Genomic DNA, 115,343 nt, shown 5'->3' with positions numbered 1-115,343 from the left:
ACAGCAGGGCGTCGCGGATCACCGCGCCGTTCGCGTCGAGCAGCACCATGCCATGCTGTTGGCCTCCCACGGCGATGGCCGCCACATCGTCCAAACCGCCGGCCTGTTCAGCGGCTTCGAGGAACGCCTTCCACCAGGCGTCCGGGTTCACGCTGGTGCCGTCGGGGTGCTTGGCCTGTCCGAACCGGACGAGTCTGCCGGTGGTGGCGTCGGTGACGCGGACCTTGCAGGACTGTGTGGAGGTATCGACTCCCGCCACGAGCACGGGTGCGGTAGGTGCTGTCATATTGGCTCCTTTTGCGATGTTGGATGTCATGGCGTTGGGGCGACGATGCCGCCAACGACGCCGATGGATGTGATGTCTCCAGTATACTCATTTATTAGATGAAAAAACTAACCGTGGAGTGTTGGAGCCATGATCGGTTGCCGTCCGAAGGCTTCGTACGCCAAAGGTGTTGTATTCTATGGAAAGTAATTAGTTAGACGTTATTCCGAACCGAAGCGGAGTTCGACGGGGATTGCCTTCGGACGGTTCGGCCTGCGGATGTGGGGATGGCGTGAGAGGAGTGGACGATGGCGCGTTCGAAAAGCATCAATCAGGATGATCTGCGCAATCATAATCTTTCGGTGGTGCTTTCGGCATTGATGCAATCCACCGCACCGCTCGGCCGGGCGCAGCTGGCCAAGAGCACGGGCCTGACCAAGGCCACGATGTCGTTGCTGTCGGAAATCCTGCTCAAAAACGACGTGGTGGAGCAGATCCAGCCGTTGCGCGAAGCGCAGAACGGCCGTCCCAGCACGCCGTTGGCGTTCCGATCCGGCAGATGGGCCGGCCTCGGCATGCAGATCAACACCGACGGCTACGGATACATCGCCGTGGACCTCGCCGGCGATGTCATCGATGAGCGTTGGGTGCCCCGCATGATGGGCGACGTGGACCCCGATGAGATCTTCGACTCCCTTGACGCATTGCTCAAGCCCGTGGAAGCCGATCTCGTCGAACGGGGGTATCGCATCGTCGGTACGGGTCTGGCCCTTCCCGGGCTCATCACCGCGGACCAGCATCTGCTCAACGCCCCGAATCTGGGGTGGTCCAATATGCGGCTTGATCAGTTCCCCGTGGTCGATCGTCTCGGCGCCATCGCCGACAACGAAGCCAATCTGGCGGCGATCGCCCAGATCCCCGGTTATGCCACCAAACGCTCCGATCATCTGGGAGCGTTGGGACCATCCGATTCGTTCCTCTACATCTCCACCGACGTCGGCGTCGGCAGCGCCTTCGTGCGGGCCGGCAACGTGGTGCGCGGCGACCATGGATTCGGCGGGGAGCTGGGGCATGTGTCGGTGGAGATGAACGGTCCGAAATGCCGATGCGGCCGCAACGGATGTCTGGAGATGTATGCGGGCCGACGCGAACTGGTGAAGACGGCCGGCCTTGCGCAGGGGGACGCAGCAGCCCGCAGCGAATACGTGGACGAGTTGTACGATCGATGGCGAGGAGGCGACACCAAGGCGGTGCTGGCCATCGATCAGGCGCTTACCGCCATGGCGTCGGTGGCGGCTTCGGCCATTAACATCCTCGACGTCGATACGATCGTGCTCGGCGGATTCTGGTCGGGATTCCAGGAGGACATCTGCACTCGGCTGAAGATGCGCATCACCCCTCAGGTGCTGGCGCGATATGTGCTCGACATCAAGGTGCTGGCCTGCCGCAACGTGGAGCATCCGGCGCTGTATGGCGCGGCGCTCACCGGTCTACGACGGCTGGTCGACCATCCGGTCGAATATCTGGAGATTTGATTACCGCAGTTCGAACAGGTCCCAGTGGTCGGCGAGAAAGGCGTTCACCACAGGAACAGAGCCGATGCCGTAGCCGGCCAGCGCGGAGCCGATCAGCGACCATGAGGCAAGGCTGCTGTGCAGCACGTAGGTGACGGCCAGCATCACGATGAACACCATGGTCAGCATCACGGCGGCAACCATCTGCATGCGATCCATGGCGGCGGCCGACCGGGGCATCGATCCGAGCATCACGCCGATGACCACGGCGAGAACGGACAATATGACAATAACGAGAATGGGCATGACGTCCATTCTCGTCAGAACCTGTGACAGTCGGGGCAGACGGAGACCCGATGCCGGAAAAGCCGATGCCGGAAAATCTCCGTCTGCCGCAGATGGTCGTTTACGGCTTGATGGTCCGCGCCTCGTCGGAAGCCGATGCGTCCTGCGTGGAGAACAACGCCCGATGGTCGCCGTTGGCGCGGAACTCACGTACATAGCCCATTCGCTCCACCGTGGTGGCCGCCAGCGGCTGCGGCAGATCATCGGGGGAGAACCATCCGACGTTCAGACTCTCATCGTCGCCGACGAACGGCTGCGAATTGCCGCCGTCCGCCAGTCGGCACACGAACAGGTGATCCATGTACATGGCCTGATCGCCGTTCGCATACCGGATCATGCTCGCCGAGGACTTCACCGAGACCAATTCCGTGGGCACGCAGTCCACGCCGGTCTCCTCCTTAACCTCGCGGATCACCGTCACCGCAGGCTCCTCGCCCGGCTCGTTGATGCCGTAGACCATCGCCCATTCGCCGGTATCGGACCTTCTGCCGAGCAGCACACGGCCGTCGGCGTCCTCCACGTAGGCGGAGACACCGATCAGCCACAGCGGGTCATGACCGATCTTTTTTCTCAGATCGAGGATGAACTGAGGGGTCGCCATCTCACTGGGCCTTTCCTGACGGCTGTGCCTTTTCCGCCTTCGACGCCTGCTCGGCCATCCAGGCCTCCACGTCGTCGGGCTGCTTCGGAATGGCCTTGCTGATCCACTCCGGTCCGTTCTCGGTCATCAGCACGTCGTCCTCGATGCGGATGCCGATGCCGCGGTACTCCGGAGGCACCAGCAGATCGTTCTCCTTGAAGTAGAGACCAGGCTCGATGGTGAACGTGATGCCCGGGGTGATGGGTCGCTCCTGATACGACTCGAAGCGGGCCTGGGCGCAGTCATGCACGTCGAGACCGAGATGGTGGGCCACGCCGCAGGCGAGCCAACGGCGGTGCTGCTGGCCCTCGGGGGAGAGCGACTCCTCCACGCTCACCGGCAGAATGCCGAACTCGTGCAGTGATTCGGCGATCGAACGCATCACCGCATCATGGATGTGATGATAGGTCACGCCCGGCTTCGCCGCGTCGAAACCAGCCTGCTGGGCCTTGAGCACCGCTTCGTACAGGCGACGCTGGAACGGCGTGAACTTGCCGTTGGTGGGGAAGGTGCGGGTGATGTCGGCAGTGTACAGGCTGTTGACCTCCACGCCGGCGTCGATGAGCAGCAGCTCACCGCTGTCGATGCTGCCGGTGTTGCGCTCCCAGTGCAGCGTGGCGGCGTGCGGGCCGGATGCCACGATCGTTCCGTAGCCCTCGTCGTTGCCCTCCTCGCGGGCGTTGGCGTTGAACGCGCCTTCCAGAATCCTCTCGCTACGCGGCTTGTCGAGCGCACGCGGCAGGGCGGCCAGCATGCGGTCGAACCCGCGATGCGTGGCGGCCACGGCCTTGCGGATCTCGCCCACCTCGTACTCGTCCTTCACCATGCGGGCCTCGGCGGCGAACTCGTGAAGACGATCATCGGCCGCACGGTTGCGGTCCGGATCATTCCAGCCGTTCTGCTCGCGGATCCGCTCCACTTCGCCGGTGACTTCAGCGTCCGCCTCGCGGATCACGCGCAGCTGCACGGCGCCGTTCTCCGGACCGACGTCCTTGCTCAGCGCGTCGTCGAGCTGGGAGATGTCGCGGGTCTGCAGACCGGTCATCGTCGTGAACTCGGCCAGGCCGGGGCGTGCGCCAACCCAGTATTCGCCGTAACCGGAACGGTAGTAGTCCTCGGTGTTCTGATCGGCGCGCGGACGCAGATACAGCGTGGCGACATGCGTCCTGCCGGCCTTCGCCTCCGGGGAGTCGGGGGCGACCGGGTCAAGCACCAGCACGGCACCCGCCTCGTAGTCCTCGCCCAGACCCGTGTAGTAGGCGAACGAGGTGTCGGCGCGGAACGCGTAGTCGCAATCGTTGTTGCGGGCCTTGGGCTGGCCGGCCGGCAGCACGATGCGGCTGTCGGGGAAGCGCCTGCCCAGCGCTTCGAGACGTGCGGGAATGTACTTGCTGGATTCCAGCGGCTCCACACCGGGATCGACTTCGCCCCATCCTTCGGTCATGAACGCCTTGAACGATTCGGACTTCGGGGAGAGCGTGCGGTTCGTCACGCGCTCGCCCACCGCCTGCGCGGTCAGCTCCTCCTCATCCGCCTCGTACCGCTTCGCCGCCTGAGCCTTGCGTGCTTCATCGTCTGCCGACACCATGAGCTCCTTTCCATGCGCGGGACTGAGCCCCTGCGTATTCTCTGGATATTCTCTGTTCATCATAGGAGCAGAAACGAGATGAGAAGGTTAATGTCCGATATCGAACGGCTCTCGTGCGCTTAAGGGTCGATCGCGTCGCTTGTCACGGGAATGTTCGCTCATGCCGTAGCGGTGATGCATGGTCACGGCGGCTGTTTAGAATGCTACGAGCATTCATTAACGTTACAGGGCCCTCCGGGGCGTGAAGGCGGAGCATGTCTTTCGAACATCCGAACAGCGAGGGCAGAACCCTCGACGAGGTATATCGCACGATCATGGGGCGCGCCCCCGAGCACGACTTCGATCCGAAGATCGACCGCATGGCCACGATCATGGACATGCTGGGCAACCCGCAGCAGTCGTTCCGCGTGGTGCACATCACCGGCACGAACGGCAAGGGATCCACGGCCCGCATGGTCGAATCGATATGCCGGCACTACGGTCTGCGCACCGGGCTGTACACCTCGCCGCATGTGGAGAAGGTGACCGAACGCATCCGCATCGACGGCCAGCAGCTCTCCGACGACGAGTTCGTGGACATCTGGGATCAGGTCAAGGACTTCATCGACCTGCTCGACGCCAAATCCGCCGAAGTCGGCGACCCGAAGATGAGCTTCTTCGAAGTGCTCACCACCATGGCGTTCTGGGCGTTCGCCGACGCGCCCGTGGACGTGGCCGTGGTGGAGGTGGGCATGGGCGGCCTGTGGGACGCCACCAACGTGCTCGACGGCGACGCGTCGATCATCGGGCCGGTGGATATGGACCACATGCAGTGGCTCGGTGACACCGTGGAGCAGATCGCCGAACAGAAGGCCGGCATCATCAAGTCGAACTCCACCGTGATCGTCGGTCCCCAGCCGCACGCCGAGGCCGTGCTGCCCATCATCGAACGCACCGTGCGCGAGAAGCACGCCCAGGGGCTGATCCGCGACGGCGAGGAGATGGAGGTCGTCTCCCGGCAGCCCGCCGTGGGCGGGCAGATCGCCACGCTGCGCACGCCGAACGGCCTGTACGAGGACGTGCCGATCTCCATGTTCGGAGAGCATCAGGCGCATAACGCCCTCTCCGCGCTGGCGGCCGCCGAAGTGGTCGTGCCCGTCAACGGGCCGCTCGACGGCGACGTGGTGGCCGAATCGCTCAGCTCGGTCAAGGTGCCCGGACGCATCGAAGTGGTCCGCACCTCACCGACGATCATCGTCGACGGCGGTCACAATCTCAACGCGGTGACCGCCCTGCGTGACGCCATCGAGGAGAACTTCGACTTCCAGCAGCTCGTCGGCGTGGTCTCGATGATGAAGGACAAGGACGTCGAGGAGGTGCTCGGCGTGCTCGAACCCATGCTCGAAACCATCGTCGTCACCGAGAACTCGTGGAAGAACCGTGTGATGCCGGCCGAAGAGCTGGAACGAATCGCAGTCGACGTGTTCGGCGAGGATCGCGTGATCCGCAGGGATTATCTGCCCGATGCGATCCAGACCGCCGTCGATCTGGTCGACTCCGCCGACGACACCGGCGTGGGATACGGCCACGGCGTGCTGGTCTGCGGCAGCTTCGTCACCGCGGGAGACGCGCGCATGCTGCTCAAGGAGCAGATGAACGAGGACCTGAGGAAGCCGAAATCCGAACGCGTGCAGGACGACCCCTCCCGGAGCGCCCCTGACTGCGCGTCGGAGGGCCCCGACCCGGAAGAGGGCTGATGTACCTCAAGGAGCTCACGCTCAAGGGCTTCAAATCCTTCGCCTCCGCCACCACGTTGCGATTCGAGCCGGGAATCACCGCGGTGGTGGGGCCCAATGGTTCAGGCAAATCCAACATCGTGGACGCCCTGACCTGGGTGATGGGCGAACAGGGGGCGCGCAACCTGCGGGGAACCTCCATGGAGGACGTGATCTTCGCGGGCACCTCGTCGCGACCGCCGCTCGGCCGGGCCCAGGTGAGTCTGACCATCGACAACACCGATCGCACGCTCGACATCGACTACACGGAAGTGACGATCAGCCGAACGATCTTTCGCAACGGCGGATCACAGTATGCGATCAACGGATCGGCCTGCCGTCTGCTCGACATCCAGGAACTGCTCAGCGACACCGGACTCGGATCGCAGATGCACGTCATCGTCGGGCAGGGGCAGCTTGATCGGATCCTGCACGCGGACCCCGCCGGTCACCGTGCGTTCATCGAGGAGGCGGCCGGCATTCTCAAGCATCGCCGGCGCAAGGAACGGGCCTTGCGTAAACTCGCCGCCACCGAGAAAAACCTCACCAGACTCGATGATCTGCTCGGTGAGATCCACCGACAGCTCGGACCCCTCGGTCGCCAGGCGCGGGTCAGCCGACGGGCGGACGGCATCCGTGTGATCCTGCGCGACGCGCAGGCCAGACTGCACGCCGACGACGCAATGCGGCTCAACGAACGCCGACAGGAGGTCCGCGGCGAACTGACCGACGTGCGTGCCAAACTCTCCTCATGCCAACGCGAGCTTGCCGAAATGAGGGTGCGTGTCGAACAGGCGGAGGCCCAGGCCCGGCAGACAAGTCCGGCCATCGCTCGACTCGACTCGATATGGCATGAGATGGGACAACTGCGCGAGCGGATGATCGCCCTCGCCGCATTGGCCGAGGAGCGCAGCCGATCGCTGCTCGGACAGATCGTGACGAATACGGGGGAGGACCCCGATCTGCTGCGACGCCGTGCCGACGAACTGACCGTACAGTCTGCCTCGCAGCAGGAAACCGTAGCCGAAACGCGGATGCGACTGGACGCGGCCACGGAACGTCGTGCCGAAGACGAACGCAGACTCGCTTCACTGCGGCAAACCATCACCGAACTGCGAAAAACGGCTCGGAACCATGAATCGCAGATGGCCCGATTGCGCGAACTGATCGCCCGCGAGGAAACATTGGCGCTCGCATGCGAAACCCGCAGGGACGACGCATCCGCGCAACGGGAGGCACTGGGCACTCAGCTGGCCGAAGCGAAGACAGCCCTTGCGGCGCTGAACGACGAGGTCGCGAAAACGGATGACGGGGATGAGGCTCTCGACGAAGCCCGACGACATCTCGAAACGGCCCGCAGTATCGCCGGCGAACGGGAGGAGCGCAGCCGATCGCTGGAAAACCGCATCGTATCGCTGCAGGCGAAGGCGGATGCACTCGCCGACACTCTGGAGAGCCGCAACGCTTCGGATGAGCTGAGCCGTTCGGCCGAAACCGGTTCCCTCGGACGGGTCGCCGAATTCATTGAGGTGCGCGAAGGTTGGGAGGAAGCCGTCTCCCGCGCATTGGGCGATTATGCCGGAGCGCTGGTGGTGCCGGGCGAAAGCGATCTGCTGCGCGCCTTGGAATTGACCCACGAACGCCATATGGGCAAAGCCGTGCTGATTCGCCTGCTGGACGCCGTCTCCGGCGGCGTCCCCATCGAGTCGCCCATGCCTGCGGGCACCATTCGTGCCGCGGATCTGGTTTCCGTCTCGACCAAAGCCGATGATCGGCAGCTGGCCGAGACGGTCGTTCGCGCGGTCAGTCTGTTGCTGCAGGACGTGGCCGTCGCATCAACCGCCGAAGAGGCCCAGCGGCTCGTCGCAGAGGGCGCTTGCCGCCGGGCGGTGACGCAATCCGGCGAACTGTTCGACGCCGGAGTGGCTGCGTCCGGCGGTTCGGCGTTGTCACAAAGCGATCTTTCCCTTGTGGCCCGTAGGAACAAGGCCCTGAAGGAGATCGAAAATCTCCGCACCCAGCTTGACGAAGCGAATCGCCGGCTGAATGAGGGGCGTCTGGCGAGAGACGCCGCCGCCGAACGAGTCCAGCACGAGCAGGCTCGGCGGACGGAACGACGCCTGCAGGCGAAGCAGGCCGAAAAGACCCTGAAGGCCGCAGTCGAACGAGTCAACGGCATCGCCCGGCAGATCGAAGGCATCGACCGCAGGATAAGCGCCGTGGACGAGGAGAGGGAATCCCATCGGACGAAGCTGGATGATCTGCGGCAGACCCTGCGAACCGCCGAACAGGCCGAGGACGCACAGGCCGATTTCGACGAGCTCGCCGCGCGTGAGCATGATCTTGAAACGGCGCTCGCCTCCACCCGGGACGAGGAGACCGAAGCGAAACTTCAATGGACCGAGGCGGCGCGCCTGGGACAGTCCCTGAAGCGTCAGGCCTCACTGCTGAACGACAATGCCGCGCAGGCCGAGCAGCGCCGCAGACGCGTCGAGGAGCTGAACGGCCGGAGGCGTGCGCAGTCGCAGCGTGCCGGCGACGTGGCGCGCGAAGCACGACGTGCGGCGGATGATCTCTCCACTCGCATCGACTCGGTGGAATCCGCACGAAGCAAGGCGCGACGGGACGCGTCGGCCGCCGACGAGCGGCTTGCCCGACTGCGCTCCCGGAGGAACGAGCTCGAACCGAATCTGAACAGGCTTCAGAGTCGCGAACATGAACTCGATCTCGAACGGGAACGTCTGGCCGCATCCCACGGACAGCTGCAGCAGAAGATCTCCGACGATCTGGGTATGACATATGACGAGATCATCGCCGGATACGGCCCGGACAAGCCGGTGCCGGTGCTCGACGACAACGGCAGGCCGGTGGAACCCGAACGCGGGGAAGGTTCGGCCGAAGACGAGGAATCCTTGGATGGCGAGCCGCGGTATCGCACGGTACCCTACGATCGCGAGGAACAGCTCGCCCGGCTCGACAAGGCGAAACGGGACCTGTCCAGACTCGGCAGGATCAACCCGTTGGCCGCCGAGGAATTCGAAGCGCTTGAGGCCCGCAACCGCTACTTCAACGAGCAGCGGGCCGACGTGGCGAAATCACGGGAGGATCTGCTCGCGCTGATCAAACGCCTCGACGCCACGATGATCGACGTGTTCAACAAGGCGTTCGCCGACACCGCGGCAGCGTTCGAGACGATGTTCGGCGTGCTGTTCCCGGGTGGTCAGGGATCGCTGGTTCTGGAGAATCCGGACGATCTGCTTTCCACGGGCGTGCTGGTGCGGGCCCGTCCCGCCGGCAAACGGGTGAGGCAGCTCAGTCTGCTGTCCGGCGGCGAGCGCTCGCTGACCGCGCTGGCGTTCCTCTTCGCGATCTTCACCGCACGTCCCAGCCCGTTCTACGTGATGGATGAGGTCGAGGCCGCGCTGGATGACGTGAATTTGACGCGACTGCTTGGGGCGTTCGAACGGCTGCGCGAGCACGCCCAGCTGATCGTCATCACCCATCAGCAGCGCACCATGGGTATCGCGGATGCGCTGTATGGCGTGACCATGCGTTCCGACGGCGTCACCGCCGTGGTGTCCCAGCGGCTTTCCGACCACGGTCGGTAGATCCCATCGATGAGTCGTCTGTCTCCGCTGAGGTTTGTCTTCCGCGTCTCCGGAGCCCATTCGTTGTTTCCCATGCTGTTTATAGTGAAGAGCGGGGAAGGTGGATTCCGAGCCGGTGCGATGACGCGCCCTGCCTGCCCTGTGGAAGAGGTGAACGATGATGTCGAGCGCATTCGGCAAGGATGTATGGCGTACCGTCGCTCATGGATGGAAACGGTTCGTCTCCATCATGATCATCACCGCTTTGGGCGTGACCATGGCCACCGGATTGAAGGCCGCATGCGTGGATCTGCGTCTCAGTGCCGATGCGTTCTTTGACGAGCAGAATCTGTACGACGTTTCCGTGGTGTCCACGTTGGGACTCACCGATGACGACGTTGCGGCGATTTCGAATGATGTCGATGGCGTGTGGCGTGTGGTTGGCGGCTACGGGGAGGAGGTCGCCATCGACGTGAACGGCGGACGTTCCAAAGCGGACGTGACCGCTCTGGACGACGGCGGCATGAACGAGCCTCGCATCATCGACGGGCGGCTGCCGCGCACCGATCGCGAGACGGTGACCACGGCCGCCTATCTGAAGGACACCGGCGCTCGGATCGGCGACACCGTATCGTTCGGCGATCCGGTTTCGACCGGCGCGTCTTCCGAAGAGGATGCCGAAACCGAAGAACTATTCGCCCGTCATGCGTATACGATCGTCGGTACGGTGATCGATCCGGCCGATATCAACAATACGGAAGGGGCCACGGCGTTTCGCAACGACTCCTCGAAAGCGCCCTACGATTTCTACGTCACCCGTTCCGCGGTGAACGAGTCCGCGCGCGACACCTACACCGCCGTGTACATCACGGTCGGAGGAGCGCGGGACGAGCGGGCCTACGACACCGCATACACCACGTTGGTCGATGCGGTGAAAACCCGCATCGGCGATATTCAGGCCGAACGGGAGCGGGCTCGCACCGATGCGGTCAAGGCGGATATGAACGCGGAGATCGACAAGGAGGAGAACAAGGCGAACCGGGAGCTTGCCGACGCGCAGACCAGCATCGACGAAGCCCGAAGCCGGATCGACGGGCAGAGAACACAGCTGGAGACGCAGCGGAGCGATCTGGAGTCGGCCCTCGGGGGAGTCTCCATCGATCAGGCCGCGCAGGCCGGCATGCAGGCCGCCATACAGTTGCAGGCCGCACAGACACAGCTCGACGACGCACAGAACACGTTGGATGAGCGTCAAGCCGAATTCAACGAGAAGAAAGCGAGCGCTCGACGTGATATCGCCGACGCTCGCCGCAAGGTGGACGACATCGATGCGGCACAATGGTATGTTCGCGACCGCACTGCGTTGTCGGGGTATGCGAGCATCGACAGCGACGCCAAATCCATTGAAGCCATCGGCACCGCGTTTCCCATACTGTTCCTGATCGTGGCCGTGCTGATCAGTCTCACCGCCATCGCCCGCATGGTGGAGGAGGAGCGAGGTCTGATCGGCACCTACAAGGCCCTCGGATACCGGCGGCGTGAGATCCTCGTCAAATACATGGTCTACGCCGGCCTTGCCTGTCTTTCGGGAGGCCTCCTGGGTGATCTGCTTGGTTTCGTGGCCCTGCCGGAAATCATCTTCACCATCTTCGAGACCATGTACCTGCTGCCGGGATTCTCCCTGCACTTCGATTGGCTTTACGGGATCGGTGCGGTGCTGCTGTTCGTCGCGGTGATCGTGGGATCGGCCGTCTGGGCATGCCGAGGGGAACTCAGGCTCGCCCCCGCGGCGCTGATGCGTCCCAAGGCGCCGAAGGCAGGCAAGACGATTCTGCTGGAGCGGATACGCCCGCTATGGAGCCGTATGTCGTTCCTCAACAAGGTGACCGCGAGAAACTTGTTCCGATACAAGGCGCGAGCCTTCATGACCATCGCCGGCATCGCCGGATGCACGATGCTGCTCATGTGCGGGTTCGCGATCAGGGATTCGGTCGTCATGCTTTCCCCCAACCAGTACGGTGGCGTCACCGCCTACGATCTCATGGCCGTCACATCGGACGACGATCATGAGTCCGCGATGAAGAGCCTTCGCGGCGACGACGCAGTGAAGGACGTGCTCGGCGTGCGCATCGACTCGGCATCGCTCAGCGTCGCCGGTAGTGGAGGAACCACCGCCGATGAGGGCCGCGGCCAAGAGGAGAACGTGCAGCTGATCGTGGTCCCCGAGGGCGCTGACATCGATGACTACATCCATCTGCGCGAGGCGCAGAGCGACTGGAGCGCAGCCATGGGAGGGGGTTCCGCGGTGCGGCTGTCCGACTCCGGTGTGGCGATCACCAAGAACGCCCAGCAGATGCTCGGCCTCGACGTCGGCGGCATCGCGCACATCAAGGACTCCACGCTGCACGGTGCCGACGCACCCGTGAACGCGGTGGTGGAAAACTATCTGGGCAATTCGGTATTCATGACGCAGCGCCTGTACGAACGGCTGTATGGCGACTACCACGCCAACGCCATGCTCGCCCATCTCGACGGCGATCCGGCCGCGCAGATCCGGTTCTGCGATCGGCTCGCCCACGCGGGCGAATACCTCTCCGTCACGTCCACGGCCGAACTGGTACGTGATTTCACCAAGAACTTCACGCTGATCAACACGGTGGTCTACGTGCTGCTCGTACTGGCGGGAGCGCTCGCCTTCGTGGTGCTGTTCACGCTGTCCACCACCAACATCTCCGAACGGGAGCGGGAGCTCGCCACCATCAAGGTGCTGGGATTCAAACGGCGGGAGGTGCGCCGCTACGTGAACAAGGAGATGATCATCCTCACGCTGATCGGCGTGGCCTTCGGACTGCCGCTGGGTCGTCTGGCCGGCGAGGGGCTGACGATGGTGCTGCGCATGCCGAGCATCTACTTCGCGGTGCATGTGCAGTGGCTCAGCTACGTGATCTCCGGAGTGCTGTCACTGGTGTTCGCCGTACTCGTCACCTTCGTTACGAACCGGATGCTCGACCGCATCGACATGGTCGGCGCGCTGAAAAGCCCTGAGTGATGTTTCTCACAGCGCAACCTCCCGTGTGTCGTCACGCCTCACAGTAGGCTGGACTACAGAGTCATAACCTCCCAAGGAAAGGACATATCATGGCAGTTCTCACCGCCGAGATGAAGAACTTCATCAACGACAATCTCGGATGGATCGCCACCCAGAACGAGGACGGCACCCTGGACCTCGGTCCGAAGATGTCGCTGTTCGTGCTCGACGACAACCACATCGCCTATCATGAGCGCACCGCCGGTCAGGCGTACAGGAACCTGCAGGCCAACGGCAAGCTCGTCATCGCCTTCGCCAACCTCGCCGAAAAGAAGGGCTACCGTTTCCGCGGCAACGTGGTGCTGCACACCGACGACGCCATCTACGAGGAGCAGGTGAAGGTCGCCGAGGAGAAGGGCACCAAGAAGCCCGCCGCCATTCCGGTGCTTGAGATCACCGAGATCGAGGATCTGGCCTCCGGCCCCAACGCAGGCAAGACCATCGTCAAGGACTGATCGTTCAATCCCAACTGATCGATCGGTCCCATGCGACGGCTTGGCCCCTCCTGACGGTAGGGGTCAAGCCGTTTTTCATTCGCCGTCGCCGCAGGCTGGATCAAGAGCCCGACTCGGTCGCCCAGTCGTGCAGCCGCTGGGCCTCAGGGGAGCGGATGACGGTGAACCGCAGCCACGAGTAGCCGTTCATCACGAACATCGGCATGTCCAACGACTCCACGCCGGCGGCAATGCGCCACGGGTAGGTTCGGCGTCGTACGCATTGGATGCGCGATCGGCGGGTGATCATGGTGACGAATCCGAGGCCTCTTGCGCCGGTGACGACGATGCGGCCGTCATCGAGCAGTGCATAGCCTTCGGTGCGCAGTTTCAGCCACTGTTTCGCGAAGGCATAGCCGCCGGCCAGCAGCGGGATAACCAGCAGCCAGAGCAGCCAGAGCACATGAAAGTACGGTTCGAATACCGGATGACCGGCCGGGAACGTGACCTCGTCCAGCGGCATGTTCGGATCCGGCGCATAGAAGCGTGCGGCCGTCAGAACCCCTGCGGCCATGACGGCGCCCGCAAGCATGGTCCAGACGATCGGCATGATCAGCAGATACCGTCCCAGACCGCGGGCGGTTCGCTTCGCCGATCCCGGTCGGAATTCTCGCAGATCCCATTCCGGCAGCATATCGTGCAGTGTGGCATGCAGTCGTTTATCCGCGATGACGGGCAGAATGCCGCCGCGAGTCTCCGCGTCGTCCCCGTCCCCCTCGGTGCCGGGCGTGGTCAGGCCGACCTGCACCGTGCTGAGATGCAGTGCGCGCCTCAGCACTGATTGCCGGATCGTGATGGCCTGCACGCGGTGCACCGGAATGGTGACGGAACGGCGGGTGAGCAGACCGCGTACGATGATCAGATCGTCGCCTCGGCGCCATACCTCGAACCGATGGTATTGCAGCAGTGATTTGACGACGCTGACGACGAGCATCGACGCCAGTATGGCGGTCACGACCATGACCGCGGTCAGGATACTGCCGGCGGCGTAGCGGAACACCGCATATTCGGCCGCGTCGACCATGCCCTCAGGCAACAGATCACGCAGATTCTGGGCAAAACCGTAGATGACGGCCAAAGCGGCGAAGAACCCCAGATCGGTGATCGCGAACAGGACCGTGTCTCGCGCCGAGGCGTGGAACACCAGTCGCTCGCCCTCACGGCTCGAATCGGATTCCCCTTCGACGGTAGGAACCGGATCCGGTGAGGGCTCGGCATCGACCGTTGCCGTATCCGTCGATTTCAGACGCAACCGTTCCAGCTCGTCGCCCAGATTCGCCGGCACCGCGATGAGCGAGATGGACGAGCCGCCCGAGGTGCCGCCGGAGTCGATCGTGACGCTTACCAGCCCGAAGGGCTTGAAGAAGAACGGCTGGCCGATGTTGATCGTATGGATGTGATCGTACGGTATGGCGGTACGGACGGTGTTGAACACTCCGGTGACCAGGGTGATCTCGTCATCGCCGAGCCGATACCGACGACATGCCCACAAAGTGATCCGTCGTACGATCATGACCGTCACGGCCAAGGTGATGATCGCCCACACGACCGGCCTCGAGGGGCGCATCCATGCGATCAGCACCAGCAGCGAGACCATCGTGCCGATCATCGAGCGGGCGCGTTCGGTGATGTCGATGATCAACGACAGCGGATGAACCCGCATCCACCGTCCATGGACCGTCCCGGTCTCCATTCCGCGCATCACACGTCATCCTTCGAAGCAAGCACGCGGGCGCTGATCTGTTCCACGATCGACGTGGCCTGCGCATCGTCCAACGCCGTGATCTCATGCTCATCCACCGCGGTGTGAATCTCCACGGCGGTCAGGCCGAACCGGCGCAGCAATGGCCCCTGCTTGGTCTCCACATGCTGCACCCGGTTGTAGGGGATCGTCGTCGTGGTGCGCAGCAGCCACCCCTTCTTGAGCATCACATCGTGTTCGCCGATCGAATATCGGTTGAACGCATAGGAATATCGCGTCTGCAACGGCTGGGTGATCAGCTCCGCCAGCAGCAGCGCGACGATGACGCCCAATACCAGCCCATGCCAGAACGACCACCATCCAACGATCCGGCAGACCACGGCCGCGATCGCGCACAGCGCCATGCCCCCGAGATCCATCCCCAGCGAGCGCAGCAGCCACACGCGCTTCACCGCTGCGGGCAGACTACTCCACTGTCGTTCGGTCATGCACCCTCCTTCTCCGGTCATTCATAGCGTATCAGCGAGGCCGTGGCCGTCGAATGTGATCCCGGATTCCGGTTCGCCGTCGCATCGCCGGTCGTTGCTAAGCTGAAGGCGGTATCGGCAGGACCATCGCAGCGGAGGAGATCCATGGCATCCAGCATCAAAGCCGTGTTTTTCGACATCGACGGCACGCTCACCAGCTTCACCACCCACGAGGTGCCGCAATCCACCGAGGATGCCATCGAAGCGTTGAAGGCCAAGGGGATCAGGGTGTTCATCGCCACCGGTCGCGCCCCTTCGCAGATGACCATCGTCACCGAGCGGCTCGGCATCGATTTCGACGGCTACGTGACCATGACCGGGCAGTACTGTTTCGACGATCACGGTTTTCTCGAAAAGCATGACATCGACAAGACCGATCTGCGCATCTTCCTCGATTACCTTGCCGCGCATCCCGACGTCGGCGCGAACTTCGCCGAGGAGGACTACGTGTATTTCAACCAGATCACGCCGGTGATCCGGAAGCAGTACGCCGGGCTTGGCGCCACCGCGCCGTCCGTGGTGGTGGACGACGTGAACCGGGTGTTCGACCATCCCACCTACCAGTTCTCCGCATTCGTCGGCGAGGCTGAGGAGGAGCGGATCGTGGCCATGCTGCCGAAATGCCGTTCGGTGAGGTGGCATCCCGCATTCTGCGATTTCATCCCGGCCGACGGCGGCAAGCCCGCCGGCATCAAGGCGTTCATGGAACTGTATGGTCTGCGCCGCGAGGAGACCATGGCGTTCGGCGACGGCGGCAACGACGCCGACATGCTCGCCTACGCCGGCATCGGTGTGGCGATGGGCAACGGGGGAGACAAGGCGAAGGCCGCCGCCGACTACGTGACCGAATCCGTGGACGACGACGGCGTGCTCAAGGCGCTACGCCATTTCGGCGTGCTGTAGCGGATGGGGGGTCGGGACCTGACCGGGCCAATGTCGCTAATGTCGGCAGGCCTCGATGTTGTTGCCCTCGGGGTCATGGACGAAGGCGGCGTAATACGTCGGTCCGTAGTTCGGGCGTGGGCCGGGGGCTCCGTTGTCGGTGCCTCCGGCGGACAGCGCGGCCGCATGGAACGCGGCGATCGCATTCTCGTCGCCGTTGAACGCCACATGCATCGGCGTCACGTCACCGTCCGTCTGCACCACCCATACGCTGGAGCCGTCCGTGGAGGCGAACTGCGCGGCACCGGGGAATTCGTCGCCCTTCGCATAGCCGAGCGGTGCGAGCGCGGCCTCGTAGAACGCGGTTTCGTGCTCGAAGTCCTTGACTTTGATGGTCAGATGGTCAATCATGATGGCTCTCCTTCGTCGTTGATGGAATCCACGTCTCATTGTAGGGCGTAACGGGTGACGGAATCGTGCGACGGCGGCATAATGGTCAGGTCGGACTGGCCATGATCGGACGGGCCATGACGGGAAAGGCGGACACTATGCGTAAGACGACGGCGGATGAGCGACCGATACTGCGGTCGAAGATATTCCTGTACGTCACGGAGTTCTTCTCCGGCATGGCCGTGATGTCGGCCGAGCTCGGAGCCTCGCGGCTGCTCGCCCCCTACTTCTCCAGCTCGCAGATCGTATGGACCATCATCATCGGCACCATCATGATCGCCCTAGCGCTCGGCGCGGTGTTCGGAGGCCGTTGGGCCGACCGCAATCCCGATCCCGACCGGCTCTACCTGCGCATCCTCGCCGCCGCCGTATGGATCTCGCTGATCCCGCTGGTCGGCAAATACGTGATCCTGCTCGTCTCCGGACTGCTCATCGTCACCGTCTCCACGAACTTCCTGGTGATCGCCGCGTTCATCAGCTGCATGCTGATCTTCGTGCCGCCGCTGTTCCTGCTCGGCACGGTCACCCCGGGACTCAACAAATTCGCCACCGATTCGCTCGAGGACAACGCCTCCGTGGTCGGCCGCCTTTCCGCATGCAATACCGTGGGTTCGATCCTCGGCACGTTCCTGCCCACGTTCGTCACCATTCCGTCGGTCGGTACCTTCGTCACCTTCCTGATCTTCTCCGGCTTGCTGCTGCTCCTGCCGCTGATCTACTTCCTCTCCTCGCACGCCATGCGCGCGGTATCCGTGGCTGCGGTCGTCGTGTTCGTCGCATCGGGACTGTTCTCCCCGATGACCGGGTTCGCGTTCTGGGAGCGCAATCTCGCCTACGAGGGCGAATCCATCTACAACTATCTGCAGGTGAAGAATCTTTCCGACCGCACGATCCTCTCCACCAACGTGCTCTTCGGCGTGCAGTCGGTGACCATGAAAACGGACGGGCTCACCGGCATGTACTACGACACCGCGCTCGCTGCGCCGTCGCTCGCCGACAACGCCGATTCGGCGCTGATCCTCGGCATGGGCACCGGCACCTACGCCAGGCAACTCAGACGCTACTATCCGAACATGCGCATCCAGGGCGTGGAGATCGACCGGAAGATCACCGATCTGGCCGGCCGGTACTTCGACGAGCCGAACGACATTCCCGTCAGCACCTACGACGGGCGCGCATGGCTCGCCGCCAGCCGGGACACCTACGATGTGATCATGGTCGATGCGTATCAGGACATCACCATTCCGTTCCAGATGAGCTCCACCGAATTCTTCACGATGGTCAAGAAGCATCTCAATCCCGGCGGCGTGATGGTGGTCAACATGAACATGATCTCCGACGGCGAAGGCTCCATCAACGAGGCATTGCAGGCCACCATAGCCTCCGTGTTCAAGGAGGGCAACGTCATCACCGCCGACGTGCCGGGGACCACCAACCGAGAACTGTTCGCCAAGACCATCGGTGACGACAAGGCGTTCCGCGGCACGAGCTCCCTCTCCAAGGACTCCAAGGCGGCGGCGTTGCGTGCCATGACCGTGATCAACACGCACGACACCGATCTGGCCATGTTCATGACCGACGTGGCCCACCGGTTCAGACAGGTGCCGGAGCCGGCCGCCGGCAGCGATCTCATTCTCACCGACGACAAGGCGCCCGTCGAGGTGCTCGGCATGAAGGCCATCGATCAGCTCATCGCCGAGGAGGCCGGACCGTACCGGCAGATCCTCAAGGAGCAGGGGATTGGCGGGCTGATGAAGTCGGTGCAGTGAGGGCCTTGGGTGTGACCTCGCGGTGAGCTGCCTGCCGAGGTGCTCGCCGCGTTGTCTGTCGAGGTGTTCGCGGCGGAGTGCGCAACGAGAGGCGCAGCTTGCCCCGCCACGCCGGTCGCGCCATGGAATGCGCCACGCCGGTTGCGTAATCGGCGAACTGTGGTATTATCTTCATGGCTTGAGTAATCAAGAAAGTGGAGAAATCCCACCTGGAAGCCTGTTATGGCTTCGGGTCCAAGGCCTACAGCCTTGCCGAATGCTTCGCAATGTCATTCGGCGCGGGGAATACCTCGTACACCATGATCGAGTTTCGATGATACTTCGAATTTCGGTGGTTGACGTGCGCAACCGTTCGTTTCGCGAATGCGGATGAATGGATGGCATGATGCTGTATGTTTCGGACGCAGATGGAATTTCGCCTGGCAGTAGGGAATGGAGTCATCATTAGCGCCGAACCACGTATCAACGAAGAGATTCGCGTATCCCAAGTACGCCTGATCGGCCCGAAGGGCGAGCAGGTCGGGGTCATCGCAACCTCTGTCGCGCTGAATCTGGCACGCGAGGCGAACCTCGATCTCGTCGAGGTCGCACCGAACGCCAAGCCCCCCGTGGCCAAGCTCATTGACTACGGCAAGTTCAAGTACAACGAGAAGATCAAGGCTCGTGAGGCTCGCCGGAACCAGAGCACCGCCGAGATCAAGGAGATCCGCTTCCGTCTCAAGATCGACGATCATGATTTTGACGTCAAGAAGGGGCATGTGGAGCGATTCCTCTCCGGTGGCGACAAGGTGAAGGTCACCATCATGCTGCGCGGTCGTGAGCAGTCCCGTCCGATCGGTGGCGTCGAGCTGCTGCGTCGACTGGCCGACGAGGTGTCCGAGCTGGGCACCATCGAATCCCAGCCGCGTCAGGATGGCCGCAACATCATCATGGTGCTGGCGCCGAAGGGCAAGAAGGTGCACACCCAGTCCGAGCAGCGTCGTCGCGGTGCTTCCGCACGTGCCGAGCGTCAGGCCCGTCAGGCCGCGCGCCTCGCCGCGAAGAAGGATGCGCAGAACGCCGCCGTCGAGGAGGCAGCCGCCGATCTCAAGGCGATTGCCGAGTCCCATGCCGCCGAAAAGACTTCCGCGAAGAAGACCACTCATCATAAGGAGGGCAGCAATGCCGAAGATGAAAAATAACTCCGCTCTGTCCAAGCGTGTCAAGGTTTCTGGCACGGGCAAGCTGGTGCACGCCGGTAGCGCCATGCGCCACAACCTGGAGCACAAGTCCGCTCGCCAGCGTCGCGCTCTGAAGGCCGATGGCGTGCTCGCCAAGCCGCAGGCCAAGAAGCTGAAGAAGATGCTCACCGCCTGATTCGGCGTTACGCAACAGAAGACTCATTAGGAAAGCTGAGGAATAACAAATGGCACGTGTGAAGCGCGCAGTCAACGCCAAGAAGAAGCGTCGCGTCGTTCTCGAAAGGGCTTCGGGCTACCGTGGCCAGCGTTCCCGCCTGTACCGCAAGGCCAAGGAACAGCTGCTGCACTCCTTCAACTACAACTTCCGCGACCGCAAGGCTCGCAAGGGCGACTTCCGCAAGCTGTGGATCCAGCGCATCAACGCCGCAGTCCGCGCTGAAGGCATCACCTACAACCGCTTCATCCAGGGCCTGCACCTCGCCGGCATCGAACTGGATCGTCGCGCTCTGGCCGAGATCGCCGTTTCCGATCCGGACACCTTCAAGACCATCGTGGAAGCCGCCAAGGCCGCTCTGCCCGAGGACGTCAACGCTCCGAAGGCCGCGTGAACGAAACGCTGCGAACGTTGCTGTCCTGAGTGACTGAGACGATGAAGCCCCGCATTCGTGCGGGGCTTTTCCATATGGTCATATGGTCGATGAGGAACGACATCGATGGGAACACAGCGGATGGGCGGCAGGGGGCTATGGGCGACATGAACGGATTCAACGGTCTGATCGAACGGTTCCTCGGCCACATCGACGTGGAGCGGGGGCTCGCCGAAGCCACCGTGCGTGCCTACGAATCCGATCTGCGCCGTTACGCCGACTGGCTGCGGCGGCATGGTCGCCGAGACATCGGCGAAGTGACCAGAGGGGACGTGGAAGGCTTCATGGCATCGCTGGACGGCGAATCCGCGAAAAGCCGGGCTCGACGTCTTGCCGCGGTGCATGAGCTCCACCGGTTCGCCGTGGGGGAGGGGCGCGTTGCCACCGACGTTTCGGAAAGCGTCAAGGCCCCCAAAGGCTCACGGAAACTGCCCGACGTGCTCACCATCGACGAGGTGGCGTCGCTGCTTGAGGCCGCGGCGATGGGAGGCTCCCATGATGCTGTGGTGCTGAGGGACAAGGCTCTGCTGGAGTTCATGTATGCCACGGGATGCCGCGTGTCCGAGGCTGTGGGGGCCGATCTTTCCGACATCGATCTCGATGCGCACGTCGTGAGGCTCACCGGCAAGGGATCGAAGCAGAGACTCGTGCCGCTGGGATCATACGCTTGCGCGGCGATGCACGATTATCTGGACGATGCCCGTACGGAACTGATGGAACGGGCCCGGGGCAATCCGGAGATGAGGGCCATCTTCCTGAACAAACGGGGACGTCGGCTTTCGCGACAGTCGGTATGGGAGGTGGTGAAAACCGCCGGGGATCGTGCCGGCATCACCCGCCCGCTGCACCCGCATACGCTGAGGCACTCGTTCGCCACGCATCTGATCCAGGGCGGGGCCGACGTGCGTACCGTGCAGGAGCTGCTTGGCCACGCCTCCGTCACCACCACGCAGATCTACACGCATGTCAGTCCGCAGACGCTGATGGAAACGTACCTGCTGAGCCATCCGCGCGCCCGGTGACGGGGCTTTCCGCGTGAAAACGCGAATGTCATGCCGCCGGCAAGTCACGCATTCTGGTTACTCTGTGTGATATGCCTACTGATCTGCTGGGGCGCGAGTATGAGACATTTCCGGCGCCCGAAAACCTTGACCGGCACGGGCCGGCCCGTATCGTGGCGATGTGCAACCAGAAAGGCGGGGTCGGCAAAACCACCTCGTCGATCAATATAGCCGGAGCCTTGTGCAACTACGGTCGCAAGGTGCTGATCGTGGATTTCGATCCGCAGGGCGCGGCTTCGGTGGGATTGGGCATCAACGCGAACGCGGTGGACGAGACGATCTACACGGCCCTGTTCTCCCCGGCGATGGATCCGCATGTGGTGATCCAGCACACCCGGTTCCCCGGGCTCGACATCATTCCCGCGAACATCGATCTTTCCGCGGCGGAGGTGCAGCTGGTCACCGAAGTGGGACGCGAACAGGTGCTGGCCGGCGTGCTGCGGCCGCTGAGGGACGAATACGACATCATCATCATCGACTGCCAGCCGTCGCTCGGACTGCTCACGGTGAACGCGCTGACCGCGGCGGACGGGGTGGTCATTCCGGTGGCCGCCGAGTTCTTCGCCCTGCGAGGCGTGGCGCTGCTCATGCAGTCGATCGAAAAGGTCAAGACCCGCATCAATCCGTCCTTGGAGGTGTACGGCGTGCTGGTGACGATGTACACGCGCACGCTGCACTCCGAAGAGGTCATGGACCGCATCTACGAAGCGTTCCAGGAGAAGGTGTTCCACACCGTGATCACCAGATCGATCAAGCTGCCCGACGCCACGATCGCGGCCGCGCCGATCACGATGTACGCGCCGCAGCACAAGACCGCGAAGGAGTACCGCGAGGTGGCGCGCGAACTGGTGGCCCGAGGGGTGATCGCGTAGCCGCGTCGATGGCCGGCGTCGACCAGCCTGATCCGCTCGACGCTTCGCGGGCGGATCAGGATGCCGGTGGATTCTAGGTGAACGTGGAAGGGTATTCCGGCCCGTTCGATGTGCTGCTTGGACTGCTGGCCAATCGTCGCCTGGAGCTCACCGAGGTGTCTCTCGCGCAGATCACCGGCGAGTTCCTCGACTATATCGGCGGCATGGATCTTTCCCGGGACATGGATGAGGCCAGCTCGTTCATCGATGTGGCCTCGATTCTTGTGGAGGCGAAGAGCGTGGCGCTGCTGCCGGACACGGATGACGCGGAGCGTGACGAACGGAGCATGGAGGCGCTGCGAGAACGGGATCTGCTGTTCGCCCGCCTGCTGCAGTATCGGGCGTTCAAACGTGCGGCCGCGGATTTCCGAGCGCTGATCGAGACCAATGCCGGATGGCACGCGCATCCCGGAACGGTGGATGCCGCGCCCGCATCCGCGCCCGCGGAACTGGTTCGTACCGTGGATGCGGCAGGACTGGCCCGGATCGCGGCGCGGGTCATCGCGAACGCTCCGGCAGACGAGGTCTCGGTTGGGCAGCTGCATGTGCCGCTGGTCGATCTGCGGGCTCAGGCCACCGTGGTGCGTGATCGCCTGCGATCGCTGTCGGGAGGTTCGACAACCTTCGATGAGCTGACGCAGGACGCGTCGGTGGCCGAAACGGTGGCGAGGTTCCTTGCCCTGCTGGCGTTTTTCCGGCAAGGTTCAGTGCAGTTCCGGCAGGATGGCCCATATGCCGTGCTGCATGTGCGATGGGTCGTGGACGACGCCGGCTGGCCGGCGGATGACGACATCGTGTCGATCCTCGCCGCCGAATAACCGATGAGTAGGGGGATGATGGATGGCTGATTTCGACGTCGACGATTTTCCCGGCGGACTGGCGGCCTGCCTGGAAGCGGTGCTGATCGCGGCCGACCGGCCGTTGCAGGCGCAGGATCTCGCGCGCATGCTCGGTGTGGAATCCGACCGGGTCATGCATGCGCTGGAGTCGCTGCAGGCGGATTATGACGGCGATGATGACGGCGCAGCCTCGGCATGTCCCGTCCGTGCTCCACGAGGGTTCGAACTGCGTCGGACCGTACGCGGATGGCGGTTCGCCAGTCGGGCGGTGTTCGACCCCGTGGTTCGCGCGTTCACGGCTGACGGGCAGTCGGCACGGCTCTCCCAGGCGGCGTTGGAAACGCTGGCGATCGTCGCCTACCAGCAGCCGGTGACCCGCTCTCGTCTGACGGCGATCCGGGGCGTGAACTCGGATGGCGTGGTGCGCTCGCTGCTGCTGCGAGGACTGGTCTGCGAACGCGGGGAGGACGAGGAAACCGGTGCTGCCCTGTTGATCACGTCGGATCTGTTCTTGGAATACATGGGATTGGATGATCTCGATCAGCTGCCGTCCCTGGCGCCGTTCCTGCCCGAATCGGCGGACGACGTGACCGGCTCGGCGCCGGACGTCTGACCCGTTCGATCCGTCAACCCATGTCGCTAATATTGCTTCGGTTTGTGTGTAAGCGACAAGTAATCGATCAACAAGGCCAATCCGCAAGACAGCCAAGAATTAAGGTAAAGAGAGGTTTCGATGGCGGTTCGTGGTGATATTCGTAATGTGGCAATCGTGGCACACGTCGATCACGGCAAGACCACGCTGGTGAACGCTATGCTCCAGCAGTCCCATGTCTTCAACGAGCGCGAGGAGGTTCCGGATCGTGTGATGGATTCCAACGATCTGGAGCGCGAGAAGGGCATCACCATTCTCGCCAAGAACACCGCCGTGGAATACACCGGCCCGCTGGCCGCGAAGTACGGTCATCCGGAAGGCATCACGCTCAACATCATCGACACCCCCGGCCACGCTGATTTCGGTGGCGAGGTGGAGCGCGGCATCTCTATGGTCGACGGCGTGGTGCTGCTCGTCGACGCATCCGAGGGCCCGCTGCCCCAGACCCGTTTCGTGCTGCGCAAGGCGCTTGAGGCCAAGCTGCCCGTGATCCTGTGCGTAAACAAGGTGGACCGTCCGGACGCCCGCATCGAAGAGGTCGTGGGTGAGACCTCCGACCTGCTGCTCGGTCTGGCCGACGACGTGCAGCATGAAGGCATCGATCTCGATCTCGACCAGCTGCTCGACATGCCGGTGATCTACTGCGCCGCCAAGGCCGGTTACGCCTCCACCAACCAGCCCGCCGACGGCGGTCTGCCCGACAACGAGGATCTCGAACCGCTGTTCGAGGCGATCATCTCCAACATCCCCGCCCCCGAGTACGAGGAGGGCGCTCCGCTGCAGGCGCATGTGGCCAACATCGATTCCTCCGACTTCCTCGGACGACTCGGCCTCGTCCGCATCTACAACGGCACGCTGGAGAAGGGCAAGACCTACGGCCTGTCCCGCGTCGACGGATCCCTTGAGAACTTCCGCGTCTCCGAACTGCTGCGCACGCAGGGTCTGGAGCGCACCCCCGTCGAGTCCGCGGGCCCCGGGGACATCGTGGCGGTGGCCGGCGTGAACGACATCATGATCGGTGAGACCATCGTCGACCCCAACGACCCCAAGCCGCTGCCGCTCATCCATGTGGACGATCCGGCCATCTCCATGACCTTCGGCATCAACGACTCGCCGCTGGCCGGCACTGAGGGCAAGGATCACAAGCTCACCGCCCGCATGATCAAGGACCGTCTCGACCGCGAGCTCATCGGCAACGTGTCGATCAAGGTGCTGCCCACCGATCGCCCCGACGCCTGGGAGGTCCAGGGCCGTGGCGAACTGGCGCTGGCCGTGCTCGCCGAGCAGATGCGTCGTGAAGGCTACGAGCTCACCGTCGGTCGTCCGCAGGTGGTGACCAAGACCATCGACGGCAAGATCAACGAGCCGATGGAGAACACCACCATCGACGTGCCCGAGGAGTACATGGGCACCGTCACCCAGCTTCTGGCCGATCGCAAGGGCCGTATGGACAACATGACCAACCACGGTTCCGGCTGGGTCCGTCTGCAGTTCACCGTGCCCTCCCGTGGTCTGATCGGTTTCCGCACCGCACTGCTCTCCGCCACCCGCGGCACCGGCATCGCCTCCTCGATCTCCGCCGGATACGCTCCGTGGGCCGGTGAGATCACCATTCGACAGAACGGATCGATGGTTTCCGACCGCCAGGGTGTGGCGACTCCGTACGCCATGCAGCGTCTGCAGGCGCGAGGCAACTTCTTCGTCGAACCGCAGTCCCCGGTGTATGAGGGTCAGGTCGTGGGCGTGGCCAACAAGCCCGACGAACTCGACGTGAACATCACGCTGGCCAAGCACATGACCAACATGCGCTCCTCCACCGCCGACGTGCTGGAAACCCTCACCCCGCCGATCAAGATGAGCCTTGAGGAGTCGCTGGACTTCGCCAACGAGGACGAGTGCGTGGAGGTGACCCCCGAAGCCATTCGCGTGCGCAAGATCATCCTCAAGCGCGAGGATTGGTACAAGTGGCGCGCGAAGCAGCGTCGTCAGAATAAGAACGCCTGATCGGCGTCCTTTGAGCCTTCCCCCTCGGGGGAAGGCCGGCGCAGCCGGTCGGATGAGGGGCCGGCAACGGCGCACAGGCAGGAATTCCCACCGGCTTTGAGCCTTCCCCCTCGGGGGAAGGTGGCCGGCACAGCCGGTCGGATGAGGGGATATCGAAAAACGAACGCGAAACCCCTGCGGTCTCCTCGTCGCGGCATACTGAACAACATGACTCGGCGGAATATGACTCAGCGAATGGCGCGACAACATCCACGACGGCAATCCGAAGACGTCTCCCGGCTTATGCCTTGGAGCTTCCGTCTGCCCGGATGGGCCCGCATGCTGGTCGGTCTGGTTTCCGGTGCGATCGTAGGGTTCGTGGGATCATGCGCCTACCGCATGGGGGTGCCGCAGAACATTCCCTACGGGCTGGTGCTGGCACTGCTGCTGGTCGGTATCTCGGCATGGTCGGCCCGCGCCCGCAGCGGCAGCGTGGGACTTGGACTCCATCTGGTCTCCTCCGGCATGGTGACTTGGCTGCTCACCGAAACGGCCACCACCTCGCGGGCGATGATCATCTTCGGATACACCAGCGACGCCTACTCGTTCGTCATGCAGAAATCCGGCATCATCTGGCTGCTGGGCATGGTGGCCGTGCAGGTGGTGCTCGTCATGCTGCCCGACCGTATGTTCGTCGTGCCTCCACGATCGTCTGACGATGACAGGCGCGGTGATGAGTCCCATACGGTCCGCGGAGTCGGAGGAAGCGCACGATGACCACGACGCTGCATTATCTCGGTCCTCGGGGATCGTTCACCCACCAGGCGGCCGTGCTGGCCGCCGACTTGCTCGAAGGCGATGTCGAACTTGTCGCCGAGCCGAACGTCACCGCCATTTTCGAAGCGGTGCGCGAAGGGCGGGGATGGGGCGTCGTGGCCTGGGAGAACAACGTGGAAGGCTATGTGGTTCCCAATCTCGATGCGCTGATCGACGCCCGTGACATCGCGGGATTCGCCCGGGTGGGCGTGGACATCGTCTTCGATGCGTTCGTCCGCCCCGACCACGGTGAGCTCACCACGGTCCGGGCCCATCCGCATGGGCTGGCGCAATGCACGGCGTTCACCGTCGAACATGGTCTGACCCCGCAGCCTGCGGCATCGAACGCCGCGGCGTGCCGTGACATCCTTCCCAACGAAGTCGCCTATGGTCCCCGCATCTGCGGGAGTCTCTACGGATTGCGGACCATGCGCCGCGGCGTGCAGGACTACGACGGCGGTCACACCGAATTCCTCGTGCTGGCGCCGCGAACGCAGGTGAGGAGCCGACTGTCGTCTCTGAAGGCCGGGGGAGTGCGGGAATACGAGTCGATCGTGGCATTCATACCGTTGATCACCGGTCCTGGTGTACTGGCGAATCTGCTCGACCTGCTCCGCGATTCGGGATTGAACATGACCAGCTTCATTTCCCGGCCCATCAAAGGCAATGCCGGAACCTACAGTTTCATCGCCACCATCGACGCCGCGCCGTGGGAGGCGGGTTTCAGATCCGCCATGACCGAAATCATCGAGCATGGCGATTGGATGAAGACGCTGGCCGTCTATCCGAGGCGTGAACGTCCCAGTCCGCCGGTCAGCGCGTGGATGCTGCCGGAGGGGGGCGTGCATATGGACGACATCGCCGAAGGTGCGCTCGAAGGCTATCTGCGGGATCATGAGCAGGATGCGGCGACAATGGACAAGGAGCTGCTATGGGATTGACGAGTTCGTCGCGAGCCTCGTTGGAGGCGGGTGCCGATCCTTTGACGGTATCGCGTCCGCCGCAGGCCGGAACCATCGCCATCGCCGGACTGGGGCTGATCGGCGGTTCCCTTGCTCGCCGTCTGGTGGGGAGGGGACGTACCGTCATCGCATGGAACCATCGTGACGCGCCGTATGAACGAGCTCGTGCTGCGGGGATCGAGTGCGTGCCGCGGGTGGAGGATCTCGCCGCCGCGATTCCCGACGTGTTGGTGCTGTGCACTCCGCTGCGTGCGATGCCGGACGTGCTGAACCGTCTTGCGCCGGTGCTTGACCCTTCGACCACGCTCACTGACGTGGGCAGCGTGAAGGGTCAGGTGCGTGATGAGGTGAAGGCCGTGGGGCTTGATGATCGATACGTGGGGGCGCATCCGATGGCCGGCAACGAGCTTTCCGGATACGCGGCGTCCGACCCGGCGCTGTATGACGATGCCCTGTGGGCCGTGACCTATGACGAGACCACCGATTATGGCCGTATGCTCACGGTGATGGACATGATCTCCGCTGGTGTGGGCAACCGCATGATCGTGCTGGATGACGACACCCATGATCGTGCCGCCGCACTGATCTCCCATATGCCTCATGTGGTGGCCACGGCGCTGGCCAATGAGCTGACGGATACCGACGAGCGTAATATCGCGCAGGCGCTTGCGGCCGGATCATGGCGTGACATGACCCGTGTGGCGCTCACCGATCCTGATCGAACCCGGGCGATGGTGGAGGAGGATTCGGCCAATGTGGCCGAACTGCTGCGTCATATGAGTGCAAGACTCGCCGTCATGGCCGATGTTCTGGAACGGGAGTCCTCCGCCGATCCGCAGATCGTTCGACGGGCGTTGGCGCAATCCCGTGACTTTTTCGCCAAGGCCCGGCCGTACCGTGAGTTCAAGGCCGTCGATGGCATGAAGACCGGCACGGGAGCGGAGTGTGCGAGTCGTGAGGAACGCTTCATCACGGTGAGCGAGCATGATTGGAGGTCGGATCTGCTGGAATCCGCTAAACGCGGCGAGCATATCGTCCGGATCGATTCCCCGTGCACGTTCCGAGTGCAGGTGCGGACCGCGCTGAGATAGATCGCGCTGAGATAGGCTGTACGGGCGGTTGATCGTTCAGCCGTTCGCCGAAGGCGTCCGTTCCGGTAGCAGACGGGCGTCCATCATGTCCACCGGAGGCAGGTGTCTTGCCGTGTCGATGAATCGTGCGATGGTCTCCGGCGGTTCAACGCACCCGCGACGCATCCACAACCACAGTACGGATGTGGTGGCGGAAGCGACCATCTCCCTGCCGTAGACCGAAATCACCGTCGCTGACTTCGAATGGCCGGCCGCTCTGCGTTCGAATTCCACGGTCAGCATCTCCGCGATGAGATCCTTGCATCTGCTGTACAGTGCCATGTCGTTGCCGCTGCGGGATATCGCGTCGAAGAAGTCGAAGTCCTGCTTGATGTAGATCAGGCATTTGAGGATCGTTTCGTATTGGATCAGTTCGATTGCGCTGTTCGTGGGCGACGAGCCGTATCGGGCGGTGGATGTGCGGATGATGTCGGTCAGATCCTCGTGGGCGTTGTCGATCAGCTGCTGACATAGATCGAACTTGTCCATGTAATGGGTGTAGAAGGTGCCGCGGTTGATGTTCGCGAGCCGGGCGATGTCGCTGACGGTCATCGCGTTCATCCCCTTCTGCTTGAGCAGGGTGATGAACGCCGTTCTGATCGCCGCTTCGGTTCGGGTGTTTCTGCGCTGGACCATGATCTCCGCCTTCCGGTGGGCTGTGTCTGTGGGGCGTGGTGTCGGATCATCTCCGAACGTTGATATGCATCCTAGAACCGTGGCTCAGTTAAGTCAACGTGGTGTTGGATTAACGGATTCCTTCACCACCATGTCGCGGATCAGCGTGCAGCGGCATCACGATGCTGCAAGGTGACTCCCAGCGATGCGAGATCCTTTCGGGCCTGATCGGCGTCGGTGAACTGGAAGGCGTGCAGGCCAACCCGTTGTGCGCCGGTGATGTTCTTTGCGGTGTCGTCGAAGAACACCGACCGTTCGGGCGTCAGATGGAAGCGGCTCATCGCCAGTTCGTAGATGTCGGCGTTGGGTTTGTGCATTTTCTCGATGCCGGAGACGATCGTGCCGTCGAGCAGCGCCTTGATCCGCGGGAATTTGGCGAACGCCGTCGGGAACGTCTGCCATCCCCAATTGGTCAGTCCCCAAACGCCGAGACCGGCGTCATGCAGATCGTGGAGCAGCTGTTCCATCCCGGGGATGAGGCGAGGCAGGGCGTCCTCGTAATGCTCCTGATAGTAGCGGAAGATTCCGGCCAGCTCGTCGCCGAACTCCTCTCGGTAGTCGGCCAGCACGTCGTCGAGATCCTCGCCGGCGTCGAGCCGGTCTTCGTAGCGGTAGAACCCGCATTCGTCGTCGTCCGAGCAGATGCGGTCCACCACGTCCTGCGGGAACCGTCCTTCGATCGCGTCGCGGCACTGCCAGTCGAACAGCACGCCGCAGAAGTCGAAGATCACGTCGGTGATGGTGGGGTCGGTGATGGTGGAGGTATCGGTCGGTTTGATGTCGGTCGGATCGGTCATGGTCCCTCTTTCCTTGGTCTGCAAGGCGCCGAAGGCGGACGCCCCGATGTCATTGTAGGGGACGATGTCATTGCATGGGACGTCCGGTGAATTTCGGACGTTCCGGTATCGGTTTGAGCCGTACGATGGTCTGCGATCGGATGGTCGTCACTTCGGCGGGACGGGAGCCGTTCGCGGATTCGTCTCGCAGCATCGTCAGCGTCCGTCCGTCCCATTCGAGTACGTGGCCGACGATATCCCGGTATTTCTCGCGGCCGTCACGTTCATCGATGCCGATCGTGCAGCGTACGACGATGCGTGCGCCCACGGGAATGCGCTCGGGAAGATTCATGCGAACCATCATAGGCGGAAACATTGCGTACGGAGAGATCGGACGGCATTCCGCCCCCTTTGCGGCGTGTATTCGGGTATGTTGGGCATCAAGGGACGAAACGTAAGGAGCATGCAATGGCATTCGACGCATTGAAGAAATCGGCGAGAAGATTCTGGAGGGACGACATCCCCCTCGGCGATTCCGATCCGGAGTTCGTGACGCTGTTCAGCAGGTTCGCCTATGACGAGGTGCTCAACGAGCCGAATGCGAACCATCCCGATCTCACCGATGCCAGACGTTCGATGGTCATTCTCGCGTCGCTGATCGGTTGTCAGGGGCTTGACGAGTATCGCATCATGCTGCCGGTGGCGTTGCAGGGCGGGGTGGGCGCGGCTCAGATCAAGGAGATCGTGTATCAGGCGGTGCCGTATCTCGGCATCGGGAGGGTCATGCCGTTTCTTACGGCGACGAACGACGTCTTTCAGGACAAGGACATACCGCTGCCGGTCGCGCCTCAGGGGACGGTCGACGAATCCACTCGCATGGCGGAGGGCCGGCGCGTGCAGACGGAGGTGCTCGGCGGGTTGGGACGCTCCGGTTCCGATGAGTCCACACGGCATATCCACGCGTGGGTGACCGCCAACTGCTATGGCGACTACTACACGCGTGGCGCGCTGGATATCGATGATCGGAAGATGATCACGGTATGCCTGCTCGCCGCGCAGGGAAGCTGCGAGCCCCAGCTCGTCAGCCATGCCGCGGCGATCATACGGTCCGGAGGCGAGAGACGGTTCCTGGTCGCCGTGATCTCCCAGTGCCTGCCGTACATCGGCTATCCGCGGGCGATCAACGCCCTGCGATGCCTGAACATCGCCTCCGACGCGGTTGACGCCGAGCGTGAGGCGATGGACGGCATGGATGGCTTCTCCTCGGATGCGGAGGATCCGGACGGAGGACGGCCTGCGAACGGGCGATCAGCCGAGTAGCTTCTTCGCCAGTTCGTCGAGTTCCTCATCCGTGTAATCCCGGTCGGCGTCCAGATACACGCCGCCATCGTCATCGGGGTCATCGTCGCCGAGATCGTCATCAGCGTCATCGTCGTCGCCGAGATCGTCCGGCTCCGCGTCGATGACATCGTCGGGGCCTTCGTCGGGATCGATGAGATCCTCGTCCCCGGCATCGTCCTCGTCATGATCGTCGTACATGCGGATCAGCAGCGAGAACGCGGTTGTCAGATCCCTGATGACGTCGGTCGCCGTGATCGGCTGGCCGAGGGAGCCCTGCAGATAGTGGGCATGTTCCGGACTGTGGGTGATCGGCAGCATATCCGAGAAGAATCCGAGCACGTCCGCAGGATCATAGACCACCGGTCTGTTCCAGCCGGACTGCATCGAGCCGGAGGCCAGCTGTGCGGCAAGACCGTGGATGTACGCGCCCACGGCGGCATGGAGGCCGACCTGATCGGGGAAGAGACGGAGGGTATCGGCTCCCTGGGCCAGAACCGCGCCCAGTGTGCCGGCCAGCACGTCGCCGGCTCCGGCCGATGCCAGCCAGGCCGGGGCCGAGCCTGAAACGACCACGCTCGACTCGCCCTCTTCGTCATACCCCACGATCACGGTGATCGCCCCTTTGAGCAGCACGGTGGCACCGGTGATCTCCCACGCACGGGTGGCCCAATGCAACGGTTCCGCCAGCACGTCGGCCGCGGTCACCTCTGCGGCCGCGGCATCATCGTCCCGATGGGCGATCAGCCTCGCCAATTCACCGGCGTGCGGTGTGATCAGCACCTGCGATGTGCACGTTTCAGGCAGCAGATCAAGGGCGCCGGCATCCACCACGATCGGCGGCATATCCGCACTGCCGTCCACCGTGGCGTCATACCGGGCGAGCAGGGTGCGAATCCGCTCGCGCTGCACGTCGTCGCCGTTCTCGTCGGCTTCGGCGCTCGGCACTCCGGAACCCACGACCCACGCCTGCACATGGCCCTGACCCATCACCGCCTCGGGAACCTCGCGCAGCACCAGATCCTCGGCGCGCGTCGGACCGCAGTAGCGGATCATGCCCACATTCGATACGGCCGCGGCATGGGCGGAGAGCACCGCGGCTCCCGGATACGACTGCGAACCGGTGATGAGTCCGACCACGCCGCGGGAATACTTCGAATCGGCGATGTGCGGCATTCGAATCATCTGGGCCGCGGTTCGGGGGATCATGGCCTCCACCGCGGGAGTAAAGGGCGCCGTGTCGAAGTCGAAGTCCACCAGCACCAGCTGACCGCATGCGTAGGCGCTCGGCGGCAGCATGGCGCACGGCTTCATCGCGCCGAACGTCACCGTTACGTCCGCGGGAATGTACGGGCCGGGCAGCGTGCCGTCGTCCACGCCGATGCCCGAGGGCGTATCCACCGCGAGCACCAGCGGAAAGGCGCCGAGGCTCTCGCCCTTCGGCAGCGCCATGGATTCGGGAAGGCCGCTCTCCCGTCCCAGTTCGGCGGCTACATGCGCGGGGATGCCGCGCAGGGCTCCGACGAGTCCGATGCCGGTCATCGCATCGATGATCAGGTTCGCATTCTCGGCGATCTCCAGAGCCTCGTCGAAGGCTTCCTGCGCCTCCTCGACGTCGGCCGGCGCCTCATGCCCGGTGATGGCGGCCCGTGGATCCAGCACGATCACTTCGCCCCCCGCACGCTCGAAGGCGGCGAGACCCTGGGCGTGCAGACTCGTTCCAACGGCCACTGCGGTGACCGGGATGCCCTGATCCGCCAGTTCCGCAGCTGCGAACAGCCCGTCGCCGCCGTTGTCCCCGCCTCCTGCGAGCAGTACGATCTGCGCGTCATCGGGGGAGACATGCGCTCGGGCCATCATCACTCGTGCCGACATGGCCACGGCGGAGGCCGCCATATGCATGAGCGGCACGCCGCTTTCAAGCAGGGGCTTCTCCATGGCCCGAACGTCATCGGATGCGAACGCCGCTGACACGAATTCGTCGTCCAGTTCGGCATCCTCATCAAACAGCATCGACATCATCGTTCCCTGCCTTCCCGCCGGTATGCTGGGCGAATCTCGCCGGCCGGCTGTGCTCCACCATTGTCTCTCCATCCACGGAGAAACGACGGTTGCGACGGTTTCCCAGGCGAACGGGTTTGCCGTCGTCGTTGGATATCGTCTAGGGTGAATGACGAATGGAGGTTGCCGTCAATATGTCGCAAACTGTGCTCAGAAGCATGAGGGCCGAGGATCTGCCGCAGATCGAACGCATCGTCGGTCTTACCTGGAACTACGAGGATCGGGTAGGCGCCGACATGGCGGCACGGTTCGCCGCCATCGATGCGCTCAACTGCCTTTCCCGCCGCACCTTCATGCGGGTGGCCGACATCGACGGTGACATCGCCGGGTTCATCGTGGCCAATGATCTGCGTGAACCACGCCGGGATTGGCCGATGCTCGCACGCAGGACGGCACTGCTCCTCAGGCTCGCCCTCAGCCGGGAGGGACGTGACGGGCTGCGGATGTTCGCCGGGTACGAGCGCACCGATGCCATGCTGCGTCGTGATGCCGATCAGGCGGGCAGGCGCTACGAGGGTGAAGTGGTGCTGTTCATCGTGTCGCCCGACTTCAAGGGCCATGGCGTCGGCCGTCGGCTGTTCGGGGCCGCTATGGAGTATTTCCAAGGTCGAGGCATCGAGGAGTTCTTCCTCTACACCGATACCAGCTGTGATTTCGGGTTCTACGAGCATCGTGGAATGACCCGCCGTTGCGAGCGCGACGTGGAATTCGCACTCGGCGGGCGTTCCGAATCGCTGTCCATGTACCTCTATGACGACGTGACGTCACGGCAGATCGCATATCAGGCCAAGGCATAGCCGGGATCCACAAGGCATAGCCAAGATCCACAAGGCATGGTCGGATGGGTCGTGCATACACACGGACAGGCGAACAAACGACGCACAGTGAAAAGGGTTGCGCACAGTGAAAAGGTGCATACACGGCGAAAAGGGGCACGGCCTTCATTGTGCCGTGCCCCTTTTCGCCGTGTGAATGCGGAAGCGATCACTTCCGCCTACGCGTTCGATCCCGATACTACTTGGCCAGAGCCTCGTCGATGGCGCCGGCAATGGTGTCTCCGTCCAGTTCGGCGGTGTCGGACTTGGCCTGCAGAACCTTGCCGAACAGCTTGTCGGCCTGCTCGAACGTCAGTTCCTCGCCGGCGTTCTTCAGCGCGGCCAGCACATCCTGAACCGTCTGAGCCTTGGCGACTTCCTCGACCAATTCGCTACTTGCCATGATGAAACTCCTCATTTCACAACGCTTCGTCGCCTATCATGCGGGCGACGGGGAGCTAACCGTCGCCATGCACCATTCGCATGGCTGAGGCTCTCCGGCTTTCCGGGCCGTCCTGCCAATCTCCGTAATAGTCATTCCCGGTATGGATGTAAAGCGCTGTTGCGTAAAGTTTCATTCTTCGAAAACATCCGTACGGAATCGATCACACGGAACAACGATCCGCGATGGGAGTAAGCTGATCCGGGTTGTTACGGAACGGCGGAGGGAGCATCCATCATGAACGCATTGACCAGATTCGTGGCCATCGGCGAGGCGTTATGGGCCAAGCATCATGTGCATCTGGCCCCCGAACCCTCCGGCGATCGCTTCGGCACCGTCCGTGCCGGGACCGGCGCTGATTCCCGGCCGCCGTTGCGTATGGTGGCCGTCGGTGACTCGATGGTGGCCGCCTGCGGTGTGGACGATCAATCCATGGGCTTCGTGCCCGATCTGGCCTCCGTGTTCGCGCAACGGCTGAACCGCCGTATCGACTGGGAGGCTCACGGACGTCTGGGAGCCACCATGCGTCGGGTGCGATACCGTCTGCTGCCTGAAGTCGAGGGACATCCCGATCTGCTGGTCGTGATCGCCGGGTCGAACGACATCATGGCTCGGCGCGGCATCGAGGAGTGGAAGGCCGATCTGCGCGCTACGCTGGAGGAGGCCCGTCCGCTGAGCGAGCACATCATCGTGTTCAGCTGCGGACAGCTGTACAACAGTCCGGCCTTGGGAGCCACGCTGCGACAGAGCCTGAAGGGCAAGGTCGACGAGCAGGTGGAGGCGAGCGGGACCATCTGCCGTGAATTCGGTGCCCGGTACGTGGATATGGCCCACGAAGACGTCAACGCCGACGATGCCTCCTTCTACGCCGCCGATCATTTCCATCCCGGCGAATTCGGCTACCGGTACATGGCCGAACGCTCCGGCGAACTGCTCGACGACTGGCTCGCCGAACGGTTCTGATGCGCCGGGCGTTTCCAATGCTCGGTTCTGTTCAGTTCACTCCGAACACGTTGTGGGCGAACCAGTATCCCACGCGGATCAGCCAGCGCCCGACCGGCCCCGGGACGGTGAGCAGTGAGCCGATCAGCGTGTGCCTCACCGCCTGCCCCGCCTCGGGTGCGTGATCGTCCAGATACCGCCACAGCTCGTCCTTGCGGCGATAGTTCTCCCTATTCTTCGACAGCACCATGAACGCCGAATCGATGCCCATGTTGATGGTCAGATAGTGGATCATATAGCGATACAGCCCTTCGGGCACCGAGTCTCGCGAGGGGGTCGCCAGAATCATCAGCCGTACCACGCGGATCAGCTGGTCGATACGACGGATCATGGTGTCCTTCTGCACCGACTGGCCCTCGCGGCCGATGAAGTAGCGGTACAGATCCTCGTCGAGATACATCAGCGTTCGCACCTGCGGCAGCGGCGCGTAGGCGTAGATGTTGTCCACGTAGAACGTGTGCTCCGGCAGTTCGAGTCGTGCCTTGTCGCGCAGGATCCTCGTACGGTAGGTGAGCGAATGCATCAGCAGGTTCTGATCGGGGCGGAACCGCTTCACCTCATTCCAGCCGATCACCCTGTTCGGCGTGATCACGCTGGCGTATCGGATCGTCTGCTTGATGCGCTTGCCCTGCTTCTCGTAGGTGTAGTTGGTGATCAGCAGATCCACGGGGGCGGGGGAGGCGGCCTGCCGGCGCAGCTCCTCCAGCACGTTGTGCAGGGCCACTTGATCGAGCCAGTCGTCGGAATCCACCACCTTCACGTACATGCCGCGGGCGTTCGCCACCCCGGTGTTCACGGCGCCGCCATGACCCTTGTTCTCCTGATCGATCACGCGGATCTGCGGATACCGTGCCGCATACTCGTTGGCCAGTCTCAGCGTTCCGTCGGTGGATCCGTCGTTGACGATGATGATCTCCACGTCATCGAGACGTTGTTCGATCAGCAGCGAGGAAAGACATCGGCCCAGATAATCCTCCACGTTGTACGAGGGGATGACGAAGGTGATCGTGATGCGCTGCCCCTCATCGGAGCGTCCGGCGTGTTCGGCGATTGCGTTGTTCATACTCATCACTCATACGGTAGACCACCGCGTACCTCGACACGACTAAGATTCGGCGTATCGACGACGGTATGGTCGCGGGAAAGGAGGGACCGGCTATGGACGGGCAAGCTGAATTCGATGGATTCCTTCGGTATCTGCGGGTGAATCGCGGGCTGAGCGAGAACACCGTGAAGGCCTATGGGAGCGATGTGGCGGAATGCCTGCACGACCTCGGCGAGCGGGGCGTGACGCGACTGCGGGATGTGGGTCTCGACGATCTGCGCGCGTGGATGGCCGTGGAATCACGATCGCACTCCAGATCGTCGATGGCGCGCAAGGTGGTGTCGATTCGTTCGTTCTTCGCCTATCTGGCCGAACATGGGGTGATCGACGCGGATCCGGCGTCGGTGCTGAAGACCCCGAAGATACCGATCAGGCTTCCGGTCGTGCTCAGCGAACAGCAGGCCGGGCGGCTGATGGAGACGGTGGATCTGGCGGCGGAAGGTCACGCTCGGGGGCCGGCCCAACAGGAGTCCGACGACGGGAGACGCTGCGATGACGGTGCTCGCGATGACGGTGCTCGCGATGACGGTGCTCATGATGACGGTGCTCGCGATGACATGGATCATGCGATGGCCCTGCGGGACGCCGCCATCGTGGAAATGCTGTACGCCACCGGAATCCGCGTGGCCGAACTGGTGTCGATGAATGGGCATGACGTGGATTTCTCCTCACGCACGGTGAGGGTGACGGGCAAGGGTGACAAGCAGCGCGTGGTGCCGTTCGGAGGTCCGGCCGCCAAGGCGCTCGCCGCATGGATGGATGAAGGACGCCCGATGATCGTACGGCGTGCCGTGAGTCGGCAGGCCGATGCGGAGGCGGTGTTCCTCGGGGCTCGGGGCGGACGGCTCAATCAGCGTATCGCCAGACAGATCGTGCATCGTGCGGCCGCGCGTGCAGGCGTTCCCGACATCGGTCCGCATGCCCTGCGGCATTCGGCGGCCACCCACATGCTGGACGGCGGCGCCGATCTGCGCGAGGTGCAGGAGATGCTCGGCCACTCTTCGCTGCAGACCACGCAGCGGTACACGCATGTTTCGATCGAACAACTCATCGGACGATACAATCAGGCCTTTCCCCGCGCATAGGATCGGGGCGCGCCGGCATGCATCGGTTGTGGTCCGACCACCGTGGGCTCACCATCGTGGGCTCACGGTGGGCCGATCGCGGACCGACCGCGGCATTGACCCGCGGGCGGGTTAGACTCGGGCTCATGATCAGCATCACGACTTCGAATCTCAATGGCATTCGTGCGGCGAACCGCAAGAACGTGGGCGATTGGGTGAGCGCCCATACCCCGAACGTATGGTGCATGCAGGAGGTGCGTGCGCCCCAGCCCGACATCGACGGAATCCTGGGCGATTTCGCTCGCCGTTATGCCGAGAGCGGGGCGGTGTCCGACGCCGACGATCTTTTCCGGATGAACGAGGTGTGCCGGGTCAAGGGGAGAGCCGGCGTGGGACTGATCTCCTCGCTGCCCGTGGTGGCCACTCGATATGGGCTTCCGGGGCTTAGCGAGGACGTCGATTCCGGACGCTGGATCGAAGCCGACGTGAAGACCCCGCAGGGATACGAGATCACCGTCGCCAGCGTGTACGTGCATGCCGGCAACGCCGACGACGAGGTGAAGATGGCGCAGAAGTATCGCTTCCTCGACACGATGCTCGTCCGGCTCGGTCAGCTGCGCGACGAGGCCGCGCGGGGCGGACGTCAGGCCGTGCTGTGCGGGGACTTCAACATCGCGCACACCCCGCTCGACATCAAGAACGCCAAGGGGAACGTGAAGCATGCGGGATTCCTGCCCGCCGAACGGGCCTACGTCGACCGATGGCTCGACGAATACGAGTTCGTCGATGTGATGCGCGATCTGGCCGGAGACATTCAGGGGCCGTACACCTGGTGGAGCCAGCGGGGACGCGCGTTCGACAACAACGTCGGTTGGCGACTCGACTACCAGTTCGCCACACCCGAGCTGGCCGAGACGGCACGCGGTTTCATGATCGACAAGGCACCCACCTACGATCTGCGGTGGTCCGACCATGCTCCTCTCACCATCGACTACGACGTGTGACGGTACTGTTGCGGTGCGACTGCGATGGTGGCGGTTTCCACGACAGGTGCGCAAGGCAGGTGTTAGGCTTATCACGATTGCCATCGCACGGAAATGAGGAACGATATGGGACTGTTCGGATTCGGCAGGAAGAAGCATCAGGAGGACGAGGCCAAAGCCGACGTCGCGGACGAAGCCGCGAAGAACGCCGACGAGACGACGACGTCCGACGAATCCAAGGCCGACCATCCTCGGACGGTCGCGCCGGGCGAAGGGGAGCGAGGCGAGAATCAGGGCCCGTGGGACGTGGACGATGAGAACGTTCCCGACTACGACGACTATCTCGACATCGGCTCGCTGTTCCTGCCGTTCCTGCAGAACATCGAACTGCGACTCAAGGCCAACCGTCAGAGCGGACAGGTGCTGGGCGCCACGATCACGCTGGGCGATTCCAGTCTGGAGATGGAGGCGTTCGCGGCGCCGAAGTCGTTCGGTCTGTGGGATGACGTCCGCTCCGATCTGCTCGAAGCCAACAAGGGGGCCCGGGAAGTCGACGGCGTGTTCGGCAAGGAACTGATCCTGCCGGTGAAGGTGGGCGAGAAGACGCTGGACACCCGCATCGTCGGCGTGGATGGTCCGCGTTGGATGCTGCGCGGCATCTTCTCCGGACCGGCGGCCAAGGAAGGCGAGGAGAAACGCATTCTCGACCGGTATTTCGCCGACGTGGTGGTGGAAAGAGGCGAGGAGCCGCTCGCCCCCCGTGACATGATTCCCATGCACCCGCCGGTCAGCCCTTCCGAACGCAAGCGGCTGGCCGAGGCCGAGGCCGCCAAGGAGAACGAGAAGAAGACCGAGATCCCTGGAAAGCCGGACGGCCCGCTCACCCCCGTGCATCAGGTGGAGCAGCAGACTACGCTGCAGCGGGGGCCGCTGTTCTCGGAAATGCGCTGATCGGTCGGCGACGGAACATCGATGATGTCAGCGAACGAACCGAAGATGGACGATCTGCCCGAGACCGGCGAACAATCCGTTGGCGGCAGTGCGAAACGCAGCGGCATGGCCTCGCTCGCCAACGACGACTTCTCCGTCATCGACGCGATCGGCGGACCTCGCGGCGTGATCGAATCCATGCTGCCCGGCGTGGTGTTCGTGGTGTTGTTCGTCGCCACGCGTGACCTGCATCTGACGGTGATCGTTTCGGCGGTGATCGCCGTGGTGCAGGTGGCGGCGAGACTGCTTCAACGCCAGTCGGTGCTTGGAGCGCTCACCGGCGTGCTCGCCGTGGGCATATGTCTCGTCTGGGCGTGGCTCAGTCACGATGCGCGCAACTACTATCTGCCCGGCTTCCTCATCAACTCGTTCTGGATCATCGTGCTTGCCGTGTCGCTGCTCGCCCGGATTCCGGGCATCGGCGTGCTGGTGGAGTTCATCCGCAATCCCGTGACCGAGCATTTCCGTAAATGGCTGGGCGCGTGGCGGGGAGACGAGCCGCTGCTGAAGGCGTATATGATCGTCAGCGGTCTGTGGATCGGGGTGTTCGCCCTGCGCCTGGGCATCCAGATCCCGATGTATCTGACCAACCACGTCGGCTGGCTCGGTACGGCCCGACTCATCATGGGTGTGCCGCTGTTCGCTCTTGCCATCTGGATCTCCTGGCTGATCATCGCCACCCCGCTGCACCGACACCGTCTCGATGAACGGCGACATGCCGAAGAGGAGATCATCCGAACCGCGAATCGCGAGCAGTGAATCGCAAACCGTGAACGAAAGGAACCCATGACCGCTCATCAAGTCCGTATCGAACGCTACGCCGATCAGGGCCGTTGCGTGGCCCATATCGACGGGCGTGTGGTGTTCGTCCGATTCGCGTTGCCGGGCGAACTGGTGGCCATCGAACTCGACGAGCCCCACGACCGCGACGACCGGTTCTGGACCGGAGAGGTGACGGAGGTGATCGAATCCAGTGAAGATCGTGTCGAACCGGCATGGCCGCTCGCAGGACCTCTGGCCTTCGGCGGAGGCGTCGGCGGGGCCGACCTGATCCATGTGTCGGTATCCGGCCAGCGAGCTTGGAAATCGGCCACGGTGAGCGAGCAGATGCGGCGTCTCGGCCATGTCGACGTCGAAGTGCCGGTCTCCGGTGTACCCGGAGACGAGGAGCGGCACGGTCTCGGATGGCGCACGCGCATCGAGATGATCGCCGACGATGAGGGCCGCCCCTCCATGCGGCGGCGCGGCACGCATGTGCGCGTGCCGCTGGACTCCATGCCGCTCGCCACCGATACGCTTAACGACCTTGCCGGAAGGGAGCATGTATGGGAAGGCGGGTTCGAATCCGGGGCGCAGATCCGCATCGCCGTGCCGCAGCCGCGTACGACGGCGGGAGGGTCGGGGAAGTCCGACGACTCCGTTGATGATTATGCCGTGCTGGTCGGCGGCGAACTGCGATCCGGCTCCCGGCTGCTCACCGAACACGTCGTCATCAACGACGAAGCCGGCTCCCCCCATGACTTCGTCTACACCGTGGACGCCGCGGGATTCTGGCAGATGCATCGCGAGGCGCCGAACGTGCTGGCCAATGCGGTGACCGAGACGGTTCGTCGTGCGGTGGACGGCAAAAGGCACGCCGTGCTATGGGATCTCTATTCCGGCTCCGGACTGTTCACCCTGCCGCTGGCCTCGATGGTGGCCGACGGCGTTCGGGTGCTCAGCGTCGAAGGGGCCAAGGAAGCCGTGCACAACGCGCACCGTAATCTGGGACGAGCCGGTCTGGACAATGTGGACGCCCGTACCGGTGATGTGGCGAAAACCCTGCGGGTCGTGCCGAAACGGTTCGCCCATCCCGACGTGGTGGTGCTTGACCCTCCCCGTGCGGGAGCCAGAAAGCGAGTCTGCGAGCAGATCGCCGATTCCGGCGCGCGAACCGTGGTCTACGTGGCCTGCGATCCGGCGAGTCTCGCCCGCGACACCGCCACGTTGACGGAACATGGGTACACGCTTTCCCGCATCCACGCCCACGACATCTATCCCAACACCCATCATGTCGAAACCATCGCCCTCTTCGTTCGCTGAGGGTTCTCGGAGGAAAGTCGGCGTGATCCGCACTATGAGAACGACGGGCAGGCGAGGCGATATGCGGTGGGGGAGTCGCGCGGCGGCCATGCTGCTGGCGGCGGGACTGATCATGCCTCTCGCCGGCTGCGTACCGCAGGGCAAGGCGGTGGGGGACACCACCGAGACCGCGGACGCCGTGGCGCACGACGGGGTGGACCGGCATGACCTGTATGTCGGTGTGATCGGCAGTTCGAAGCCGGACAATGCCGAACTCAACCGTCAGCTTGTGGACGCCATGAACCAAGGGGACCTCAATCCCGTGTTCATGGCGTCGAACGGTGATGCCGGCGGCCAGCAGAAAGCCATGGCCGACCTGCTGGCACGCGACGTGAAGGTCATCGTGATCATGGCCGACAAGGCAAGCGGATGGGATGAGGCCCTGACCGAAGCCCGTCAGGCGGGAATTCCCGTGGTGCTTGCGAACAGCGCGATCTCCCCGGACGATCGGACGCTGTACGCGGCCCGGTTCAACCTGCTGGTGAAATCACGGCCGATCGGACGCGAACCGGTGGGACACACATACTACATTGCGGATGCGCTGGCGGACATCGTGGACGACGCACCGCATGAGAAGATCATGAACGTGCGCCTCGTACCCCAGTGGTGAGGCATGCAACTGGAAAGGCGGCGGTATCCGGTGAATCAGCAGACGTTGATGCCCGTGCTTGAAATCGGTGGTTTGACGACCAGCCAGGTTCGGCAGCGAATCTCTCAGGGCAGGGTCAACATCACCAGGGACAAGTCGTCCCGGTCGATCGGGCAGATACTCCGCTCCAACGTGTTCACGCTGTTCAACGCGATCATCGCCGTGGCGATGGTGATGGTGCTGCTTACCGGCCAATGGCGCGATTCGGTGTTCGGCTTCGTGATCATCGTCAACACCGGCATCGGCATCGTCACCGAGCTGAAGGCCAAACGCACGCTTGACCGCCTGTCGATCCTCATGGCCTCGAAATATCTGGTCAGAAGGGACGGGCATGACGTCGAGATCGCGCATGATCAGATCGTGCAGGACGATCTGCTGTGGGTCAGGGCCGGCGATCAGGTGCCCGCCGATCTGGAGATTCTTCGCACATGGGGGTTGGAGCTGGACGAGTCCATGCTCACCGGCGAATCGAGAACCGTCCGAAAATCCAAGGGCGACAAGGCCTATTCCGGTGCCACCGCGGTTTCCGGCATGGCGATCGGCCGGGTCACGGCGGTTGGAGAGCACAGCTACGCCGCCAAACTCGCCGCGGAGGCGAAGGTATACAAGAAAACCCATTCGGATCTCAATGAGGGCATCAATCGGATCCTCAAATTCATGACGTTCCTCGTCGTGCCGCTGTGTGTGCTGCTGATATGGACCCAGATGCGTACTGTCGGCGGGTGGGACGCGGCCATCGCCACCGGGCAGTGGCGTCAAGCCGTTGTCTCCGCCGTGGCCGGCGTGGTCGGCATGATCCCGGAGGGACTGGTGCTGCTCACCTCGCTGAACTTCGCGGTGGCGGCCATGAGACTCGCACGGAAGAACACGCTGGTGCAGGAACTGGAATCCGTCGAGACACTGGCCCGAGTGGACTCGCTGAACCTGGACAAGACCGGCACGATCACCAGCGGCGGCATCATGTTCGATCGTGTGGACATGCTCGACGATATTCCCGAGAACTCCGAGGATCGGCGTGACGCGATGCAAGCCCTGTTCGATCTCGCCAATGAGGCCCAGCCAAACGGCACAGGCGCCGCCATTCTGGACGGTTTGGGGGGAAAGGGGTTCTCCGAGCGTCCGGTCGCGGCCAGAATCCCGTTCTCCTCGGACCGCAAATGGAGCGCGATCGTGCGTGGCGCCGAACACACCGGTGGGTCGGGCATGACCGCATGGTACATGGGGGCTCCGGAAGTGGTGCTCGCCGGACTTGACGGACAATACCGTGGGACGTTGGAACGGGCGAACGCCATCGCCGAGACCGGCAGTCGCGTGGTATTGCTGGCGAAATGCGAGATCGGTCACGAAGCGGCCGTCGCCGCGCAGACATTCGCCGAAAACCCGCGTCTGCTTCCCTCGGCCAGACCGGTGGCTCTGGTGGTCTGCTCCGAACACATCCGCGAGGACGCCGAACGAACGCTCGCATGGTTCCGCGAACAGGGGGTGCGCTGTCGAATCATCTCAGGCGACAACCCTCGCACCGTGGCCGCCATCGCGGACAAGGTGCGACTCACCGGCAATGACGCCCCGCGATACATGGACGCACGGGATCTGCCGGACGATCTCGAAGAACTCGCCGATACCTTGGAGCGGATCGACGTGCTCGGCCGCGTGCTGCCCGAGCAGAAGAAGGCCATCGTGCAGGCGCTGCACCGGCGTGACCACACCGTCGCCATGACCGGTGACGGCGTCAACGACACGCTCGCCCTCAAGGAAGCCGACCTCGGCATAGCCATGGGCAACGCCGCCCCGGCGGCGAAGGCCGTGGCGCAGGTGGTGCTCGTTGACTCGAAGTTCTCCCATCTGCCCGACGTCGTGGCCCGCGGACGGCAGGTCATGGCCAACATGGAACGCGTCGCCAGCCTGTTCCTCGTCAAAACCGTCTATTCGGCCATCATCTCCCTCGGCGTGGTGCTCACCGCCATGCCCTATCCGTACCTGCCGAGACACATCACCTACGTCGGCGCGCTCACCATCGGAATCCCCGCATTCATCCTCGCGCTCGCGCCCAACACCCGCCGCTACGTCCCCGGGTTCCTCAAGCGCGTCGTCGCCTTCGCGCTGCCCGGCGGCATAGCCACCGGACTGTCGGTACTGCTCAGCGCCTGGATCGTACCCCGCGTGATGGGATGGGACCTCGCACGGCAGTCGGACCTCGACTCGCTGCGCGCCACCAGCGCCATCATCCTGTTCCTCATGGGCGTCTTCGTGCTCTCCCGCGTGGCCAGCCCCCTGAACTCGTGGCGTGGAGCGCTCGTGGCCTTCTTCGCGGCATGCGGCGTCATCGGCATGTTCATCCCCTTCGTGGCCGGCTTCTTCGCGCTGATCATCCCCACCGGCACCACGCTGATCGCCACCGGCGCGGCCCTCCTCATCGCATCCGCCATCTTCGCCGTATGCGTGTGGCTCGTCCCAAAAATCGGGCGTATTATTACACGCGAAACAAAAACACGCTAGAACTAACGTGTTAATGATTTCGTAAAAGATCACGGAGGTCGCATGTCCGTTCATGACGATCAGTTCACCACGTTGAAGGTGGGCGACAAGACATTCGATTACTATTCGATCGCCGATCTGCCCGGCATCGATCACCTGCCCTACTCGCTGAAGGTGCTGGTGGAAAACCTCGTACGCAACATCGACGGCGCCAACATCACCGACGAACACGTCAAGGCGCTGCTCGACTGGGATCCGAACGCCGAACCCAGCCACGAGATCCAGTTCACCCCCAGCCGAGTCGTCATGCAGGACTTCACCGGCGTGCCCTGCATCGTCGACCTCGCCACCATGCGCGACGCCGTCAAGCAGCTCGGCGGCGACCCCGAGGTCATCAACCCGCAGGTCCAGTCCGACATGGTCATCGACCATTCCGTGCAGATCGACAAATACGCGCTCGCCGACGCCGTGCAGCAGAACATGGACATCGAATACCAGCGCAATGGTGAACGCTACCAGTTCCTCCGCTGGGGCCAGCAGGCGTTCCGCAACTTCCGCGTCGTACCGCCGGGAACCGGCATCATCCACCAGGTCAACATCGAATACCTGGCCAAGGTCATCATGAGCAAGACCGAGGAGAACGGCAACACGCTCGCCTACCTCGACTCCTGCGTCGGCACCGATTCCCACACCACCACCGAAAACGGTCTCGGCGTGCTCGGCTGGGGCGTCGGCGGCATCGAAGCCGAAGCCGCCATGCTTGGCCAGCCCATCTCCATGCTCGTGCCTCGTGTCGTCGGATTCAAACTCACCGGCTCCATCCCCGAAGGCGTCACCGCCACCGACGTGGTGCTCACCATCACCGACATGCTCCGCCAGCACGGTGTCGTCGGCAAGTTCGTCGAATTCTACGGCGAAGGCATCGCATCCGTTCCGCTCGCCAACCGCGCCACCATCGGCAACATGAGCCCCGAATTCGGCTCCACCTGCGGCATCTTCCCCATCGACGACGTCACCCTCGACTACCTGCGTCTCACCGGCCGCAGCGAAGAGCAGGTCGCGCTCGTCGAAGCCTACGCCAAGGCCAACAAACTGTGGGGAGACGCGAAGGATCCGAACTACGTGGAACCGAAGTACTCCGAATACATGGAGCTCGACCTCGGCGACGTCGTACCCTCCATCGCCGGCCCCAAGCGGCCTCAGGACCGCATCAAACTCTCCGAATCCAAGAAGACCTTCGAAGAGACCCTGCCTGCCTACGAAACCGAAAAAACCGTCAAGGAACCGGTGCCCGTCTCCACAACATTCCGAGGAGATTTCAACCTCGACAACGGTGACGTGGCCATCGCATCCATCACCTCCTGCACCAACACCTCCAACCCTTCCGTCATGATCGCCGCCGGCCTCATCGCCCGCAACGCGCACGCCAAAGGCCTCAAGCCCAAGCCGTGGGTCAAGACCTCCCTCGCACCGGGCTCCCAGGTCGTCGCCGACTACCTCAAGGCAGCCGGCCTGCAGGACGATCTCGACTCCCTCGGATACCAGCTCGTCGGATTCGGCTGCGCCACCTGCATCGGCAACTCCGGCCCGCTGCTGCCCGAAATCAGCGAAGCCATCAACGCCAACGACCTCACCGTCACCGCCGTGCTCTCCGGCAACCGCAACTTCGAAGGCCGCATCAGCCCCGACGTGAAGATGAACTACCTCGCGTCCCCGCCGCTCGTCATCGCCTACGCGCTCGCCGGCACCATGGACTTCGACTTCGAAACCCAGCCGCTCGGCACCGATCCCGAAGGCCACGGCGTCTACCTCAAGGACATCTGGCCCACCAACAGCGAAGTCGAAGCCGTAGTCAACGGCACCGTCAACCGTGAGATGTTCCTCAAGGACTACGCCTCCGTCTTCGACGGCGATCATCGGTGGAAAGGCCTCGACGTGCCCGAAGGCGAACTCTTCGCCTGGGATCCCAAGTCCACCTACGTGCGTCGCCAGACCTTCTTCGACGGCATGAACGCCACCCCCGACCCGGTCAAGGACATTCACGGCGCCCGCGTCCTCGCCCTGCTCGGCGACTCCGTCACCACCGACCACATCTCTCCGGCCGGCGCGTTCAAGGCCTCCAGCCCCGCCGGCAAATACCTCACCGAGCGCGGCGTCGAGCCCAAGAACTTCAACTCCTACGGCTCCCGCCGAGGCAACCACGAGATCATGGTCCGCGGCACCTTCGGCAACATCCGCCTCAGGAACCAGCTGCTCGCCTCCACCGGCAACGAAGTCACCCCCGGCGGCTTCACCTACGACTTCACCACCGGCAAGCCGTCCACCATCTTCGACGCCTCCCTCAACTACAAGGCCGCCGGCACTCCGCTCGTCGTCCTCGCCGGCAAGGAATACGGCACCGGCTCCTCCCGCGACTGGGCCGCCAAAGGCACCCTCATGCTCGGCGTCAAAGCCGTCATCACCCGCAGTTTCGAGCGCATCCACCGCTCCAACCTCATCGGCATGGGCGTGCTTCCCCTCCAGTTCCCCGACGGAGAATCCTACGAAACCCTCGGCCTCGACGGCACCGAAACCTACGACATCTCCGGCGTCGAACAGCTCAACCACGGTGGAACCCCGAAGACCGTTCACGTCACCGCCACCCACGCCGACGGTCACACCACCGAATTCGACGCGGTCGTCCGCATCGACACCCCCGGCGAAGCCGACTACTACCGCAACGGCGGGATTCTGCAGTATGTGCTGCGCAACCTCATGTCGAAATGAGACGGCGAAATGAGATGACGGAGTGTCCTCGGCGTTGCTCCTCGGTCGACGTACCTTCGTACGTTTTCCCTCGGTGCGCCTTGAGGACACACACGTCATCTCATTTCGGAGGCAGGGATTCATACCGACGATGATTCATACAGTGGGCTGCGATCCAAGCGATCGCGGCCCACCGCCGTATCGGCTGCCGTATCATGAAGGCAGATCCATGCCATCGTGAGAGAGGAACGTTCATGAGCGCCAGCGCCTTGATCATCGTCGACGTGCAGCCGACCTTCTGCGAAGGAGGGGAGCTCGGCGTCGAAGGCGGCAACGATGTGGCCGCCCGTATCGCCGCCTACGTCGTCGCCCATCGTGACGACTACGCCTACATCGCCACCACGCAGGACTGGCACATCGTACCCGGCTCCCATTTCTCCGAAAGCCCCGACTTCGTGGATACATGGCCTCTTCACGGCGTGGCCGGCACCCCCAACGCCAACCTGCATCTGGCGATCAACGCGCTGGGCATCACCCACCACTTCAAAAAGGGACAGTACTGTGCCGCCTACTCCGGCTTCGAAGGCATAGAAGACAATTCAAACCGCCAGCAAAGCCGGGCCGAGGTACGCATCGCCACCGAGGAAGGTCACACGCTCGCCAACGCGCTCAACGCCGCAGGCATCACCAAAGTGGATGTGGTAGGCATCGCCGAATCGCACTGTGTGAAGGAAACCGCGCTCGATGCGGTGAAACTCGGCTACCGCACCCGCGTATTCACCGACCTGACCGTGCCGGTCAGCCCCAAACTCGGTGAAGCGGCACGCAAGGAAATGTCCGCGGCCGGCGTTGAACTCGCAACGTCCGACTGACCGGCGGTCGTAACGCTCAAGTCGTAGCACTCAATACTCCAGCGGCGACGGCAGATCCGCCCTTCCCACCAGCTGGGCGATCTGCACGCGACTCATGCACAGCTTGTCCGAAGCGGCGGAAAGATGAGCCTTCGCGGTCCGCTCACTGGTGAACATCCGCTCGGCGATCTCCTGGTTGGTCAGCCCCTCGGCGGCCAGCAGCACCGCTTCTCGTTCACGCTCGCTCAGCGAATTCAACAGGGCACGAGCCTCATCCCGGCGGGTCATCGGCCGATGCTCATGCAGGTCGGCGAGCAATTGCCGCTGACTGGCCGGATTGTACTGAGGACGGCCCTCGCAGGCTCCGATAATCCGGTCGATGATCTCCTCCGGCGCATCCGTCTTTGACACGAACCCTTCGGCACCGGCCTCCGCCGCCCGCTCCACGGTGCCCTTCGGCGACAACGACGTGAGAATCAACACATGCGGGGGATCAGACAGACCCCGCAGCCTCGCCGTAGCCTCGATCCCATCCCCGTTCGGCATGGCGATATCCATCAGCACCACATCCGGATGTTCGATCCGCGCCTTCTCAACGGCCTCCGCTCCACTGCCGGACGTGGAGACCACCACAACCCGACCTTGCGAATAGTCGTTGAGAATCAACGACATCGCCTGACAGATCATCGGATCGTCATCGACGACGCTCACGGTGATCGGCGTCGAAACAGCCGGATCGGATACGGAGACAGCAGAGGACATATCCCTCATCGTAACGGCACGAACGGCAGTTTCACGTCAAGATGGAAATCGTTGCGCGCATCATACCCGTATTCGCAGGTGCCGCCCGCCCGCATGACCCGCTCCTTGAGCCCGGAAAGACCGTGGCCTCCGGTACTCGCGTTCACCTTCGACACGCCTGTATCCGATACGTCCGCATTGCCCACGCCCGCACCGTTCACGTCCGTGTCTGGAATACCAGCATCCTTCCGCTCCCCGTGGGCGTCAAACCCGGCATCGGTGGCATTGGAGAACAGCACGACCACGCCGTTCGAGGGAATCGCCGAAATTTCCAGTGACACCCGCTTCCCGGGCGCATGCCGCCGCGCATTCGTCAGCCCCTCCTGCACTGCGCGGAACGCGATCTTGCCGATCTCGGGATTCAACGAACTCAGATCACGAACATCGATCCACGTATCCAACGACATGCCCGCCGAACGTGCGGAATCTACGATGTCATACAAAGCCTCTCGGGTCAGCGCGGTGTCCTGCGAGGGAGTCAGCATGGTCGCGGCGTCTTCGGGATGACGAAGCATGTCGATGATGCTGTGCGCCTCATCCAACGCTCCCGCCGCCTGTCGGCGAATCTCCGAGGCTCGTGCGACCAGCGCCTCGGCATTCTGCTCCAATGAAGCGTCACCGGCATCCCTTGCTTGGGAGGCGAGCTTCATCGTCTGCGTCTGCATTGCACTGGCGTTCACCGCGATCAGCGACAGACTGTGAGCCAGCGTGTCATGCGCTTCGGCCGCCACGGCGTCGGCGAACCGTTGCATCTGCAGATTGCTCGCCAGTTCGTCGGCGCGCGTTCGTTCGGCGTGGACCTTGGCATCCGCGTTGTGGGCGAGGGCCCGCGCGCGCAGATGCAGCCCGACCATCACGGCGGCGGTCACCATGCCGACGCCCCACACGGCGGCGGCAGCCACGATCGTGGTCATACCGACGTTCAATCGTGCCGGCACCCCGTCGACACCCGTGCCCTGATCGGAGAACAGCAGCTTCCACATCGACCAGTCCGCCGGCCTCAGCAGATCCTTGGTGTAGGATGCGGCGACCGCCATCACGGTCAGCGTCGTACCCGCCGTTATCAGCCGGCGATCGCGGCTGCGGGCCGTCAGCGCGCTCAGCGAGAGCAGCGTCGACGTCGATCCGAGCGGCAACAGCACCGTTGCGCCGGCCGTCACCGTCAGCACGAGCAGGGGGCTGCGGTCGCGGTGCAGCAGCAGGAACGGCAGCGCCGTGCCGACGAACAACGAGAGCATGGCCACCACGAAGCCGAAGGCGTCCTCCCTTGCATTCGCCAACGATCCCGCAAGCGAGGTCTGAGCCAGATTCATCATCACGCCCATCGCGATCAGCACCACCGACCAGCGACGCTTAGCCGGCAGGACGATCTCCGCGCCGGGCGTGCCGTCGTCGGTCGGCGCCGAGGAAAAGAGGAATCGTGGAATCCGCATCATAATGATTCCGAGCATACGTGGAATCCCCGTCGTTCGTCACCGTCCGTTCGCGCAGCGCCTCCTGCCCTAAAGGGAAACACGACATGCCCGTTCGTACAATATCCCGCGCGTCGACGAGCCGGTACGTTGAAAATACATGACCATCCGTATTCGGACTCGAAACCCGCATTCGGATGAACAGGGAAGAGAAAGGCTCACTATGACCAATCCCAATGGATACGCCCCGAACGGTTCGGCTGCCCCGCAGGTGCCGGGGCCGCAGACCCCGTCACCGCAGTCCCCGTCACGTCGGGACCGTTCCCGACACGGCGATAAACCGATCAGTGGCTGCGCCATCGCCGGATGCGTGACGGGCGGCATCGGTCTGCTGACCAGTTGGATACCGATTTTCAATAACGTTTCCGCCATTATTGCAGTGATCGGCGTTGTACTTGCAATTATTGGTCTTGTTGCTACTCGCAGAAAAGGCCGGAAGCGTGGTCGTGGAGTGGCCATCGCCGCAGTGGTCATTTCGGTCATTGCGATCATTATCGTATTGGTCACTCAGAATGCCTATGTCAAGGCCATCGATGATGCCGGCAAGCAGGTGGAAGCCAGCCAATCGGCAAGCAAGAAGGCCGTGGCGGATCGAACCTACACGTTTAAGGCCACCAGCAACGGTCCTGCAAGTGCCGTATATACGAATGGCGGAGGCAGTCATACCGAAGATTTCAACGGTTCGTGGCAGATTACCGCGAAAGGTACTGAAGCAGGGGAGTTTCCGGGGCTCAGCGTATTGACAAGCGACTACAGCAATCCTGATCCCAGCGGCATCAAAGTCAGTTGCGAGATTCTCGTCAACGGCAAAAGCGTTAGTAAGCATAACGGTACTGGTTCCGGTGCATCCGCTATTTGCGATGTGCCGTATGACTGGCAGGAGACCAAGTAGCGAACAAATGGATATCCAAGGGGCTGCCCGCGTTCTGCAATCGAACGGGGTAGCCCCTTCGGGCTATGGTGGGGGATATGGGAATCAAAGCGACGGAAAAACCGCTGGGCAAGATCTTCACGTCGGACTATCGGTTCGTGGTGCCGGCCTTCCAACGGGCGTATACATGGCAGGTGGAGAACATGCGCCAGCTGGTGGAGGATCTGCGAGACGCCTCGACGACGCCGAAGACCCCCTACTTCCTCGGATCCCTGATCCTCGTGCAGGATGGGGACAACCGATACCAGGTCATCGACGGCCAGCAGCGTCTGGTGTCGCTGACGATCATCATCGCGGTGCTGCGTGATCTGGAGAAGGACGACGATCTCATCGAAAGCCTCGATGACCTGATCGTGGAGCACGGTGATCGTCTTCGCGGCATCAAGGCCGAGCCCCGACTTCGTCTGCGCGACCGTGACGCCGACTTCTTCCGCGACAACATTCAGGCGGGCGTCGAAGCCGTGCTCGATCTGCGTGACGCGGATCTTGCGACCAGCGCCCAGTGGAACATCAAGCTCAACACCAAGCAGGCGTACGACATGCTCGCCGATATGGACGTTGACGAGCGGCATCGGTTCGCCTCGTATCTGGTCAATCAGGTCACGCTGGTGATGGTGATCACCGACGATCTGGCCGGCGCCCACCGCATATTCGACGTGATGAACATGCGAGGCGTGCCGCTCACCGCCTCCGATGTGTTCAAGGCCAAGGCCGTGGCCGCGCTGTCCGCCGTCTCACGTGACGTCTACGCCTCCCGATGGGACGATATCGTCGAACCGCTGGGCGACGACCCGCAGAAGACGGAGCATTTCTTCCGCAGCCTGTACATGATCATCACCTATAAGGCGGAATGCGGCCAGCTCATCAACGATTTTCAGGACGACGTACTCAAACCTCGTCTGCGCAACGGAGACGAAGTCATCGAGTTCATCGACAAGGTGCTCGCCCCCTATGCCAGCGCATGGCGCATGGTTGAGCGGCCTACGGAAACCCGGTTGCCTGACGAGGTCGTCGGCCGTCTCGTCGCACTCAATGACTATCCAGCCGATGACTGGAAGCCCGTGGCCATGTGGGCGTTGGTCCATTCCATCCGCAATCTCGGCGCGCTTGGCGTTTCAGCGTTCGCCGACGGTGGCGCGCATTCCCACGCCAGTGGTTCGAAATCCGGCGAGACCCTTGACCTGCATGATCTCGATCGGCTCAACGGCGTGCTCGGCGCTTTGGAGCGAGTCAGCGGCATCGACATGCTGAACCATCAGACGACGCTGTACCGTCGAACCCGTTTCGCCAGTGCGATCCGCGATCTCGACAAGCGGCGTTCGCTGCAGCAGATCCGTTGGTTCAACATCAGTGACGACGAACGTAGAAGAGCATTGGCCCACCTGCGCGGAGAGTTGCCGCTCAACGATGAGGTGAGACGGCTGCTGCTGATCCGGGCGAACGAGCAGAAGGACGGTGGCCGTATCATCCGCCCGAGGAGCCTTCGGGTGCTTCGACTCGTTCCGGAGCGTGTCGGCAAGGAATCCTCGTTCGCTTCATGGTCGGAATCCGTGCGCGACTATTGGGCCGAGCGTCTCGGAAATCTCGTGATCAGCCAGACCAGCGAAAAACAGGTGGAAAAGCTCGACGACTATACCCAGCGACGCGACCAGATGCTGGTGCACGCCGGATCGAGGCGATTCCCCCTGACCGAACAGCTCGTGAACATCGCAGAAATGACGCCGAAGACCCTGCAATGGCGGCAGGACGAGATGGTTCGCCTGATCGCCGACTACTGGGATATCCGCTATGACGCCGAGCGAGTGGATCTTTCGGAGCTCAGCGAGGAGCATCTCGTCGAACGGACGAAGATCCACAGGCCCAGCTCACGTCGCGTCACCATCGCGCAGGTGCTGGACGCCGGCCTGCTGGTCGCCGGAGAGACCTTCGAATGGGTGCGGCCGCGCAAGGGCGAACGCTGGGTCGCCACCATCACCGACGACGGCAGAATGCGCATGGAGGACGGCACCGAGTATCCATCCCCGACTGCGGCGGCACGGGCGGTCGGAGGTAGCAGCGCGGGCCTCAACGTGTGGAAACGCACGTCGAACGGGCAGAAGCTCAGCGATATCTGGAAGACCTACCGTCTGAAGGCGAAGTAGTCGGCCGCAGGAAGGCCGGCAGCTTCGCCGGTGCCTGGGCGAGCAGCGTACCGAGGAAGATCAGCGCGCAGCCGAGGTAGGCCCGAGGCGTCATGATCTCGCCGAGCAGCAACGCTCCGCCGATCACCGAGAAGAACGATTCGAGGGACATGATCAGCGAGGCGCGTGTCGGCGGCACCCATTGCTGGCCCACCACCTGCAACGTGTAGGCGATGCCCACCGAGCCGATGCCCGCGTATAGGACGGCGATCCACGCCTGACCTGCGCCGGCCCAATCCACGGCACCGGTGGCGAGGGAGCAGATCCAGCTGATGATCGTGGTGGTGAGGAACTGTCCGAACGACAGGACGATCGGATCGATGGATGATCCGAGCTCGTCGATGACGAGAATGTGCACGGCGAACAGCAGCGCGGAGGCGACCAGCAGGCCGTCCGCCATCGTCATCGAGCCGAAACCGTCGGTGATGCACAGGAGGTAGAAGCCGGCGACGGCGATCGCCACCGCCGCCACGGTGAGCACGCCGATGCGCCGGCGTAGAAAGACGAATGCCAGCAGCGGCACGATCACGATATACAGGGCGGTGAGGAATCCCGCCCGTCCGGCCGACTTGCCGTAGAGAATGCCGTACTGCTGCAGCGTGCTGGCCGTGAACAGCACGACACCGCAGAGCATGGCGATGAGGATCGTGTGCCGAGGGGAGCCGTGTGAAGCGGTGTTTCCGGCCGCCGTTTCAGGACGTTTGGATCGCACGAGCAGAATCGGGATCAGGGAGATCGTGCCGAGCGTGAATCTCGTGGCGTTGAAGAAGAACGGCGACATGCTGTTCATGCCGGAGACCTGTGATACGAAGGCGAAACCCCAGATCATGGCCGTAAGCACCAAGGCGGCCATGCCGATGTATTCCTGCCCATGCTGTCTGTCCCTGTGTGGTCTGTTCATGGAGACAACAACGTAACGTACCCGTGTAACGGCGGATCAGGTACTTCCACATAACGAAATCCGCGGATCGCCGTATCCGCGGATTTCGATGATGAGAGTCGGTCGTCAGTCGTTCGAGCTGCCGAAGATGGTCAGCAGGTGCACGAAGAAGTTGATGAAGTCGAGATACAGGTTCAGTGCGCACAGGATCGAGACGCGGCGGATCATCGTGTCGTCATGCGAATACTGCGCGAACATCATGCGGGTGAACTGCGCGTCATGAACCGTCAGGCCGGCGAAGATCAGCAGTGCGATCGCCGAGATCAGCATGGTCATGGCGCCGGTGGGGACGAAGAACATCATGATCATTTCGAATACGATGAGCACGAGCAGCGCCACCATCAGGATCGGACCGGCCTTGAGCATGTCGATCTTCGTCGTCAGACCGAACATCGTCAGGCACAGGAAGAACGCTGCGGACATGCCCAGCGCCATCACGATGCTGCCCAGACTGTAGGTGACGAAGATCGTGCTCAGCGTGAATCCCATCAGCGCCGCATACACGTAGAACAGTACGCGGGCGGTCCCGGGATTCATGCGCATCACGCGCATCCCGAGGAACACGGCCATGCCAACCTGCACCAGGGCCAGCACGATCCAGCCGATCATGCCGGTGGCCTGCAGATAGGTGTTCAGCATGCCGGTGGTCTGGGTGAGCACGGCCACCACGGCGGTGACCAGCAGGCCCATGGTCATTTCGAAATACGCCTTGGTGGTGGAGACGCGCTTCGCCCGTTCATAGCTTTCGCGCACATAGGTGGTCTGCGCGTCCATCACCGGCTGTCCGTATGAAGCGGGGCCATACGGCGACTGGGCCTGTGCGAATCCCTCTTGGGCGTATGGCTGCTGCTGGCCGTAAGAGGCCCCATCATACGCTTGGCCCTGATATTGGGGGTTTTGATACTGCGAATTCTGATACTGGGGATTTCGATACTGCTCCCCGTTGTCTCCTTCGGAACGTCGTCCGAATCCGAAAGCCATCGTCAAGCTCCTTCTGTTTGATCTATCCGCCAACCGTATGGGAGGCAGCTTACGGAATCCTGAATCGTTATGCTCACAGGGAAAGCGACACTGCGAGCGGCGCGCTTGCCGAGCCGGAATCGTCTCCGCCGATAGGATGGCAATGGAGGTGGTCTGGCCGTGAAACGGACCGGGAAACCGCCGACGGCAATCAAATTCATCAGTCATCAAGGAAGATCGGAAGCGCATATGGACTTCATCAAGCTGAACAACGGGATCGAGATTCCCCGCATCGGGCTGGGCGTGTTCCAGACGCCGAACGGTACGCAGACCGAAAACGCGGTGCTCTGGGCGCTGGAGAACGGATACCGTCACATCGACACCGCGATGATCTACGGCAACGAGGCCTCGGTGGGGGCGGCCATCGCCAAGTCGGGAGTCAAGCGGCGTGATGTGTTCCTCACCACGAAGCTGTGGAACGACGACATTCGCCGTCACCGCGCCAAGGAGGCGTTCGAGGAAAGCCTCGACCGGCTTGGCACGGACTACGTCGACCTGTATCTGATCCACTGGCCGGCCGACGGATGGCAGGAGGCATGGGAGGCGATGAGCGAGCTGTATGAGGATCGGCGGGTCCGCGCCATCGGCGTGAGTAACTTCCAGATCCATCATCTTGAGGAGCTCGCCGCCATCAGCGACGTCAGGCCGGCCGTCGATCAGATCGAATCGTCTCCGCAGTTCGGTAATGACGAGGTCATCGACTACTGCGGCTCCCACGGCATCGCGGTCGAGGCGTGGAGTCCGCTGGGCGGTACCGGAGGCAGTCTGCTGTCCGATCCGGTGCTCGCCGAAATCGGCGCGAAATACGGCAAATCGGCGGCTCAGGTCGTGATTCGCTGGCATCTGCAGCGAGGCGTGATCGTCCTGCCGAAGTCCACGCATGAGCAGCGCATCCGCGAGAACATCGATGTGTTCGACTTCGAGCTTTCCGCGGAGGACATGGCCGCCGTCGATGCGCTCGAAACCGGTCGACGCAACGGCAGCGATCCCGACGACTTCGCTTTCTGATCGTCGGGGGAGTGGTCGATCCGATCCGGTTCGATCCGCCGGATCGGATCACTCGGCTTCGCCGATCTCGTTGTGGATCGACTGCATCGTCGATTCGATTCGCGAAAGCTCCTTTGCGCAGTCGCGCAGCGTGGCGATATGTCGTTCCTTGTCGGCGTCCTCCATGTCGTTCTTGTACCGCAGACGGTGTTCAAGACTCGCCCAGTAATCCATGGCGATCGTGCGGAACTGCACCTCCACCGGCGTGGGATGGGGTCCGTCGGTGAGAAACACCGGAACCGAGTAGATCACATGCAGGCTTCGATATCCGTTCGGCTTGGGATTCGCGATGTAGTCCTTCACCCGAATCACCTCGATGTCCGACTGTTCGGAAAGCGTGTCCGCCACCTTGTATACATCCTGCTCGTAGTTGCAGATCACACGAATGCCGGCGATGTCGAACAGATTCTCCCGGATGGACTCCACACTGAGCGGCAGGCCTCGTTTCCGGAGCTTGCCGATCGTGGAACCGATGCTTTTGAGACGGCACTCCATGTGGTGGATCGGATTATGCCGATCTCTCAGCTGGAACTCGTCGTCGAGATTCTCCAACTTGGTGCTGATCTCCCTCATCGCACCGGAATAGACCTGCTCAAGCTCGGCGTACTGCACGATCTGCGCCCCATGGAAGGTCTCGGTGCCGAGTTCGGCGGAAACCTGCTCCATACGGGAACGGATCTCCGGCACATTGAAACGCTGTTTGCGTTCAAGCATCATGGCAAGCTCCTTAACGGTCTCCTCGACGGTCGATGTGCGATTTCATGCGATATGGTACCAAGGTTCGTGAGGAAAACCCGCAACGGCAACGGGGACATGTGCCGCTAGGATGGTGACCTATGAATGAGGATATGATGACCGTCGAGGAGCGCAATCCCATTGCGGCCTCCTCGCTTACCGGCGAGCAGGAGAACCTCGCCGACAGGGGACGCGGCAAGGGCGTGTATTATGTGCATACGCTCGGATGCCAGATGAACGTGCATGATTCCGAACGCATCGCCGGCGTGCTCGATGCGGACGGCTATGTGGCCGCAACCGAACAGCAGGCGTCCGACAGGGACGTCGATCTGATCGTGCTCAACACCTGCGCGGTGAGGGAGAACGCCGCCGAACGCATGTACGGCACCATCGGACTGTGGGCTGATCTCAAGCGCATGCGACCGAACCTGCAGATCGCGGTGGGCGGATGCATGGCCCAGCTCGACCGGGAGCGCATCGCGCGCAAGGCTCCCTGGGTGTCCGCCGTGTTCGGCACCAAGAACATCGGTTCGCTGCCACGGTTGCTCGACCAGAACCGGGCGAGCGGCAAGCCTCAGGTGAAGGTGCAGGAGAAGCTCGACGTGTTTCCCAGCCAGCTGCCCACCGTACGCGATTCGCGGGTCTCGTCATGGGTGTCGATCTCGGTGGGTTGCAACAATACCTGTACGTTCTGCATCGTGCCCACCACCCGAGGCAAGGAACGCGACCGTCGTCCGGGGGACATCCTCGACGAGGTACGCCGGTGCGTGAGCAACGGTGCCAAGGAGGTCACGCTGCTCGGTCAGAACGTGAACTCCTATGGATACTCCATGGGCGACCGCATGGCCTTTTCCAAACTGCTGCGCGCCTGCGGAGGCATCGAAGGTCTGGAGCGCGTGCGGTTCACGTCGCCCCATCCCGCCGCATTCACCGACGACGTGATCGAGGCGATGGCCCAGACCCCCAACGTCATGCACCAGCTGCACATGCCGCTGCAGTCCGGTTCCGACGATATTCTGCGTGCCATGCGACGTTCGTACCGCTCCGCGAAGTTCATGGACATCCTGCGCAAGGTGCGCGAGGCCATGCCCGACGCGCAGATCAGCACGGATATCATCGTCGGATTCCCGGGGGAGACCGAAGAGGATTTCCAGCGCACGCTCGACGTCGTGGAGCAGGCGCGGTTCTCATCGGCCTTCACATTCATTTACTCGCCGCGTCCCGGTACGCCGGCCGCATCCATGGAACAGGTGCCTCACGACGTGGTGCAGGAGCGGTTCGAACGGCTGGTCGCGCTTCAGGAACGCATCACCGCGGAGAATCTCAGGGGATTCGAAGGACGGGACGTCGAAGTGATGATCACCGGGACACGAGGCAAGAAGGACGCGGAAACCCACAGGGTCACCGGGCGTGAACGCACCGGCGTGCTCGTGCACATCGGCGTGCCCGAAGGAGAGCCGATGCCTCAGGTCGGCGACTTCGTCACCGCCACCGTCACCCACGCCGGACGGCATAATCTCATCGCCGATCCGGACCCCTCGAAGGGACAGACCTATCATGTCCGCCACTGAACCATCGAACGGTCAGGCCGTCGACGTCGGAGAGATGCGCGTCGTATCGATCGTCGGTCCCACGGCTTCGGGGAAGACCGGCCTGGCCATTGCGCTCGCCGAGGCGTTGCGTTCGGCGGGGCAGCAGGCCGAAATCGTCAATGCCGATGCCTATCAGATGTATCGGGGTATGGATATCGGCACGGCGAAGGCCACTGCCGCGGAGCGCGAGCGGGTGCCGCATCATCTGCTCGACGTCATCGAGCCCACCGAAACGATGACGGTGGCTCGGTATCAACGTCTGGTGCGCGACTGCATCGGCGAATTGCGTGGCAGGGGGGTGCGTCCGATTCTGGTGGGCGGATCGGGATTGTACGCCCGCGCGGCCATTGACGATATTTCGTTCCCCGGCACCGATCCCGAAGTTCGCGCTCGGTTGGAGCATCGTGTGCAAACCGAAGGCGCCGGGGCTCTGTTCGCCGAGCTGGAACGCAGGGATCCCGAGGCCGCCCGTCGCATGGACGCGCATAATCCACGCCGTACCGTACGCGCGTTGGAAGTCATCGAGATCACCGGCCGACCGTATTCCGCCAGTCTTCCGAAATACCGGTACGTCATACCGTCCGTGCAGATCGGCCTTGATCTGCCGCGTGAGGAGCTGGATCGTCGCATCGCCGTGCGCACGCGGAACATGTTCGACGACGGGTTCGTCGACGAGGTGGAACGTCTTCGTCCTCGTCTCGGCGTCACGGCGGCTCGCGCGCTTGGATACCAGCAGGTCATCGATCTGCTTGACGGGCTGACCGACATGGACGACGCGATGGCCGACATCGCGCAGAAGACCCGTCGTCTGGCTCGCAAGCAGATGGGGTGGTTCGGCCGTGATCCGCGCATCCATTGGCTTGAGGCGTTGAATCCGGATCTGCTGCGCAATGCGCTGGGCATCGTGCGGCACGCTGACGCCGGCGATTACGATGCGATCGACGCCCATGCTGATGAATACGTGCAGCATCATCTCGGCGATATTTCAGCCTGATCTCTTCCGTAGTTCCCCGCAAACGGTAATGTAGTGCTTTGCTATGGCACAGAAATCATCGAAATCATCGTCGCGTGCGTCCGGCGGGCGCTCTGCGGGCGCAAGGGGTAAAGGCGCGAAGGCAACGGATGCTTCGGATACGACCAAGGTCATGCCCGAAGCGGACACCGTATGGAGGAAGACCCTGATCTTCTTCGTGCTGGTGGCGTGCGCGGTATTGTTCTGCGCGAGCGAATGGTTCCGGGTCAGCGGTCCGCTCGGCAGGGCTCTGCATGTTGTGGCGTCGAGCCTGCTGGGCATGATGAGCGTGATTCTTCCGGTGATCCTGCTGTACATTGCGATCCGTCTGGTCAGCACCACGGTTCGTTCGTACGGCAATACCCGGATGCTGGTCGGCTTGGGATTGCTGTTGTGGTCGATCTGTTCGATTATCGATGCGGTGAAATTGGGGGAGTCCCAAGGGTTCGACATGCAGTCGATACAGGCTGCCGGCGGACTGCTTGGCTTCATTGTGGGATCTCCGTTGACCTGGGGGCTTTCCGAAGCGTTCGCCGTGGCGCTGTTCGTACTGGTTGGGCTGCTGTCGCTGCTGCTGATCACCGGTGTGACGATGAGTGACGTCTCGTCATATGGTCATACGCTGCATGAACGGATGGCCGAACGATCGGATCATGCCGATGCGGGGGAGTCCGGCGGGGATTCCGATCGGCTGCCCAATGAGGTTCGTCTTACGGACGACGATTCCGATGGGACCATCGTCTTCGCCGATGGGGTGCCATCCCATGATGAGGCCGATGCTGCGGAAGGTTCCGCTGCCGGTGCCGCGAGAAGACGGCGCCCGTCGCTGCTCGAGCGTCTGTTCGGCCGTCGGGGTCAGGAGGACGACGCCGAGGATTCGAGACTTGACCGATATGCGGCCGATACAGCATTCGACAAGGCTGCGTCCACCCACGGCGCCACCGCGGAGACCCCTGTGGTGGATCGTCGCCCACCTCGCACGGTCTCCTCGGGTGCGGGTCTGACGCAGGATGGTCAGCCTGCCGTCCAGGAGGGAGGATATCCCGATCCTTGGGCCACGGCCATCGACGCCGATCCCGCCGCCGGACGTGCGGGACTTGTCGGCAATGGCGAAGCAGTGGACGCCACAAGGCCCATGTCCGATTCCGGCGCCTACGGCACGAGCTCGACGCTTGCGCCGGCATCGTCTGTACCGGCGTCATCTGTACCGTCTTCGGCCGCGTCGTCAATATCTTCGTCCGTGCCGTCAGCGTCCGCATCCATGCCGTCCGACGCTGGTGCGGCACTGGCGATGCCGGACGGCGGACTTGAACCGGGAGAATCGGAGACCTATCATCTGCCGGATCTGGAGCTGTTGGCCCACGGCAAACCCCATGCGGCGCGCACCCCGGCCAACGACAAGGTCATCGCCGCCCTGCAATCCACCTTCCAGCAGTTCAAGGTGGATGCGAAGGTGGTCGGCTTCCTGCGCGGCCCTTCCGTCACCCAGTACGAGGTGGAGCTTGGTCCCGGCGTCAAGGTGGAGAAGGTCACGAATCTGCGGCGCAACATCGCCTATGCGGTGGCGAGCTCCGATGTCCGCATCCTCTCGCCGATCCCGGGCAAATCCGCCATCGGCATCGAGATCCCCAACGTCGACAGGGAGATCGTGCATCTCGGAGACGTGCTGCGCAGCGACAAGGCGAGGAACGACCGCAATCCGATGCTTGCCGGCGTGGGCAAGGACGTCGAAGGGCATTTCGTCACGGCCGATCTGACCAAGATGCCTCATCTGCTGGTGGCGGGTGCCACCGGTTCGGGAAAGTCGAGCTTCATCAATTCGATGCTCACCTCGATCATCATGAGAGCTACCCCCGAACAGGTGCGTTTGATCATGGTCGATCCCAAGCGTGTGGAGCTTTCCGCGTATGCGGGCATCCCCCATCTGCTCACGCCGATCATCACCGACCCGAAGAAGGCCGCACAGGCGTTGGAATGGGTGGTCAAGGAGATGGACGCCCGATACGATGATCTGCAGTATTTCGGATTCCGCCACGTCAAGGACTTCAATGAGGCGGTGAGGGCGGGCAAGGTGCACGCGCCCGAAGGGTCGAACCGCAAGGTGGCCCCCTACCCGTATCTGTTGGTGGTCGTCGATGAGATGGCCGATCTGATGATGGTCGCCAAGAACGATGTGGAAAGCTCCATTCAGCGCATCACGCAGCTGGCCCGTGCCGCAGGCGTGCATCTGGTGCTTGCGACGCAGCGTCCGTCGGTTGACGTGGTCACCGGTCTGATCAAGGCCAATATTCCTTCCAGACTGGCGTTCGCCACGTCCTCCGCCACCGATTCGAGGGTTATTCTCGACACCACGGGTGCGGAAAGCCTCATCGGCCAGGGTGATGCGTTGTTCCTGCCAATGGGCAGCGCGAAGCCGTTGCGAGTGCAGGGCTCATGGGTTTCCGAATCCGAGATCCGCTCGGCCGTGGACTTCGTCCGCACCCAGCGCAAGCCCCGGTACCGGGAGGACATCGAGCAGATGGCCAAGGAGTCCGATCAGAGCGCCGTCGAGCCGGATGAGGAGATCGGCGACGACATGGACGTTCTGCTGCAGGCCGCCGAACTGGTGGTCTCCTCGCAATTCGGTTCCACGTCGATGCTGCAGCGCAAGCTGCGCGTCGGGTTCGCCAAGGCCGGCCGGCTCATGGATCTGCTGGAATCCCGCGGTGTGGTGGGGCCGTCCGAAGGATCCAAGGCCCGTCAGGTGCTGGTGCAGCCGCAGGATCTTCCTCAGGTGCTGGCGTTCATTCAGGGCAAGACCGACGGCATCCATCCGACCGGGCCTGCGTCGGACGCCTCGGCACAGTAGGACGATGGGCGAGGACGTTCCGATGGCGGTCGAGTCCGCATGGCGGCGGCCGCCGGTTTTATATTCGTTACGCGGTACGCTTAGGTACGCGTGTCAAGCAAGGAGTGATTGATGGCGGAAAAGAACAATCCGGGGGAACATGGCGGGTCTTCGTTGCTGGAGGGGTGGAACACCTCGGCCAATCTGGTGACCTATGCCCGAATCATTCTGGTGGTGGTGTACATCGTGCTTACGGTGATGGCGGGCCCGAGTGGCCGTGACGATGTGATGTTGCGGTGGATCGCGGCCGTGCTGTTCATCGTCGCCGCCAGCACCGATAAGGTGGATGGCTGGTTGGCCCGACGCAACAACGAGGTCACCGAACTGGGCAAGCTCATGGATCCCATCGCCGACAAGCTGCTGATGTGCTCGGCTTTGATCCTGCTGTCGATCTTCGGTGAATTCGCATGGGCGTGGGTGATCACCATATTGTTCCTGATTCGTGAGATCGGCATCACCGTCATGCGATTCTTCGTCATGGAGCAGCCCGGAGGCAAGGTGATCGCAGCCGCATGGCCCGGCAAGCTCAAGACGGTGTTCCAGTCGATCTCCCTGTCCATGTACATGCTGCCGGCATGGTCCCTTGGTGCGACGGCTGGCCGTGGCGGTCTGCCGGCAATGGTGGTCGACGGTTATTATCTGGTGGCGTACGTGCTGTTGCTGGTGGCCCTTGTCCTGTGCCTGTACTCCGGTTTCGTTTATGTGAGGGGCACGTTCTTCCGCGGTCGAACGGAGGCCTAGCTTGGCTGGCGTGATGGGATCGGCTGCTGACGACCGGCATGTACGTGACGGACTCGCGGCGGACATACTGGGCATCTGCTTGGATCGGCGGTGGAGCATCGCCGCCGCCGAATCGCTGACCGGAGGATTGCTGTCCGATGCATTCGTGAGGATTCCCGGTGCCTCACGGGTGTTTCTTGGATCGGCCGTCACCTATGACATCAAGGCGAAGACCGCGATTCTCGGCGTGGACGGCGATCTGCTGCGCAGAGAAGGAGCGGTGCATCCCCAGGTCGCCTACCAGATGGCCGAGGCGACGGCCCGCCTGTACGATACGCATGCGGATCTCGGTCATCGCGTGATAGGCCTGTCGACCACCGGCGTGGCCGGTCCCGGTCCGGACGGAGACAAGCCGGCCGGTCTGGTGTATGTCGGTATCAGTTTGCCCTCGTCGCCCGAAGGAGTCGGCGGGATTGAGCATGAACGGGATGTCGACCGCACGACGTACGTGAGCGAGTTGCATCTGCCCGGCGGGCGGGAGGAGGTCCGATCCGGCACCGTGGAGGCCGTGTTGCGTGAGCTTCTTGATCTGCTGACCGGCTGAACGTCGGATTGCGTCTCGACGACGAAGTATGTGAGCTTTATCACATTGTTGACTGAAGGCGGAATATTCACGTCGATTGCCGGTTGGTCAGATTGGAGATACGAAGAACAAGGCGGGGACAACCAAAGGAGTGGATTATGACGGCGACTGCAACGCGTTATGAGCAGAAGATCGAATCCAAGGCCACCAGTGCCGATGCCGTGGTGAACATGCCCGAGAAGGCCATCGCGCGTAATCTCACGCCGGCTCAGAAGCGAGCCGTGGCGTTCGCCCAGCAGCAGATTCTGCGCGCGCGAGCCGCCCGAAAGGCCAAGGATGATCGTCAGGCCGCCCTCAATCGCATGTGGGCGAATGCCGACAGGGAGGATGCCGCGTCGGACGCGGTGAACAATGCCGAGCGGGCGCGCATGGTGTCGGGCGAGGATGGTCAGATCTCCCTGCGCAAGGTGATCGGCGAGGTGCTGCGCAACCTGCGTACCAAGGATCACAAGACCCTGCGCGAGGTCAGCGGCAAGGCCGGCGTGTCTCTCGGCTATCTTTCGGAGGTGGAGCGCGGCCAGAAGGAGGCCAGCTCCGAGCTGCTGGTGTCCATCACCCGTGCGCTCGGCGTGCCGCTTTCCGACATGCTGATGATGGTGGCCGACCGAGTGCGCGAGGTTGAGGGCCGCGACTAGTCTCGTCTTCCATGCAGGAACGGGAATTCTGGGAGTTGCTTGAAGAGGTTTTCGGCCGTTCGTATGGTCGGAGTCTTTCGCATGATCTGGCGCTTTCGTCGCTGGACTCCAGAACCGCGGTGGAGGCTCTGGATGATGGGGTGGAGCCTCGTGTGGTGTGGAATGTGCTGTGTGATCAGATGGATGTCCCGGATTCCCGCCGATGGGGTCGGGATCACAATGCTCCGCCCATGCCGGCGACGACGTGGTGATTTCGGATGATTGTGGATGCGCGCGATATCGAATGGGCGGTTTTCGGAGTGTCGTATGACTTCGAACAAATGTTCGGGTATAGTCGGGTTCGGATGCTGGTGGTCGGTGTCGCCGAGTGGCTGTGATTGTGGACGGCGGCACGTTCATGCACATTCCCCGTACGGCTGGCGCTTGGCATGACCGATGTCGTACGGTGGATGCTCCAGCGATTACGAACGTAAGGAGACACTGATGGCGCAGAAGACGACACAGAAGAAGGACAATCCCGAGGATCTCGCCAAGCGTCGGCAGGCGGCTTTGGACACGGCTCTCGCGCAGGTGGAGAAGAGCTTCGGCAAGGGCTCGGCCATGAGGCTGGGAGACAAACCGGTGCAGGAGGTGGAGGTCATTCCCACCGGCTCGCTGGCGTTGGATCTGGCTCTTGGCATCGGCGGGCTTCCCAAGGGCAGGATCGTGGAGGTCTATGGTCCGGAATCCTCCGGCAAGACCACGCTCGCCCTCCATGTGGTGGCCAATGCCCAGAAGAACGGTGGTGTGGCCGCCTTCATCGATGCGGAGCATGCGCTTGACCCGGAATACGCCCGCCGATTGGGTGTGGATACCGATTCGCTGATCGTTTCACAGCCGGACAACGGCGAACAGGCGTTGGAGATCGCCGACATGCTGATCCGCTCCGGCGCGTTGGACGTGATCGTCATCGATTCCGTCGCGGCCTTGGTGCCGAAGGCTGAGATCGATGGTGATATGGGAGACAGTCACGTCGGTCTTCAGGCGCGTCTGATGAGTCAGGCGCTGCGGAAGATGACGGGTGCTCTCTCGCAGGCCGGCACCACGGCCATCTTCATCAACCAGCTGCGTGAGAAGATCGGCGTGTTCTTTGGCAGTCCGGAAACCACCACCGGTGGCAAGGCACTCAAATTCTACGCTTCGGTGCGTCTGGACATCCGCCGAATCCAAACGATCAAGAACGGGGACGAGGCCGTGGGCAATCGCACCAAGGTGAAGGTCGTCAAGAACAAGATGGCTCCGCCGTTCAAGACCGCCGAATTCGATGTGCTGTACGGTGAGGGAATCTCCACGGAAGGCTCCATCCTCGATATGGGCGTGCAGACCGACATCATCAAGAAATCCGGCTCGTGGTTCACCTATGACGGCGATCAACTGGGTCAGGGTCGGGAAAAGGCCAGACAGTTTCTCAAGGACAATCCCGCTTTGGCGGACGAGATTCAGCACAGGATCAAGGTGGCGTTCGGCGTGGAAAAGCCGGACGAGGACGGAGGGTCCGTCGGTGCGTCGGATGCCGATGGTGCCGAGTCCGCTCGGCCGGCGTCCTCGGGAGCATCGGGATCGGCGACCGATCAGTCCGCCGCTCAGTAGCATCATGGGAGGAAGGTGTTTGCGGTGATCTCCGTCGAGGAGTTTCTCAGCGCTCATCCCGTGTCTTCGGCAGCATCCGGTGATGTCGATCGAGCCGATTCTCGGCACTCCGGCGCCGTGCGGGCCTCTCGATTCGGGGCGCCCGACGATGACGATTCGAGGGCGGATCGCAAGGCCCGTCGGCGTTCGGGCGATCGCAGACCGAAGCGTGGAGGATTCGGCGCCGGACTCGGCACGACTGCCTACGGTGGGGGAGTCGAGGATCCGAACGATGCTCAAGCCTGCAAGGAGGCCGCGCTGACATTGCTGGATTCCGCCCCTCGCGCTTCCGGTGCGCTGGCTCAGCGGCTTAAACGCAAGGGGTATGCGGATGAGGCGGTCAATGCGACGATCGATCGGTTGATCGAGGTTGGATTGCTCGATGATGAGGCGTATGCCCGTTCGATGGTTCGATACTGCCTGTCCCGTCAGCTCGGCGAGCACGGTGCCGTTCGGGAGCTGTCCCGTAAGGGAGTGGATGCCGCCTTGGCTGCCCGCGTGGTGGAGGAGGCCCGGCGGACCGGTGCGTTCGAGGAATCCGCCTACGAGCTCGGACGGAAGGTGGCCGCGCGTACGGAAGGCATGGATTCCGACGTGAGGCGGCGACGGCTGTGGAGCGCGGGAATACGGAAGGGTCACGGTCCCGAAGCCATCCGGCGTGTAGCGGAGGAACTGCTTTCCGAAAAGGAACGGAATGGGGAATGAGACCTCTTATACCCCGGGTTCTGTCGCGTGTCGCCACGCGGATGGCCATCCATCTCGACCTGACGTCGCCGCCAGGCTCTAGCAGCCTACCCGAAGACACGGGCGAGCAGCCCTTGACGTCTTCTGCTTGGCCTTGCTCCCGATGAGGCTTGCCATGCGGCTTCCGTTGCCGGTCGCCCGGTGGTCTCTTACACCGCCGTTTCACCCTTACCCGTACAAGCGACGGGCGGTCTGTTCTCTGCTGCGCTATCTCTCAGGTCGCCCTGGGCGGACGTTATCCGCCATCGTGCTCTGCGGAGCCCGGAAGTTCCTCAGCCCATGTTCTATGCAGAACTCGGGCCGCGGCCATCAAGAGGTCTCGGCAAACCACCATACCAGCTCTTTGGAGCTTTTCACCGGGTTTCGGGATGTTTCGTCGATGTCGTTAACCGAAAACCAGGATTTCATCGGCTACACTGGAAAATATCCTTCCGGCGATGTTGCCGAAAGGTGTCCACAGCGGCCGCAGGCCGCTCGATAAAGGAGGTCCACATGGAAATCGTCGTTACCGGGCGTCACACGCAGATCAAGCAGCGCTTCCGTGATGTTACAGAGAACAAGATGAATCGTGTGACCGCAATCGCTCCCGACGCGCAGAGGGCGCAGGTCGTGGTGACGCATGAGGGCAATCCCCGTCAGGCGGATACCGCGAAGAAGGTCGAGATCACCGTTATCGCCGGTCGTACCGTCGTACGCGCCGAGGCTTCGAGCGCGGACGAGTTCAGTGCACTGGATCTGGCTCTTGACAAGCTGACCCTTCGTCTTCGCCGCTCCCGTGATCGTCGCAAGGATCACCGTCGCGGCTACACCAACCCCCAGCCCATCGATCTCGGCGTGGTCGAGCCTCCGGCAGCCGAGGAGGCCTCGGTCGAGGAACCCAGCAACAGTCCCGCCGATGCGGTGGCCGGGGATCTCGGTCCCGGCGAGTCGGTGGAGGTGCAGGTGGGAGATACGCCCATCGTCATTCGACGCAAGCTGCATATCGCCGAACCGATGACCATTGACGAGGCCCTGTACGAGATGGAGCTCATCGGTCACGACTTCTTCCTCTTCGTGAACAAGGAGACCAACCGTCCGTCCGTCGTCTACCATCGTCACGGCTGGAGCTACGGTGTCTTTGAAATCGACACCCCGGAAAACGTCGAAAAAGCCAAGTGAGGTTTAGCGGTCGTTGAACACGGTGCCCCCGTCATGGAATGCATGGCGGGGGCACCGTCCGTTCCGTGGGGCGGTCGCCGGACGGTGAAGTTTCCTCGGATGCGGGTTCGTCGTGCATATGGTGGTATACGCCCAAAATCAGAAGGTTCGCGTAGTATGGTTGCAGTTTGTGCCCTGTGAAGACATATGGGCGCCAATATGGGACAACTGAGGAGTGACTCGTGGTAAACGTTCTGGACAAGGTCCTGCGCATTGGCGAAGGTCATCAGCTTCGTAAGCTTCAGGCTGTGGCTGTGGCGACCAACGCCATGGAAGATAAGATCTCCGCTTTGTCGGACGACGAGCTGAAGGGGCAGACCGCGAAGTTCAAGCAGCGGCTGGAGAACGGTGAGAAACTCGACGATCTGATGCCGGAGGCGTTCGCCACGGTGCGTGAGGCCTCCAAGCGCACGCTGGGCATGCGTCACTTCGATGTGCAGCTGATGGGCGGCGCCGCGTTGCATTGGGGGAACATCGCCGAGATGAAGACCGGTGAAGGCAAGACCCTGGTCGCCACGTTGCCGAGCTACCTCAACGCGCTTGAAGGCAAGGGCGTGCATGTGGTTACCGTCAACGATTATCTGGCCAGCTACCAGAGCGAGCTGATGGGCCGAGTCTACCGATTCCTCGGCATGAGCACCGGTTGCATCATCACCGACCAGAAGCCGCCGGAGCGTCGCAAACAGTACAATGCCGACATCACCTACGGCACCAACAACGAGTTCGGTTTCGATTATCTTCGCGACAACATGGCGTGGGAGAAGGCCGATCTGGTGCAGCGCGAGCATCACTACGCCATCGTCGACGAGGTGGATTCCATTCTGATCGACGAGGCGCGAACCCCGCTGATCATCTCCGGTCCCGCCGAGGGGGACGTGACCCGTTGGTACCGGCAGTTCGCCAAGCTGGTCCCGAAGCTCAAGCGCGATGAGGACTACGAGGTCGACGAGAAGAAGAAGGTCGTCGGCATTCTCGATCCGGGCATCACCAAGGTGGAGGACTACCTTGGCATCGACAACCTGTACGAGCCGAGCAACACGGCGCTGATCGGCTACCTGAACAACGCCATCAAGGCCAAGGAGCTGTTCCTGCGCGACAAGGATTATGTGGTGCAGGGCGGCGAGGTGCTGATCGTCGACGAGCATACGGGACGAATGCTGCCGGGACGCCGCTACAACGAGGGTCTGCATCAGGCCATCGAGGCCAAGGAGGGCGTGGAGGTCAAGGCCGAGAACCAGACCTTCGCCACCATCACTCTGCAGAACTACTTCCGCATGTACGACAAGCTTGCCGGCATGACCGGTACCGCCGAAACCGAGGCGGCCGAATTCATGAACACCTACAAGCTGGGTGTGCTGCCCATTCCGACGAACCGTCCGATGATCCGTGAGGACAAGGACGATCTGATCTACCGCACCAAGAAGGAGAAGCTGGCGGCCATCGTCAAGGACGTGGCCAAGCGTCATGCCAAGGGCCAGCCGGTGCTGCTGGGCACCGCATCCGTCGAAAGCTCCGAGGTCGTTTCCTCCCTGCTCGACGTCGCAGGCATTCCCCATCAGGTGCTCAACGCCAAGCAGCACGCCAAGGAGGCGGCCGTCGTGGCCGTCGCCGGTCGCAAGGGCGCCGTCACCGTCGCCACCAACATGGCCGGTCGTGGTACCGATATCATGCTCGGCGGCAATGTGGAGTTCCTCGCCGATCAGAAGCTCAAGGCTCAGGGATTCTCCCCGGAGGACACTCCCGAGGAGTACGAGAAGCTCTGGCCCGAAACCCTCGAGAAGGTCAAGGCTCAGGTCAAGGACGAGCACGAGGAGGTCAAGAAGCTCGGCGGTCTGTACGTGCTGGGCACCGAGCGTCACGAGTCCCGCCGTATCGACAACCAGCTGCGAGGCCGTTCCGGTCGTCAGGGTGATCCCGGCGAGTCTCGCTTCTACCTGTCGCTGGAAGACAACCTGATGCGACTGTTCAACACTCAGCTGGTGGCGCGTGTGATGGCCAAGGGCATGCCGACCGGTGAGCCGATCGAGTCGAAGAGCGTGTCGAAGGGCGTGCGCAATGCGCAGAAGGCCGTGGAATCCCGTAACTTCGAAATCCGCAAGAACGTGCTCAAGTACGACGATGTGATGAACAAGCAGCGTACCGTGGTGTATGCCGAACGTCAGGCCGTGCTGAAGGGCGAGAACATCGACGCCGACATCAAGCGGTTCATCTCCGACACCGTGGCCTCCTACATCAAGGGAGCCACGCAGGGTGCCGATAAGCCATCCGATTGGGATCTTGAAGGCCTGTGGAAGGCTCTGATTCAGATCTACCCCGTTTCGATCGAGGTCGACGAGGCCAGGAAGGCTATTGAAGGCGAGAAGAAGGCGGAGAAGGCCTCCGAAATCCTGCATGATCTGATCGTCAGGGATGCGGACGAGCAGTACGCGAAGATCGAGCAGATCGTCGGGGTCGAGGGACTTCGGCAGCTGGAACGTCGCGTGGTGCTGGCCGTGCTTGATCGCAAGTGGCGCGAGCACCTGTATGAGATGGATTATCTCAAGGACGGTATCGGACTTCGTGGCATGGGTCAGCGCGATCCGCTCACCGAATACCAGCGTGAAGGCTACCAGATGTACAACTCCATGGTCGAAGGCATCAAGGAGGAATCGGTCCAGCTGCTGTTCCATGTGGATATCCAGCAGGTTGCCAAGTCGCAGGATCTGAGCACTGAATCCGACGAGGACGAAGCCGTCAGCGAGGCTACGAGGAAGATCGACGGCGATGAGCAGGCCGCGTCCGCGGGCGAACTCTCCACCAGCGCCCCCGCTGATCCGGATGCCGCCGATGACGACGCCGACGAACAGGTTGTGGCCGATGAGAACGGCGAGGAGCAGGCGGAGGCTTCCGAAGCCTCCACGCAACCGTCCAAGCCGATTCGTACGGAGGTCGGCAGTGTGACCGGTCCCAAGCCGATCAGCCACGCCGACGCGAAGGTGCCGGCGAACAAACGCCCCAAGAGCGAGGAGATCCACGCTCCCGAGGCGGACGGGCGCACGTTCCCCGGAACGCCGAAGAATGCGATGTGCCCCTGCGGCTCCGGTAAGAAGTACAAGATGTGCCACGGCAAGAACGAAAAGAAGTGACGGCATAGCATTCGTCGGCTTGTCCGTTCGTACGGGTCTCCTTCCGTAATCGGGGGAGACCCTTTTCGTATTGTGGACGCCTCTTGATGCCGGCTAGTCTGCGCAACATGCAGCCGATACAATGGCCACGTCGATCAAGGGCGTGACGCACGCCAAGGAGGGATAACGATGGCCGAACTCACATGGAAGTCGGTATTGACCAAGCTCGTCGGGGGAGAACACCTCACTGCCGAGGAAAGCGAGTGGTTTGTCGACGACCTGATGAAGGGGCAGGCCAATCCCGCCGCGGTGGGTGCCGTACTGGCCACCCAGCAGCAGTTGGGGCTGACCGCCGAGGAGGTTTCCGGTGCGGCGAAGGCCATGGTGTCCCACGCCGTGCCGCTGAACGTGAGTGGTGAAACCACTGATATCGTCGGCACTGGCGGCGATGGCGCCCAGACCGTGAATCTTTCGACCATGGGTGCCATGGTGGCCGCGGCGGCAGGGGTGAAGATCGTCAAGCACGGCAATCGTGCCGCTTCGAGCAAGTGCGGCGCCGCCGATTGCCTGGAGGCCCTCGGATTGCCGCTGGATCTTACGCCGGAGGCCGTCGGTGAGGTCGCCGATGAGGTGGGCATCACCTTTGCCTTCGCCAAGACCTTCCACCCTGCCATGCGTTTCGTTGGCCCGATCCGTGCCGCGCTGGGCATTCCGTGCGTGTTCAATGTGCTTGGACCGCTGACGAATCCTGCTTATCCCAAGCATATGGCCATTGGGTGCGCCAAGCGGGCCATGAGTCCGATCATGGCGTCCGTATACGCTGCCAACGGGCAGACCGGTATGGTCTACACCTCCAACGAAGGCCTTGACGAGATGGCTCCCACGGGCCCCGTCTCCGTGTGGGAGTTCCGTGACGGCACGGTGAGCGAGACCGAATTCGATCCCACTGTCGAGCTTGGCCTCGCGCGGATCACCGTGGATGATCTGCGTGGCGGCGAACCGGCATTGAACGCGAAGCTCACCCGTGACTTCCTGGAGGGCAAGGACGTGCCGTTCCGCAGCACCGCGTTGCTGAACGCCGCATCGGCAATCGTGGCGGATGCTTCTTTGCTCGCCGATTCCGAGGCTTCGTTGGCTGCGCGCTTCAAGGATGCCTATGCCATTGCCGAGCAGGCTGTGGATTCCGGTAAGGCATCGACTCTGCTGGACCATTGGATCGAAGTGGCGAATTCGAAGAGGAGCTGACCACTCCAGCGTTTGTACGCAACAGGCGTTCGCCGAAGGGTCGGCGGGCGCCTGTTCTGCATTGTCGCGAAAAAAGACCAACCGTTCGGTAGGTTCTTCGGCGTTTTGTGATGTTCCGTTGCTACAATGAAAACGTCAGTAGAACGTTCAAATCCCTGTGTCTTCTTTCGAGGACGAATGAGGATGCCTGGATTTCGGCATGGCAGGAGGAAGTATGTACACGCTCGGCATCGATATCGGAGGAACCAAGATCGCTGGTGCCATCTGCGATGATGACAACAAGATCATCAGCCAGTGGCGTGAGCCCACGCCAGAAGACCCCGAAGACATCAACGCAGTGATCGTGGAAATGTACCGTAAATCGGTCGAGCTGTATGGCGCGGTTCCGCGGATGGGCATTTCAGCGGCGGGCAATGTCAAGGAAGACCGCCGAACGGTGACGTTCTCCGCCAATATCGCTCAGTGGATCGATTATCCGTTGGCCGAGCGCATCGAGGAACTGACCGATCACGAGTGCAAAGTGATCGTGGAAAACGATGCGAACTGCGCCGGATGGGGTGAATACATCCTTGGTACGGGCCGGGGCAGCAAGAACATGGTCATGCTTACGGTGGGCACCGGTCTGGGCGGGGCCATCGTGATCAACGGACAGCTGTACCGCGGTTCCTTCGGCATGGCCGCCGAGCTGGGACACCTGCCGATGGTCTCCGACGGCGACTTCTGCGGCTGCGGACTGCGTGGATGCGCCGAGCGATACACCTCCGGAAACGCTTTGGAACACTTCGCCAAATCCGCCGTGCGTCGAATGCCGCAGAAATCCAAGCGACTCATGGAGCTGTGCGACGGGGACGTCAACAATCTCGAAGGCAAGATGGTTTCCCAGGCCGCTCAGGAAGGCGACGAACTCGGACTCTATGCCTTCGGCAAGATCGGCGAATGGCTGGGACGCACGATGGCCGCCATCGCCGCCGTGCTCGATCCCGATCTGTTCGTGATCGGCGGTGGCGTGGTTTCCGTCGGCGATATCCTGCTTGAACCGGCCCGCTACAACTACGTACGGTTCCTGCAGGCGGCCGCATACCGCGAGCACGCCAAGGTTCTGGCGGCCACCGCAGGAGGCGATGCCGGCATGATCGGCGCCGCCGATCTCGCTCGCATCGAAGAGGACTGATCGGTTACCCTCACCGTCCTCGTCAGACCCGCGCCCCATCGTCGAAGATGTCGGTGCGGGTCTCGCTGTGTCCACGATGACGTGCGAACATTCCGCCGGCCCCGAGCAGCGTCATCACGCCGCCGGTCGCTCCCAGCAGACCGGAGAGCGAGGGGATGAACACTGCCAGGGCCAGGCAGAGCACGCCGAGCACCAGCAACGTGACGAACAGCATGGTCGTCTTGCGCACCGATCCGATCTCTGGGTTCGGGGGCGTGAACGGCGAGCCCTCATCCATCACGTCATCAACGTCCAGCCAACTGCGACCGGTATGATCGCGAGGTCCCGGAGTATGGTCGGCTCCGACGAAGGCCTCGTTTTTGAGATCGTTCACGTTGAACTGCGCATGCTTCTCCGCTTTCTTCGCTGCCTTGTCGAATTTTCTCGCGCTGCGCGACCGAGCCACATCATTGAGATCATCGCTGTGGGAGGCCATGAAGTCGGCCCATTCGGCATCGGCGTTCGAACCGCCGCCATTGGCATCGGAGCCGGCATTTGAAGCGGACGGGGTTGCGTTGCTATCCTTGTTTGCGGTCATACCTAATACTGTAGCCATCAATAAGGCCAATCCGGTCTGGAGGTTTTCGTGCTTTACTGGTTCTTCGTCAAGGTGTTCGGTCCCATTGCGAGACATCGACTCGGTCCCGGTGCGACGGGCGTGCGCAACATCCCCCGCACCGGAGGCGCCATCATCGCGGCGAATCATCTGGCCGTCATCGACGATGCGCTGCTGCCTCTTACCTGTCCTCGGATGATCCACTTCATGGGCAAGGCCGAATACTTCGAAGGCAAGGGCATCAAAGGCAAATTCAAGAAGTGGTGGTTCACTTCGGTCGGCGTGTTCCCCGTGGATCGTTCAGGCGGCTCCAAATCGCTCGGTGCACTGGAACATGCCCGCGAAATCATCGAACATGGTCATCTTTTCGGCATACATCTCGAAGGTACGCGCAGCCCCGACGGACGTCTGTACCGAGGCCATACCGGTGCCGCGCGTCTGGCCTTCGAAACCGGATGCCCGATCGTGCCCACCGCCATCATCGGCTCACGCGAACTGCAGAAGCCGGGAACGGTGATCCCCAAGAAAGGGCGCACCAGGATCATCTACGGCACGCCGATTCCGGTGATGAAGAAAGCTGCCGCCGATATCACCCATGATGAGATCCGTGCGCTGACCGATCAGGTGATGGAGGAGATCCGCAGAATGAGCGGACAGGAATACGTGGACGAATACGCGCAAACGGTCAAGAAGCGCATGGCCGCCGAGCGCTCCTGACCCCCGTACCAACTGTTTAGACCACATTAATCGTGATGGTGGTCGCGTTACCGGACTTGTCTCGAAGCCGTACCGATGATCCAGCCGCCGGATCCGTGCCGGAGACCATATCGAAGACCGGATCATTCGAATTCGGCTTCTTCACCTGAACATTGACCTTGACCTTGAATCCCATGCTGGTCAATGCCTTCCGGGCGTCGCTCGTGCTCTTGCCCACCAGATTCGGCACAGTGGCCATCTGAGGTCCCTTGGAGATCACGACGCTGACGCTGTCCTTCCAATGCAGCTCGTCGCCGGTCTTCGCCGAAGCCGACGCCACCTTGCCGGAATCCACGCTGTCCGAGAACTCCTCGGTGAACGTCACGTTAAGATGAAGCGCCTCCAGAGCGGCCTTGGCCGAAGCCTTGGTCATGCCTTCGATGTTCGGCATGGTGACGGGCATCAGTCCCTTCGAAAGCACCACGGTGATCTGTTCGTTGTGATCGATGGTCGAACCGGGCTTCGGGGACACGCTGATCGCCGAACCTTCGGGCACGTCCATCGAATACTGATCGGCATTCGCATCATGCCTGACATTGCTGAAGCCGATGCGGGAGAGCGCGGCCACGGGGGCTTTGCCGTTTGCCGATGCCGAGTCGGTGATGTCCGTGGGGATCGTGAGCTTCTGCACTCCCTTGGAGATCACGAACGTCATGGTCTCGTTGTTCCGCTTGCTGATCCTGTCGCCCACTTGTGCGGGACTGGCGGAGATGATGCCGCCCTTCCTCACGGTGTCGCTGTACTGCTCGGTGCTCGAATATGGTATGCCGGAAACCTTCAGCGTGCGCTCGTATGAGGCGAAATCAGCCCCCTTCAACGAACAAGGCTGGTTTTCCGCGCACGACACATCGTCGGCCGCGGGAACCTCCCAGTAGCTGCCGGGGCCGAGATAATACCACCACGCGAATCCACCGCCGACCGCGGCGAGAAGCGCCACAACGGCGACGATGATGCCGATCGTTCGGCGTGATCGTCGGGGCTTGCCATCGGAACCGTTTCTTCCCCTGGTCTTCACCGGTACCGAGTCGGCCGATCCGGGGTGCGTCGCATCGGCATCCGAAATGACTTCGGTAGTCGCATGATCGGTTCCGGCATCGCTTCCGGACGGAGATGGCAGTGCGGCAGCGCGCGGCGAACCCTTAGCGCGATCCGTATCCGTGACGCGATCCGTACCGGCGGCGGCGTGCGGTGCCGGCGGTTTGCCGACGGGGAGCAGCGAAGTGGCATGATCGTCCTGATTGCCCACCCTATAGGAAAGATCGGCGGGGGAAAGCGCATCGAGCGTTTCGCTGAGCCTGACCAATGCGGCCATGGCGTCGGGGGGACGCCTCTCGATGCTGCGATTGGTGAGCAACGCGATGAAATCCGAAACCGGCGCCGGCAGAGAGGGATGATTGAGCTTCAGCGGGGGAATGTCCTCGTGCACATGCTTGAACACCATGGTCACAGGATTGTCCGAAACGAACGGCACCTCCCCGGTGAGCATCTCCCACGCGACGATGCCCACGGAGTACAGATCGCCCTGCGGCGTGGCCTGATTGTTCTCGATCATCTCCGGCGCCAGATATGCGGCCGTTCCCAGCAGCATGCCGGTGGTGGCCAGCGTCGCCTGGGATGCCGCCTTGGCCAGACCGAAATCGGTGATCTGCACCCGACCGCGGTCGTTGATCATGATGTTCTCCGGCTTGATGTCCCGGTGCACCACGCCCACGCCATGCGCGGCGGCAAGTCCGTCGAGGATCTCCCCGATGATCCGCAGCGTCTCCCGCACCGTGAACGTGCCTTGGCGGTTCATCTCATGCCGCAGATTGACTCCATGCACGTACTCCATCACCAGATAGTCGAGACCCTCGTACTCACCGGTGTCGTAGATCTGTACGATATGCGTGTTGGCGATCGCCGCGGCAGAGCGGGCCTCCCGTTGGAAACGCTGGACGAACTGATCGCGATGCGGACCCTGCGCCAGTTGCATGTGCATGATCTTGACGGCGACGGTGCGATCGAGACGGACATCCCGTGCCTCGTACACGGTGGCCATGCCGCCTTCGGCGATTTTGCGCACGATCTGATATCTGCCGTCTATGGTTCTGCCGATGGGCGTTTCCATCACTTCACTCATGTATGCAATCCTAAGTTCGAACATCGTCGGAGCCGTTGCGTGGCCCGGCGTCGAAATCTCTCACCGTACCGAAAGCCCAGCCTAATCGTTCCGGCGCATCGGCGGATGGCATGGCGGGTAATTATCCAGAGGACATGCACAAATCGGCGTTGCCCTATTCCGTTGGATCGGATTCCCTCGGCTCTGGATCGGATTCCCTCAGATCGGCGGGAATGAATCGGGAGCAGGCTTCGACCATCATGCTGCGGAACCGTTCGGGCCTGTCGAGCTCGACGCGGCTTGCCTCGATCGCCTCGCGCGACCGCCGCCATAGCTCCCGGATCAGGTCACGGGAACGCTGCACGGCACCGGTTTCATGGAACAGTCCGATGATGCGACGAACATCGTCGTCGTGACGTTCGCCGGCTTCGAAGGCGTACCGCAGATACCCGGCATCCTCGTCGCCGGCCGCGGCGATCGCGTCGGCGAGCAGCACCGTCCGCTTGCCCTCCCGAATGTCCCCTCCAACGGGCTTGCCGGTCACCTTGGGGTCAGCGCATACGTCGAGCAGATCATCGGCCAGCTGGAAGGCCACGCCGAGCGGCGTGCCGATGCGGTCCGCCAGCCGTTCGGCGGTCCGGCGACCGGCTCCGGCGGCGAGCAGGCCCAGACGGATCGGCGCAATGGTGGTGTAGCTCGCCGTCTTCCAGCGGAACACCGCCAGGGAGTTGTCCCGCACGGCCTGAGGATCGTTGAGATCGATGCGCTCCGCCGCCAGATCGAGGATCTGTCCGATCTCCACGTCGCGATGCATGCGCAGGAACGAATCGATGATGGCCGCGCCGTCGGGTAGTCGAGAGGCGGCCTCGTTGACGATCGACACGCTGGACGTGGCCAGCAGATCCCCGAGCATAATGCCCAGACCGCCGCCGATGGACGCGGCGAGCTGCGGCGACACGTCATCGAATGAGCCTCGTATCGCCGAGGCGAGCGCGCGATGGGCCGAAGGACGTCCGCGCCTCATGTCGGAATCGTCGATGATGTCGTCATGCACCAGTGCGGCCGTCTGGAACACTTCGATCGCACACGCCAGATCGAGAACGGACTGCCGCGCATCCGTATCGTTCGATGCTCCGTCCGCGTCGGCGGTCTGCTTCATGGCGTCGTACACCGCCATGACGAGCAGCGCTCGCAGACGCTTGCCCCCTTCGCTGGAGGTGAGCGCCTGACATAGGGTGTCCTGATAGACGCCGGAGCAGATGGGGGATCCCAGCAGGGTCGGATCCGTCGAGCAGGTTTCGCGGATCAGCGTGCCGATGCGCTGTTCGATGGCGTCTCGTTGCGGGGCCGGTCGGTTGATGGCAGTCATGCCTTCGAGACTAGCCAACCGGTGTTGACAACGCCTCGTCGGCGATGTTGATGATGCAACGAATATCCACAACGGCGTTGTCCCTGACAATCCGCCGATATGAGGGGTTATCCACATCGATGCCGCCAGGTGGATGGGAACGCACCGGATCTGGGATAGTGGATGGAGACGATGCGAGGTTCCGAAGGGCGAAATCGGCGCGGGCGAAGCGGCTCGTGGCCTATTCGACCGATCCGGGAGACGGATGCATGATGGAAAGGAACCGGAATGAACGGTGGACGTGAAACCTGCGACGAAGCCATGACGAGGAAGCAGCGTCGGGGAGGGATGACCGGTCGCCATGCGGATGGTGGGGTCATCGACGAGGATACGCTTGACGGACTGCAGCGGGAGCTTCGAGCGCACAGACGCGCTCAGGGGGCCAGTATGGCCGATCGACGTTGGTTCTGCCGCATCGTCGACGATTGGGAGGGCTTGCTCGCCGGCGCCGTGAGGACCGTCGACGACGATGTGCTCGCATTCCTCTGCGTCGGCATGGGGGAGACGATGGCGATGCGTGACGCCATATTGCTGTCGATCATGGACGGGACCGCAGCCGACGAGCTGATTGAGCTGGTGGCGAACCCGCATTCAGCCCAAAGCGTGGCGCTGGTGTGCGACACGCTGACCCAAGGATTCCGAAGCGCAAAGCCGCCGGCGGACAGAAGGCGCATGATGCGGGGCATCGAGGCGCTCGCGCTGCTGGTGAGCAAGGTGCCTCAATCCTATGCCGTACAGCCTCTGACCGTGCTTGGCTACATGCTGTGGTGGACGGGTAGCGACGAGCCCGCGATGGCCTGTTCCCTGCAGGCTCTGGGCATCGATCCGGACTGCACGCTGGCTGCGATAGTGGCGAATGCGGTGTCCCGCGGGGTGCGTCCGTTCTGGATCGTGCATGACGAACGGGAATAATCGTCCTTGGAACGTGGTTCACTCTATTAGTTGACAATTTGCTCTTGCCATAAGTGCGCCTTCATGCTATATGGCGGCGCAGGCAGGACGAAATAGGAGGACAAGTTGGCCACCGAGAAGACGACGGCAACGCGCAAGAAGACACGGAGTGCAGCTGCGAAGCAGACGGTTTCCAGCACGGGCGGTTCCGACGAGGAGGAGACCACCACCAGGAAGCGTGCGACGAAGACTTCGAAGAAAGGCGCGTCCCGCAAGTCCTCGACGACCAAGGTCACCAGGAAGGTCGCCGCCAAGTCACGCAGATCCGCGCGCGCGGTCAAGACGGACGAGGACGTCGAACTGGATGACGATCTGCTGGAGGAGGACGAGCTCGACCCGGACGAGGACTCCCTTGACGAGGAGTCGATCGACGATGTCGATGTGGATTCCGATGACGCCGAGGAGTCGGATGACGCCGATGATGAGGATTCCGAGGAGGAATCCAAGCCGAAGCCTCCGGAGCAGCCGAAGGAGAAGGGCGCCTTCGTCGTCACCGATCTTGACGACGATGACAACTACACGCCTTCGGGCAACCCGAAGCGTCGTGTGATCGCCACCGGGGCGACCGCCGATCCGGTCAAGGATTATCTCAAGCAGATCGGGCGCGTCAGCCTATTGAACGCCGAGCAGGAGGTCGATCTTTCCGAACGCATCGAGGCCGGTCTGTATGCGCAGCATCTGCTTGACACCGAGGGCGACGATATGGACTTCAAGCGTCGTCGTGAACTCAAGTGGGCGGCCAACGACGGGCGCAAGGCCAAGGATCACCTGCTTGAGGCCAATCTTCGATTGGTGGTGTCGCTGGCCAAGCGGTACACGGGCCGCGGCATGCTGTTCCTCGATCTCATTCAGGAAGGCAATCTTGGTCTGATTCGTGCCGTCGAGAAGTTCGATTGGAAGAAGGGCTTCAAGTTCTCCACCTATGCGACTTGGTGGATCCGTCAGGCCATCACCCGAGCCATGGCCGATCAGGCCCGTACGATTCGCGTGCCCGTGCATATGGTGGAGGTCATCAACAAGCTTTCCCGCGTGCAGCGTCAGATGCTGCAGGATCTTGGCCGCGAACCCACGCCGGATGAGCTGGCTCGCGAACTTGATATGCCGGTGGAGAAGGTTCAGGAGGTGCAGAAGTACGGCCGCGAGCCGATCTCGTTGCACACGCCGCTTGGTGAGGACGGCGACTCCGAATTCGGCGATCTCATCGAGGACACCGATGCCATCGCCCCGTCCGACGCGGTTGCGTTCTCGCTTCTGCAGGAGCAGTTCAAGCAGGTATTGGAGACCCTTTCCCCGCGTGAGGCCGGTGTGATCAAGATGCGCTACGGCTTGGAGGACGGTCAGCCGAAGACCCTGGACGACATCGGCCGGGTCTACGGTGTCACCCGCGAGCGGATCCGCCAGATCGAGTCCAAGACCATGTCGAAGCTGCGTCACCCGTCTCGTTCTCAGACCCTGCGCGACTTCCTCGACCAGTGAGGCCGGTGAATCAGAAAAGGAATATGGCAACAGCAGAAGAATACGACGCCAAGGATCTGGCCGTTCTTGAAGGGCTTGACGCCGTTCGCAAGCGTCCGGGCATGTATATCGGCACCACCGACAGTCAGGGGCTGATGCACTGCCTGTGGGAGATCATCGACAATTCCGTGGACGAGGCCCTGGCTGGCTTCTGCGACCGGATCGTCGTCACGCTTCATACCGACGGCTCGATCACCGTGGCCGACAACGGTCGAGGCATTCCCGTCGACAAGGAGCCCAAGACCGGGCTTTCCGGCGTGGAAGTGGTGATGACCAAGTTGCACGCCGGTGCCAAGTTCGGCAATTCCTCGTATACCGCGGTGGGTGGTCTGCACGGTGTCGGTTCGTCGGTGGTCAATGCGCTCAGCTCTCGTCTTGACGTGGAGGTGGACCGTAACGGCAGGACGTACCGCATGGAGTTCCATCAGGGGCATCCAGGCGTGTATGAGGACGCTGACCCCGATCATCCCAGCCCTGAATCCAAGTTCGTCAAGACCCGCAAGCGCAGGCCGACCGAACTGCGTGAGGTGGGTACGGTTCCGTCGGGCACCACGGGTACGCGCATCCGGTACTGGCTCGATCCCGAAATCTTCAACAGCACCGCCGTGTTCAGCTACGACCAGCTCATCGACCGTGTGCGGCAGACCAGCTTTCTGGTGCCGGGACTGCATATCGTGGTGGTCGACGAGTCGGTTCCGGAGACCGGCGACGCCTCCGTGGACGATCTGCAGGAGACGGACGATCAGCAGGGGCTGGATGATCGGCGGGATGCGGATGATCCGCAGCATGCCGCGGGTCCGGGTCATGCACGGGTCGAGGAATTCCTGCACACCGGCGGCGTGGTCGATTTCGTCGATTTCCTGTCCAAGGGCGATCCCGTATGCGACATCTGGCACATCCACGGTGACGACACCTATCAGGAGGAGACTCAGGCGGTCGATGAGAACGGCGATCTGCATGCGCGGATGGTCGAACGCGACTGCGGCGTGGACATCGCTCTGCGATGGACCAACGATTACGAAACCACGATACGCAGTTTCGTCAATGTGGTGTCCACGCCCGGCGGCGGCACGCACGTCGATGGATTCCTCACCGCCCTGACCCGGCAGGTGCGTAAGACCGTGGAGGCGAATGCCCGTCGTCTCAAGGTGAATCTCAAGGACTCCTCGACCAGAATCGAACGTGACGATGTGATGACGGGTCTGGTCGCCGTGGTCACCGTGCGTATCGCGGAGCCCCAGTTCCAGGGACAGACCAAGGACGTGCTGGGCACCGCGCAGGTCAAGCCGATCGTGGCCAAACTCACCGACCGGATGTTCGGTGAGCTGATCACCGGGTCCAAGCGCGGGTACAAGGAGCAGTCCTCCCGTGTGCTGGAGAAGATCGTCGGTGAGATGCATGCCCGCATTCAGGCGCGGAAGACCAAGGAGGTCACGCGGCGCAAGAACGCCCTGGAATCCGCTTCGATGCCGTCGAAGCTTTCCGATTGCATGCCGGGAAACGATGACGTGGCGGAGCTGTTCATCGTGGAGGGTGATTCGGCGCTCGGCACGGCCAAGGCCGCAAGAAACTCCGGTTTCCAGGCGTTGCTGCCGATCCGAGGGAAGATTCTCAACGTGCAGAAGGCCTCCGTGTCCCAGATGCTGGCCAACAAGGAATGCGGGGCCATCATTCAGGTGGTCGGAGCCGGTTCCGGTGCCACATTCGACCTGTCACAGGCTCGATACAACAAGATCATCATGATGACCGATGCCGATGTGGACGGCGCGCACATCCGCATCCTGCTGCTGACGTTGTTCTACCGCTATATGCGGCCTCTGATCGAGGCGGGTCACGTCTATGCCGCGGTGCCGCCGTTGCATCGCATCGCGCTGACCGGCAAACGCAGAGGCGAGTACATCTACACGTATTCCGACGATGAGCTTGCATCCCAGCTTGACCGGCTGAGGAGGGAGCGCATCGGATTCGACGAGGATATTCAGCGGTACAAGGGTCTGGGCGAGATGGATGCCGATCAGCTCGCCGATACCACGATGGACCCCCGTACGCGAATGCTCCGACGCATCCGCATGGAGGACGCCGAACAGGCGAGTGGCATTTTCAGTCTGCTGATGGGCGACGAGGTGCCTCCCCGCAAGGCGTTCATCGTGAAGAACGCCGATGATTTCGACCGTTCCAAGATCGATACCTGACGTGGAGGAACGATACCTGACGTGACTGCGTTCACCTGATCCTGATACGTCCGACGGGGTCTCGCATGCGGCTTGATGCCGCATGCGGGGGGGTATGGGCCGGACTGCGTGTCCGGCTTCCCTGGTGTGTTTGGCTTCCCTGGTGTGTTTGGCTTCCCCTTGAGGGGAAGCTGTCTGCGGAGCTGACTGATGAGGTGAGGGTCCATAATCCGGAATTGAACTGCACCCCGTCAAACGGTGTTAAAACCCATGCGTCTTCGGTTGTGCGGAACGTTCGTGGCAAACGTTCCGCGACACGGGATTTGCGCGAATTAGTTTAACGTTTTACCATAATTGAGGTGCCGGATCTCCCGGCGAGGTCTGCGACCGATGGGGTAGACGGTCGCAGGAAACGCCCCCGACGCACGGTCGTGCGTCGCACAACGAAGGAGTTGTCATGTCCTCAAGCGCGAATGCCGATGTCTCCCGGAACGAAGTGCGCGACATCATTCTCGATTCCGATCCCGGTCACGACGATGCCGTGGCGATTCTGCTGGCGCTGGGCAATCCCGCGATCAATCTGCTCGGCGTCACCACCATCGGAGGCAATCAGAGCCTTGACAAGGTGACCTACAATGCCCGTGCCGTGCTGGAAAAGGCCGGCGCTGTCGATATCCCCGTTCATGCCGGATGCGACCGTCCGTTGCTGCGTCCGCTGAAGGTGGCGGCCTCCGTGCACGGCGATACCGGACTCGACGGCGTGGAGCTGCCGGTTCCCACCCGTCCCCTGGACGATGGACACGCCGTGAACTGGCTGATCGATACGATCATGGCGAGTGAGCCGAAGTCGATCACTCTGGTGCCCACGGGGCCGCTGACCAACATTGCGTTGGCAGTTCGTCTTGAGCCGAGAATCGTCGATCGCGTGCGCGAGGTCGTGCTGATGGGTGGCGGGTATCACGTCGGCAACTCCACCGCCGTGGCCGAGTTCAACATTCAAACCGATCCCGAAGCGGCGCACATCGTTTTCAACGAGGCATGGCCGGTGACCATGGTCGGCCTCGATCTGACCCATCAGGCGTTGTGCACTCCCGAGGTGCAGCGGCGCATTCAGTCCGCTTCGGACAATCTCGGACCGTTCGTCAGCGGTCTGATGGACTTCTTCCGCAAGGCCTACGCGGCCAATCAGGACTTCGTCGACCCTCCTGTGCACGACCCCTGCACCGTGGCGTACCTCATCGATCCGGGCATCGTGCGGACCCGTCGCTGTCCGGTGGACGTGGAAACCCACGACGGCCTGACGCTGGGCATGACCGTTGCGGATCTGAGAGGACCCGAGCCTTCGGCCGGGGAATGTCATACGCAGGTGGCCACCAAGCTGGATTTCGACGGATTCTGGAATCTGGTGGAGGATGCCATCCGGCGTCTCGACGGCACGCTTGATCGTCAGGCGTGATTGCCAGGCGCGATTGTCGGCCGAAAGAACGAATAGAACGAAACGACAGACGAACGGCAACAGGAAGGGAACGGATTCGTCATGCAGACCGAACACATCTCCAAGGAACAGGTATTCTCCGATCTTGACGGCTGTGCCGCGTCCGAGCGAACGCTGGCCGTGGTCGGCTCCATGAACGCCGACTATACCGTGACCACCGAACGGCTTCCCGGGCCTGGTGAAACGGTGAACGCCGGCCCTCTGATCGTGCTGCCCGGCGGAAAGTCGGGCAATCAGGCGGCCACGGCGGCCCGCATCGGGGCCAGGGTGCACATGCTGGGCGCCGTCGGCGACGACTCGAACGCCGATTTCCTGCTCGACAAGCTGAAGGCGGCCGGCGTCGATGTCGATGACGTGCTGCACGTCGAAGGGCCGAGCGGTACGACGGTGATCACCGTGGATTCCCGCGGGGAGAACACCATCGTGTATTCACCCGGCTCCAATGCCCGGGTAAGCGTCGAATACGTGGAGGAGCATGCGTCCGTCATCACCGGCGCTGCGGTGCTTGGACTGTGCCTGGAAAGCCCGATGGATACGGTGATCGCCGCGGCGAGGATCGCCCATGAGGCCGGAGTGAAGGTGCTGGTGAACGATTCCCCGTTCGTGCCTCAGCTGCCTCGTGAGCTGGTGGAGAACTCCGACATTCTGCTGGTCAATGAGCATGAGATGAGCCAGCTGCTGGGCATTGAGGAGCCTGCGGACGGCGACTGGGATGCGATGGACTGGGATGCGATCGCACGGCGGATGAAGGGATTCGGCTACGAGCAGGCGGTGATCACGCTGGGTGGCGACGGCAGCGTGGTGATCGACGACGGCGAGTGTCACCGGGTGCCGCCGGTGACGGTGAAGGCCGTGGACACCACCGGATGCGGGGATTCGTTCATGGGGACGATTCTGGCGGGTCTCGCCTCCGGACTGACGCTCGTGCGCGCGGCCCATGTGGCCGCCTATGTGGCCGCCTACGCCGCGACGGGGCATGGTGCCCAGGCTTCGTACGGCACGACCGAGCAGGTCCGGGCGCTGTTCGCCTGATTGCTTCTGGCCGACGATTGGAGGTATGTGCGTGGGCAGACGAACCACCATCAAGGACGTGGCCGCGGAGGCGGGGGTCTCCGTCACCGCGGTGTCCCTGGTGCTCAATGATCGTCCCTCACGGGTTTCCGAGGAGACAAGGCGGCATATTCTCGATGTCGCCGAACGAATGAACTACGTGCCCAATCAGGTGGCGCGAACACTGGTGACGCAGCGTTCCATGCTGCTGGCGCTGATCGTGCCGGACATTCAGAATCTGTTCTTCGCGGGATTGGCCAAGCGCATCGAGGATGAATGCCAGCAGGCGGGCTATTCGCTGATCGTCGCCAATTCGGGTGATTCGCGACAGACCGAACAACGGCTGATCTCCCGCCTGGCGGGCCGTGGCGTCGACGGGGTGTTCCTGATCGCGGCCGGGGAGAGCTGCGCAGACGTCGACGAGTTGCGGTCGGATGTCGAGGCATGCCCATGCCCGGTGGTGCTCGTCGACCGTCTCATCGACGTCGATTGGTGCGACGGCGTGGGCATCGACAACCGTGCGGGCGGCAGGCTCGCCGCACGGTTTCTGGTCGAAAGCGGTCATCGGCGCATAGCCTGCATATCCGGTGAAACCAGCGTGGGCAATGCCGCCGGCAGACGGGACGGGTTTCTCGAAGGTCTCGCCGAAGTCGCGATTTCGCCGGTCGCGGTGGTGGAGGGGGACTATCGTTACGACAGCGGTTACGAAGCGTCCGAGGCCATCGTCGCATCCGGCGCCACGGCCGTGTTCTGCTGCAATGATCTCATGGCCCTCGGGCTGATGCAGGGATTGCGTCATATGGGCCGATCGATTCCCGATGACGTCTCCGTGATCGGATATGACGGGATAGCCGAGCGTTTCGGCTTCGGAGCCATGCTCACCACCATCGGGCAGAAGATTGGATGGCTGTCGCATGAGGCGACGACGCTGATGCTTGATCGGATTGATACGCAGGATGGTTCCGACGAGGCTGAAACCGTTGTGCTGCCCCCCGAACTGATCCGCCGCGGAACCGTCGCCCAATTGCGTAGACCGTAACCTAGGCTGGAAGGCCATCGTCGGCACCCCGGTTCATAATCGAACATATGTACGATGATATGCGCATGTTTTCGGAGCCGACGCGGGCATGGTTCTCTCATGCGTTCGGAGAGCCGACGGAAGTGCAGAGGCGGACGTGGCCGGTGATCCAGCGGGGTGAGCATGCGTTGGTGATCGCCCCGACCGGGTCGGGAAAGACGCTGTCGGCGTTCTTGTGGGCGATCGACGGTCTGCTGGCGCGGGGACTGCCTTCGCAGGATCCGCATGCGATGGGATTGCCGGATCGATCCGACGAATCCGGCATCGATGATCCGGCTGTGGGCGACCGGCATGATGCGAATCGACCGGGCGTGAAGGTGCTGTACGTCTCGCCGCTGAAGGCATTGGGCGTTGATGTGGCCAAAAATCTGGAACGCCCGCTGCGGGGCATCACCGAGGAGTATGCGGCACGGGGACAGGGGGCATTCCCCGTCCGGGTGGCGATTCGCACCGGAGACACCACCGCCCGGCAACGTCGGGCGATCGCCGCGCATCCACCCGATATTCTCGTCACTACGCCGGAATCGCTGTATCTCATGCTCACGTCGAAGGCATGCAGCGTTCTGCGTACCGTGCGCATGGTGATCGTGGATGAGGTGCATGCGATGGCGGGCACCAAACGTGGTGCGCATCTGTCGGTCAGTCTTGAGCGGCTCGACGCACTGGCCGAAGGGGACGTGCAGCGGGTGGGGTTGTCTGCAACGGTCAATCCTCCCGCCGAAGTCGCCCGATTCCTCGGCGGGGACAGGACGGTGACCATCGTCGATGCCGGTCGGCGGTCGCCCATGGATCTGCGCGTGGTGGAGCCTCTGCCTGATATGCGGGATCTCTCATCCACCGTGGTGGCCGCCGGGGGCGATGGGTTTCGTTCCGTTTCGATACCGTCGGAGGACGATTCCACGTCGAATCCCCGATCATCGACGCGGAACGGGGGGCGCGTCGGTTCAGGCGGATCAATCTGGCCGTTCGTGGAGCGTGGCGTGCTCGAGGAGATTCTGCGACACCGCACCACGTTGGTGTTCGTCAATTCTCGTGGTCTGGCCGAGAAGCTGACCGCGCGGCTCAACGACCTGTATGCACAGCGATCGTCGGCATATGACGAACGTGGTTCGGCCGAAGGCAGATCGAATTTCTCCGAACACTATGACGCCGTCGTCGGGTCCTCGACCATGCTGGTCGGATCGCATGACGGCGATGAGGTGATCGCCATGGCCCACCACGGTTCGGTGTCCAAGGAACGGCGCAAGCAGATCGAGGAGAATCTCAAGCAGGGGCGTCTGCGATGCGTCGTCGCCACCAGCAGCCTCGAACTGGGCATCGACATGGGCTCGGTCGACCTGGTCATTCAGATAGCGCCCCCGCTTTCGGTCTCCTCCGGTCTGCAGCGTGTGGGTCGTGCCGATCATCGGGTCGGAGGAGTATCACGGGCGTTGTTCTATCCGCTGACGAGGGCGCAGATCCTTGATGTCGCGACGGATCTTGAATGCATGACCGAGGGAAACATCGAACCAGTGCGCATCCCGACCAATCCTTTGGACATCCTCGCCCAACAGACCGTGGCGGCCGCATCCATGCACGATCTCGACGCCGACGACTGGTACGGCCTGATCCGGCGCTCGGCTCCATTCGCCGAACTGGATCGCCGATCCTTCGACGCGGTGCTCGGCATGATGTCCGGCGACTACAACTCCGAGGAATTCAGCGCATTCCGTCCGCGGCTCGCATGGAACCATGAGAACAACATGATCTCGGCGCTTCCCGGCGCGCAGCGAATTGCGGTGACCAGCGGAGGAACCATACCCGATCGCGGACTATACACGGTGATGCTTCCCGAATCCGAATCCGGCGGAGGTCCTCGCCGTGTGGGAGAGCTGGACGAGGAGATGGTCTACGAATCCCGGGTCGGAGACATCATCACGCTGGGCGCCTCCACATGGCAGATCCGGCAGATCACCCGCGACCGGGTGATCGTCGTCCCTGCGCCGGGGCGCACCTCACGATTGCCGTTCTGGCATGGCGAAGGCCCCGGAAGGGATTACGCATTCGGCGTTGCGAAAGGTCGCGTCACACGGGAGCTGGCGGCGGGGCTGATCGGCGGTGATCACGCCGAAGCGGCATCCGCGAACATCGGCGACGAAACGGGATCACGGATCGGGATGCCGGCGTTCGACGAACGGACCGAACGGCGTCTGCGCAACGACGGTCTGGACGAGAACTCCATATCGAATCTGGCCACGCTGCTCGACGAACAACGACGGGCCATCGGCGTGGTGCCGGACGACGGCCATCTGATCGTGGAACGATATCACGACGAGGACGGTGGATGGCGTGTGATGCTGCACAGTCCGTATGGTCGTCGCGTGCATGAGCCATGGGCGTTGGCCATCGCCGGCAGACTTTCCGGCGACTACGGATTCGACGGACACGTCTATGCGGCGGATGACGGCATCGTGATCCAGCTGCCGGACGGGGACGGTGAGATCGACCTCCAGCGAGTGCTGCGCTTCGATCCGGATGAAATCCGAGGCGATGTGGCCAGACGTGTAGGCGGTTCGGTGCTGTTCGCCTCGCGATTTCGCGAATGCGCGGCCAGATCGCTGTTCATGCCCCGTGTCGAACCGGGGCGTCGCGTACCGTTGTGGCAGCAGCGTCTTAGGGCCGCACAGCTGCTGCAGGCGGCCAGGGCGAAACGGAATTTTCCTCTGCTGCTGGAGACCGCCCGCGAATGCCTTCGCGACGTCTATGATCTGCCGTCGTTGTGCGGGATCATGCGCGATCTGGCATCCGGACGCATATCGATGAGCGAGGTCGAAACCGAATCACCGTCGCCTTTCGCAAGGAACGTGCTGTTCGGCTTCGTCGGCGAGGTGATGTACCAGTACGATCAGCCGCAGGCGGAACGGGCCGCGCAGCTGCTGTCCATGGATCCGCAGGTGCTGGAACGGCTGCTTGGCGAGCAGGATCTTTCCGCTGTGCTGGACGCCCGATCGATTCGCGAGGTGGAGGAGGAACTATCCCGACATGAGTTCTGGAACGAACTCGACGAGCATGACGTTCGCGGCCGTGTGGCACGGTATGCGAAAACGCATGGACCGTTCACCGCTGACGAAGCGGTGCGTGATCTGGGATTGGGGGCGCAGGACGTCGTCCATGCACTGGACGAAATGTATGAAAACGGGGAACTGCTTTCCGGACGGTTCACGACCGCCGATACGGACGATTCGCACTGTGCGGACGATTCGCACCATGCGGATGATTCATCGATGAGGCAATGGCTGCACGTATCGGTGTTCCGGCGCATTCGCGCTCGCTCGTTGGACAGGGCGCGCAGGGCCATCAGACCCGTTTCGTTGGCCGACTACCAGCGCTTCCTGCTTGATCGGCAGGGCGTCGGACCGGTCGGAGGGGAACGGTATGAAGGCGTTGACGGTCTGATGAAGGTGATCGAGCAATTGGAGGGAATGCCGTTGCCTGCGGGACTGTGGGAGACGGACGTGTTCCCGGTCCGCGTGCGCGACTATCGGCCGGAAATGCTTGATGAGCTGCTGTCTTCCGGAGAGGTGGTCTGGGTCGGTTCGAAAGCGGCTGGTTCCTCCTCGACGGGGCGGATTGCATTCTACCCAGCCGATTCGCCGTTGCTGCCGAACCATTCGTCGGATGCGGTGACGGATGGGCGTAGCGCGACGGGGGAGGACGGCGGCAGCGATGACGGCGATGGCGGCGAGGATCACGATGGCGACGGCATCCTCGATCTGCTGAATACGGGAGGCGCCTACCATGCGCGGCAGCTCAAACCGGCGTCCATGGACGCCGCGGCGTTCTCCGATCGGTTGTGGCAATTGGTGTGGCAGGGCAGGGTGACCAATAGCGGGTTCGCCGCGGTGCGTGCCATGATTTCACGGGGTCGGAGTCGCCGGAATTCCCCCGTCGGCCGTGCTCGTACCATTCGTGCCGTCCGCAGGCCGCGTATCGGAGTCGCCGGTGGATCGGTCGCAGCGGGAAGACATCCGTTCGCGCAGATCACGCTCACCGGCATGTGGTCGCTGGTCCCCGAAGGGTCGGACGAACCTGCGCGCCGGGTGGTGGCGATGATCGAGACGCTGCTCGACGGGTATGGGGTCGTCTGTGCTCCGTTGCTTGAGCTGCTCAATGAGCGCGGAGGATTCTCACGCCTGTATCCGGTGCTCAGACGCATGGAGGAGCGAGGGACGATACTGCGCGGCATGTTCGTCGAAGGATTGGGGGCGGCCCAGTTCGCCGCCAGGGATACGGTGGAGGCGCTGCGCGGTATGAGTGAGCGATCAGCCACTCAGACCGGTGGACGGCGTGATGCCCGTGCGGCTTCCGTGGCGGCGGTCGATGCGCTGGACCCTGCGAATCTGGTCGGTGCCGTGATGCCGTGGCCTCGGGTGGGGAATATGATGGACGTCGAATCGGAACGGGCATTGCATCCCACGAGGCGTGAAGGGGCCATGCTGGTGCTGATCGACGGATCGGCGACCTTGTATGCCGCCGTACGGAGCCATCATCTGCTGGTTTTCGGTGACGCTGCGGGGCCGGAAGACGACTTGGACGATGGTGGCGTTGGAGAAGATCGGATGAGACGGGCCTGTGCGGAACTCGCCTATGCCATCAGACGCCGTTACCGTTCCACCCGGTTTCTTTCCGATGTCAACGGGTATCCGCTCACTTCCCGCAGCAGGGTTCGGCAGCTGCTCCACGCCGCCGGTTTCGTTCCCTCTCCTCAGGGCATGACGCTCTATCCGTGAACGGTTTCGCGGATTATAGTCCGTTGCCCTGCGTATGGTGGGCGGACGATATGAATGGGAGGTCGAAGCAGTGGATGCGATGGATGCGGTGAATGAATTGAGATACATCGGTCATAATGTGGCGGCGGCGTCGCATTTGCTGTCGAATGTCAGCGATTCCATGCTTCTTGAAATCTTCGGGACCTTGGATGCCGCGGGGGATTCGTACTATCGGAACATCGTCGGCGTCGAGATGCTGCGTCGTGGAATGGAGCCTGGGGGAGACGTGCTGTCGTTCAACGAAGGCATCGACGGCGACGAAAACAACAGGCCCTGAAATTGGTAAAGCCCTTCGGAAACCAAGGCTTCCGAAGGGCTTATCGTGCGCCAGACAGGATTCGAACCTGCAACCTTTTGATCCGTAGTCAAATGCTCTAATCCATTGGGCTACTGGCGCAATGAAACACCTGCGTGGAACTGCTTCCTCCGCAAGCTTTCGTGCGCCAGACAGGATTCGAACCTGCAACCTTTTGATCCGTAGTCAAATGCTCTAATCCATTGGGCTACTGGCGCAATGAAACACCTGCGTGGAACTGCTTCCTCCGCAAGCTTTCGTGCGCCAGACAGGATTCGAACCTGCAACCTTTTGATCCGTAGTCAAATGCTCTAATCCATTGGGCTACTGGCGCAACACCTGAACGCTTGATTCAGGCAACTCGGATAGATTAACGCTCTTTGCCGATCAGGGCAAATCGGCGTGTCGTATGAAGACGTCGCAGTAAGTCCTCAGCGGAAATGTTTCGATGAATCGGTAAGGTTGAACGTATTCGAGAGCAAAGGAGTGAAGGTGGTCGGTAGCCGATTCGGATTATGGTCGAGAATCAAGCGCGTGGCGGCTTCGGATACGATATCCGGCCTGATCATGCTCGGATTCGCTCTTGTCGGCCTGCTGCTCGCCAATATTCCCGTCACCTCGCATCTCTTCGAATCGATAGCCGAAACGCATATGGCCGTGCCGTACACCAATATCGATCTTCCTCTTGGCCACTGGGCGCAGGACGGTCTGCTCACCATCTTCTTCCTGGTGGTGGGGCTGGATCTCAAACAAGAGCTGACCACCGGATCATTGGCGAATCCCAAGGCGGCTGCCGTTCCCATGGCTTGCGCCGTAGGAGGCATGGCCGTACCCCCGTTGCTGTTCCTGCTGGTGACCTGGCTGTTCTCGGCATTCGGTCCGCCCGCCCCCGGATTGGAGATCGTCGCTTCCGGCGCAGTTCATCCGTTCAGTGCCATTTCCCAAGGATGGGCCATTCCGATGGCCACCGACATCGCGTTCTCGCTTACGGTGCTGGCCCTGTTCGCCAAGGGGCTGCCCGGCAGCATCCGTGCGTTTCTCATGACGCTGGCCACCGTCGACGATCTGCTGGCGGTGATCGTCATCGCGTTGTTCTTTTCGTCGCTCAACGCGTGGTACTGGTTCCTCGGCATCGTCGTATGCGCTGCCGTCTGGGCGTATCTGGTCCGGCGCCGCCGCGTGCCCTGGCCGGTAGTGGTGATCGTCGGTGCTCTTGCATGGGTGATGATGTTCGAGGCCGGCGTGCACCCCACGCTGGCGGGCATGCTGGTGGGACTGCTCACGCCATCCCGCGAAATGCATGGTGAGACGTCCCCCCGCGCGGAGCGATACAAGGAGAAGCTTCAGCCGTTCTCGGCACTACTGGCGCTGCCGATCTTCGCCCTGTTCGCCACGGGGGTGCATTTCGAAGCGTTGAGCCCGGCGATGATGGTGTCGCCCGTGGTGCTCGGCATCGTCGCCGCACTGGTGATCGGCAAGCCCCTCGGCATCATGATCACCGCATGGTTGGCTACGCATCCCATCGGTCTCAGTCTGCCGAAGGGCCTGCGGGTGCGTGATCTGTTCCCCGCCGCGTGCGCATGCGGCATCGGCTTCACCGTATCGTTCCTGCTCGCCACACTGGCCTACGACGATCCCGAGTTGTCCGGCGAGGCCCGGTTCGGTGTGCTGGTCGGCTCCTTGATCTCCGCAATGGTCGCCGGTCTGCTGCTCAATCATCAGGCCCGCGGCTTCCGCAGTCGCGCGGCGGAGCGAGAACTGGCCGAAGCCGCACGAAAGGCCGCAGGCGCCGATGCGAATATCGAGGAGGTCCTGGCGGACGGCTCGATCACCATCTCCATGAAGGCGCTGAGCCCGGAGGCGATCAGACGGTATCGGGAACGTCACCCCGAACGGTTCGCAACCGAGGAAGGCTCGTCCTCCGAGGAAGAACGGCGAACCACTACGGTCAAACCCGGAAGCAGGCATATCAGCCGATTGAAGCGCCGCATGCGCGAGCTGGGCAAGGGATCGGGGAAGGCGACCGGATCGAAGCGGGGCAGGGGACACCGACGGTAGAGCCTCTGCAATGAAGCGGTAGAACCTTCGTAAGAACACGTCGCAATGCAATGACGTCGCAATGCATGAAGCAGTCAAGGGAGTGAAAGGCATCATGGCCAAGATCATCAAGAAAAACGGCAAAAAGGCCAAGAAGAGCGGCAAGGCCGACGACAAGGTCGAGCAGCACGGATCGGTCGAGAAAGAGACCGTCAGGAAGCACGGAAGCGGGAAGCACCACGGCAAGACGAAGAAGAACGAAGTCGCGAACGTCGGCGACCGGACCGGCACGGCAGTGCGGCCGGAGGCACGGGCCGATACCTTTGACGAAGGTGACGCGACGTCCGATTTCCATGAAGAGAGCTCACCGCTGGGCGAGACCTACCATCGCGGACCGGTGGTGATGCGAGGATCGATGATTCCGAACGACACCACCAGCGGCAATCTGCTGCGCAACAACGAAAGCACGGACTGGCTGCACATGGATCCGTGGAGGGTGCTGCGCATTCAGGCCGAGTTCGTGGACGGATTCGGTGCGCTCGCCGAAGTGGGACCGGCCGTGGCCGTGTTCGGTTCGGCGCGTACCAAGCGTACGGATCCCACCTACAAGGCCGCGCGTCGCATGGGGCGTCTGCTGGCCGAACGAGGCGTCGCCACCATCACCGGCGGCGGTCCGGGCATCATGGAAGCCGCGAATCGGGGCGCGTCGCTGGCCGGTGGCACGTCCGTGGGTCTGGGCATCGAACTGCCGCATGAGCAGGGGCTGAACAACTACATCAATCTCGGGATGACCTTCCGATACTTCTTCGTGCGCAAGACCATGTTCGTCAAGTACTCCTCCGGTGTGATCGTATGCCCGGGAGGATTCGGCACGATGGACGAGATGTTCGAAGTGCTCACATTGGTCCAAACGCACAAGGTGACCACGATTCCGGTGGTGCTGTTCGACACGGCATACTGGAGCGGTCTCTTTGATTGGATCAACGGCACCCTGACGGAACGCGGCATGATCTCGCCGATCGATCCGAATCTCGTCACCCTGACCGATGATCCCGACGAAGCCGTGGACTACGCCACCAGGCTGATCGATCGATGATCTGATCGGCGGGATCCGTGCGGTCCGATGCCGTCGTAGCCGGTACCGAGTACGACGGCATCGGATCACCGTTTGATCGACAGAAGCAGTCCCGTGCCGATGGGTACGATGCACGATGAGAAGCGTTCGTCCTGCAGCGTCTCGTCGAGCAGCTCGCGCATATGCGTGGCCTTGTCTCCCCGGTCGGCCGGATTCAGCAGCCCTCCGCGGGAATCCTCGCAATCCAGAGCCAGAACATCGCACATCACCAGTTCGCCGCCGGATCTCAGCAGACGATGGGCATGATCCAGTGCGGAATCGTAGTTGACGTTCTCTCCGCTGATGACGATGAGATCGTAGTCGCTGGCGTTGAGCCGGGGAAAATACACGCCCGGCTTGGCGTTGACGACACGCAGCTTGGTGCGCATGCCGTCCTGGGTTCCGGAGAACGCACGGCGGATGAGCGCCGTGCCCTGGGCCGAGGAGTCGACGGCGGTGAGCTGCCCTCCGACCTCGCCGTCGACTTCCTCCAATGCTTCGAGCATATGGGCGGATTCCACCACGGACCCGGTTCCCAGCACGATCACCGATCTGGCTTTGAGCTGCCTGACCTGCATGGCGAGGAATTCGGCCTGTGCTGCGGAACCCTGATCGAATCCCGTATCGGCGCATTGCCTGCGAAGATGATGCAGTGCCGGCGTTTCGGTGGTGTAGGCCGTGTCCTCAATGAACTCCCAACCCTTCGCGAGATTGGTGTAATCGGTTCTGTTCATCGGTATCCTTTGTGACGTTGTCGAAGCTTGCCGGATTCGATTCCGGCGTGAATGGCTCAGGCGGCCGCCGTCTCCCGAGCCTTCCTGGCGGCATCGACCTTCTGAATGGTCTGCCACAGTTCCTCGCCCACGTCGATGCCCTTCGGACAGTGCATGGAGCAGGCTCTCACCGATTGGCATGCGGATGCTCCGTCGGAGCCCATCAGCGATTCCAGCCGGGTGTCGGCGATCGCATCACGGGAATCGTTGAGGAATCTGGAGACCATGATCATGGCGGCCGGGCCCACGAACGCCTCACCGCCCGCATACACCGGGCAGCTGCCTTCGCATACACCGCAGGCGATGCAGTTGCTCAGCAACTCGTACCGGGAAAGCTGTTCGGGATGCTGCAGGTATTCGAAAGCGTCGATCCGACCGTCGGCGGTGATCTTCAACGCTCCGTCGGCTTCGAGATATGGTTTCAGACGACGGATCTGATCAAGCATCGGATCCACGTCGGCGATCAGATCCCTCTGGGTCGGGAATCCCGGCAGTGCGGCAAGCTCGATGACCAGTGCCGTTCCCGGTTCGAGGGCGTCGAGGTCCAACGCATGAGCGTCATCGTCGACCGGCTCCCCGGTGGGACGAAACCCTTCATCATCCGTGAACGTGGGCGAATCCGGCTTTACCCAGTCGCGAACCTTCGCGGTGCACAGCAGAGTGGGCGTGCCGTTGATCGCCACCGCATCGGATCCGCACATGCCGTGTCCGCACGAGTAGCGGAAAGCCAGCGACGGATCCTGATCCCGTTTGATCGTCAGCAGACAGTCCAGCACGGAGTCGTTGGCATGGACGCTGACCTGATAATCCTGAGTCCACCGTTTGCCGCGGGTACGGGATGATCTTGCGGGCGATCCGGAATCCGAGAACGGTGATTTTCGGGCGAATGGACTGCCTCCGCGTCGTCGTGAGGCCTTTTCCGGTTTCGGGGTGAACCGTGCGATTCTCAGCGTCACGTCAAGCATGCGATTGGCATCGGCAGTGGTCATAGGGGGCAGCTCCTCAATCATCGGTACTGAAACACAGTGTAATAGAGTGTCTGATATCGATTCAGTAGGCGCGGGCCTTGGGCGGGAATTCGGTGATCACCACAGGCTGCCATGAGATGGCGGAGGTGCCATCGATCATGGAGTGCGACAGGAATCGTTCATCGTCACGGTTCGGGAAGTCGGTGCGATACAGAGAGCCGCGAGACTCCTCCCTGGCATCCGAGGCAACGAGCATGGCGGTTGCCAGACGCACCAGATGACGGGCTTCGAGAATGGCGGTGAGCTCCTGATTGTATGCGGCGGTTTCGCTGTGCGCATGCAGTGCGTCGACCCGTTCGGAGAGCTCACCGGTGACCGCGCGCAGTGCTTCGGTGAGTCCTGCGTGATCGCAGCGCACGGCTGCGTGACGTTCCATGGTCGCTCCCAGATCGGCCATCACACGATACGGATTATCATCGGTCCGGCGCTCGCCGTCGGTCGGCGCCTCCGAAGTCTCGGCAAGCAGCGACGCAATGATCCCGGATCGCTCCGCGGCGGCCTGGTCGACGGTTTCGCCGCCGTCATCGGCCTGCGAGGGGTCAAGACCCTCCTCAAGCGCGTTGGCGAAGGAGTCGGCGATCCTTGACGCGACGGCCTCGCCGGCACGGGTCCCGAACAGGCAGGCGTCAAGCAGGGAGTTCGCTCCCAGACGATTCGCTCCGTGCACGCTGACGCACGAGCATTCACCAGCGGCGAACAGTCCTTCCGCGGGCTGCCGTCGATCGCCGGACCACTCGTAGACGTTGCCGTCGGCCCCGATGGGGATGCCTCCCATCGTATAGTGGGCGGTCGGCCTGATCGGAATCAGATCGGTCGCCGGGTCAAGACCGGCGTAATCCCTCACCGTCTCGCAGACCTCGGGAAGACGGCTTTCCAGCACGTCGCGGCCCAAACCTCGCAGATCCAGCCATACGCAGTCTTTGGGGCCGTCGGGATCCTTCGGATCGGCCACGCCTCGTCCCGCATCGACCTCCTCCATGATGGATCGGGAGACCACGTCACGCGCCGCAAGATCCCCGTGACCCGGCGCATAGCGATCCATGAAATGCTCGCCATCGGCGTTCAGCAGACGACCGCCTTCACCTCGCGCCGCTTCGGACAGCAGAATGCCCGTATGGGCGAGTCCGGTGGGGTGGAACTGCACGAATTCGATGTCCTCCAGCTGGAGTCCGGCCTCCAACGCCAGCGACATGCCGTCTCCGGTGAGATCCCAGGAGTTGGACGTGGTGTGGAATATCCGTCCGGCGCCGCCGGTCGCCAACAGCACGTTGCGCGCCTTCACCGCATGGACCTTCCCCGAATGGGTGTCCAACGCCACCACTCCCTTGGTCGTGCGTCGCCCATCGTCGTCGTTCTCCAGCACCAGATCGGTGACATACCACTCCTCTGCGAACCGCACCCCCGCCTTTACGCATTGCTGCCACAGGGAGTGAAGGATCTGATGACCGATGCGGTCCGCGGCGTACGCGGTACGGTGCACCGGCTTCTGACCGAAATCGGCAGTGTGCCCGCCGAACAACCGTTGGGCGATGTGGCCGTCCTGCGTGCGGGAGAACGCCACGCCGTCATGCTCCAGACCGATCACGGTTCCGGGAGCCTCCTTGGCGAGAATCTCGGCCATGTCCTGATCCGCCAGCCAATCGCTGCCTTTGATGGTGTCGAACAGATGCCAATGCCAATCGTCATGCTCCATGTTGCCCAGACTGGCGGCGATGCCCCCCTCTGCGGAACCGGTGTGGGAGCGCAACGGCTGCAGCTTCGATATCACCAGGATCTTCGGATCCCCTCCCTGATCCACGACATTCCGATACGATTCGGAGCGGAGCAGGCCCAAGGCCGCCGACAGGCCCGCGGCTCCTGCCCCGACGATTACTGCATCATACTGTTCTTCCAACTGCTTCGGACTCATAACCATGATTGTCCCACAGGCCCTGACCTGTATGGACGCAAGCTCACGTCACCGTACGATTCGTACCGTTCCGTCATCTCTCATGGCGATCTCTCCGCGAGCCTCCATTCTGCCGAGCGTCGCGATGACCTCGCCGAAGGTCAGTGCCGAGGTCGAGGGTTTCGTCGCCAGATATCCCGAGATCTCATCCGCAGTGGCGGCCACATGCCGTCTTGCGCAGCTGCGGATCGCGGTGATGATCATCGAGCCGCCATCATCATGGCCTGACCTTGGCGAATCACGGGCTTCGGCCTCGTCGCCGGAGGTTTCGGCGTCCGTGACCGCAGCGCCTACATCATACGGCTCATGCCGTTCGTGGCAGCATGACGAGATGTCCGTAGCCGAATGCAGCAGTATGGCCTTGCCGTCATGGATCAGCCGGTTGCATCCGGTGTTGAACGGTTCGTCGATGTCGCCCGGGGCGGCATACACCTTGCGGTTCATCTCAGCGGCCCATGTGGCGGTGTTCAAGGCGCCGGAACGGTGTCGGGCCTGCGCCACGATGATCACGTCGGCCAATGCGGCGATGATCCGGTTGCGCAGCAGGAAACGACGGGCTTCGGGAATCGTGCCCGGCGGCATCTCCGAAATCAGGGCGCCGCGGTTGGCCAGCATCTCGTTGAACAGCGAGAGATTGCGCGCAGGTCCGCGAAGATCCAGACCTCCGGCGAACACGGCAACCGTGCGTCCCGCCTGATCTCGCTCGTCGGTGTCGTCTCGCTCCCTGCGGGCGGCCAATGCACCCCAATGGGCCGCGGCATCGGCGCCCATGGCGCCTCCCGAGACCAGCAGATGACCGTCCCGTGCCGCGTGGAGGCCGGCGTTGCGAGCCACGAAACGACCGTAGTCGTTGACGTCTCTGGACCCTACCACGGCCACGGGAGACTTGCAGCTGACCAGCGAGGAGGGGTCTCCCATTCCCCACAGGCACAATGGCGGAGCCCAATCCGAGCGAATGGCCAGATCCGTGAGCTGATGAGGCCAGTGGTCGCACCGGGGCGTGACGATCCACTGTTCGCCTCCGTGGGTCATCATGTTCGTCAATGCGGCATGATCCGCGAGAGGCAACCGGAGCAGACGATCCCGCCAGCGTCGCACGGCATGATGGAAATTCTCCAATGCGCGGGCGTCCGCCCTCCGTCCCCATCTGGCGATGCCGACGATGAACAAACGGTCCAACTGACGGTCATCGTCGGGAAAGGCAGGTGATGCTCCGCCGCTCTCGTTCCGGTGGTCGATCCAGAGGGGAGGCTGCGCCAGCGTAGTACGCAGAAGCATCGTCAATATCCGCGTGGCGTCGAAGGGATCCTCGGAACCTTTCAACGTGGCGTACATCAGGGCATCGGGGCCGTCCGTGGCGAAGGTCAGCAGCGCTCTGCAGAGCGTGTCGTTGCTCAGTCCGTCGTCGGTCATCTCAGCCTCGTTCTCAATGCGATTCCGGCTGCCACGTCGCCGTCGTCCGGACTTGTTTTGCCGGCCACGTCGGCAAGCGTCCATGCGAGGCGCAGCGCCCTGTCCGCACCACGGAGGGAAAGCTGCTCGGATTCCAACGCGTGGGAGATCAGCGTCAACGCCTTGCGGGAGGTGTTCTTGCGAAGCCATTCGCCGCTGGCCTTGGCGTTGCAGCGCCAGCCATGCATGCGATATCGCTCGGTGGCGGCCGACCGCGCGTCCATCACCCTGCGACGTATCCGCTCGCTGGATTCCGCGGGCTGCGATTCGTTCTGCGAATATTGCGACACCGGCGGTACCGTGATCTGGATGTCGATGCGATCGAGGATCGGTCCGGAGAGCCGGTTCCAATATCTGGCCCGATCCTTGGCCGTGCACACGCATTGTTCGCCGCTGCCCCAGCCGAATCCGCATGGGCACGGGTTCGCCGCCATCACCAGTTGGAATCGTGCCGGGTAATGGGTGGTGGCCTTCGAACGGGAAATGGAAACGAACCCCGTTTCCAGCGGTTCGCGAATCGTCTGCAGGGCCTTGGCGGAGAATTCCGGCGCCTCGTCCATGAACAGCACGCCGTCATGCGCGCGTGTGATCGCCCCCGGTACGGCGATGCCGCTGCCCCCACCCACGAGGGACGGGGCGGAGGCGGTATGATGCGGCGCCTCGTATGGAGGAACGTCGGTGATGCCGTATGCCGGCAATGTGCCGCACAGCGATCGGATGGAGGCGACCTCCAGCTGCTCCCGTTCGCCCAACGGCGGCATGATGGTGGGAAGCCGCGACGCCAGCATCGTCTTGCCCGTGCCGGGAGGCCCCACCATGATCACATGATGTCCTCCGGCGGCGGCCACCTCCAACGCCCATTTCGCTTGGCTCTGTCCCATGACCTGATTCATGTTCGGCATCGGCTCTTCCTCGGGCTGCCCCGCATCGGACGATGGAACGTCCGGCCCCACGATCCCGGCACCGGGATCAAGCCGGTAGTTCGCGCGGCCTCCCAAATGCTCGATCAATTCGCCCACATGTCGTACCGGCACCACGTCGATGCCTGGGACCAGCCCAGCCTCCTCCATGTTGGCGTACGGTATGAAGGCCCGTCGGATGCCTCGGGTCCGGGCATGAAGCAGGATCGGAAGAAGTCCGGTTACCGGCAGCACCGTGCCGTCGAGCTTGAGCTCGCCGAGCACCAGCGTCTCCTGCAGACAGTCATGCGGTATCGCCCCGCCCGCGCACAGCACACTGGCCGCGATGGCAAGATCATGATTCGCCCCACGCTTCGGCAGGGAAGCCGGCGAAAGGTTGACGGTGACCCGGGTCTGCGGCCAATGGAATCCCGCTGAGGAGCATGCCGACTTCACACGCTCTCGTGCCTCGGAAAGCGAGGCATCGGGCAGACCGATGATTGAAAAGTACGGTAGGCCCGGTGAAATGAACGCCTGCATGGAGATGGTGAATGCCTTGAGTCCGACGAGGCCGACGGACAATGCCGTGCCGATCCTCATCACAACGCCCCCGGAATATGGGTGACCTGCGGGCATCGGGCGCCGCCCGGCACGCTGAGCGCGATCACGTCGAACCTCGTACCATGATGACGGATCTTCCGACCGTATTCGAGAAGCCATTGCGAGGCCGCATGCTTGAGTGCGATCCGCTTGCGGGCGGTCACCGCCTCCTGAGGCGGACCGAAATGGGCGTTTCGTCTGGTCTTGACTTCGACGAACGTCAGCTGCAGGGAGGGGGAGAGCGCGACGATGTCAAGCTCGCCGTACCGGGATTGCCAGTTGCGGTCCACAATCGTCCATCCCTGGCATTCCAGCCAGACGGATGCATAGTCCTCGCCGATGCGGCCCAGCTGCTTCGGAGTGAGATGCGGTCGGTGTATCTGCTGTGTGAGCTGTTGGAGTGTGTTCATGGTTTCGACTACACCACCATCGGTTCCATGACGACACTGTCTGCGGACAATGTGGTCGAACGTGACATCGAATCGTCGATGATGTGGATGAATCATTCGCCGGCGGCGCGAATGTGGACGAAAACGGCGTCATCCACATTCATGACGGGAAAATGTGCTCGTCATGGGCGGGAAACGAGGGAAGATCGGATCCGCCGCGATCGTCGGGCTACGGTGAATACCGTGCATAGATTCAGAGGGGTCGTGAACATCGCATTGGCGACGCTGGCTCTGCTGGTGGTGTTCGCGCTGATCGGCAAGGCCATGGCGCCGGCATGGAAGGTGGAGCCGTTCTCCGATCACATTTCGCTCGGGTCGCCCGACGTCGGCGTCGCGGCGAAAGACGTGACCGTGCACCACGAGGGAACCTACCGCATCCGGGAGTCGACGCTGCATCTCACCATGAGCGACGGCACCGTTCTGGAAGCCGTGCTCAGACAGCCGGTCGGTGCTTCACCCAGACACGCCGCATGCCTGTTCGTCCATGGCTCGGGCACCGGTTCGTCACGGGACTTCGGCGACATCGCGTCTTCGATGGCGTCCGCAGGCATCACCACGCTGGTTCCGGCCAAACGACTCGATGATTACTCGTGGACCCACCGCGACTATGAACGGTTCGCGGACGATTACCGGCACTGCCTGGACTGGCTGAGAAACCGACCGGACGTGAACCCTGCGAAGACCGGGCTCTACGCGGAATCCGAAGGCACCTGGATATCCACGCTGATCACCGATCGCGATCACGACATCGCATTCGCCGTGCTTTCCTCGGCCCCGGTGGTTTCCGGCAGACAGCTCATGGCCATGGCGGCCAGCGCCTACCTGCAGGAGGCCGGAGTGCCCGCATCCGTCCGGCAGAACACCGCGAAACTCATGTCGATGGACTTCGCGCCGTTCGATCTGCGATACGGGGACTTCGATGCGAAACGATACCTGTCATCCCTCACCATGCCGGTACTGGTCAATTACGGGGTGATGGACACCGCCATGCCGATCGAACAAGGGGCGCGGACCATTCTTGACGTCGCGCATCGCGCCGGCAACGACAACGTGACCGTACGGTATTTCCACGCCAATCATCAGATGAGAGAGGGAGCGGGCCTATTCGAACCCGGGCTTCCTCTGGCCGATGGGTATACGAAGGTGCTCGACGACTGGGTGAACGCCGTCGCAGCCGGAACGAAGGCCGACGGATGGGCCACCGCACAGGTGGCCGGAGCGACACCCGATCAACGATTCACGGCGCCGCACTGGACGTCGTCGGGACTGATCGGATCCCTGGGGCTACTATGCGCGATGACCGTGGCCGCCATACTGCTGCCGATATCGGCCGCAGTGGTGGCGGCCGCGCTCGCCGTTGTTCGGCGCTTCGATCCGAGTCGCGGTCGGTTCCCCGTCGGAATCGCCCGTCTGCTGACGGCGGCTGGTGTGATGCCCGCGACGATCATTCTTCTGCTGTCGGGGTATCTGGCGTACGCGGGTTGGAGCGCCGTGATGCTGAACCGTAGGAGCCTGTTCTTCGCCATCGGATGGATGGTGCTACGGCTCGGAGCATTATGCAACATGGTGTTCGCCGCATGGCTGCTTGTGCGATGCAGACGGGATCTGCGGGAGCGTATGCATCGCACAAGCAGCCATGATCGAGGATCAGGACGGTCGGGGGACTCCGTCGCGGCGATATCAGGGTGGGGGCAATGGCTGGTGGTCGGGTTGATCATGGCCGGAGCCCTGCTGTCATTGACGCTTATGGCCTTCTGGGGGCTATTCGATCTATGATTCACCGGCCCCGCTCCTCGATGTGGGGAATCTGATTCAGCCGACCAGACCCGTCAGCTCACCGAGACTGAGCTCGAAGCTCACACCGCGTTCCTCGAAGTGCGGCTGGCGGCGGGTATGCCGCATGGCGGACCGGACGAATTCCCCGGCGATGTGCGCCGATTGCGCCAGTCCCCGTCCCGCCAGCAGCGCACCGCACAGCGCCGAGGCGAAGGCGTCTCCGGTACCGTGAATCATGTACGGGAGTCGGTCATGCACCAGTTCGATCGCCGAGTCGGCGCCCGAGGACGCGCTCGCCACGTAGTTGCGCAGTTTGCCGTCCCCACGGTCGATGCCCTTGAGCACCACGTTCCTCGCTCCCAGATCCAACAGCGCCTTCAGCCATTCATGGGCTTCGTCTTCGCTCAGATTCCGACCGGGATAGTCCCGTCCGGTCAGCAGCGACGCCTCGGTGAGGTTCGGCATCAGCACATCCGCGCCTTCGGCCAATGCCGCAGTGGCGCGGCACAGCTCCTCGGTGTATGTGGGGTACATGCTGCCGCCGTCTCCCATCACCGGATCGACCAGCCGGAGGGCCTTCGGATATTCACGGTACATGCGCTGGATCAGGGCCACCTGCTCCACGGATCCGAGGAAACCGCTGTAGATGCCGTCAAGCTCCACGCCCTCCTTGCGCCATGCATCGAGATAGGCGGGAAGCATGTCGGTGGTGTCGTTGAACGTGTAGTCCTTGAACATCGTGTGGGCGCTGAACAGCGCGGTGGGCACCGGGCACACATCGCAGCCGCATGCCGAAAGGATCGGGATGGCGGCGGTGAGCGAGCATTTGCCGTAGCCGCACATGTCGTGCACGGCTGCCACGCGGGGGATGTAGTCGGGGTCTCTGTCGAAAAGCGTCACGTCATCGTCATCGGCGTAGGTGGTCATGGTAGGGCCTTTCTGCGTGTTCCCGCATACGACGTTCGACGCATGCGTATGCATCACAGCATATCGGGCGGCTTCGGCGTGTCTTTCGACGAGGGAGCCGCCCGGAACGTCTCCGTAGCCCGTTATCAACCCTTTGCCCTGCAAGAGGTTGCTAAAAGGCTATAAGCAACCGTAATAGCGAAAAGCCGGTTTCCGCTTGAAACACAGGGCTTCGAACGCATATGGTCGTAACCATCAACGCAAGGACGACATCGCCGGGATGGTTTACGACGGGTCACCGAGCGGAGGCAACGACAACACCACACCACGATTAAGGAGTTCGCCATCATGGCCGAGAAGAACAAGAACTATCGTTTCGAGACCCTGCAGCTGCACGTTGGTCAGGAGCAGGCCGATCCGGCGACCGACTCGCGCGCCGTCCCGATCTACGCCACCACCTCCTACGTCTTCCATGACTTCGACCACGCCGAGGCCCGCTTCGGACTCCAGGATCCGGGCAACATCTACGGCCGTCTGACCAACTCCACCCAAGGCGTGTTCGAGGATCGCATCGCGGCCCTCGAAGGCGGCACCGCGGGCATCGCGGTGGCCTCCGGCGCCGCAGCCGTGGAATACGCGGTGCGCAACATCACCCAGTCCGGCGATCACATCGTCTCCTCCAAGAACATCTACGGCGGCACCTTCAACCTGCTCAAGCACACGCTGCCGCGCGACGGCATCACCACCACCTTCGTGGATCCCGAGGTTCCGCAGAACTTCGAGGACGCCATCCAGGAGAACACCAAGCTCGTCTACTTCGAGACCTTCGGCAACCCGAACGCCGATCTGCCCGACTTCGAGGCCATCTCCGAAATCGCCCACAGGCATCATCTGCCGGTCATCGTGGACAACACCTTCGCCACGCCGTACCTGTTCCGTCCGCTCGAGCACGGCGCCGACGTGGTGGTCGAGTCCGCCACCAAGTTCATCGGCGGCCACGGCACCACGCTGGGTGGCGTCGTCGTCGAGGGCGGCAAGTTCAACTGGGCCGAGGTGCCGGGCAAGTTCCCGACCCTCACCGAGCCGGATCCCTCCTACCATGGTCTGAACTTCTACGAGGCCCTGGGCGGTGCCGCCTTCGTGACCCGTATCCGCGCCATCCTGCTGCGCGACACCGGCGCCACGCTGAGCCCGTTCGCCGCGTTCCTGCTGCTGCAGGGCACCGAAACGCTGTCCCTGCGCGTCGAGCGCCACGTCCAGAACGCGCTGAAGGTCGTCGAATACTTGCAGACCGTGCCGGAAGTCGAGTCCGTCTCCCACCCGGCCATCGAGGGGCGTCGCGACCACGAGCTGTACAAGAAGTACTTCCCGAACGGCGCCGGCTCCATCTTCACCTTCGACATCAAGGGCGGCAAGGACGCGGCACGCGTGTTCATCAACAATCTGCACCTGTTCAGCCTGCTGGCCAACGTCGCCGATGTGAAGAGCCTCGTGATCCACCCGGCCTCCACCACGCACTCCCAGGAGACGCTGGAGGAGCTTGAGGACCAGGGCATCCATCAGGGAACCATCCGTCTGTCCATCGGCACCGAGAACATCGAGGACATCCTCGACGATCTCAAGGGTGGTTTCGAGGCTCTGCGCGAATCCGGTCTGGCCAAGTAGTACGGGTCGGATAGGACAAGCCGGGACGATGTGATCCGGATTTCCGGTCGACGTTCTCGGAACGACGCCGACCGGATGCCGTTCGTGGAGGCTCACAGGGGGCATGCCGCTTCGAACGGTCGGTTTCGGAAGTCGTGATGTGGGGGAAGCTCCTCAGTCGCACATCAGCAGCGTGCCGTGCGGGTTCGAACCCGCACGGCACGCTTCGTCATTCAGGGCGGCACGCTTGGTCATTCACGTTCCTGCCACTTGCACAGGGCATCCACGTAATCGTCCACGAACGTCAGGGCCGCGCCGATCACATCCTGATCATCCCGGCAGGCGCTTTTCCGTATGCGCAATCCTCCATCGGGGACGGGATCCGACCTACGTATGCGGATCTTCAGATCGGCCAGATCGTCCATGGTCAGATACTGCCCCACCTGCCCGCCGATGATGACGTCGCAGCTGAGCACCGTGCGCATGTTCCTGATCGCCAGAGCCAGATAATCGAGATACTGGTGAAACAGACGACGGTGTGTGTATTCGTCGTCTCGAACCTGATTGAAGAATTCCTCCAGCGTCTCGTCACGGTCACCGATCAGCGCTTTCGCCGAACAGTAGGCATCGAGGCATCCCTTCCCGCCGCAATAGCATCGACGCCCCTCCGGGACGATCGTCATATGCTCCACCGCGCCGTTCCTCATGGTCGATCCGCCATGCAGCTCACCGCCGATGACCACGGCTCCGCTCATATGATCATTCAGATACAGGCACAGCGCGTCGCCGACATCCGAGGTCAGACGAATCTCCTCCCTCGCCGCCGCGATGGCATCATGAACGAATACGCAGCGTTGATCGAGCTGACGACCGAAAACCTGTGCGGTCAGTCCTTCGTCGTCCATCACCTTGCCGAAGACAACACGCTCGCCGTCGGGCGAAACCATGCCTTGCACGCTGAACGCAACACCGAGTATCGATGATTCGCCGCCTTCGGGCAGGGATGCGGTCAGCGATTCGATGAACTGCCCAACGAACTGGCCTATGCGGTGGTAGTAGGAGCTTCGACGGGCGTAGGGCAGTCGTCCGCTCGCCCTCTTGACGCAGCCGCCACGAAGATCGACCGCACAGGCCACGACTCCGGTGGCCGTCATCCGCACGCCGATGGCCAGACGACTACCGGCATTGAAGGCGTAGATCCGGGGTTTTCTGCCGCCTGTGGACCGCGAGAAGCCCCTTCGGAGAACAAGACCGGCCTTCTCAAGTTCGCCAAGATTTTGCGTGACCGTCGGCAGACTCATGTTCAGCGCTCCGGCGAGATCCTGCTTGGATGCGCCGCCGTGCCGATAGAGGTGGGCGAGAACCTGGCTGCGATTATGCAGCCGCACCTGAGCCGTTGTCGCAATAGCCATCCGATAGCCTTTCCACCGCTTCATTGTAAGCGACGGCCGATTGAATCCGACGCTGGAAGTAGCATGGCCCATAGGGTCAATCGCTCATCGAGAATGGGAAGGGACATGGGCAGACATACGGCGCAGGCGGTCAGGGACCGACGGAACGATTCGTCTCCACAATACGAACGACGGTCTCGCGGTCCGCGCCGAATCGGCGTGGGGAGGCAGGGGGATACCGCACGGCAATCGTCGGATTCGGTGGTGGCCGAAGCCATCGATCTGACCAAGACCTACGGAGACAAGGACGCCGTCGTCACGGCACTGGACCATGTCGACGTCGAATTCATGCGCGGACAGATGACGGCGATCATGGGCCCGTCCGGCTCCGGGAAATCCACATTGATGCACTGCATGGCGGGACTCGACTCGCCCACGTCGGGCAAGGTGATCGTGGAGGGATTGGAAGTCTCCTCGATGAACCAGCGGCAACTGACGAAGCTGCGCCGCGAACAGATCGGATTCATCTTCCAAAGCTTCAACCTCGTACCCACGTTGAGCGCCGAGGAGAACATCCTGCTGCCGCTGCAGATCGCCCGCAAGCCCATCGACAGGGCGTGGTTCGATCAGGTGGTGCATGTGGTGGGCCTGGAACGCCGTCTCACCCATCGTCCCAGTCAGCTTTCCGGCGGACAGCAGCAGCGCGTCGCCTGCGCCCGCGCGCTGATGGCGCGTCCGAGCGTGATCTTCGCCGACGAGCCAACCGGCAACCTCGATTCGAGATCCAGCCGTGAAGTGCTCGGATTCCTCCGGGATTCGGTGCGCGACTACGGGCAATCGATCGTGATGGTGACGCATGATCCCCGTGCCGCCTCCTATGCGGACAGGGTGCTGGTGCTTGCCGACGGGCGCATCACCAGCGACATGATTCATCCGACGTACGAACGGATCCTTGATGTGTTCGCGGACAACGGGAATGACGATGCCGGCGGGACTTCGGTTGATGGGGGAGCGGCATGATCCGCATCGGACTGCGCGAGGCCCGCGCCCATTTGGGCAGATTCGCCATGTCCATCATCGCGATCATGCTCGGCGTATCGTTCGTGGTGGGTTCGTTCTGCTTCCGTGAGATGCTGAACAACCAGGTTGACGAGATGATGGCGTCGAATGCCGATCATGACGTCTATGTGCGAGGTTCCGAAGAGGTAAAGGACGACGATGCGGAAGCATCCGCGGCATCGACCGAAACCGAGTACAACGACATCAACGACGATCTGACCGATACGATCGCCTCGGTCACCGGCGTGCAGACGGCGGAAATCGTCTACTCGATCTCCAACGGCATGGTGCTGGTCGCGCACAACGGCGATGCCGTCTCCTCCATGGGCGCTCCGACCATCGCCATCGGATTCTCGGAAACGCAGCCCTGGCGGTCGGCCAGCATGATCAAAGGCGCGTATGCCGTCGGCGACCACGAGGTGGCGCTGGACGAGCAGGCGGCCCAACGCTCCGGACTCAACGTGGGAGACGCCACCAAACTCGTGTATCCCGAAGGGCCCCGTAGCGTGAAGGTCACCGGCATCTTCCGCACCTCCAGCAGCCAGGCCGGCGCAATCCTGCTTCAGATCGACCCCGCTGTCGCCAAAAAGACCCAGGAGCGCACGACCGGGAAGAGCGGCACGACCCGATACATCAGCGTCTACGGAAGCGCCAACGGGGGAAAGGCTCTCGATGCCGGGCAGCAGCAGGCGCTCGCCGATGCCATCAACGACCGATTGCCGGCCGACGCGAAGGCCCACGCCATCACCGGTGACCAGATGCGTGACGAGAACGCCAAGGCCACCAAGGACGCGCTCGGTTTCATCCAGCCGCTCATCCTGATCTTCGCTGTGATCGCACTGTTCGTGGGATCGTTCATCATCGCCAACACGTTCTCGATGATCGTGCGCGAATCCATGCGTGGATACGCATTGCTCAGATCCGTCGGCGCCTCTCCCGGACAGGTGTTCTCCACCGTGATCGTGCAGGCCGTCGTCCTGGGCCTGATCGGATCTCTGGCCGGCATCGGTCTGGGATGGGGGGTCGTCAAGCTCATCGTGATGGGCATGGAGCGGATGGGCACTCCGATCAGCGGATCGTCGAATCCGACCGTCACCGATATGCTCGTCGGTCTCGTCGTCGGTATGATCGTCACGTTCGTCGGGGCTTCGCTGCCCGCTCGACGGGCGGCGCTGGCACCGCCGATCCAGGCGATGAACGAAACCGTGAATCCCGAGAAGCCGGTGACGATGCGAGGGATTCTGGGTGCCGTGATGTGCTTGATCGGTGCCGGGGCGTGGACCTTCACCGTGGCGTTGGTCGGTGCGGATGGAAACGGTCCCACACCTTGGCCGTGGCTGAATGATGTCGCCGTCGGTTGGCCGCTGGGCGTTGGCGCGGCCCTGCTCGTCGTCGGCGTGATCGTGACGGGACCGTCCCTGGTGTCGGTGGCGGGCGTGATTCTCGGATGGCTGCCGTCGAAGATCTTCCGGGTCACCGGGACGCTTGCCAAGCGCAATCTTTCACGTTCGAAACGGCGAACTGCCAATACCGCGGCGGCCTTGTTCGTCGGTGTCGCCATCGTCTCATGTCTGGGCGTGGTGGCGTCTTCCGCCAAGGCATCCGTCGCTGGCATCGTCGACACCGGTCTGAAGGCCGACTATGCCATCATGTCCGCATCCTCGGGTCAGTTGCCGCAGGGGGCGGTCGACGACGTCAAGAAGGTGGACGGCGTCAAATCCACCGCATCGAATCGGTTCATCATGGGCGTCAAATACGACGGCGAACAGGTCGGCGGCATGACCATAGCGGTTCAGCCCGCGCTGTTCACCGATGTGTTCGCCCCGGTTACGAAAGCTGGGGATCCCACCGAAGCGTTGAAGAACGACGAGCTTGTGGTCGGCGAGGACGTGGCCAAGGATCAGGGATGGAACGTGGGCGACACGGTCACCGTGAGCGCGAAGAAAACGCTGATCGATCAGGAGGCGACCGCCCGGGCGCGAAAGGAGTATCAGGCCAAGGTCGAGTCCGAGGTTCGGTCGCTCATGGCACAGGGTAGGGCGCAGGAGGCTCAGGCGCGCATGGATGAGGCCGGTAAGGTCGATCCGAGCACGCTGATCCGAACCAGAACGGAGACGACCTCCCGAACAGTGAAGGTCGGGGCCATCATCACCAACAACGTTTATCGCAGTTGCGTGATGGTGAATGACGATCTCGGCGAGCGGTTCGGCACCAAGCAGACGATGTTCACCATCCAGATGTACGTCGTCGCCGACCCGGGGGCGGATAAGACCGACGTGCAGCGACGGATCAAGGATGCGGTGAAGCCGTACTACACCGTTTCCGTGATGAATCACGAGGAATACAAGTCGACCATGAGCTCGATGGTCGATCAGATTCTGCTGATCCTCTATGCGTTGCTCGCACTGTCCATCGTGATCGCGATCTTCGGCATCGTGAACACCTTGGCGCTTTCCGTCTCCGAGCGAACGAAGGAGATCGGACTGCTGCGGGCCATCGGCACGTCCCGTGGACAGATTCGAGGCATGCTCGCCATCGAAGCCTCGATCATCTCCGTGTTCGGCACGGTGCTGGGACTGATCGTCGGTGTGGCGGCCGGAGCGGTGATCCGCAAGGTCTACGAGTCGGATGGGCTGGAAATGCTCAGCGTTCCGTGGAGCCAGCTCGTCGTGTTCCTGCTGGTCTCGGTGCTGGTTGGTCTGCTCGCGAGCGTTTCGCCGGCTTCGCGGGCGTTGCGAAAGCCGGTGCTTGACGCCGTGGCTTCCGAATAGGCGTCGGACGGGCTTCGAAGAACCTCCGGGAGTTGTTCGCGGGCTTACACTGGGATCAAAGCCGTTGCCGATGTCCGCCGATGCGGAATCCTCGTGGGCTCGCCGTGAAGCTCCCGCGGAATCGTCGTGCGTGCAGGGTTTCGTGTTCCGTGGATCGGTGTGGGAAGGAGTGTCGTCATGCCGTCTTCGTTTCGTCCGCATATTCCCGAACTGATGATGGCTTCCGGCCCGTGCAGCATATACCCGCGGGTACTGGAGGCCATGGGATGGCAGATGGTGCATCATCGCACCGATGATTTCGTCGACCTCATGCGTTCGGTAAGCGATGATCTGTCGAAGCTGTTCAAGACGGCCAATCGCGTGCTGCCAGTGGAGGGCGAATCCATCCTGGGGCTTGAAATGGCCGCCTGCAATCTGGTGGAGCCGGGTGACGTGTGCGTCAATCTGGCATCCGGGTACTACGGCGCCGGATATGCCAAGGTGCTGCGCGGCTATGGCGCCGAAGTGGTCGATGTGACGGTGCCGTACGACACCTCCGTATCGATCGAACAGGTGAGACTGGCTTTGGATCGGCATCCCGAGACGAAGGTGTTGGCGTTCGTGCATTCGGAGACCCCCTCGGCTTCCGAGAATCCCATGGAATCGATCTGCCGGGAATGCCGTGAGCGAGGAGTGCTCACCATCGTTGATTCGGTTTCCGGCGTCGGAGGCTCCCCGGTGCGTTTCGACGAATGGGGGTGCGACGTGGTGGTCACCGGTACCCAGAAATGCTTGGGCTCGACTCCGGGAATGTCTTTGGTGGCGTTGAGCGACAGGGCGTGGGAGCGGGCCGCGCGGGTGATGAAGGATACCGGTCGCTATGAGCGTTCGTATCTGAGCTTTCTACCGTGGCGCCAGTGGGTCGACCGCGACTACGTGCCGTACACCCCGCCGATCTCGGCCATCTACGGATTGAAGGCCGCGCTCGACATCATCGACGATGAGGGCGGGGTGGACGACGTTGTTCGACGGCATGAGCGTTGCGCCCGGGCCATGCGTGCGGGCGTGCGGGCGATGGGGTTGGAGCTGTGGGTTGATGCCGATGAGCATATGGCGAATTCGGTGACGGCGATCCGTCTGCCCGAGGATGTGGACGATGCGCAGCTTCGGGGGATCATGGATTCTCGTTACGGATTGCATGTTTCCGGAGGGCTCGGCGAGGAGGCCGGACGGTTGATCCGTGTCGGTCATATGGGATACACCGCCAGCGCTCAGAAAGTGGTTTCCGCACTGACGGTGCTTGGTGCGGCCATGATCGATTTGGATCATCCGGTCGATGTCACCGCGGCCGTTGCCGCGGCCAATGCCGCCGTTTCCGCAGTGGAATGACCTTCATCGGTCAGGGTAGTTCTCGGATCTGCGCGCCGAACGGCCACAGGGCGAGTTTGGCCATCTTGAATGATTGGATGCCGAACGGGATGCCGATGATCGTGATGCAGTTCGCCAATCCGGCGGCTACATAGCCCAATGCCATCCACCAGCCGACCAGTACAACCCAGATCACGTTGATCAGCGTCGAGCCGATGCCGCCATCGTAGACCACGGTTCTGCCGAACGGGGTGAGCGTGAGCGCCGCCATCTTGAACGATTGGACGCCCAGCGGGATGCCGATAATCGTGAGGCACAACACCAATCCGACGATCGCCCATCCGAGGGCGATGGCCAGTCCTCCCAGTATCAGCCACAGAATATTGCCTAGTAGTCTCATACCTCCAGATTAGGTGCACAGCGAGGCTTCCGATATTGGGGTTTGCCCTGATTGTTCCCTGATTCCTTCCGTATTGCTGCTTGTGCCGGATGTATCTGGGGGATGGGCGACGGTGTTGCCTTACGCGCGGGTGAATTTTCGCCGCATTCGTCTGACTATGTGGAATGCCTTGGGATAAGCGGTTGAGGATCGGGATAGGCTAAAAGCGGATGCGCGGTCGAGCCTGACGAAGGGCTCTGTGGAGAGATTGCGCGACACGCCGATAGAGCCCTTGCGGCAGTAAGGGTTCTGGATGATTATGTTTTCTTGGATTTGCGTTGTTGGTGGTTGGCGTGTAAGTTAATCACTCGTTGCCCGGCACGGCCGGATCGGTTCGGTTCGGATCGGTTTCGTTTGCTGGTGTGGTGGTGGTTTGAGAACTCAAGAGCGTGTTTTGTACTACTTTTTGATGATTGCCAGTCCGGTCCCGCCCGGTCGCGTGTGAGCGTGGTTCGGGTCCCCGGGAGGGGTTCGAGGGGACTGGGTTTTGGAAGGATTCTGTGTGGTGCCATGGTTCGGCCTTCGTGGTCGGGATCGTGGTGTCCGTCTTTTTTCTTCTTTTTTGTTTTTTCGAGCCGTTCTTCGGCTTTTCACAGTTTTTTTGTGGAGGGTTCGATTCTGGCTCAGGACGAACGCTGGCGGCGTGCTTAACACATGCAAGTCGAACGGGATCCTCCAAGCTTGCTTGGGGGTGAGAGTGGCGAACGGGTGAGTAATGCGTGACCGACCTGCCCCATGCTCCGGAATAGCTCCTGGAAACGGGTGGTAATGCCGGATGTTCCAGTTGATCGCATGGTCTGCTGGGAAAGATTTCATCGGCGTGGGATGGGGTCGCGTCCTATCAGCTTGACGGCGGGGTGACGGCCC

At 62.4% G+C, this 115,343-nt stretch carries 91 protein-coding genes, 3 tRNA genes, 1 rRNA gene, 1 other RNA gene and 1 pseudogene (1 of these 97 running past the window's edge); 63 read left to right on the top strand and 34 right to left on the bottom strand.

Features of this window, described 5'->3' with window-relative positions:
* A protein-coding gene (locus Uis1B_RS08705; protein WP_101617449.1) for a xylulokinase crosses the window boundary here: on the bottom strand, window positions 1–286 show its 5' portion. Its footprint begins 1,241 nt before the window's first position; 286 of the gene's 1,527 nt are visible here — the first part of the coding sequence; the start codon lies at window positions 284–286; its stop codon lies off the left edge, out of view.
* A gap of 287 nt (window positions 287–573) precedes the next feature.
* Between Uis1B_RS08705 and Uis1B_RS08700 the strand changes: the two genes are divergently transcribed.
* Entirely contained in the window at window positions 574–1,800 is a 1,227-nt protein-coding gene (locus Uis1B_RS08700; RefSeq protein ID WP_101617447.1) for an ROK family protein, read from the top strand.
* Here Uis1B_RS08700 and Uis1B_RS08695 read toward each other — a convergent pair whose 3' ends face one another.
* The 3 genes from Uis1B_RS08695 to Uis1B_RS08685 all read right to left on the bottom strand — a co-directional run bounded on the left by Uis1B_RS08695 (window position 1,801) and on the right by Uis1B_RS08685 (window position 4,352).
* Complete coding sequence (locus Uis1B_RS08695) at window positions 1,801–2,085, bottom strand: hypothetical protein (RefSeq protein WP_133124897.1); 285 nt, start codon at window positions 2,083–2,085, stop codon at window positions 1,801–1,803.
* Between the two features lie 100 nt (window positions 2,086–2,185).
* Window positions 2,186–2,725, bottom strand: a complete 540-nt coding sequence (locus tag Uis1B_RS08690) for an NUDIX hydrolase (protein ID WP_101617443.1) — start codon at window positions 2,723–2,725, stop codon at window positions 2,186–2,188.
* Between the two features lies 1 nt (window position 2,726).
* Window positions 2,727–4,352, bottom strand: a complete 1,626-nt coding sequence (locus Uis1B_RS08685) for an aminopeptidase P family protein (RefSeq protein WP_101617442.1) — start codon at window positions 4,350–4,352, stop codon at window positions 2,727–2,729.
* Between the two features lie 254 nt (window positions 4,353–4,606).
* Between Uis1B_RS08685 and Uis1B_RS08680 the strand changes: the two genes are divergently transcribed.
* The 4 genes from Uis1B_RS08680 (at window position 4,607) to Uis1B_RS08665 (ending at window position 13,236) form a co-directional block, all read left to right on the top strand.
* Window positions 4,607–6,088 (top strand): bifunctional folylpolyglutamate synthase/dihydrofolate synthase, encoded by a 1,482-nt coding sequence (locus Uis1B_RS08680; RefSeq protein ID WP_101617440.1) that lies wholly within the window; start codon window positions 4,607–4,609, stop codon window positions 6,086–6,088.
* The gene (gene smc / locus Uis1B_RS08675; protein WP_101617437.1) at window positions 6,088–9,714 is read left to right on the top strand and encodes a chromosome segregation protein SMC; all 3,627 of its coding nucleotides are present in this window, start codon (window positions 6,088–6,090) and stop codon (window positions 9,712–9,714) included. The genes Uis1B_RS08680 and smc overlap by 1 nt, the downstream gene beginning before the upstream one ends.
* A gap of 157 nt (window positions 9,715–9,871) precedes the next feature.
* Complete coding sequence (locus tag Uis1B_RS08670) at window positions 9,872–12,742, top strand: ABC transporter permease (protein WP_207763404.1); 2,871 nt, start codon at window positions 9,872–9,874, stop codon at window positions 12,740–12,742.
* An 89-nt stretch (window positions 12,743–12,831) separates the two neighbouring features.
* The gene (locus tag Uis1B_RS08665; protein ID WP_101617435.1) at window positions 12,832–13,236 is read left to right on the top strand and encodes a pyridoxamine 5'-phosphate oxidase family protein; all 405 of its coding nucleotides are present in this window, start codon (window positions 12,832–12,834) and stop codon (window positions 13,234–13,236) included.
* 100 nt (window positions 13,237–13,336) lie between these two features.
* Here Uis1B_RS08665 and Uis1B_RS08660 read toward each other — a convergent pair whose 3' ends face one another.
* Window positions 13,337–14,938, bottom strand: a complete 1,602-nt coding sequence (locus Uis1B_RS08660; RefSeq protein WP_165782817.1) for a PH domain-containing protein — start codon at window positions 14,936–14,938, stop codon at window positions 13,337–13,339.
* Between the two features lie 38 nt (window positions 14,939–14,976).
* Window positions 14,977–15,465 (bottom strand): PH domain-containing protein, encoded by a 489-nt coding sequence (locus Uis1B_RS08655; RefSeq protein ID WP_165782816.1) that lies wholly within the window; start codon window positions 15,463–15,465, stop codon window positions 14,977–14,979.
* A gap of 144 nt (window positions 15,466–15,609) precedes the next feature.
* Between Uis1B_RS08655 and Uis1B_RS08650 the strand changes: the two genes are divergently transcribed.
* Window positions 15,610–16,407 carry a Cof-type HAD-IIB family hydrolase gene (locus Uis1B_RS08650; protein WP_101617430.1) on the top strand — a complete coding sequence of 266 codons (798 nt, stop codon included), beginning with the start codon at window positions 15,610–15,612 and terminating at the stop codon, window positions 16,405–16,407.
* A gap of 36 nt (window positions 16,408–16,443) precedes the next feature.
* Here Uis1B_RS08650 and Uis1B_RS08645 read toward each other — a convergent pair whose 3' ends face one another.
* Window positions 16,444–16,797 (bottom strand): VOC family protein, encoded by a 354-nt coding sequence (locus Uis1B_RS08645; RefSeq protein ID WP_101617429.1) that lies wholly within the window; start codon window positions 16,795–16,797, stop codon window positions 16,444–16,446.
* Between the two features lie 137 nt (window positions 16,798–16,934).
* Here Uis1B_RS08645 and Uis1B_RS08640 point away from each other — a divergent pair, with 137 nt between their 5' ends.
* The 12 genes from Uis1B_RS08640 (at window position 16,935) to Uis1B_RS08585 (ending at window position 28,748) form a co-directional block, all read left to right on the top strand.
* The gene (locus tag Uis1B_RS08640) at window positions 16,935–18,605 is read left to right on the top strand and encodes a spermidine synthase (RefSeq protein WP_165782815.1); all 1,671 of its coding nucleotides are present in this window, start codon (window positions 16,935–16,937) and stop codon (window positions 18,603–18,605) included.
* A gap of 407 nt (window positions 18,606–19,012) precedes the next feature.
* Window positions 19,013–19,786, top strand: coding sequence for a translation initiation factor IF-3 (infC, locus tag Uis1B_RS08635; RefSeq protein WP_101617427.1), 774 nt, complete (start codon window positions 19,013–19,015; stop codon window positions 19,784–19,786).
* Complete coding sequence (gene rpmI, locus Uis1B_RS08630; protein ID WP_101617425.1) at window positions 19,767–19,961, top strand: 50S ribosomal protein L35; 195 nt, start codon at window positions 19,767–19,769, stop codon at window positions 19,959–19,961. Before infC ends, rpmI begins: the two co-directional genes overlap by 20 nt.
* Window positions 19,962–20,010: 49 nt before the next feature.
* A complete protein-coding gene (rplT, locus tag Uis1B_RS08625) occupies window positions 20,011–20,394 on the top strand; it encodes a 50S ribosomal protein L20 (RefSeq protein ID WP_101617423.1) in 384 nt (127 codons plus the stop codon).
* Window positions 20,395–20,531: 137 nt separating this feature from the next.
* On the top strand, window positions 20,532–21,455 hold the full coding sequence (gene xerD / locus Uis1B_RS08620; protein ID WP_101617421.1) for a site-specific tyrosine recombinase XerD: 924 nt from the start codon (window positions 20,532–20,534) through the stop codon (window positions 21,453–21,455).
* Between the two features lie 71 nt (window positions 21,456–21,526).
* Window positions 21,527–22,366, top strand: coding sequence for a ParA family protein (locus tag Uis1B_RS08615; protein ID WP_101617419.1), 840 nt, complete (start codon window positions 21,527–21,529; stop codon window positions 22,364–22,366).
* Window positions 22,367–22,443: 77 nt separating this feature from the next.
* Window positions 22,444–23,223: a segregation and condensation protein A gene (locus Uis1B_RS08610; protein WP_243390324.1), complete on the top strand. Its 780-nt coding sequence runs from the start codon at window positions 22,444–22,446 to the stop codon at window positions 23,221–23,223.
* A 22-nt stretch (window positions 23,224–23,245) separates the two neighbouring features.
* Complete coding sequence (scpB, locus tag Uis1B_RS08605) at window positions 23,246–23,857, top strand: SMC-Scp complex subunit ScpB (protein WP_101617418.1); 612 nt, start codon at window positions 23,246–23,248, stop codon at window positions 23,855–23,857.
* Between the two features lie 120 nt (window positions 23,858–23,977).
* On the top strand, window positions 23,978–25,900 hold the full coding sequence (gene typA, locus Uis1B_RS08600) for a translational GTPase TypA (protein ID WP_101617416.1): 1,923 nt from the start codon (window positions 23,978–23,980) through the stop codon (window positions 25,898–25,900).
* A gap of 234 nt (window positions 25,901–26,134) precedes the next feature.
* Window positions 26,135–26,656, top strand: coding sequence for an alcohol dehydrogenase (locus tag Uis1B_RS08595; RefSeq protein ID WP_165782814.1), 522 nt, complete (start codon window positions 26,135–26,137; stop codon window positions 26,654–26,656).
* Window positions 26,653–27,636 carry a prephenate dehydratase gene (locus Uis1B_RS08590; protein WP_101617412.1) on the top strand — a complete coding sequence of 328 codons (984 nt, stop codon included), beginning with the start codon at window positions 26,653–26,655 and terminating at the stop codon, window positions 27,634–27,636. Before Uis1B_RS08595 ends, Uis1B_RS08590 begins: the two co-directional genes overlap by 4 nt.
* Entirely contained in the window at window positions 27,627–28,748 is a 1,122-nt protein-coding gene (locus Uis1B_RS08585; RefSeq protein WP_101617410.1) for a prephenate dehydrogenase, read from the top strand. Before Uis1B_RS08590 ends, Uis1B_RS08585 begins: the two co-directional genes overlap by 10 nt.
* 36 nt (window positions 28,749–28,784) lie before the next feature.
* Here the strand turns inward: Uis1B_RS08585 and Uis1B_RS08580 are convergent, their stop codons facing one another.
* The 3 genes from Uis1B_RS08580 to Uis1B_RS08570 form a co-directional block, all read right to left on the bottom strand.
* Window positions 28,785–29,423, bottom strand: a complete 639-nt coding sequence (locus tag Uis1B_RS08580) for a TetR/AcrR family transcriptional regulator (protein WP_101617408.1) — start codon at window positions 29,421–29,423, stop codon at window positions 28,785–28,787.
* A gap of 140 nt (window positions 29,424–29,563) precedes the next feature.
* Window positions 29,564–30,259 carry an HAD family hydrolase gene (locus tag Uis1B_RS08575; RefSeq protein ID WP_423734878.1) on the bottom strand — a complete coding sequence of 232 codons (696 nt, stop codon included), beginning with the start codon at window positions 30,257–30,259 and terminating at the stop codon, window positions 29,564–29,566.
* A 67-nt stretch (window positions 30,260–30,326) separates the two neighbouring features.
* Window positions 30,327–30,590 (bottom strand): DUF6725 family protein, encoded by a 264-nt coding sequence (locus Uis1B_RS08570; RefSeq protein WP_101617504.1) that lies wholly within the window; start codon window positions 30,588–30,590, stop codon window positions 30,327–30,329.
* Window positions 30,591–30,706: 116 nt separating this feature from the next.
* On the opposite strand from Uis1B_RS08570, the gene Uis1B_RS08565 reads away from it, so the two are divergent.
* Complete coding sequence (locus Uis1B_RS08565) at window positions 30,707–31,558, top strand: carboxymuconolactone decarboxylase family protein (protein ID WP_101617406.1); 852 nt, start codon at window positions 30,707–30,709, stop codon at window positions 31,556–31,558.
* On the opposite strand, the gene Uis1B_RS08560 is transcribed toward Uis1B_RS08565, so the two are convergent.
* Window positions 31,547–33,589, bottom strand: coding sequence for a bifunctional ADP-dependent NAD(P)H-hydrate dehydratase/NAD(P)H-hydrate epimerase (locus Uis1B_RS08560; RefSeq protein ID WP_207763408.1), 2,043 nt, complete (start codon window positions 33,587–33,589; stop codon window positions 31,547–31,549). The two genes, Uis1B_RS08565 and Uis1B_RS08560, sit on opposite strands and share 12 nt — an antisense overlap.
* 182 nt (window positions 33,590–33,771) lie before the next feature.
* Here Uis1B_RS08560 and Uis1B_RS08555 point away from each other — a divergent pair, with 182 nt between their 5' ends.
* A complete protein-coding gene (locus Uis1B_RS08555; RefSeq protein WP_165782813.1) occupies window positions 33,772–34,434 on the top strand; it encodes a GNAT family N-acetyltransferase in 663 nt (220 codons plus the stop codon).
* 217 nt (window positions 34,435–34,651) lie between these two features.
* Here the strand turns inward: Uis1B_RS08555 and Uis1B_RS08550 are convergent, their stop codons facing one another.
* A complete protein-coding gene (locus Uis1B_RS08550; RefSeq protein WP_101617403.1) occupies window positions 34,652–34,855 on the bottom strand; it encodes a hypothetical protein in 204 nt (67 codons plus the stop codon).
* Between the two features lie 276 nt (window positions 34,856–35,131).
* Here Uis1B_RS08550 and Uis1B_RS08545 point away from each other — a divergent pair, with 276 nt between their 5' ends.
* A complete protein-coding gene (locus tag Uis1B_RS08545; RefSeq protein ID WP_101617401.1) occupies window positions 35,132–35,857 on the top strand; it encodes an SGNH/GDSL hydrolase family protein in 726 nt (241 codons plus the stop codon).
* Between the two features lie 31 nt (window positions 35,858–35,888).
* Here the strand turns inward: Uis1B_RS08545 and Uis1B_RS08540 are convergent, their stop codons facing one another.
* Window positions 35,889–36,959: a glycosyltransferase family 2 protein gene (locus Uis1B_RS08540; RefSeq protein ID WP_101617399.1), complete on the bottom strand. Its 1,071-nt coding sequence runs from the start codon at window positions 36,957–36,959 to the stop codon at window positions 35,889–35,891.
* 95 nt (window positions 36,960–37,054) lie between these two features.
* Between Uis1B_RS08540 and Uis1B_RS08535 the strand changes: the two genes are divergently transcribed.
* The 9 genes from Uis1B_RS08535 to Uis1B_RS08495 all read left to right on the top strand — a co-directional run bounded on the left by Uis1B_RS08535 (window position 37,055) and on the right by Uis1B_RS08495 (window position 48,900).
* Complete coding sequence (locus Uis1B_RS08535; RefSeq protein ID WP_101617398.1) at window positions 37,055–38,086, top strand: tyrosine recombinase XerC; 1,032 nt, start codon at window positions 37,055–37,057, stop codon at window positions 38,084–38,086.
* Between the two features lie 125 nt (window positions 38,087–38,211).
* Window positions 38,212–39,069: an exodeoxyribonuclease III gene (locus tag Uis1B_RS08530; protein WP_101617396.1), complete on the top strand. Its 858-nt coding sequence runs from the start codon at window positions 38,212–38,214 to the stop codon at window positions 39,067–39,069.
* 105 nt (window positions 39,070–39,174) lie between these two features.
* Window positions 39,175–39,999 (top strand): DUF3710 domain-containing protein, encoded by an 825-nt coding sequence (locus Uis1B_RS08525; RefSeq protein ID WP_101617393.1) that lies wholly within the window; start codon window positions 39,175–39,177, stop codon window positions 39,997–39,999.
* Window positions 40,000–40,044: 45 nt separating this feature from the next.
* Window positions 40,045–40,797: a DUF3159 domain-containing protein gene (locus tag Uis1B_RS08520; RefSeq protein ID WP_101617502.1), complete on the top strand. Its 753-nt coding sequence runs from the start codon at window positions 40,045–40,047 to the stop codon at window positions 40,795–40,797.
* A gap of 27 nt (window positions 40,798–40,824) precedes the next feature.
* Window positions 40,825–42,120, top strand: coding sequence for a class I SAM-dependent RNA methyltransferase (locus Uis1B_RS08515; RefSeq protein WP_101617391.1), 1,296 nt, complete (start codon window positions 40,825–40,827; stop codon window positions 42,118–42,120).
* A gap of 22 nt (window positions 42,121–42,142) precedes the next feature.
* The gene (locus tag Uis1B_RS08510) at window positions 42,143–42,769 is read left to right on the top strand and encodes a substrate-binding domain-containing protein (protein ID WP_165782812.1); all 627 of its coding nucleotides are present in this window, start codon (window positions 42,143–42,145) and stop codon (window positions 42,767–42,769) included.
* A gap of 48 nt (window positions 42,770–42,817) precedes the next feature.
* Window positions 42,818–45,304 carry an HAD-IC family P-type ATPase gene (locus Uis1B_RS08505; RefSeq protein WP_101617499.1) on the top strand — a complete coding sequence of 829 codons (2,487 nt, stop codon included), beginning with the start codon at window positions 42,818–42,820 and terminating at the stop codon, window positions 45,302–45,304.
* Window positions 45,305–45,346: 42 nt separating this feature from the next.
* Complete coding sequence (gene acnA / locus Uis1B_RS08500; RefSeq protein ID WP_101617387.1) at window positions 45,347–48,049, top strand: aconitate hydratase AcnA; 2,703 nt, start codon at window positions 45,347–45,349, stop codon at window positions 48,047–48,049.
* Between the two features lie 233 nt (window positions 48,050–48,282).
* Window positions 48,283–48,900 carry an isochorismatase family protein gene (locus tag Uis1B_RS08495; RefSeq protein ID WP_101617385.1) on the top strand — a complete coding sequence of 206 codons (618 nt, stop codon included), beginning with the start codon at window positions 48,283–48,285 and terminating at the stop codon, window positions 48,898–48,900.
* A gap of 30 nt (window positions 48,901–48,930) precedes the next feature.
* On the opposite strand, the gene Uis1B_RS08490 is transcribed toward Uis1B_RS08495, so the two are convergent.
* Window positions 48,931–49,641, bottom strand: coding sequence for a response regulator transcription factor (locus Uis1B_RS08490; RefSeq protein WP_101617383.1), 711 nt, complete (start codon window positions 49,639–49,641; stop codon window positions 48,931–48,933).
* 5 nt (window positions 49,642–49,646) lie between these two features.
* On the bottom strand, window positions 49,647–51,131 hold the full coding sequence (locus Uis1B_RS08485) for a sensor histidine kinase (RefSeq protein ID WP_101617381.1): 1,485 nt from the start codon (window positions 51,129–51,131) through the stop codon (window positions 49,647–49,649).
* A 184-nt stretch (window positions 51,132–51,315) separates the two neighbouring features.
* On the opposite strand from Uis1B_RS08485, the gene Uis1B_RS11910 reads away from it, so the two are divergent.
* Both Uis1B_RS11910 and Uis1B_RS08475 read left to right on the top strand, forming a co-directional pair.
* Window positions 51,316–52,044, top strand: a complete 729-nt coding sequence (locus Uis1B_RS11910) for a hypothetical protein (RefSeq protein ID WP_133124895.1) — start codon at window positions 51,316–51,318, stop codon at window positions 52,042–52,044.
* 77 nt (window positions 52,045–52,121) lie between these two features.
* Window positions 52,122–54,224 carry a GmrSD restriction endonuclease domain-containing protein gene (locus Uis1B_RS08475; protein ID WP_101617377.1) on the top strand — a complete coding sequence of 701 codons (2,103 nt, stop codon included), beginning with the start codon at window positions 52,122–52,124 and terminating at the stop codon, window positions 54,222–54,224.
* Here the strand turns inward: Uis1B_RS08475 and Uis1B_RS08470 are convergent.
* Both Uis1B_RS08470 and Uis1B_RS08465 read right to left on the bottom strand, forming a co-directional pair.
* Complete coding sequence (locus Uis1B_RS08470; protein ID WP_101617375.1) at window positions 54,184–55,116, bottom strand: DMT family transporter; 933 nt, start codon at window positions 55,114–55,116, stop codon at window positions 54,184–54,186. The two genes, Uis1B_RS08475 and Uis1B_RS08470, sit on opposite strands and share 41 nt — an antisense overlap.
* A gap of 153 nt (window positions 55,117–55,269) precedes the next feature.
* On the bottom strand, window positions 55,270–56,184 hold the full coding sequence (locus tag Uis1B_RS08465; RefSeq protein WP_165782811.1) for a Bax inhibitor-1/YccA family protein: 915 nt from the start codon (window positions 56,182–56,184) through the stop codon (window positions 55,270–55,272).
* A gap of 228 nt (window positions 56,185–56,412) precedes the next feature.
* Here Uis1B_RS08465 and Uis1B_RS08460 point away from each other — a divergent pair, with 228 nt between their 5' ends.
* Complete coding sequence (locus Uis1B_RS08460) at window positions 56,413–57,231, top strand: aldo/keto reductase (RefSeq protein ID WP_101617373.1); 819 nt, start codon at window positions 56,413–56,415, stop codon at window positions 57,229–57,231.
* Window positions 57,232–57,279: 48 nt separating this feature from the next.
* Here Uis1B_RS08460 and Uis1B_RS08455 read toward each other — a convergent pair whose 3' ends face one another.
* The gene (locus Uis1B_RS08455) at window positions 57,280–57,987 is read right to left on the bottom strand and encodes a GTP pyrophosphokinase (protein ID WP_101617371.1); all 708 of its coding nucleotides are present in this window, start codon (window positions 57,985–57,987) and stop codon (window positions 57,280–57,282) included.
* A gap of 119 nt (window positions 57,988–58,106) precedes the next feature.
* Between Uis1B_RS08455 and miaB the strand changes: the two genes are divergently transcribed.
* From miaB to Uis1B_RS08410, 9 genes are all read left to right on the top strand, one after another.
* The gene (gene miaB, locus Uis1B_RS08450; protein WP_101617369.1) at window positions 58,107–59,576 is read left to right on the top strand and encodes a tRNA (N6-isopentenyl adenosine(37)-C2)-methylthiotransferase MiaB; all 1,470 of its coding nucleotides are present in this window, start codon (window positions 58,107–58,109) and stop codon (window positions 59,574–59,576) included.
* A gap of 34 nt (window positions 59,577–59,610) precedes the next feature.
* Window positions 59,611–60,591, top strand: coding sequence for a tRNA (adenosine(37)-N6)-dimethylallyltransferase MiaA (gene miaA, locus Uis1B_RS08445; protein ID WP_101617495.1), 981 nt, complete (start codon window positions 59,611–59,613; stop codon window positions 60,589–60,591).
* Window positions 60,592–60,634: 43 nt separating this feature from the next.
* On the top strand, window positions 60,635–63,457 hold the full coding sequence (locus Uis1B_RS08440; RefSeq protein WP_101617367.1) for a DNA translocase FtsK: 2,823 nt from the start codon (window positions 60,635–60,637) through the stop codon (window positions 63,455–63,457).
* Between the two features lie 111 nt (window positions 63,458–63,568).
* Window positions 63,569–64,237 (top strand): CDP-diacylglycerol--glycerol-3-phosphate 3-phosphatidyltransferase, encoded by a 669-nt coding sequence (gene pgsA / locus Uis1B_RS08435; RefSeq protein WP_101617365.1) that lies wholly within the window; start codon window positions 63,569–63,571, stop codon window positions 64,235–64,237.
* 13 nt (window positions 64,238–64,250) lie between these two features.
* Window positions 64,251–64,820, top strand: a complete 570-nt coding sequence (locus tag Uis1B_RS08430; protein WP_101617493.1) for a CinA family protein — start codon at window positions 64,251–64,253, stop codon at window positions 64,818–64,820.
* Between the two features lie 137 nt (window positions 64,821–64,957).
* Window positions 64,958–65,494, top strand: coding sequence for a helix-turn-helix domain-containing protein (locus Uis1B_RS08425; protein ID WP_101617364.1), 537 nt, complete (start codon window positions 64,958–64,960; stop codon window positions 65,492–65,494).
* 11 nt (window positions 65,495–65,505) lie between these two features.
* Window positions 65,506–65,745 (top strand): DUF3046 domain-containing protein, encoded by a 240-nt coding sequence (locus Uis1B_RS08420; RefSeq protein WP_101617362.1) that lies wholly within the window; start codon window positions 65,506–65,508, stop codon window positions 65,743–65,745.
* A gap of 232 nt (window positions 65,746–65,977) precedes the next feature.
* On the top strand, window positions 65,978–67,123 hold the full coding sequence (recA, locus tag Uis1B_RS08415; RefSeq protein WP_101617360.1) for a recombinase RecA: 1,146 nt from the start codon (window positions 65,978–65,980) through the stop codon (window positions 67,121–67,123).
* Window positions 67,124–67,147: 24 nt separating this feature from the next.
* Window positions 67,148–67,867 carry a regulatory protein RecX gene (locus Uis1B_RS08410; RefSeq protein ID WP_101617358.1) on the top strand — a complete coding sequence of 240 codons (720 nt, stop codon included), beginning with the start codon at window positions 67,148–67,150 and terminating at the stop codon, window positions 67,865–67,867.
* Here Uis1B_RS08410 and rnpB read toward each other — a convergent pair.
* Window positions 67,861–68,228: RNase P RNA component class A (rnpB, locus tag Uis1B_RS08405), an RNA gene on the bottom strand. The two genes, Uis1B_RS08410 and rnpB, sit on opposite strands and share 7 nt — an antisense overlap.
* A 170-nt stretch (window positions 68,229–68,398) precedes the next feature.
* Here rnpB and hpf point away from each other — a divergent pair.
* The 4 genes from hpf to Uis1B_RS08385 all read left to right on the top strand — a co-directional run bounded on the left by hpf (window position 68,399) and on the right by Uis1B_RS08385 (window position 74,623).
* Complete coding sequence (gene hpf / locus Uis1B_RS08400) at window positions 68,399–69,064, top strand: ribosome hibernation-promoting factor, HPF/YfiA family (protein WP_101617356.1); 666 nt, start codon at window positions 68,399–68,401, stop codon at window positions 69,062–69,064.
* Between the two features lie 221 nt (window positions 69,065–69,285).
* The gene (secA, locus tag Uis1B_RS08395) at window positions 69,286–72,228 is read left to right on the top strand and encodes a preprotein translocase subunit SecA (RefSeq protein ID WP_101617354.1); all 2,943 of its coding nucleotides are present in this window, start codon (window positions 69,286–69,288) and stop codon (window positions 72,226–72,228) included.
* 168 nt (window positions 72,229–72,396) lie between these two features.
* Window positions 72,397–73,452, top strand: coding sequence for an anthranilate phosphoribosyltransferase (trpD, locus tag Uis1B_RS08390; protein WP_101617352.1), 1,056 nt, complete (start codon window positions 72,397–72,399; stop codon window positions 73,450–73,452).
* Between the two features lie 199 nt (window positions 73,453–73,651).
* Complete coding sequence (locus Uis1B_RS08385; RefSeq protein ID WP_423734877.1) at window positions 73,652–74,623, top strand: ROK family glucokinase; 972 nt, start codon at window positions 73,652–73,654, stop codon at window positions 74,621–74,623.
* A 22-nt stretch (window positions 74,624–74,645) separates the two neighbouring features.
* Here the strand turns inward: Uis1B_RS08385 and Uis1B_RS08380 are convergent, their stop codons facing one another.
* Window positions 74,646–75,200: a hypothetical protein gene (locus Uis1B_RS08380; RefSeq protein WP_101617348.1), complete on the bottom strand. Its 555-nt coding sequence runs from the start codon at window positions 75,198–75,200 to the stop codon at window positions 74,646–74,648.
* Between the two features lie 48 nt (window positions 75,201–75,248).
* On the opposite strand from Uis1B_RS08380, the gene Uis1B_RS08375 reads away from it, so the two are divergent.
* Complete coding sequence (locus Uis1B_RS08375; protein WP_101617346.1) at window positions 75,249–75,935, top strand: lysophospholipid acyltransferase family protein; 687 nt, start codon at window positions 75,249–75,251, stop codon at window positions 75,933–75,935.
* 16 nt (window positions 75,936–75,951) lie between these two features.
* Here Uis1B_RS08375 and Uis1B_RS08370 read toward each other — a convergent pair whose 3' ends face one another.
* Together Uis1B_RS08370 and Uis1B_RS08365 are read right to left on the bottom strand one after the other, a co-directional pair.
* On the bottom strand, window positions 75,952–78,093 hold the full coding sequence (locus Uis1B_RS08370; protein ID WP_101617344.1) for a Stk1 family PASTA domain-containing Ser/Thr kinase: 2,142 nt from the start codon (window positions 78,091–78,093) through the stop codon (window positions 75,952–75,954).
* Between the two features lie 154 nt (window positions 78,094–78,247).
* A complete protein-coding gene (locus Uis1B_RS08365) occupies window positions 78,248–79,441 on the bottom strand; it encodes a polyprenyl synthetase family protein (RefSeq protein WP_101617343.1) in 1,194 nt (397 codons plus the stop codon).
* A gap of 267 nt (window positions 79,442–79,708) precedes the next feature.
* On the opposite strand from Uis1B_RS08365, the gene Uis1B_RS08360 reads away from it, so the two are divergent.
* The 8 genes from Uis1B_RS08360 (at window position 79,709) to Uis1B_RS08325 (ending at window position 92,825) form a co-directional block, all read left to right on the top strand.
* On the top strand, window positions 79,709–80,392 hold the full coding sequence (locus tag Uis1B_RS08360; protein ID WP_101617341.1) for a DUF4192 family protein: 684 nt from the start codon (window positions 79,709–79,711) through the stop codon (window positions 80,390–80,392).
* A 105-nt stretch (window positions 80,393–80,497) separates the two neighbouring features.
* Entirely contained in the window at window positions 80,498–81,907 is a 1,410-nt protein-coding gene (locus tag Uis1B_RS08355) for an RNA polymerase sigma factor (protein WP_101617338.1), read from the top strand.
* 23 nt (window positions 81,908–81,930) lie between these two features.
* Window positions 81,931–84,138 (top strand): DNA gyrase/topoisomerase IV subunit B, encoded by a 2,208-nt coding sequence (locus tag Uis1B_RS08350; RefSeq protein WP_101617336.1) that lies wholly within the window; start codon window positions 81,931–81,933, stop codon window positions 84,136–84,138.
* Between the two features lie 475 nt (window positions 84,139–84,613).
* Window positions 84,614–85,573, top strand: a complete 960-nt coding sequence (gene uriH / locus Uis1B_RS08345; protein ID WP_101617491.1) for a uridine-preferring nucleoside hydrolase UriH — start codon at window positions 84,614–84,616, stop codon at window positions 85,571–85,573.
* Between the two features lie 81 nt (window positions 85,574–85,654).
* Window positions 85,655–86,644 carry a ribokinase gene (locus Uis1B_RS08340; protein WP_101617334.1) on the top strand — a complete coding sequence of 330 codons (990 nt, stop codon included), beginning with the start codon at window positions 85,655–85,657 and terminating at the stop codon, window positions 86,642–86,644.
* 31 nt (window positions 86,645–86,675) lie between these two features.
* Complete coding sequence (locus tag Uis1B_RS08335) at window positions 86,676–87,701, top strand: LacI family DNA-binding transcriptional regulator (RefSeq protein WP_243390323.1); 1,026 nt, start codon at window positions 86,676–86,678, stop codon at window positions 87,699–87,701.
* A gap of 47 nt (window positions 87,702–87,748) precedes the next feature.
* Window positions 87,749–92,509 (top strand): Lhr family ATP-dependent helicase, encoded by a 4,761-nt coding sequence (locus Uis1B_RS08330; RefSeq protein WP_101617329.1) that lies wholly within the window; start codon window positions 87,749–87,751, stop codon window positions 92,507–92,509.
* Between the two features lie 70 nt (window positions 92,510–92,579).
* On the top strand, window positions 92,580–92,825 hold the full coding sequence (locus tag Uis1B_RS08325; protein ID WP_165782809.1) for a hypothetical protein: 246 nt from the start codon (window positions 92,580–92,582) through the stop codon (window positions 92,823–92,825).
* 46 nt (window positions 92,826–92,871) lie between these two features.
* Here the strand turns inward: Uis1B_RS08325 and Uis1B_RS08320 are convergent.
* The 3 genes from Uis1B_RS08320 to Uis1B_RS08310 form a co-directional block, all read right to left on the bottom strand.
* A tRNA-Arg gene (locus Uis1B_RS08320) sits at window positions 92,872–92,945 on the bottom strand.
* A gap of 42 nt (window positions 92,946–92,987) precedes the next feature.
* Window positions 92,988–93,061: transfer RNA gene (locus Uis1B_RS08315), tRNA-Arg, on the bottom strand.
* Window positions 93,062–93,103: 42 nt separating this feature from the next.
* Window positions 93,104–93,177 (bottom strand) — tRNA-Arg (locus Uis1B_RS08310).
* A 233-nt stretch (window positions 93,178–93,410) separates the two neighbouring features.
* Between Uis1B_RS08310 and nhaA the strand changes: the two are divergent.
* A pseudogene (gene nhaA, locus Uis1B_RS08305) lies at window positions 93,411–94,676 on the top strand (Na+/H+ antiporter NhaA); the annotation flags it as partial.
* A gap of 499 nt (window positions 94,677–95,175) precedes the next feature.
* A complete protein-coding gene (locus tag Uis1B_RS08300; protein WP_423734881.1) occupies window positions 95,176–95,976 on the top strand; it encodes an LOG family protein in 801 nt (266 codons plus the stop codon).
* Window positions 95,977–96,041: 65 nt separating this feature from the next.
* On the opposite strand, the gene Uis1B_RS08295 is transcribed toward Uis1B_RS08300, so the two are convergent.
* The 6 genes from Uis1B_RS08295 to Uis1B_RS08270 all read right to left on the bottom strand — a co-directional run bounded on the left by Uis1B_RS08295 (window position 96,042) and on the right by Uis1B_RS08270 (window position 103,104).
* Window positions 96,042–96,728 carry an O-methyltransferase gene (locus tag Uis1B_RS08295; protein WP_101617323.1) on the bottom strand — a complete coding sequence of 229 codons (687 nt, stop codon included), beginning with the start codon at window positions 96,726–96,728 and terminating at the stop codon, window positions 96,042–96,044.
* A gap of 56 nt (window positions 96,729–96,784) precedes the next feature.
* Window positions 96,785–97,756: a succinate dehydrogenase/fumarate reductase iron-sulfur subunit gene (locus tag Uis1B_RS08290; protein WP_243390322.1), complete on the bottom strand. Its 972-nt coding sequence runs from the start codon at window positions 97,754–97,756 to the stop codon at window positions 96,785–96,787.
* Window positions 97,757–97,817: 61 nt separating this feature from the next.
* Complete coding sequence (locus tag Uis1B_RS08285) at window positions 97,818–99,704, bottom strand: FAD-binding protein (RefSeq protein WP_101617321.1); 1,887 nt, start codon at window positions 99,702–99,704, stop codon at window positions 97,818–97,820.
* 48 nt (window positions 99,705–99,752) lie between these two features.
* On the bottom strand, window positions 99,753–101,156 hold the full coding sequence (locus Uis1B_RS08280) for a DNA-processing protein DprA (RefSeq protein ID WP_101617320.1): 1,404 nt from the start codon (window positions 101,154–101,156) through the stop codon (window positions 99,753–99,755).
* Entirely contained in the window at window positions 101,153–102,694 is a 1,542-nt protein-coding gene (locus Uis1B_RS08275; protein ID WP_101617318.1) for a YifB family Mg chelatase-like AAA ATPase, read from the bottom strand. Before Uis1B_RS08275 ends, Uis1B_RS08280 begins: the two co-directional genes overlap by 4 nt.
* The gene (locus tag Uis1B_RS08270; RefSeq protein WP_101617316.1) at window positions 102,694–103,104 is read right to left on the bottom strand and encodes a YraN family protein; all 411 of its coding nucleotides are present in this window, start codon (window positions 103,102–103,104) and stop codon (window positions 102,694–102,696) included. The genes Uis1B_RS08275 and Uis1B_RS08270 overlap by 1 nt, the downstream gene beginning before the upstream one ends.
* Window positions 103,105–103,347: 243 nt before the next feature.
* Here Uis1B_RS08270 and Uis1B_RS08265 point away from each other — a divergent pair, with 243 nt between their 5' ends.
* Window positions 103,348–104,919 carry an alpha/beta hydrolase family protein gene (locus tag Uis1B_RS08265; RefSeq protein WP_243390321.1) on the top strand — a complete coding sequence of 524 codons (1,572 nt, stop codon included), beginning with the start codon at window positions 103,348–103,350 and terminating at the stop codon, window positions 104,917–104,919.
* Between the two features lie 36 nt (window positions 104,920–104,955).
* Here the strand turns inward: Uis1B_RS08265 and Uis1B_RS08260 are convergent, their stop codons facing one another.
* Window positions 104,956–105,846 carry a pyridoxamine kinase gene (locus Uis1B_RS08260; RefSeq protein ID WP_101617314.1) on the bottom strand — a complete coding sequence of 297 codons (891 nt, stop codon included), beginning with the start codon at window positions 105,844–105,846 and terminating at the stop codon, window positions 104,956–104,958.
* 327 nt (window positions 105,847–106,173) lie between these two features.
* Between Uis1B_RS08260 and Uis1B_RS08255 the strand changes: the two genes are divergently transcribed.
* The gene (locus Uis1B_RS08255) at window positions 106,174–107,490 is read left to right on the top strand and encodes an O-acetylhomoserine aminocarboxypropyltransferase/cysteine synthase family protein (protein WP_101617312.1); all 1,317 of its coding nucleotides are present in this window, start codon (window positions 106,174–106,176) and stop codon (window positions 107,488–107,490) included.
* A gap of 230 nt (window positions 107,491–107,720) precedes the next feature.
* Here Uis1B_RS08255 and Uis1B_RS08250 read toward each other — a convergent pair whose 3' ends face one another.
* Entirely contained in the window at window positions 107,721–108,881 is a 1,161-nt protein-coding gene (locus tag Uis1B_RS08250) for an ROK family transcriptional regulator (protein ID WP_165782808.1), read from the bottom strand.
* Window positions 108,882–109,079: 198 nt separating this feature from the next.
* On the opposite strand from Uis1B_RS08250, the gene Uis1B_RS08245 reads away from it, so the two are divergent.
* From Uis1B_RS08245 to Uis1B_RS08235, 3 genes are all read left to right on the top strand, one after another.
* The gene (locus tag Uis1B_RS08245; RefSeq protein ID WP_423734880.1) at window positions 109,080–109,880 is read left to right on the top strand and encodes an ABC transporter ATP-binding protein; all 801 of its coding nucleotides are present in this window, start codon (window positions 109,080–109,082) and stop codon (window positions 109,878–109,880) included.
* On the top strand, window positions 109,877–112,690 hold the full coding sequence (locus tag Uis1B_RS08240; protein ID WP_101617306.1) for an ABC transporter permease: 2,814 nt from the start codon (window positions 109,877–109,879) through the stop codon (window positions 112,688–112,690). Before Uis1B_RS08245 ends, Uis1B_RS08240 begins: the two co-directional genes overlap by 4 nt.
* Window positions 112,691–112,867: 177 nt before the next feature.
* Window positions 112,868–114,058 (top strand): pyridoxal-phosphate-dependent aminotransferase family protein, encoded by a 1,191-nt coding sequence (locus Uis1B_RS08235; RefSeq protein ID WP_101617305.1) that lies wholly within the window; start codon window positions 112,868–112,870, stop codon window positions 114,056–114,058.
* A 10-nt stretch (window positions 114,059–114,068) separates the two neighbouring features.
* On the opposite strand, the gene Uis1B_RS08230 is transcribed toward Uis1B_RS08235, so the two are convergent.
* Window positions 114,069–114,437, bottom strand: coding sequence for a YccF domain-containing protein (locus Uis1B_RS08230; RefSeq protein ID WP_101617303.1), 369 nt, complete (start codon window positions 114,435–114,437; stop codon window positions 114,069–114,071).
* A gap of 639 nt (window positions 114,438–115,076) precedes the next feature.
* On the opposite strand from Uis1B_RS08230, the gene Uis1B_RS08225 reads away from it, so the two are divergent.
* Window positions 115,077–115,343 (top strand): 16S ribosomal RNA (locus tag Uis1B_RS08225); the annotation flags it as partial.

The sequence above is a fragment of the Bifidobacterium margollesii genome, assembly GCF_002860355.1.
In the GTDB taxonomy this organism is placed as follows: domain Bacteria; phylum Actinomycetota; class Actinomycetes; order Actinomycetales; family Bifidobacteriaceae; genus Galliscardovia; species Galliscardovia margollesii.
This window is presented reverse-complemented; position numbering and strand designations above follow the sequence as displayed.

Excerpts from the sequence above, each read along its gene's own strand:
- Uis1B_RS08700 (WP_101617447.1), top strand. The coding sequence starts at position 574 with ATGGCGCGTTCGAAAAGCATCAATCAGGATGATCTGCGCAATCATAAT.
- Uis1B_RS08695 (WP_133124897.1), bottom strand. The coding sequence starts at position 2,085 with ATGCCCATTCTCGTTATTGTCATATTGTCCGTTCTCGCCGTGGTCATC.
- Uis1B_RS08690 (WP_101617443.1), bottom strand. The coding sequence starts at position 2,725 with ATGGCGACCCCTCAGTTCATCCTCGATCTGAGAAAAAAGATCGGTCAT.
- Uis1B_RS08685 (WP_101617442.1), bottom strand. The coding sequence starts at position 4,352 with ATGGTGTCGGCAGACGATGAAGCACGCAAGGCTCAGGCGGCGAAGCGG.
- Uis1B_RS08680 (WP_101617440.1), top strand. The coding sequence starts at position 4,607 with ATGTCTTTCGAACATCCGAACAGCGAGGGCAGAACCCTCGACGAGGTA.
- smc (WP_101617437.1), top strand. The coding sequence starts at position 6,088 with ATGTACCTCAAGGAGCTCACGCTCAAGGGCTTCAAATCCTTCGCCTCC.
- Uis1B_RS08670 (WP_207763404.1), top strand. The coding sequence starts at position 9,872 with ATGATGTCGAGCGCATTCGGCAAGGATGTATGGCGTACCGTCGCTCAT.
- Uis1B_RS08665 (WP_101617435.1), top strand. The coding sequence starts at position 12,832 with ATGGCAGTTCTCACCGCCGAGATGAAGAACTTCATCAACGACAATCTC.
- Uis1B_RS08660 (WP_165782817.1), bottom strand. The coding sequence starts at position 14,938 with ATGCGGGTTCATCCGCTGTCGTTGATCATCGACATCACCGAACGCGCC.
- Uis1B_RS08655 (WP_165782816.1), bottom strand. The coding sequence starts at position 15,465 with ATGACCGAACGACAGTGGAGTAGTCTGCCCGCAGCGGTGAAGCGCGTG.
- Uis1B_RS08650 (WP_101617430.1), top strand. The coding sequence starts at position 15,610 with ATGGCATCCAGCATCAAAGCCGTGTTTTTCGACATCGACGGCACGCTC.
- Uis1B_RS08645 (WP_101617429.1), bottom strand. The coding sequence starts at position 16,797 with ATGATTGACCATCTGACCATCAAAGTCAAGGACTTCGAGCACGAAACC.
- Uis1B_RS08640 (WP_165782815.1), top strand. The coding sequence starts at position 16,935 with ATGCGTAAGACGACGGCGGATGAGCGACCGATACTGCGGTCGAAGATA.
- infC (WP_101617427.1), top strand. The coding sequence starts at position 19,013 with ATGGAATTTCGCCTGGCAGTAGGGAATGGAGTCATCATTAGCGCCGAA.
- rpmI (WP_101617425.1), top strand. The coding sequence starts at position 19,767 with ATGCCGAAGATGAAAAATAACTCCGCTCTGTCCAAGCGTGTCAAGGTT.
- rplT (WP_101617423.1), top strand. The coding sequence starts at position 20,011 with ATGGCACGTGTGAAGCGCGCAGTCAACGCCAAGAAGAAGCGTCGCGTC.
- xerD (WP_101617421.1), top strand. The coding sequence starts at position 20,532 with ATGGGCGACATGAACGGATTCAACGGTCTGATCGAACGGTTCCTCGGC.
- Uis1B_RS08615 (WP_101617419.1), top strand. The coding sequence starts at position 21,527 with ATGCCTACTGATCTGCTGGGGCGCGAGTATGAGACATTTCCGGCGCCC.
- scpB (WP_101617418.1), top strand. The coding sequence starts at position 23,246 with ATGGCTGATTTCGACGTCGACGATTTTCCCGGCGGACTGGCGGCCTGC.
- typA (WP_101617416.1), top strand. The coding sequence starts at position 23,978 with ATGGCGGTTCGTGGTGATATTCGTAATGTGGCAATCGTGGCACACGTC.
- Uis1B_RS08595 (WP_165782814.1), top strand. The coding sequence starts at position 26,135 with ATGGCGCGACAACATCCACGACGGCAATCCGAAGACGTCTCCCGGCTT.
- Uis1B_RS08590 (WP_101617412.1), top strand. The coding sequence starts at position 26,653 with ATGACCACGACGCTGCATTATCTCGGTCCTCGGGGATCGTTCACCCAC.
- Uis1B_RS08585 (WP_101617410.1), top strand. The coding sequence starts at position 27,627 with ATGGGATTGACGAGTTCGTCGCGAGCCTCGTTGGAGGCGGGTGCCGAT.
- Uis1B_RS08580 (WP_101617408.1), bottom strand. The coding sequence starts at position 29,423 with ATGGTCCAGCGCAGAAACACCCGAACCGAAGCGGCGATCAGAACGGCG.
- Uis1B_RS08575 (WP_423734878.1), bottom strand. The coding sequence starts at position 30,259 with ATGACCGATCCGACCGACATCAAACCGACCGATACCTCCACCATCACC.
- Uis1B_RS08570 (WP_101617504.1), bottom strand. The coding sequence starts at position 30,590 with ATGAATCTTCCCGAGCGCATTCCCGTGGGCGCACGCATCGTCGTACGC.
- Uis1B_RS08565 (WP_101617406.1), top strand. The coding sequence starts at position 30,707 with ATGGCATTCGACGCATTGAAGAAATCGGCGAGAAGATTCTGGAGGGAC.
- Uis1B_RS08560 (WP_207763408.1), bottom strand. The coding sequence starts at position 33,589 with ATGCTGTTTGATGAGGATGCCGAACTGGACGACGAATTCGTGTCAGCG.
- Uis1B_RS08555 (WP_165782813.1), top strand. The coding sequence starts at position 33,772 with ATGTCGCAAACTGTGCTCAGAAGCATGAGGGCCGAGGATCTGCCGCAG.
- Uis1B_RS08550 (WP_101617403.1), bottom strand. The coding sequence starts at position 34,855 with ATGGCAAGTAGCGAATTGGTCGAGGAAGTCGCCAAGGCTCAGACGGTT.
- Uis1B_RS08545 (WP_101617401.1), top strand. The coding sequence starts at position 35,132 with ATGAACGCATTGACCAGATTCGTGGCCATCGGCGAGGCGTTATGGGCC.
- Uis1B_RS08540 (WP_101617399.1), bottom strand. The coding sequence starts at position 36,959 with ATGAACAACGCAATCGCCGAACACGCCGGACGCTCCGATGAGGGGCAG.
- Uis1B_RS08535 (WP_101617398.1), top strand. The coding sequence starts at position 37,055 with ATGGACGGGCAAGCTGAATTCGATGGATTCCTTCGGTATCTGCGGGTG.
- Uis1B_RS08530 (WP_101617396.1), top strand. The coding sequence starts at position 38,212 with ATGATCAGCATCACGACTTCGAATCTCAATGGCATTCGTGCGGCGAAC.
- Uis1B_RS08525 (WP_101617393.1), top strand. The coding sequence starts at position 39,175 with ATGGGACTGTTCGGATTCGGCAGGAAGAAGCATCAGGAGGACGAGGCC.
- Uis1B_RS08520 (WP_101617502.1), top strand. The coding sequence starts at position 40,045 with ATGGACGATCTGCCCGAGACCGGCGAACAATCCGTTGGCGGCAGTGCG.
- Uis1B_RS08515 (WP_101617391.1), top strand. The coding sequence starts at position 40,825 with ATGACCGCTCATCAAGTCCGTATCGAACGCTACGCCGATCAGGGCCGT.
- Uis1B_RS08505 (WP_101617499.1), top strand. The coding sequence starts at position 42,818 with ATGCCCGTGCTTGAAATCGGTGGTTTGACGACCAGCCAGGTTCGGCAG.
- acnA (WP_101617387.1), top strand. The coding sequence starts at position 45,347 with ATGTCCGTTCATGACGATCAGTTCACCACGTTGAAGGTGGGCGACAAG.
- Uis1B_RS08495 (WP_101617385.1), top strand. The coding sequence starts at position 48,283 with ATGAGCGCCAGCGCCTTGATCATCGTCGACGTGCAGCCGACCTTCTGC.
- Uis1B_RS08490 (WP_101617383.1), bottom strand. The coding sequence starts at position 49,641 with ATGTCCTCTGCTGTCTCCGTATCCGATCCGGCTGTTTCGACGCCGATC.
- Uis1B_RS08485 (WP_101617381.1), bottom strand. The coding sequence starts at position 51,131 with ATGCTCGGAATCATTATGATGCGGATTCCACGATTCCTCTTTTCCTCG.
- Uis1B_RS11910 (WP_133124895.1), top strand. The coding sequence starts at position 51,316 with ATGACCAATCCCAATGGATACGCCCCGAACGGTTCGGCTGCCCCGCAG.
- Uis1B_RS08475 (WP_101617377.1), top strand. The coding sequence starts at position 52,122 with ATGGGAATCAAAGCGACGGAAAAACCGCTGGGCAAGATCTTCACGTCG.
- Uis1B_RS08470 (WP_101617375.1), bottom strand. The coding sequence starts at position 55,116 with ATGGCCGCCTTGGTGCTTACGGCCATGATCTGGGGTTTCGCCTTCGTA.
- Uis1B_RS08465 (WP_165782811.1), bottom strand. The coding sequence starts at position 56,184 with ATGGCTTTCGGATTCGGACGACGTTCCGAAGGAGACAACGGGGAGCAG.
- Uis1B_RS08460 (WP_101617373.1), top strand. The coding sequence starts at position 56,413 with ATGGACTTCATCAAGCTGAACAACGGGATCGAGATTCCCCGCATCGGG.
- Uis1B_RS08455 (WP_101617371.1), bottom strand. The coding sequence starts at position 57,987 with ATGATGCTTGAACGCAAACAGCGTTTCAATGTGCCGGAGATCCGTTCC.
- miaB (WP_101617369.1), top strand. The coding sequence starts at position 58,107 with ATGAATGAGGATATGATGACCGTCGAGGAGCGCAATCCCATTGCGGCC.
- miaA (WP_101617495.1), top strand. The coding sequence starts at position 59,611 with ATGCGCGTCGTATCGATCGTCGGTCCCACGGCTTCGGGGAAGACCGGC.
- Uis1B_RS08440 (WP_101617367.1), top strand. The coding sequence starts at position 60,635 with ATGGCACAGAAATCATCGAAATCATCGTCGCGTGCGTCCGGCGGGCGC.
- pgsA (WP_101617365.1), top strand. The coding sequence starts at position 63,569 with ATGGCGGAAAAGAACAATCCGGGGGAACATGGCGGGTCTTCGTTGCTG.
- Uis1B_RS08430 (WP_101617493.1), top strand. The coding sequence starts at position 64,251 with ATGGGATCGGCTGCTGACGACCGGCATGTACGTGACGGACTCGCGGCG.
- Uis1B_RS08425 (WP_101617364.1), top strand. The coding sequence starts at position 64,958 with ATGACGGCGACTGCAACGCGTTATGAGCAGAAGATCGAATCCAAGGCC.
- Uis1B_RS08420 (WP_101617362.1), top strand. The coding sequence starts at position 65,506 with ATGCAGGAACGGGAATTCTGGGAGTTGCTTGAAGAGGTTTTCGGCCGT.
- recA (WP_101617360.1), top strand. The coding sequence starts at position 65,978 with ATGGCGCAGAAGACGACACAGAAGAAGGACAATCCCGAGGATCTCGCC.
- hpf (WP_101617356.1), top strand. The coding sequence starts at position 68,399 with ATGGAAATCGTCGTTACCGGGCGTCACACGCAGATCAAGCAGCGCTTC.
- trpD (WP_101617352.1), top strand. The coding sequence starts at position 72,397 with ATGGCCGAACTCACATGGAAGTCGGTATTGACCAAGCTCGTCGGGGGA.
- Uis1B_RS08385 (WP_423734877.1), top strand. The coding sequence starts at position 73,652 with ATGGCAGGAGGAAGTATGTACACGCTCGGCATCGATATCGGAGGAACC.
- Uis1B_RS08380 (WP_101617348.1), bottom strand. The coding sequence starts at position 75,200 with ATGACCGCAAACAAGGATAGCAACGCAACCCCGTCCGCTTCAAATGCC.
- Uis1B_RS08370 (WP_101617344.1), bottom strand. The coding sequence starts at position 78,093 with ATGAGTGAAGTGATGGAAACGCCCATCGGCAGAACCATAGACGGCAGA.
- Uis1B_RS08365 (WP_101617343.1), bottom strand. The coding sequence starts at position 79,441 with ATGACTGCCATCAACCGACCGGCCCCGCAACGAGACGCCATCGAACAG.
- Uis1B_RS08360 (WP_101617341.1), top strand. The coding sequence starts at position 79,709 with ATGAACGGTGGACGTGAAACCTGCGACGAAGCCATGACGAGGAAGCAG.
- Uis1B_RS08350 (WP_101617336.1), top strand. The coding sequence starts at position 81,931 with ATGGCAACAGCAGAAGAATACGACGCCAAGGATCTGGCCGTTCTTGAA.
- Uis1B_RS08340 (WP_101617334.1), top strand. The coding sequence starts at position 85,655 with ATGCAGACCGAACACATCTCCAAGGAACAGGTATTCTCCGATCTTGAC.
- Uis1B_RS08330 (WP_101617329.1), top strand. The coding sequence starts at position 87,749 with ATGTACGATGATATGCGCATGTTTTCGGAGCCGACGCGGGCATGGTTC.
- Uis1B_RS08295 (WP_101617323.1), bottom strand. The coding sequence starts at position 96,728 with ATGAACAGAACCGATTACACCAATCTCGCGAAGGGTTGGGAGTTCATT.
- Uis1B_RS08290 (WP_243390322.1), bottom strand. The coding sequence starts at position 97,756 with ATGACCACTGCCGATGCCAATCGCATGCTTGACGTGACGCTGAGAATC.
- Uis1B_RS08285 (WP_101617321.1), bottom strand. The coding sequence starts at position 99,704 with ATGAGTCCGAAGCAGTTGGAAGAACAGTATGATGCAGTAATCGTCGGG.
- Uis1B_RS08280 (WP_101617320.1), bottom strand. The coding sequence starts at position 101,156 with ATGACCGACGACGGACTGAGCAACGACACGCTCTGCAGAGCGCTGCTG.
- Uis1B_RS08275 (WP_101617318.1), bottom strand. The coding sequence starts at position 102,694 with ATGAGGATCGGCACGGCATTGTCCGTCGGCCTCGTCGGACTCAAGGCA.
- Uis1B_RS08270 (WP_101617316.1), bottom strand. The coding sequence starts at position 103,104 with ATGAACACACTCCAACAGCTCACACAGCAGATACACCGACCGCATCTC.
- Uis1B_RS08260 (WP_101617314.1), bottom strand. The coding sequence starts at position 105,846 with ATGACCACCTACGCCGATGACGATGACGTGACGCTTTTCGACAGAGAC.
- Uis1B_RS08255 (WP_101617312.1), top strand. The coding sequence starts at position 106,174 with ATGGCCGAGAAGAACAAGAACTATCGTTTCGAGACCCTGCAGCTGCAC.
- Uis1B_RS08250 (WP_165782808.1), bottom strand. The coding sequence starts at position 108,881 with ATGGCTATTGCGACAACGGCTCAGGTGCGGCTGCATAATCGCAGCCAG.
- Uis1B_RS08240 (WP_101617306.1), top strand. The coding sequence starts at position 109,877 with ATGATCCGCATCGGACTGCGCGAGGCCCGCGCCCATTTGGGCAGATTC.
- Uis1B_RS08235 (WP_101617305.1), top strand. The coding sequence starts at position 112,868 with ATGCCGTCTTCGTTTCGTCCGCATATTCCCGAACTGATGATGGCTTCC.
- Uis1B_RS08230 (WP_101617303.1), bottom strand. The coding sequence starts at position 114,437 with ATGAGACTACTAGGCAATATTCTGTGGCTGATACTGGGAGGACTGGCC.